Source organism: Rothia sp. HMSC068E02, from assembly GCF_001813565.1.
In the GTDB taxonomy this organism is placed as follows: domain Bacteria; phylum Actinomycetota; class Actinomycetes; order Actinomycetales; family Micrococcaceae; genus Rothia.
Genome location: NZ_KV812882.1, coordinates 121341 through 236683 on the forward strand (window position 1 = coordinate 121341; position 115343 = coordinate 236683).

Genomic DNA, 115343 nt, shown 5'->3' on the forward strand with positions numbered 1-115343 from the left:
GCGGTAACCGTGACGGTGGCCGTGACTTCGGCGGTGACCGCGACTTCAAGCGTCGTGACTTCGGTGGTCGCGACTTCGGTGGCCGTGATAATCGTCGCGATGGCGGCTACCGCGGTAACCGTGACGGTGGCCGTGACTTCGGCGGCCGCGGCAAGCGCTACTAAGATTTCGGCTAAGCCTGAATCTGCGATATGAGGGGCTTGCTGAGTCTATCGGCTAGCAGCCTTGTCATCCGCAGATGAGTCAAAGACCGGCAGGGGAGCGATAAGCTCTCCTGCCGGTCTTTATGTATATGGGTGTTGATGTGTTTGCGTCAGCTGTTGCGGTGGTGCCTGATCATTACTGGGGCGCCTGGTCATTGCTGGGCTATCGTGCGGCAGGGCGGAGAACAGGAAAACGTTAAATGTGGTGCATGCCATAGCTTCTCCGCTTGCGAGCATTCTTGAAGACCTGTATAGTTTTACCTGTTGCCCCGATAGCTCAGTGGTAGAGCGCCATCTTGGTAAGATGGAGGTCCCGGGATCGATTCCCGGTCGGGGCTCTCTCATTAATTCATGCGAGAGCACGTATTAATGATGTGGCGGTGTAGCTCAGCTGGTTAGAGCGCACGACTCATAATCGTGAGGTCGACGGATCGAGCCCGTCCACCGCTACGCCCCGATAGCTCAGTGGTAGAGCGCCATCTTGGTAAGATGGAGGTCCCGGGATCGATTCCCGGTCGGGGCTCAGATAAGCCTGTCTCTTCGGAGGCAGGCTTTTTTGTTTGCCATTTTGTCTGCCTATTTTCTTTGCCTGAAGCCCGGTCTGCATGTGCTCAATAGGTACTCAGCCCCGCGGCCCGATGCCGGGCATAGCAAAGCCCCCGAGAAAAATACTCGGGGGCTTCATCTTTATGCTCTGATCGAAGCGTTAGGAGGCGCGGCGCACCACCGGCAGCTGGGACAGCAGCTCGTAGGAGCGCAGACGGTCCTCGTGCTCCCACGCCTCGGTCATGACGATGAGCTCGTCAGCGCCCGTGCGCGCCACCAGGTCCTCAATACGAGCCTGTGCGGTGGCGGGGGAGCCTACGATTGCTTCGGCGGTCATGCGTTCAATGTGCATCTTCTCCGCGTCGGTCCAGACGGCGTCCATATCTTCCACGGGAGGTGCGAAAGACAGATTGCCGCGCACCACGCCCAGGAAATGCTGCTGCTGGGTCGTGTACAGGTAGCGTGCTCGCTCGTCGGTATCGGCGAGCATTGCGGTTGCACCCACCATGACGTAGGGCTGTTCCAGGTGCTCGGAGGGCTTGAAGTTTGCGCGGTAGGTGTCTACCGCCTCCTGCAGCATTGCGGGCGCAAAATGCGAAGCGAACGCGTAGGGCAGACCCAGCTGTGCGGCAAGCTGCGCACCGAACAGGGAAGAACCCAGAATGTACAGGGGCACCTTCGAGCCCTGGCCGGGAATGGCGTGCACGCGGTGCATGGGGGAGGGCTCGCCCAGGAAGCGCTGCAGCTGCTGCACCTCGGCGGGGAAGCTCATGGCGGCAGAATCGTCGCGGCGCAGAGCGGCGGCGGTCATCGGGTCGGTGCCGGGCGCACGGCCCACACCCAGGTCAATACGGCCGGGGTGGAATGCGTTGAGGGTACCGAACTGCTCCGCCACCACGTAGGGTGCGTGGTTGGGGAGCATAATGCCGCCCGAACCCACGCGAATACGCTCGGTTGCGGCAGCGATCTCCGCCATGACCACGATGGTCGCCGAGGACAGCAGGGAGCCGGCATTGTGGTGCTCGGCGACCCAGAAACGCTCGTACCCGTAGGACTCAGCCGCGCGGGCGGCATCGATGGTGTTGAGCATGGTCTGGTGCTGGCTCTGGTCGGGGCGGTGCGGCATCAGGTCAAGCACCGAAATTTTTACGTTGGAAGACATAACTTTTCCTTCTGAAATAGATTGCGGGTACCCGTCCAGCCTACGCCTGCTTGGGCTGGATGGGTAGGGGCCTTCGCTAGCAGGTAAAAATGCGACGAAATACTGCACGCCTGCACGCCGGTTACCTGTACAGTGGTCTGTCCACTCTGTACGTTTGAGCTGAACACTGTGCACAAGAACGGTAGACTGAAATCATGAGCATTAACCCTGAGATTGTGGGCAGGGTCTACCCGTCCGAGAACACCTACGTTGTCGGTCGCGAAAAGATCCGCGAATTTGCCCGAGCAGTTCACGCAGAAAACCCCCTCCACCACGACGTTGAGGCAGCCCGCGCGGCAGGGTACGCAGATGTGATTGCCCCGCCGACCTTCGCCATTATCCTGGCGCAGGCAGCTGACGCGGCACTCATCAACGACGATTCCGCCGGTATTGATTTCTCCCGCGTGGTGCACGCCGACCAGCGCTTCACCCACCACCGCCCCATCGTTGCCGGTGATGAGCTGCGCACCGAAGTTCACGTGGACTCCGTGCGCGTTATGGGTGCCGGCGCAATGCTGACTACCCGTGAAGAAATCGTTGACGCGCAGGGCGAGCCGGTCACCACCTGCATTTCTTCCCTGCTGGTTCGTGCTGAGGAGGAAAACTAATGGTGCGTTTTGAAGAGCTTGAAAAGGGCCAGGACATCGGTTCGCGTACCGTGGAGCTCTCCCGCGCTTCGCTGGTGCGTTACGCTGGCGCATCCGGTGACTTCAATCCGATTCACTGGAACGAGCGTTTTGCTCAGTCGGTGGGCCTGTCCGGCGTGATCGCTCACGGCATGCTGACCATGGGTACCGCCGTGCAGCTCGTGAGCGACTGGGCGGGCGACCCTGGCGCGATCGTGGACTACCAGACTCGATTCACCAAGCCCGTTCCCGTGGCGGATGCACCCGGCGGCGAAAACCCCGACACCCCCACGAACGCCCTGACCATCAGCGGTAAGGTGGGCGCCCTGAACGAGGAGGAGCGCACCGCCCGCATTGACCTGACCGTCACCGCTCGTGATGAGGAAGGCAAGGAGCAGAAGGTTCTGATGAAGAGCCAGGCTGTGGTTCGTCTCTCGGCATAGAGTTTCTGTGCTTGCAGATAGCCGTGTGAAAGCAATTATGTGAAAGCCCTGGCGCTACCCGATGAGGTGGTGCCGGGGCTTTTGTGCGCTCGGCTGTGTGCTCGGCAGCGCGCTCACCGACGCAGGTGGTGGCGCTTCTTTCTGCGGGAGGCGCGCCGGAAAATGAAGGCAAAATCACCATAAGGTTTTCGTGACTTTAACGCGTGGCGGGTGTTGACCCCGCACAACGACAGGTATTCTTAACCTATGACTGAAAAGCTGTTGAGCGAACTGACCACCGCCCAGGTAGGCGGCCCCGCTAAGACCTACGTCCGCCCCACCTCCGAAGCAGAAATTATCGAAGCAGTCTCCGCTGCAGACGCCGCAGGCGAACCCGTCCTCATCGTGGGCGGCGGCTCCAACCTGCTGGTTTCCGACGAAGGCTTCAACGGAACCGTCGTGCACATCGCCTCCGAAGGCGTAGAGGTCCTGCCCATCCCCGCATGCGGCGGCGCGAACGTGCGCGTGCAGGCGGGCACCATCTGGGACGACTTCGTGAAGCTCAGCATCGAGAACGAATGGGTTGGCCCCGCGGCTCTCTCCGGCATCCCCGGCACTGTGGGTGCAACCCCCGTGCAGAACGTCGGCGCATACGGCGTTGAGGTGGGCGAGTTCATCGCCTCCGTACGCACCTGGGACCGTGAAAAGAACACTCGGAAGACCTTCGCGAGCGCAGACCTGCGCTTCGGCTACCGCGACTCGGTGCTCAAGCGGGCAACCGTCAACGGCTCGCCCCGCTACGTGGTGCTGACCGTTGATTTCCAGTTCACCCTCGGTAGCCTGTCCTCCCCGATTCGTTACGCCGAGCTGGCGAAGAGCCTGGGCGTTGAGCCCGGTCAGCGCGCCGAATCCGCACTGGTACGCGAAAAGGTGCTGGAGCTGCGCGGCTCCAAGGGTATGGTGCTCAACCCCGAGGACCGTGACACCTTCTCCACCGGTTCCTTCTTCACCAACCCGATTGTTCCGCGCTCGACCCTGGATTCCCTGCCCGAGGGCGCCCCGAACTTCCCGGTGGTCGTGAAGACTTCCCCGTTCACCGCGGGTGTCGAGGACCCCGATCACGTGAAGCTTTCGGCTGCTTGGCTGATTCAGCACGCCGGTTTCGAGAAGGGCTTTGGCCTGGAGGGTGAGTCTCGCGAGATTGCTCAGGGCCGTGCGAGCCTGTCGACCAAGCACACCCTGGCGATTACGAACCGCGGCGGCGCATCCGCTGAGGACATCTTCGCTATCGCCCGCGCTGTGCGCGACGGCGTGCGTGAACGTTTTGGTGTGACCCTGGTTCCTGAGCCTGTCGTTGTCAACGGCGAAATCTAAACGCTTAACTTCTCGCCTTTCGTAGCGCTAGGACGCATAGAATAAACGCTTCAGAATAAACGCTTCGGGCGGTCTCTGATAAAGAGGCCGCCCGAAGCGTTGTATTGACCCGCTGAGCTAGTGGCGAGGGGAGGAGATACGTGCCTGCCCCGGCAGGTAGGGCCTGCGCTTGGGCGCTGTGCGCGTTGCCGCAAGGGGAGCGGCGGGCAGGTGCTCCATCAGTACCTGAACCGCCAGGGGAAGCTTCTGCGGCGGGCTGGGGGCGTGGAAAATCGGCTTATGGCGCGTGGGCCGGTACGGGTAGTATTCCGCATCCTCGCTGTGCGACCAGACAAGGTTGCCGAACTCGCCGGGAACGGGGGAAAGCACGTTGGCGTAGTAGGCGCGCGTCTGCAGATCGGCACGCTCGGAGGCGCCGGTAGTGGTGCCGGTGGATACGCCGCTGGGCACGCGGTCCTGCTCGATGATGAGGGCGCGGACCATGCCGCCTACGGTGCTGATCGCGTTTACGTGTAGGGCGAGCAAATCCCCGTCCTTGTGGTCGACCTGTACCTGCCCGTCCGCGAGGATTTGGGTGCCCATTGTGATGCTGCTGGCGATTCCTTCGCAGAGGGCGCGGATGAGCGCCATGCGTGCAGGGTAGAGGTCTGCGATATCCCAGCCGATGAGGGCGGGCGCGGCGGAATTGCCTGCGTATTCCTCGCAGGATTCGTAGGCTACGACGTCCACGTAGCCGCGGGCGATGGGCTCACGGTCGTAGGGGCGGCCGTCGCGCTGTTCCCAGAAGCTGAGGGCGGTTGCGGTGAAGACAGCCTGGCCGTCGCGTACGGCGACGCTGAGCGTAAAGTCCTGTGGGTAGCCGTTTTTGGTGCGCGGGCGCAGGGTGATTGCGCGGGTATATTCGTTGAATTCCTCGGGCCAGTCCAAGTAGTAGCTCATTTTTGCCCCATCGCTACGGTGCACGGTGAGTTCGCCCGGCAGCAGCATGGCTTCGGGCACGCCGCCGGCACGTTCGGTGGCGTAGTGTTCGCTCACGGGCCAGGGGCTGAACTCTGTGCGGTAGGGGTTGGAGAGGAAGGAATCGAGCATAGAACGTATCCTCTCATAGTTTGAGGTTGTGGCGCACGGTTAGAGGGCTTAAATGACAAATGAGCTGTCCCTTCTGATTGCTCGGAAAGAGCGTTCAGGAGGGACAGCTCATATTGTAGGGCGTGCCGCTCGTTTAGAGGGATTCGCCGCGGCGTTCAGGCAGCAGGAACACGGTGGTTGCCGCTACCAGGAACGCGGTGGAGAAGAGCGTAAAGAGCAGCGGGGTTCCACCGAAAGCGACCAGCGGCGGCACAATGAGCGGCGCCGCGATGGAGGCGATACGACCAATACCGGCGGCGGCACCGGTGCCGGTTCCGCGCAGGTGGGTCGGGAAGATCTCCGGGCTCAGGGCGTAGAGGGCACCCCACGCGCCGAGGTTGAAGAAGGAGAGCATGCAACCGGCGAGGATAATGAATACCTCGGAGTGCGCCATGCCGTAGCCAGCAGCCGCCAGTGCGGAGCCGAGAAGGAAGGTCGCCAGGGTTGCGCGTCGGCCCCACTTTTCGATGAGGTAGGCGGCGACCGCGTATCCGGGCAGCTGGGCGAGGGTCATGATGAGCGTGAACGCGAAGGACTTCACGAGGCTGAAGCCCTGAGCGTTCAGCAGCGCCGGAATCCAGATGAACGCGCCGTAGTAGGAGAGGTTGATGCAGAACCAGATGACGCACAGGGCGATGGTCTTGCGGCGCTGACCGGCAGCCCAGATGGAGTGGATTTTCGCGGATTCTGCGTTGTCGGCACTTTCTGCGGCACCGTGTGCGGAAGCGTCTTCGGTCTGCTTCTTACCGGTTCGGGAGAAAAGCGCGGGGGAGGCCTCGAAACGTTCGACCACCTGGCGTGCCTGATCGTGCTTGCCGACCGACTCCAGGAAGCGCACGGACTCGGGGGTTCCTATACGGATCACGAGAGAGTAGATGGCGGGAATCAGACCGATGGCAAGCGCCCAACGCCAGCCGTTCGCCTGCGGAACGATGAAGGTACCGATGAGAGCGGCGAGAATCCAGCCCAGAGCCCAGAAAGCCTCCAGGGCGACCACGACGCGGCCGCGGATAGCGCGAGGCGAGAACTCAGAAATCAGGGTGGACGCCACGGGAAGTTCCGCGCCCAGACCCAGACCAACCAGGAAACGGAAGACGAGCAGCACACCCAGGGAGGTTGCCAGGGCGGAGGCACCGGTCGCCAGACCGTAAATCAGCAGGGTAAGGGCGAAGATGTAGCGGCGGCCGAGCTTATCGGCGAGTAGGCCGCCGAAGGTTGCGCCGAGCGCCATGCCGGCGAATCCGATGGATCCGAGCCAGGAGGCTTCGGTGGGGCTGAGCTGCCATTCCTTGATGAGTGCCGCCATGACGAAGGAGATGAGGCCGACGTCCATGGCGTCCAGCGCCCAGCCGAGACCCGAGATGCCCAGGAGCTTGCCGTGGGCGCGGGTGAAGGGCAGGTTTTCGAGGCGTTCGTTGAGGGTCGGTGCGGCGTTGCGTTCAGTAGCGGGTGCAGAGGTACCAGCGGGTGCAACAGCGTTGGTGCGGTGTGAGTCCGTCGATGCGGGACGTGAGGAGGACACGGTAGTGGGTCGCTTCCTTAGTGTTTAGGCACAAGTGCCGGGTGAATTGTTCCATTACAGTGTATAAAGGTACTTTCGACTTGAACACTATTGAAACGAAAAAATTTTGAAGATGACGGAAAAATCTCAACATGAAGAAATCTTTCACAGCCGTCGCCCAGCGGTAGGTGCTATTCTCTAACCACCGCCGCCCGGTGAAACTCACCTACGGCACGTTTGGAAGGACCAACCCTGAAAACCCTCGAAGATGAAGTCAAGGAAAGCGAAACCAGTCGTTTCCACCGCTGGCTCGAAGCCCGCAAGGAGCGCATGCACGCGCATCCGGTCATGCGTCATCTCTACAAGCCCCTCGTCATCGGCGTGGGCGCCTTCTGCTTTATCGCCGGACTGATTATGCTCGTCACCCCCGGCCCCGGCTGGCTGTTCATCTTTATCGGCCTGGGCATTTGGGGTACCGAATTCACCTGGGCACGCCGCGCCAATATTTTTATGAAGCACGTGGTGCTCACCGCCTGGTACCGCTACCGCGCCTGGCGACAGCAGCGCAAGGAACGCAAAGCCGCACGTAAGGCAGAACGCAAAGCCGCCGCCGCAAACCAGCGCTAAACCAGCTCGCGCTAACCCCACACGCGCTATACGCAGGCACAAAAAGCCCTCGCTCCCATCCGAAAAGAACGGTAGCGAGGGCTTTCTTATAGCTTGTCAGTGAGCTTTAGAGCTTGCCAATAGCAATCTGCAGCATACGGCGAATCGGCTCAGCAGCACCCCACAGCAGCTGGTCACCCACGGTGAACGCGCTAATGTACTCGGGGCCCATAGCGAGCTTACGTACGCGGCCGACCGGAATCTCCAGAGAACCGGAAGCAGCCACGGGGGTCAGCTGCTCCATGGACGCCTCACGCTCGTTCGGCACGAAGCGAACCCAGGGGTTATCCTCGGCGATGATGCGCTCGATCTCCTCCAGCGGCAGGTCCTTCTTGAGCTTGATGGTCAGCGCCTGAGAGTGCGAGCGCATTGCAGCGATACGGACGCACAGGCCGTCCATGGTGATCTTGTCGTCTTCGGGGCGGCCCAGAATCTTGTTGGTCTCGACCTCAGCCTTCCACTCTTCGCGGGACTGGCCATTACCCAGGTCGGAGTCAATCCAGGGAATCAGAGAGCCGGAGAGCGGCACACCGAACTGGGAAGAATCCAGCTCGCCGGAGCGCTGCTTAGCGAGAACCTTGCGGTCAATGTCCAGGATTGCGGATGCGGGGTCGTTCAGCTCCTCGGAGACCTCGTTGCCCAGGTCGCGGAACTGTGCGAGCACCTCACGCATGTGGCGTGCGCCGCCGCCGGAAGCAGCCTGGTAGGTCATGGAGGTTGCCCACTCGACCAGGTCGTTCTTGAAGAGGCCGCCCAGGCCCATCAGCAGGCAGGAGACGGTGCAGTTACCGCCGACGAAGTCCTTCACTCCGGATGCCAGACCGCGGTCGATGACGTCGCGGTTGATGGGGTCCAGCACGATGATGGAGTCATCGTTCATGCGCAGGGTGGAAGCGGCGTCAATCCACAGGCCGTCCCAGCCAGCTGCACGCAGCTTCGGGTGCACAGCCTCGGTGTAGCCACCGCCCTGAGCGGTCACAATAATCGAGTGCTTACGCAGCTCGTCAATGTCGTATGCGTCCTTCAGCTCGGACGGCTCAATTACGCCGTCGAAGGTGGGCGCCGCGCCACCAACATTAGAGGTGGTGAAGAAGACGGGGGTAATGCCCTCGAAATCGCCTTCCTCAACCATGCGCTTCATGAGGACGGAGCCCACCATGCCGCGCCAACCAACAAAACCTACAGAGTCACCGGGATTAAAGTTCATGGTTCCCAGTGTACTCTCAGGCTGGCGGGTGCGGACTAACACCGTACAAAAAATCTGATATTCGGAACGGGATATTCTGCGGAGGCGCTGGTCTCGGTACCGGTTATGCACCGCGGAGGCGTTAAAAGCACTCAAGCCCGCGGCGCTCCGGGTGGAGTAGCCGCAGGCTTGAAATGCATGTCTATATCGGCGAGTGAACGAGGGAAGCTTGAGCTAGATACGTTCGAGGCGCTGGAACGAGAAGTACATGGGGTTCTTCGTGCCCGACTCATCGAGCAGGTAGCCCTTCTCGCTCTTCTCCCAGGCGCTCTCGGAGACCGTCCGCCAGCACCCGTTCGGGGAGATACACGCACAGTTACCCTGAGAATCTGCAAGCTGCAGCTCGGGCGCTCGCGTATCGCCGGTAATCTCGTTGCCCTCCTGGCAGTAGAAGAGGGTCCGTTCCACCGTCTTCACCCGACCGAAAGCGGGCAGGTTGGTGCGGGAGAGCGCCTCCGCGTACACGGAGCCGCCGCCAAGAATCCAGGCGTCGACTGCGGGGGTATCCGCGGTAACGGTATCCGCGGGGGTATCCTCAACCGGCGCGCCCACGGCGTCACGAGCCGCGTACAGCGCCGCATCCAGCGAAGGAACCCACAGGGCGCCATCACGCTCTTGCGCCTCGGCCACAGAACGGCTAATCACAATATTCGTACGGCCCGGCAGAGGGCGAAAACGCGGCGGGAAGGACTCCCACGTGCGGCGACCCATAATCACCGGAGCACCCAGCGTCACCTTCTTGAAATGCACCAAATCCTCCGGGGCGCGCCAGGGCATATCCCCGTCACGACCAATGATGCCGGCATCGGTTTGAGCCCAAATAGCACCCAGACGATACATCATGCCTCCTAGAACTACCTACAGTTAGACCGCAATCGGTGCGGCAATACCGGGATGGTGCTTATAATCCACCAGCTCAAAGTCTTCATACTCGTAATCGAAGATAGAAGGCTTCTTGGTCTTAATAACCAGCTTCGGGTACGGGTAGGGTTCGCGCGGCGGGTAGGGGTTACCCTCCGGGTCGGTGCCGTAGCCCAGCTGCTTCTTCACCTGCTCCAGGTGGTTCGAGTAGATGTGGCAGTCGCCGCCGGTCCAGATGAACTCGCCCGGCACCATGCCGACCTCTTCAGCAATCAGGTAGGTCAGCAATGCATACGAGGCGATGTTGAAGGGCACGCCCAGGAACATGTCGGCACTACGCTGGTACAGCTGGCAGGACAGCTCCTTCACACCGTCCGGACGCTCGTACACGTAGAACTGGAACAGCGCGTGGCAGGGCGGAAGCGCCATGCTATCCACCTCGGCGGGGTTCCACGCCGAAACAATATGACGGCGAGAGCTCGGGTTGTTCTTCAGAGACTCAATAACCTTCGCAATCTGGTCAATCGTGCCGCCATCGGGGGTCGGCCACGAACGCCACTGCACGCCGTACACCGGGCCCAAATCGCCGTTCTCATCAGCCCACTCATCCCAAATGGTCACGCCGCGCTCCTGCAACCAGCGCACATTCGACGAACCGCGCAAGAACCACAGCAGCTCAATAGCAACCGACTTGAAGTGCACACGCTTGGTGGTAATCAGCGGGAACGACTCACGCAGATCAAAACGCATCTGACGGCCGAAAACACCGAAGGTGCCGGTGCCGGTACGGTCGGAACGCTGCGCATCCGCCGTAATGGCGTCCTTGTTCTCCTCGAGGATTTCGCGCAGAAGATCTTCATAGGGCGTGGGGATTGCGTGAGTCATAAGAAAAACCTTGAATCCTGTCAGTAGACGTGAGAGACGGCAAAGAAGCAACCGCCCCTCTATTGTACAACCCGCAAACGGGGTGCAGGTAGAGCAAACGCGCTGAGCATAAAGCCCAGCGCGCTCGCCGTTAGAAGATAAAAGATATGGATGCTAGTCCAGTGCCGCGCGTACACGCTCCACCGAGACAATACGCGGGTCATCGCCCTCGGTCACCTGCAGGACCAGGGCATCGCCGGGCTCCAGGTACGGGTCCTCAGTCGGAAGGACCTCCGCGGAACCCTCAAACAGGTACTCGCGCAGAACATCCATCACCTGCGGCAGTACCGGGCGGTGGGTGCACAGCAGGGATGAAGAATCCTTATCGAACAGCGAAGCCACCACGCGGGCAGTACGCGCCGGGTGACGCTGAGCCCCAGCCTCCGACAGGGACTTCTTCTCCTTTACCGAAACACCGTAATCCACCGAATACGGGGTCACGGTCTGAACGCAACGCAGCCACGGGGAAGAAATAATGCGGCTCGGAGCCCACGCCGCAAAGAGACGGCTAGAAGCCAGCGCCTGACGCTTACCGGTAGCCGCGAGCGGACGGTCATCCTCAGCAGCAGCCCAGTTCGAACGCGGCTTAGCCTTCGCGTGGCGGGCAATCAGAATCGGGCGGGTACGTAGTGCATCCGCCTCAGCCAGGGCTTCCAGAGATTCCAGAGGCGCCAAATCATCCTCGTTAGTCAGCAGAGCGCGAGCCACGTCAGTGGTTACCCAGCGCAGCTCATCCACTTCACCCTCATCAGCCAGGGCGCGGGCACCGTCGGGCAGTTCAGCAGCCCAGTAGAAAACATCCTTCGGACGGCCACCCACCGGGTAGGAAGTCACCGCCAGGGGCACACCCAGAACAACCTGCAGACCGACCTCTTCGCGAATCTCACGAATAGCGGTCTCAGCAAGGGACTCGCCCGGATCCTGCTTGCCCTTAGGCCAGGACCAGTCGTCATAACGAGGGCGGTGAATGATCAGGACCTCAAGCGCACCATCGCGCATACGCCAAATCAGTGCGCCAGAAGCAACAATATCCGCAGTGTTCGCGGGGGAACGGTCAATGCTGTTGACCGCGTCAAAACGTCGTGCCGAGTAGTAGATGGAGGGGGAATCCAGCGGTGCCATATCTCTCTCTGAACCTCTTCGCTAGGCTTGTGCACAATGCCAGGGGGCACCATGCTCCGCGTCTAATTGTAGGCGAGAGAACGGTCAAGTTGTAATCTCAACGTAACCTGTTGTTCACTTTTGCGTTAAGTGCACTAGTCCACCGTACGTTTTTGCACGACACGCGGAAAACCCCGCCTGCCCCACGCCACAAAGCGCGAGAACAGACGGGGCTCATCACCAGAAATCACCGGTAGGTCAGCGGCACATCCTTAGACCTTATCCACCACGTTCTTACGGGAACGCGAGCTCAGGTAGTACGACTGCACATCCTGCAGCGGGTTGCCCTGATCGTCGGTGTCGTGGCGGGTCCAGCTACCCTCAGAATCCAGGTGCCAAGTACGCGAAGAATCACTCATGTAGATGGTGAACATATCACGCAGATACTTCACGTGGCGCGGATCCTTCACCGGCACAAGCGCCTCAATACGGCGGTCCAGGTTGCGGTGCATCATATCGGCAGAGCCAATGTAGACAATCGGGTCGCCGCCGTTCTCGAAAGCAAACACGCGCGAGTGCTCCAAGAAACGACCCAGCACCGAACGGACGCGAATATTCTCACTCAGACCCTTAACGCCCGGGCGCAGCGCGCAAATACCGCGAACCACCACATCCACCGGCACACCAGCCTGCGAAGCGCGGTACAGCGAATCGATGACGGCCTCATCCACCATGGAGTTGCACTTGAACTGAATCTTCGCCGGACGGCCCGCCTTGTGGTTCTCAATCTCCTGATCAATGCACTCAATCAGGCCGCTACGCAGAGTACGCGGCGCCACCAGCAGCGACTGGTAGTTGGTCTTCGGCGCGTAACCAGACAGCTGGTTGAACAGGCGGGAGACATCCTCACAAATCTGCTCATCGCAGGTGATGATGCCCAAATCCTCGTAGAAACGAGCCGTCGACGGGTGGTAGTTACCGGTACCAATATGAGCGTAACGACGCAGGTGGTTACCCTCGCGGCGTACCACCAGAGACAGCTTGCAGTGAGTCTTCAGACCCACGATGCCGTACACCACATGCACGCCAGCGCGCTCCAGCTTACGAGCCCACGAGATGTTGGCTTCCTCATCAAAGCGAGCCTTAATCTCCACCAGCGCCACAACCTGCTTGCCAGCCTCAGCTGCCTCAATCAGCGCATCCACAATAGGGGAATCGCCACTGGTGCGGTACAGAGTCTGCTTAATCGCCTGAACACGCGGGTCAGCGGCAGCCTGCGCCAGGAACGCCTGCACACTGGTCGCAAACGAATCGTACGGGTGGTGCAGCAACACGTCGTGGTCGCGGGCGGCAGCGAAAACGTCTGCAGCCTTCGCAGTCTCGGTAGCATTGAGCCAGCGGGAAGTGTGCGCAATGTGCTTGGGGTAGTGCAGAGCCGGGCGGTTCGCGCGAACAATCGCACTCATGCCGCGCAGATCAAGCGGAGCCGGCAGGCGGTACACCTCGGACTCGTCGATGTTCAGCTCAGAAATCAGCAGATCCAGGATGGTCGGGTTGATGGTGTCCTCAACCTCCAGTCGGACCGGCGGACCGAAACGACGGCGCAGAAGCTCCTTCTCCAGAGCCTTCAGCAGGTTCTCTGCATCGTCCTCTTCCACCTCAAGATCCTCGTTACGGGTCACGCGGAAGACGTGGTGCTCCACAACCTCCATGCCCGGGAAGAGGGTATCCAGGTGCTCAGCAATGATGTCTTCCAGAGCAATGTAGCGGCTCTCGCGGCCCGCAGTGTTGGCGGCGCGCGAACCATCCACAGAGACCATACGGTCCAGCTGATCGGGCACCTTCACGCGCGCGAACAGCTCCTTGCCGGTCTGCGGGTTACGCACCAGCACCGCAAGGTTCAGCGACAGACCCGAAATGTAGGGGAAGGGATGCGCCGGGTCAACCGCCAGCGGAGTCAGAATCGGGAAAATGTCGCGCATGAAATCCTGACGCAGACGCTGCTTAGCATCCGCATCCAGGTCGTTCCAACCCACAATGCGGATGTTCTGCTCCTCCAGAGCCGGAAGAACCTGGTTGTGGAACACATCAGCGTGACGAGCCTGCAGCTGGTGGGCGCGTTCAGCGATCTCTTCCATCTGCTCCTCGGGGCTCAGACCGGCAGCCGAAGGAACCGCCAGACCGGTCGCAATGCGACGCTTCAGACCCGCCACACGCACCATGAAGAACTCGTCCAGGTTAGATGCCACAATCGCCAGGAAGTTCAGACGCTCCAGCAGGAACAGGTTCGGGTCCTCCGCGAGCTCCAGCACGCGGGTGTTGAAATCCAGCCAGCTGCTCTCACGGTCAAAGAAACGATCTGGACCGAACTCCTCTTCCAAGCTGAAGTAGGAGCGCTTCTCACCCTTCTCAATGCGGTCACCGCGAGATTCGGCGCGCTCAATCTTCGAAATATCGTGGCCAATGTGAATGACACCGGTCATGGGCGCAGGCTCAGACGGCTTGGGCTTAGGCGCCTTATTCAGGCCATTGGGGGCGGGTACCATACTGTACTTGCCTTTCTGATCGGGGATAAGTCGTGAAGACGCACGCCAAAGACGGCGTACAGAAACTATGCGGCAGGCTCATCCTGCTGCGCGGGAGCGTACATGCGATCAACCGTCGCCACACCAAAGCCCAGGGAAGTGTAGAGGGCGTAGGCGGTGTCATTATCGGCGTCCACGTACAGGTCAATGGCGCGCAGCGGCTCGCCGTTCTCATCCTCAGCGCACGCCAGGTATGCCAGCGCGCGCAGAGTGAGGGTGCGGCCCAAGCCGCCTCCCTGAGCCTGCGGGCTCACACCCACCACATAAATCTCGCCGGAGGGGGATAGTTCGCCCTGCTCCTGACCGGTAGGGATCTTCGTCCAGGTGAATGCCGCAATGGCGGAGTCATCATCCACCTCGGAGGCGATGAAGAAACCCTCGGGGCGGAACCAGGGGGAGCCGGTGCGCTCGCGCAAATCAGCAAGGGTGAGTTTGCCCTGCTCCGGGTGGTGCGCAAAAGCGGCGGCGTTCACGCGAAGCCAGGGGAATTCGTCCGCGCCGGTGAAGGTGCGCATGCGCAGGTTCTCCGGCAGAGTGCGCGCATCGGAGCGTTCCACAAGCTCTTCGCGGGTCTGCGCGTCCAGGGGCAGAACCATCTTGTACAGCACACGCACCGGCTCGAAACCGTGCAGGGTTGCAAACGCGTGGGCGGGGCTTTCAATACCGGTGTCGGTGGCGCTACCGTGAACCCAGAGGCGGTAGCGGGTCGCGTCATCGCCCAGCTGGCGGACGGCGTGGTCGAAGAATGCGCTACCTACGCCTTGTCCGCGGTATTCGGGGGCGACGGCTGCCTCAATCACGCCGGTATCTTCGTCGTTGGCGGGGGTGAGCGCCACAAAGACGGCAGCGAGGGTGCCGTTATCCTCGGCGACAAAGAAACGCGGAGGGGTCAGGGTGCTTTCGCGGAGTGCCTTACTCAGCTCAATGCGGGTCTGCTCGGAGAACGCCGAGACGCCGTCATGGCGGGCAACCTTCTGCGCGAAGGAATCGAAGCGTTCCAGCAGCTCTTCGGTGAGCTGCGGTTCTGCGTAGACCGGGGTGCTTGCAGTGGACAGGGTGGAGGTTTCGGGTGTCTGGTTGTCTACCATCATCGCCTTCTTTCGTAGCCTTCTGATTCAACTCTACCGGGGATAGTTGCTCTTTGGAGAGTTTGTTCTCCGTCCTGGGCGAATATGACAAGAACCGGAACATTTACGCATTCTGGTACTCGGCGCAGCACCGGGGCAACTCGCAGAGCGGGTACACCAAATGAGGGGTTGGCGCCGCGAAATTTAGCGGGTGCTATTGAAGGAATACCCCACATTACGCACGGTCGAAATCATCTGCTCGTACTCGGTACCGAGCTTGGAACGCAGACGACGCACGTGCACGTCCACGGTGCGGGTACCGCCGTAGTAGGAGTCGTAACCCCACACTTCGGAGAGCAACTGGGCGCGGGAGAAGACCCGTCCGGGGTGCTGCGCCATGAATTTGAGCAGTTCAAACTCTTTGAAGGTCAGGTTCAGTGCGGTACCGGAAAGATGCGCGGAGTACGCCTGGGCGTCAATCACGAGGTTGCCTGCGCGTACCACTCGTTCCTGCTGGTTTTCTTCTTCAGCGGTTGCTTCCCTTTTGATGGCAAGACGCAGACGCGCATCCATTTCGGAAGGGGAGGCCTGGTCAGAGACAATATCGTCCACCTGCCAGGAGGCGGCAACAGCCGCCATGCCACCTTCGTTCAGGAGTGCGATGAGCGGCAACTGTACGCCGGCGGCGCGCAGTAGCTGGGCGCAGTGGCGTGCTTTAACGAGGGCGGTGCGGGCATCGACCATGAGCAGGTCGAATGTCTCGGTTTCGAGAGCCGTATGGGCGGTGTCGAGGGGGAAAACGTGTACCTTGTGGCTGAGTAGACTCAGCGAGGGAATCATATCCTGCGCGGCGGTATCGCTCAGAAGCGCAATACGGTACACACCCTCTCCTTTCCCAGGTATTTCCCGTGTAAAACTTTTGGCTCTTTCTAGTGTACTCGCCAGGCTGTGACGCGGCTGTGGGCGCCGGTGTAGACCGGGCCGAATATCGTATTCCGGACTGTTCGTACAGGCTTCTCAGCTGGCTATGATGGGGCACCTACCCGGATTCTGCGGGGCTAATATCTTGCTGGCGCCGGGTGGGGCGTATGCCTGTTGAGAATCGTGCTGTTCACTATGTTTCTGCCGCTGATTCTCGCCCTTTCGGGGCGGGTCTATGGTAGGTTTAAGGCATGGAAAACAATCTTATGGCTCTTGAAGCTCTCTTCATGTCGCTGATGGCTATCATCTCCGTGTGCATCGGTATCGGTGCATTCGCAGTGTTGCGTGGCCTCTTCAGCGGTCAGAAGTAGTCTTCCCCGCACAGAGCAGAAGCATCGCCCACACAGGGCTTTAGGCGGTCGTACGGTTCGTACCGCCTCGCCAATGACGGCGTGAACCCCCACCCGGTCCCCTCCGGTTGGGGGTTTTCTTTATGCTGCCCGCCGTACCATTTACTCTGCAGGAGGCGGTGCTACCCCGTGCCGTGAGCGAACGAATAGGGTGCCGTTTTTACGCTCGGGTACTAAAATGGGAGGTATGGCTATTGAAATCCCTACCAACCTAACCCCTGAACTTGTTCCCTTCGCATGGCTGCTCGGCACCTGGGAAGGTACCGGAACCATGTGGTACGAAGGCCAGGAAAACACCCCCTTCGGCCAGATTATTACTTTTGAGCAGGATGGTCTGCCCTTCATCGAATACCGCGCTGAGTCTTTCCTGCTCGATGACGAGGGTCAGAAGCTGCGCCCCATCACCGTTGAAACCGGTTTCTGGCAGATTGACCGCCCCCTGACCGACGCTGACGGCGGCTTCGGCATTGTCCCCAAAGACGTTGTTCCCGCCTTCGCTGACGCGGCAAGTGTAGAGACTCTCCGCAATGCCGACGACGGATTCTCCCTGCTGGCGACCATTGCGCACCCCGGCGGCATTAGCGAAAACTACGTGGGCATGGTCAAGGGCCCGGTTATTCGCATGCAGACCGGCAACCTACTGCGCGATGATATTTCCCACGACTACGCAGGCTCCGTGCGTCTGTGGGGCCTGGTCAACGGCAACCTCATGTGGGACTGGGAGGTCGCAGACGCTGAGGGTAAGCTGCACAAGCACGCCTCCGCTGAACTGCGCAAGACCTCCTCGATGACCGGCGATTCCCTGGGAACCTCGATGTTCGGTTCCCTGGACGGCGAAGAGCCCACCGGCGAGCCCGACTCCGAGCCCACCGCCTAATAACTAACTTGTGTCTGCCCCGCCGGTCGGCGGGGCAGACTCTTTGCGTGAAAGGTGCACCTTCCGTGACTGAATCTTCGCTTGAAGCGCCTCAGGCTGAGGTACCCCAGCCCGATGCCGCCCGCCCGGTGAGCCCCCTGCTGAGCCTGCACGGCGCTTTTGCCGCCTCCGGGCTGGATGCCGGCGTCGCCGCACACTACGGCAACCCCATGCTGGAGCAACGCGCCCTCAGCTTCGACCGCTCCGCCAGCGCGGATGAGCCGCTAGTGCTGGTGGACCGCTCCTCCCTGGGTGTAGTGCGTGTTGAGGGGCCGGACCGCCAGACCTGGCTGACCTCCATTGCCTCGCAGATTCTGACCGGCATGACCGCCGGGGAGAGCCGCGAGTTCCTGCTGCTTTCCCCTCAGGGCCGCGTGGAGTACGCACCCGCCGCAATTGAAGACGGCGAGGCACTCTGGCTGATCGTGGAAGGCTACCAGGCACAGCCGCTGACCGATTACCTAAACCGCATGAAGTTCATGATGCGCGTTGAGGTGCAGAACCTCAGCGACGAGTACGCGGTACTGGAGAGCGCCCGCAACCCGATCCAGCAGGACGGCTCGGTGCATCCGGCACTCGCTGAGTGCAAGCCGCTGGTGTGGGAGGACCCTTGGCACACTCCGGCACCGGGTAGCTACCGTTACGATGAGGCGGGCGATAATCACCCGGGCGCGGACTACGTGCGTTTCTTGAGCATTGTGCCGCGCTCTGTTCTGTCCGCCCTGGCTGAATCTTCGGACGCGCGTTTTGCGGGTCTGTGGGCTGCGGAGGCTCTGCGTATTGAGGCGTGGCGCCCCCGCTACGGCACTGAAGCTGACGATAAGACCATCCCGCAGGAGCTGGATTACACCCGTACGGCGGTGCATTTCGATAAGGGCTGCTACAAGGGGCAGGAGACGGTGGCCCGCGTGCATAACCTGGGTCGCCCACCGCGCCGCCTGGTGTTCTTGGATATTGATGGTTCTGAGCACACCCTGCCGGCGGCAGGTAGCGAGCTGTTCGTGGAGGGCAAGTCCCGCCCGGTCGGTCGTATTACCTCGGTGGCGTTGCATTACGAGGCGGGCCCGATTGCGCTGGCTGTGATTAAGCGTGGCGTTGATCCGCAGGCGCCTTTGCGCGCGGTTGACGGCGGCGACTTCCTGCCCGATGGTTCGCCGGCACCGGCTACCGAGTATGCGGTGGCTCAGACGACGGTGGTTTCGCCGGAGTCCGGTGAGGTTGCGCGTCGTTCTTTGGCGGGTCAGGACTTCTTGAAGCGCTAGACGCTCCCGACCCAAAACCGCCTGAACTAGAACCCATCCCAACTAGAACCGCGGAGGCGGACACCCGTTACGAGTGCCCGCCTCCGCGGTTGTTTTAGTATGTGTGCCCAGCTAATGCGCTGAGGCTGTGGGGTTTAGCGGCCGAAGAGGACGGCTGCTTCTTCCCAACGTTCCTGAGGTACAGACTTCAGACCGTCCAGTGCCTCTTCGAGGGGTACGTACTTGATTTCGGTGCCCTGAACGGAGACCATCTTGCCCCACTGCTTCTGAGCGACCATGTCGACTGCGCCCATGCCCAGGCGGGTTGCGAGCACGCGGTCGTAGCCGGTGGGTGCGCCACCGCGCTGGATGTGGCCCAGGATGGTGTTACGGGTTTCGACGCCGGTCATCTTCTCGATTTCGTGGGTGATGTACTCACCGATACCACCGAGGCGGGGACGACCGTCCTTCTCGGTACCCTTGTTTGCCATGACGTCGTCGAAGCCTTCGGGGATGAAGCCTTCAGCCACAACAACCAGGGGAGAGCGGCCGCGGTCGTGTACTTCCTTGACCCACTCTGCAACCTGCTCCATGGAGACCTTGACCTCGGGGATCAGGATTGCGTGTGCACCTGCAGCCATACCGGAGTGCAGGGCGATCCAACCGACGTGGCGGCCCATGACCTCTGCGACCATGCAGCGGTGGTGCGATTCACCGGTGGTGCGGATGCGGTCCATTGCCTCGGTTGCGATGGACACTGCGGTGTCGAAGCCGAAGGTGTAGTCGGTTGCGCGCAAATCGTTGTCGATGGTCTTGGGAACACCGATGACGGGCAGGCCTGCGTCTGCCAGACGCTTTGCGCCTGCGAGGGTGCCTTCACCACCGATAGCGACGATTGCGTCGATGCCGTGGCGTTCCATCATGATTTCGATGTTCTCGGGGCCACCGTTGGGGCCGTCGAAGGGGTTGGTGCGGGAGGTACCGATGATGGTGCCGCCCTGGGATGCCAGGCCGCGGACCTTCTGGCGGGGCAGGTCCATGTAGTCGCCTTCAACGACGCCGCGCCAGCCATCGCGGAAGCCGACGAACTCGTAGCCGTACTTCTTGACGCCGTTGAGGACAGCGCCGCGGATGACAGCGTTCAGGCCGGGGCAGTCGCCGCCGGAAGTAAGCAGACCGATCTTCATGGTTGGCTCCTAATGTCTGCGCATTTTAGGTGTTGTGCGCGCGTGTATATAACTATGACCTCCACGAATTCGGCACGCGAATGTTCGCCGGTCGGGAGGTCGTTCTCTTGGTCTCTATTTTAGCGATGTTTGGGTTGTGTGGGTAGTGGTGGAAAGCCGTGGGAACACCCGTTTTGGTGCTGAAAAGTTCAGGTTTTTAGTACCTGTATGTTTGGGTTCGAAACACAAATAGCCGCCCTTTCCCACCTATCGCACCGAAGAGGCGAATGAGGCTTCCTCACATCTGTAAAGATGCGGGAAGCCTCATTCGTTTTAAAAATATTTTTAAATATTTGTGGGATTCTCCGTTTTTAGGGCAAAAAACGGTCAATAGTCCTGTGATTGATCGTTTCGCACCGGTTTATCCCACGTCTGAACCGCTTCCCACCGGGTGAATTGCAGGTTTAGCAGGCGCGCTCAGAGGGAGACGGAACTAGTCGCGTGCCTGACCGAGGAACTTCTGCAGGCGTGCCAGGCCCTCTGCCAGGTCCTCGTCGCTCAGGGCGTAGGAGAGGCGCAGGTAGCCGCTGGGGCCGAATGCCTCGCCGGGAACTACGGCGACCTCAGCCTTTTCGAGGATGAGCTCAGCCAGCTCTGCGGAGGTCTGGGGGCGTACGCCCGCGATTTCCTTGCCGAGCAGTTCGCGTACGTCCGGGTATGCGTAGAACGCACCGGTGGGTACGGGGCAGTGCACGCCTTCAATAGCGTTCAGGCCGTCGACGATGGTGCGGCGGCGGCGGTCGAAGGCGGCGTGCATGATTTCCACGTCGTCCTGCGGACCGGTCAGAGCGGCAAGAGCTGCGCGCTGGGCGATGTTGTTGACGTTGGAGGTCATGTGGGACTGCAGGTTGGAGGCTGCGGCGATGACGTCGCGCGGGCCAATCATCCAGCCCACACGCCAACCGGTCATGGCGTAGGTCTTTGCCACGCCGTTGAGGATGACGCACAGGTCAGCGAGCTCGGGCACTGCCTTCAGGATGGAGACAGCCTGAACACCGTCATAGGTGAGGTGCTCGTAGATTTCGTCGGTCAGAACGAAGATGCCCTTGGCAAGTGCCCATTCGCCGATGGCGCGGGTTTCTTCTTCGGTGTAGACGGCACCGGTCGGGTTGGAGGGGGAGACGAAGATGAGCGCCTTGGTGGCGGGGGTGTAGGCCGCTTCGAGCTGCTCGACGGTGACCTTGTAGTGCTGGTCGCTACCGGCGAAAACCTCGATAGGGTTACCGCCAGCCAGGCGAATGCACTCGGGGTAGGTGGTCCAGTAGGGTGCGGGCAGCAGGACGTCGTCGCCTTCGTCAATGACGGTTGCGAATGCCTGGTAGACCGCCTGCTTGCCGCCGTTGGTGATGACAACCTGGGAGGGGTCAATCTCTACGCCGGAGTCGCGCAGGGTCTTTTCCGCGATTGCCTTCTTCAGCTCGGGAAGACCGGAGGCGGGGGAGTAGCGGAAGTTCTTGGGGTCGTTGAGCGCTTCGCGTGCGGCGTCCACAATGTGCGCGGGGGTGGGGAAGTCCGGTTCGCCTGCGCCGAAACCGATGACGGGGCGTCCCTGAGCCTTGAGTGCTTTTGCCTTTGCGTCGACGGCAAGGGTTGCGGAGGGTGCGATGGCACCGATGCGGCTTGAAATACGCGCCATGGGGCTCTCTTCTCTTTCTTCTTGTGCGCTGCCGGCGTGAAGTCGACAAGGAAATAGGTGATGGGAATGCACGTGTGGGACCAATCCGCGCGTGATGGGCGCGGGTGTGTGCGGCGTTCCTTGTAATAGGATACGGTCCACTAGTAGCGATCCGGAACCCCTCGTCAAGGTATCTCAAGAGGTTTTTCGAAAAATATTACATTCTGAAGTTGCATCAGCCCCGAAAGATGGTTTACAGTTAGTTCTGCACCCGCAAGGGTGTAATTGTTTGCCCCTCTAAAGCCACGGCTTAGGAGGCAATGGAGGAGTAGACACGTGAGAAGCAACTCTCACACCTGAAGTTAACGCTTCAAAGGGTGGTGGCTCAATTGGTAGAGCAGCGGTCTCCAAAACCGCAGGTTGCAGGTTCGAGTCCTGTCCGCCCTGCTTTTATTGCCTCAATAACATCTTTGTACGCCCGTTCCCCGGGCGTACTTTTTTAGACTCAGAAAGGGGCAGAAGAAATGGCATCGTCTGCTACCGCCGAGAAGGTTGTTAAGCCCGGCGCATCATCGAAGAGCGATAAGAAGCTCGGTTTCTTCGGCCGTATTTTTGCATTCCTCCGTGAAGTCATTGCGGAGTTGAAGAAGGTTACTACTCCCACCGGACGTGAACTGGTTGGTTACTTCTTCGGAGTTCTGTTCTTCGTCGTGGTGATGCTCCTTCTTATTTCTGGTCTGGATTATCTTTTCGGCCAGGGAGCATTCTGGATTTTCGGTAACGGAACGATTCAGCGTAACTAGTACTGGTTGCATCCTTATCTGGGGTGCCCCATCAGTGATTTCCCTCAGCGCATTGGCGAGTGGAAGTCCCCTCTAGATGATTAACGATAGAAAGTAGGAGCGACGTGTCCGAGCAGGAACTGGTATCCGAGATTGAAGAGGTCGAGGTAGCCGCTGCTGAGGCTACTGAGGAGTCTGCAGCTATTGAGCAGCAGGCTGAGGAAGCTACCGAGGCTGTCGAGGTGGCTGAAGCAGCTGCTGAGGCTGCTGAGGAAGTCGACGCTCTGGAAGAATTCAAGTCCAAGCTGCGCCGTCAGATGGGCGACTGGTATGTGGTTCACACCTACTCCGGCTACGAGAACAAGGTGAAGACCGGTATCGAGACCCGTATCCAGAACCTGGAAGCTGAAGATGAGATCTTCGAGGTTCAGGTTCCCATGGAGACCGTGGTTGAGTTCAAGAACACCGTGAAGAAGACCATCCGCCGCGTGCGTGTTCCCGGTTACGTTCTGGTTCGTATGGAACTGACCGACCACTCGTGGGGCGTTGTCCGCCACACCCCCGGTGTGACTGGCTTCGTGGGTCAGGATGCGTACAACCCGGTCCCGCTGCGCATGGACGAGGTCTTCGACATGCTCCTGCCGGTCTTCGAAGAGCAGCAGCAGAGCCAGGGTCTGCCTGTTTCCAAGCCCGTTATCGAGTCCGACTACACTGTGGGCGAGAATGTCCGCGTGAAGTCCGGTGCTTTCGAGGGCATGGACGCTACCGTTTCGGAGATCAAGGGCGAGTCCCAGCAGATTGTCGTGATGATTTCCGTCTTCGGCCGCGATACCCCGGTGACCTTGAGCTTCACCGAGATCGAAAAGATTTAACGCTTCTAGCGTGTGAATATGAGCCTCGCACTGTTGGTGCGGGGCTCATATTTTGTGTCGGCTTTGTAAGCGGCATTAGTTGTGCAGACGAGGTTTAATCTTTCTGCTAGCTGGCGCTGGATTAAGTCGCTGATTAACGCTAGAATATTGGTTTGTGTATGCGCATGTCACGCTTTCATGTGGATGCACGGGTGACCGCGCCACGGTCACCGTCTTGCCGGCGTACGCTCCTGTGCGTCGGTTCCCAGCTAAGAAAAGGACCCTACATTGGCTCCCAAGAAGAAGGTCACTGGCCTCATCAAGCTGCAGATCCAGGCAGGCGCCGCTAACCCGGCTCCCCCCGTCGGCCCCGCACTGGGCTCGCACGGTGTGAACATCATGGAGTTCTGCAAGGCATACAACGCTGCAACTGAGTCGCAGCGCGGTAACATCATCCCCGTTGAGATTACCGTCTACGAGGATCGCTCCTTCACCTTCATCACCAAGACCCCTCCGGCTTCCCAGCTGATCAAGAAGGCTGCTGGCGTTGCTAAGGGCTCCGCTGTTCCTCACACCACCAAGGTTGGTTCGCTGACCGAGGCTCAGGTGCGCGAGATCGCTGAGACCAAGATGCCCGACCTGAACGCAAACGACCTGGATGCTGCTTCCAAGATCATCGCAGGTACCGCTCGTTCCATGGGTATCACCGTCGAGTAATTTCGGCTCGCCGAATAGCCGAGTAATCGGCACCGTAGATTTTTCTACACAGAACTTGTAAATGCCCGTCGTATGGACGGGATGTGGCAGAGCCGAGCGCGGCTCACGAGACCACAACTGCATAAGGAGAAAAGCAGATGGCAAAGCGCAGCAAGGCGTACAAGGCAGCTGTAGCCAAGATTGAAGAGGGTAAGCTCTACACCCCCGCTGAGGCAGTTGCCCTGGCGAAGGAAACCTCTTCCACCAAGACCGACGCAACCGTTGAGGTTGCAATGCGTCTGTCCGTTGACCCCCGTAAGGCAGACCAGATGGTTCGCGGTACCGTGAACCTGCCCCACGGCACCGGTAAGACCGCTCGCGTGGTCGTTATCGCAGCAGGCCCCAAGGCTGCTGAGGCTGAGGCAGCTGGCGCTGACTACGTTGGTTCCGACGAGCTGATCGCAAAGATCGCTGGCGGCTGGACTGACTTCGACGCAGCGGTTGCAACCCCCGACATGATGGGCAAGGTCGGCCGCCTGGGTAAGATCCTGGGTCCCCGTAACCTGATGCCGAACCCCAAGACCGGTACCGTGACCATGGATGTTGCAAAGGCTGTTGCAGACATCAAGGGCGGTAAGATCGACTTCCGCGTTGACCGTAACTCCAACCTGCACTTCATCATCGGTAAGGCTTCCTTCACCGCTGAGCAGCTCGAGGAGAACTTCCAGGCAGCTCTGGAAGAGGTTAACCGTCTGAAGCCCTCTTCGGCTAAGGGTCGTTACATCTCCAAGGCAACCGTTGCTACCACCTTCGGCCCCGGCATCCCCGTTGATCCGGCTGCCGTTGCTGCCTAAGGTATGCACCTGTAGCTTCTAGCGTTAGCTAGTAATCGCCCCCGACGTTTAGGCGTCGGGGGCGATTTTTTATAGGCTTAAAATATGGAGCGACTTGCTGGCTCCGAGTCCTGGCTCCGGCTGGCTTTGGCCTTGTCCGTGTTCCGGGCTGTCGAAACACCTATTGGGGTTGCGTGCCCCCATCCTGCCCTACAACTATGAGAGGTAAAACCTAATGCCTTCTTCCCTTCAGAACGAGCAGAGCGCCCGTCGCGGTCTCAGCGTGCCGGTCAATTATTTTGCGGTGGCGCTGGGCACCGGTGCTTTGGGTGCTGCCTGGCGTACCGGTGCGTCGAAGGGAATGGCACCTGATTGGGTGGGGGAGAGTATCCTGGCTTTTAACGCTGTGGTGTGGCTGCTCCTTGTGGGGTTTTTGATTCATTCGGTGGTGAAGTACCGTGCGTGGGTGCGTAGTTTTTGGGAGCATCCGGCGCGTACCTGCTTCTTTTCGCTGATTCCGGCGACGACGGCGCAGGTGGGTGCGGCTCTCTACCCGTATGCGGAGGTTCCGGCGCTGACTCTGGTGGTGCTGGGAGCTGTGGGGCAGCTGTACTTTGCCTCTCACCGCATTGCCGGTACGTGGCGTGGTGGGTATGTGCCTGAGGCTGCCTCGCCGGTGCTGTATCTGCCGACTGTGGCGACAAATTTTGCGACCGCTACGGCGATGGGTTTTGTGGGGTGGCACGATATGGCGATGCTCTTCTTCGGTGCGGGTCTGATTTCGTGGTTCAGTGTCGAGGCCGCGATTCTGAGCCGCCTGCGCACCCTGGCCCCGCTACCTCAGGGGGAGCGCGGCATTATTGGTATTCAGATGGCGCCGCCTTTTGTGGGTGGTAACGCGTACCTGGCGGCTAATGGCGGTATGGTGGACTGGTTCTTTTTGGTGCTGACCGGTTATGGCATTCTGCAGTTGTTCTTCTTGATGCGTTTGCTCCCGTGGACTCTTGAGGGTGGTTTCTCGATGAGCATGTGGGGTTTCTCGTTCGGTATGGCTTCCATGGCGGCGAGCGGTATTCGCTTGACGGCTGCTGGCTCGCTGGGGTTGGTGGGTCCTGCGCTAACGGTGGCGGGTACGGCTTTCCTCATTTTCCTGTGGGTGGGTACGCTGCATTTGGCGTTGAAGGGGCGTTTGCTGGTACGACCGAGCTAGGGCGCTCACATGAGACTCTGGTGCGAGGTTCGCGCGCTGTTTTATGACGGTGCTTATCTTCTGCACGCGTGCCGGGCACAAGTTTCGGCGATAATGGGGGAATGACTTCTGCATCCTACTCTTCTGCCGCGGCGGAGCCTTTTGAAGGCCTGCGTATTCGAGGTGTCGCTAAGACCTTTGGCACTGATACGACGGTTCTGAATGAGATTGACCTGGATGTGCACCCCGGCGAGCTGATTTCCCTCGTGGGTTCTTCCGGTACGGGTAAGTCCACTCTGCTGCGTATTATTGCCGGTTTGGAGGAGCCGAGCGCCGGTCGGGTGACTTATGCCGGTCAGCCTCTGGAGCGCGGCTCGGTGGGTGTGGTGTTTCAGCGCCCTATTCTGTACCCGCATCTGAGCGTGAAGGACAATATTCTGTTCCCGACCCGGCTGGGCGCGTTCGCCGGTCGGGTTGACGCGGACTACTACCGTGAACTGCTGGAGGCTCTGAAGCTTGAGGGGTTGGAGTCTCGTAAGCCCTCGCAGCTATCGGGTGGTCAGGCGCAGCGTGTGGGTATTGCGCGTGCTTTGATTCGTCGTGCCCCGGTGGTTCTTTTTGATGAGCCGCTGGCGAGTGTGGATGAGCAGATGAGCGCGAGTATCCGCGCCGATATTGTGCGCTTGCATGAGCGTTACGGTTTTACGGGCCTGTACGTGACCCATGATCAGAATGAGGCGCTCATGCTGGGTCAGCGGGTGGCGGTGATGGATGCTGGCTACCTGGTGCAGGTGGATACTCCGGAGCGGCTGCTGGCGCATCCGCATACTCTGCAGGTGGCTAAGCTTTTGGCGGCGCCCGCGCTGAACCTTTTGAATCTTGAGGATTCTGAGTCGCTTCCTGCCGGGTGTGAGCTGGCGATTCGTGCGACCGCGCTGTGCCCTGTGGCTGCAGACGCTGCTCATGCTCTGCCGGTGCAGGTGCTTGGCAGCCGCCATCTGGTGGGCGGCATGCTGTACAGTGCGCGTCTGTTAGAGGCGGTGTCCCTACCTCTGGAATCTCGACGGGCTTCGGTGGATTCTGAGTTGAGTGCCCGAGTGCGTGCCGGTCAGGAGCTTGAGTTCTTTATCTCGGATGCGCAGGGCACCTCCCTGATTGGCGCCTCGCTCAGCGTAGGGGAGCAGGTGCACCTGGGGGTGGCTGCTGAGCGCTGCTTCTTGTTCTCGGACGGAAAGCGCTTTTACCTCTAGAACACGGTTTCTGGGTTTTTCAGCCGGGCCTTTTAGGTGGGAGAAAGCGCGGGTTAATCGACTTAAAGAGGGGCTTTAAGTGATTAACCCCGCTTAATCGCGTTTTTAACTTGCGACTCGGGCTTTAACCTGAGATGATGAATGAACCAAAGACCGCCGGTCTAGAACTATGTCCTTTATCGCCACCTCGGTGGAGACGAAGAACAGAGTTCTGATAAGAGCAGATTTCACTAGAAATCGCCGCCCGCGTAGGTAACTCGAAGTGAATAGTCGTTGCCCTGATTTAGGTGCCGCCTATCGTGCCTCGTACGCCTACGCGTCGGGGCATTTTTTATTGCTTGCAATAAATGCTTCGAGGCTCTACCGGCGACCTTACAAGAATCGGAAGAAGGAACTACCATGGCGACTCAGGAAAAGATCGCTGCAGTATCCGAGCTGAAGGAACTCTTCGAAGCTTCGAACGCAGTCATCCTGACCGAATACCGCGGTCTCACTGTTGCACAGCTCAAGGAGCTGCGCCGCGCACTCGGTGCAGAGACCGAATACGCCGTGGTGAAGAACACGCTGGCTGCTATCGCAGCTAAGGAAGCTGGCATCGACGCATTCGAAGGCCACCTCCAGGGTCCCTCCGCACTGGCATTCATCAAGGGCGACCTGATCGATGCTGCTAAGGGCCTGCGTGACTTTGCCAAGGCTAACCCCCAGCTGATTGTGAAGAACGGTTACTACGAAGGTGCCGCTCTGACCGAGGACGACGTCAAGCGCTACGCTGACCTGGAATCCCGCGAGGTTCTGCTGTCCAAGGTTGCAGGTGGTGCAAAGGCTACCATCGCACGCATCGCACAGGTTGTGGACGCACTGCGCGTCAAGCTGGAGGAGCAGGAAGGCGCAGCTCCCGCTGCTGCCGAGGAGGCTTCGGAAGAGGCATAAGCCCCTTTCGTGCTACTGCACCAGCGCTGAGATACTCAGCAGCGTGAACGCGAATAGCGTGTAACGCACCCTAAATTTGACCGACCCTCTCGGGTAGGTACTGAAGATTTACACCGCGGGCGTCAGCCCGCACCAGATAGTGAAGGAGCCAAACAATGGCTAAGCTGTCCATCGAAGAACTCATTGCAGCATTCAAGGAACTGTCCCTCGTTGAGGTTTCCGAGTTCGTCAAGGCATTCGAGGAAGAGTTCGACGTCACCGCAGCTGCTCCCGTTGCAGTTGTAGCAGGCGGCGCAGCAGGCGAGGCTGCTGAAGAGAAGTCCGAGTTCGACGTTGTCCTGGAGTCCGCTGGCGACAAGAAGATCGCAGTGATCAAGGAAGTTCGTGCCCTGACCTCCCTCGGCCTGAAGGAAGCAAAGGACCTGGTTGACAGCGCTCCCAAGGCTCTGCTCGAGGGCGTTTCCAAGGAAGACGCTGAGAAGGCTAAGGAGCAGCTCGAGGCTGCTGGCGCAACCATCACCCTCAAGTAATCGACTTCTTCTCGATTCTTACGCGGGCGGTGCATCCATCGGATGCGCCGCCTCGCGGCATTTAACAGCCCCGAACCTTCCCCGACATTACGGCGGGGGCGGTCTCGGGGCTTTACTATGCTCGCATTATGTTTGGAGTGTCGGTTACCTTCTCCGGTAGCTTACGGAGTGTTTTTGTTAGTACCTAGTGATGCCCACGGCGAAGAGGCCCCTGTGACCACCCTGTGCCTCAACTGAGAGAGGCTGAGAGCACTGTGGTGCCTCTCTCCTAGAGCCCGGCAACGGGTCAGAGGTGCCGTATGATGGGATGAGACAACCCAGACATTCCCCTTGCACGAAAACGGATAGACATGAGCGAGCAGAAGAAAAAGAAGAAGAGCGCAACCGAGCGACCCGACCGCGACTTGGCGGCTGAAGCACAGCAGATCCTGGACGCCTTCGGCGCCGGTGTGCGTGAAGACCGCGACTACCCGGCACTGCACCTGGCCCCTCCCGTGGGCCGTCTGAACGACCCGAACGGCCTGGTCTTTGACGGCAAGCGCTACCACGCCTTCTACCAGTACTCGCCCCTGCACCCGGAGCGTATGGTCTACTGGCGCCACGCCGTGAGTGAGGACCTGACCCACTGGACCGATGAGGGTACCGCCCTGGTTCCCGACAGCCGCTACGACTCGCACGGCTGCTACTCCGGCTCCGGCATCAAGGTGCCCGGCGGTTTTGAGTTCTTCTACACCGGTAACGTGAAGGACGAGAAGGGCAACCGTGAAACCTACCAGATTCTCGCAACTGCGGGTGAGGACGCGAAGCCGACCCGTCAGCTGCCCCCGCTGATTTCCGGCCCTGAGAAGGGCTACACCGCGCACTACCGCGACCCGCACGTCTTTGAGCGTAACGGCGAGTGGTGGATGGTTATTGGTGCTCAGCGTGAAGACAAGACCGGCGCCGTGGTCGTGTACACCTCCGCTGACCGCCGCGAGTGGACCTTCCGCGGCGAGCTGGGTATTAAGGATAAGAGCCTCAAGGGCACCTACATGTACGAATGCCCCTCCCTGCTGAGCATGCGCGATGAGCTGACCGGCGAGATTCGTGACGTGCTGATTTTCAGCCCGCAGGGCATGCAGCCCCTCGGCGAGAAGTACAACAACATTTTCCAGAGCGGCTACATTGTTGGCTCGCTGGATAACGAGACTCTCAAGTTCACTGTGGAGACCCCCTTCACCGAGCTGGATGCAGGTTTCGAGTTCTACGCACCGCAGACCATCTCCGGTACCGGCCTGACCGCCGACCCGAAGGCACCGCACGATGTATGCGGTGATGCCCCGGTGATGATTGCTTGGCTGGGCAATGCTGACCAGGACGACCTGCCCTCGTGGAGCCACCGCTGGGTGCACATGTTCACCTACCCGCGTGAGCTGCACCTGCGCAACGGCAAGATTTTCCAGCGCCCGGTTCCGCAGCTGAACGACGCGATGAAGATGACCCCGCTGTACCGCGAGGAGGAGAAGGGTAAGCTCGTCGAGCTGAAGAATGCCCTGACCTTCCGTCTGCGCGGCCGCGTGAACGTCTCTGACGAGTGCGTGAAGCTGAAGATCAAGGACACCCACGGCGTGGCACTGAGCATCGTTCTGGATAAGGACTTTGTGCAGATGGACCGTGGCGGTACCCGCTACACCGAGGGTGGCAGCCTGCGCCGTCGAACCCTGAAGCGTTCGAAGATTCGCGAGTTTGACCTGCTTGTGGACGGTTCGGCTACCGAACTGTACGTGGGTGGCAAGCTGGTTGCCTCCATGGGCGCTGAGGTTATGACCGCTCGCACCTTCTTCAAGGGCGATAAGCGCCGCGTCCGCCTGACCGGTGGCGAGGTGCTGTCCCTGGAGTATGGCCGCCTCTAAGCCATTTTCTAGGCGTTGGGAGCCGCCTATGCGGGTAGTTTCCGGTAATTTCTGAATATGTTTGAGAGCTCACTCTCCGTGTGGAGAGTGGGCCCTCGCTTTTAAGAACTTTCCCGTGATACCATGTTTTACATCTGATATGTCAAACGTATGACATATACATGACATGCACACACAGACATGTCACCCCACCCCATTTACAAAGCATCATACGGTGGTGCTCCAAACAAAGGAGAGCGAGCGTGGACCACAAGTCAGTGGCACAGCGCGTGCTGAAGGACGTCGGTGGCGCCGGCAACATCGTTGCAGCCGCACACTGCGCAACCCGCCTTCGCCTCGTCCTGAAGAACCAGGACAAGGTCGACCAGGCAGCAATCGACAACGACGAGGATCTTAAGGGCAGCTTCCTCAATGCTGGCCAGTTCCAGATTATCGTCGGCCCCGGCGACGTTAACGAGGTACACAAGCACCTTATCGCCGCTGGCGCACCCGAAGCATCTAAGGATGATCTCAAGGAAATCGCCTCCAAGCAGGGCAACATCGTTTCCCGCTTCATTAAGACCATTGCTGATATCTTCGTCCCGCTGATTCCGGTTCTGGTCGGTGGCGGTATGCTGATGGCAATCAACAGCGTGCTGACCTCCAAGGGTATCTTTGGTCCCGAGAGCTTCATCGCAATGCACCCCGAGTGGGCTGACTTTGCAGACATCATCAACCTGCTCTCCGCAGCTCCCTTCGCCTTCCTGCCCGTGCTGGTCGGCTTCTCCGCTACTAAGGTCTTCGGTGGTAACCCCTACCTCGGTCTGACCATGGGTGCCGCGATGGTTTCCCCGGCCCTAATGAACGGCTACAGTGTCGCAGCATCCCTGGCGGGTGCTGAAGGCACCGACCCGATGAAGTACTGGAACCTCTTCGGTCTGCAGGTTCAGCAAGCGGGTTACCAGGGTACCGTGCTGCCCATTATGCTGGTCGCCTTCATCCTGGCGAATATCGAGAAGTTCTTCCACAAGGTCCTCAAGGGCACCATCGACTTCATCTTCACCCCCACTCTGACCATCCTCATCACCGGCTTCCTGACCTTTATTCTGGTCGGTCCCCCGATGTTCCAGCTGGGTACCTGGTTGGGCGAGGGCGTGAACTGGCTCTACACCGTTGCCGGCCCGCTCGGCGGTCTGGTCTTCGGTACCTTCTACGCATTCATCGTGATGACCGGTATGCACCAGGCATTCCCGCCCATCGAGATGAGCCTGTGGGCTACCGGTGGTTCCTTCATCTTTGTTGTCGCGTCGATGTCTAACGTGGCGCAGGGTGCTGCTGCAGCCGGTGTTGCGCTGACCACCAAGAACAAGAAGATTAAGGGTATTGCTTCGGCATCTGCACCCTCGGCATTCCTGGGTATTACTGAGCCCGCAATGTTCGGTGTGAACCTGGCTCTGCGCTGGCCCTTCTACATTGCTATTGTTTCCGCAGGTATCGGTGCAATGGTCGCTTCCATCCTGAATGTGAAGGCAATTGCTCTGGGCGCCGCTGGTTACATCGGCTTCCCCTCCATTAGCCCCACTACCGGCGCGGGCTGGGCTGGCTTCTTCGGCTGCCTCATCCTGACCACCGTTATCGCTTTCGTTGCCTCCTTTATCTGGGGTAAGAAGGTTGAGGCTGGCAACACTGAGGCACCCGCTGCACCCGCTGCTGCCGCTCCCGTTGCCACCGTAGCTGCTGCCGCAGCTCCCGCCGCCGCTGTAGCATCTGAGGCTGGCGAGAGCGTCGAAATCGGTTCCCACATGGTCGGTTCCGTGGTTCTGCTGGCTGACGTCAAGGATCCCACCTTCTCCTCCGGCGCACTGGGTGCAGGCACCGCAGTGGAGCCCACCGAAGGTAAGCTCTACGCACCGGCTGACGGCAAGATCACCGTTGCATTCCCTACCGGCCACGCATACGGTCTGCGCACCGAGGACGGCCTGGATCTGCTGATGCACATCGGCATGGACACCGTTGAGCTCGACGGCAAGCACTTCGAGCCCAAGGTTGCTAAGGGTGACACCGTCAAGCGCGGCGACGTCATCGCTGAGTTCGATATCCCCGCCATCAAGGCTGCTGGCTACCCGCTGGCAACCCCCATGGTGATTACCAACGCCAAGAAGGCGGCTGCTTCGGTTGAAGATGTTCAGGCTTCGGGCGCATCGGTGACCAGCGCAGATTCGCTGCTGAAGGTTGCACTGAAGGCAAAGGCTAACGCATAGTCTGCACTCTTAATGAGTAGATAACCTCAACGTGATGTACACCCCGTACCCCTCTTCCTAGAGTTGGTGCGGGGTGTTCAATTTTTCCTGCAAAAACATGCAAAAAAGATATGAATAAATATGCACTAAAATTATGCATAATGGTGCAATATAAGCTGGCACACATTAATGCATGACCGTGAAAAATGTCTTGATAAGGCAGAATTTATTAGCCAGGAGTGAATAATCCAGCTAATATTTATGTATAGTTTCAAGCTTTTGTAAAGGGTGAATATGACCTCAGCTTCCTATGCTGTCCGCACCGCCGAGCCTCATGAATATGCCGAAGCGCTCGAAGTCCTGATTGCCGCGTTTGACGGAGATCCCGCCATGATGGCAGTCATTGCAGGCGGTAGCCGCCGACAGGAACTCGCCAGGCTCCGCGCCATTATGACCCTTCAGGTCTACGGCAACTTCCAGGGTCGCGGCCGTATCGACATTGCTATTGACGACTCTACCGGCAAGATTGTGGGTGTTTGTCTCTGGAACACCCCTGAATCCCATGAGGGTTCCTTCGCTAACGAGCTCAAGCAGATTGGCGCCTACTACAAGGCACTCGGTTGCAAGACCCTGCTGAGGGCAGTCCTGATGGAGCTACACCTGCTCAAGTACCGCCCCGCGTACAAGCACTGGTACCTCTTCAACATTGGTGTCCTCGAAGAGTACCGAGGCCGCGGTATCGGCTCGCAGCTACTCGATTACGGTACCGAACGCATCGGCGACTACCCCGCCTACCTCGAAGCATCGACCTACGATAGTGCCCGTCTCTATGAGCGCCGCGGATTCTTCTCCCTCGGCCCGCTCCACGGAATCTTCTCCAAGGCACACGCCGTTGGTATGGTCTACCCCGGCACCGGTCCCACCGAGATTGTGCAGCGCACCTCCTAAACTTCCGGACGCGCACAAAACCGATAAATGTATATGCAAAATCCGCCCCACCGTGAGCACTCGCACGGTGGGGCGGATTTTTATCGTCAGAAGAGGAGCTTCTTATTGGAGCTCGTCTATTGGAGCTCGTCCGGGGCGGAGGTGTCAGGCTGAATCTGATCCAGATTCGGGATAGAACGCACCGTAGCCCCCAGATGGAGCTCAACCGGGAGTACATCCTCGGGCTGGGTAATTGGGGGAGTGGTCTTCTCTGAGGAATCCTCCTGCTGTAGCTCAATGAGCTCCAGCAGACGCTGCGCGGTACGCTCTGCCATGCCCTCAATCGGCTGAACCACGGTCGCCAACTCCGGCATGAGCAGCTGAACGCTCTGCGTGCCATCGTAACCAATCACCTGGAAATCCTCCGGAACACGAATAGCGCGTGCGCGCGCCCAGCCCAGCGCCAACGCGGCGTAATTATCGTTGGAGGCAAAGACCGCATCCACCGGCTCCGGACTATCGGCGCGTTCATCAAGGTAGCGGTAGAGCACCTCACGTTTAATACCCAGTGAAGGACGGAAGCCCAGCTCCAGGAACTCCGGCATGAGTCCGGCTTCGAGCATTGCCTCACGGTATCCGCGCTGACGCTCATTGTGCTTACCCAGGGTCGACGTCACGTGCACAATATTCTGCGCACCCGTGGCAATCAGATGCTCCGTGGCGGCGCGGGCGCCTCCGTAATTATCGGAGCGGACATTCGGGTAAAAGCCGCTTTCGAGGCGGTCCACGGTCACCAGGGGAGCCTGGGCGTGCGGAATATTGACCAGCGCGTCAGAGTGGGCGCCGCTGATGATGCCGTCCACCTGATTGGAGAAAAGCATCTCCAGGTAGCGCTTCTCTTGTTCGGGGTGGTCATCGCTATTGCAGAGAATGACCCGGTAGCCTGCTTCGGCAAGGTAACTTTCGAGGCGGTACACCATCTCCCCGTAGAAGGGGTTTGCGACCGTGGGGAAGATGAGGCCCACCATCTGCGAGCGCTGGCCCTGCAGGCTGCGGGCGATGGCGTTGGGGCGGTAGCCGAGTTCCCGCATTGCCTCGTGGACCTTGGTGCGGGTGCTTTCGCTCAGGTAGCCGCGGTTGTTGAGCACGCGGGAGACCGTGGTGGGGGAGACTCCCGCCAGGGCTGCAACGTCGCTGAGTTTGGGCTTAGCCACGGGGGCTCCCTTCGGTATGCTAAACGATTGACATATCTCTCTACTATACCCCGACCGCATACCGCATAAACATTTCAACGCCGGAAAATAGCGCCTTACTACAGCACCGGAATAATCGGAACCCGAGCTCCCACCTCATGGGCAGAACCCCGAACCGAAGAATCATCCAACACCGCACAATGAGTAGCCGCTGCCAACGACGACAACATATGCGACGCCGACTTCGGTAGAGGATACGCTACACCATCACGCACCGACACCGGCAACAGACGAACCCCCGCCGGCTTACGCAAAGTATCAACCGGCTCACCCAAAACAGCCGAATCCAGCTCCGGTAGGGGCATATCCCTCATACCAGCCAAAAGCGGCGGCAAATACGAATACAAAGCCGTGTACGCTGCCAAAGGATTACCCGGCAGACCCAACACAAAACGCTCACGACCAGAATTCGGGCCCGTCTCCGGAACCGGCAAACGCGCAGCCAATGCCGGATGCCCCGGACGCACATCCACCGACTCAAACAAATAGGTTGCGCCCATGTCGTTGAGCACCTTACGCACCAAATCAACACCCGAGGTGCTCGACCCGCCCGTAAACACCAGCACACGAGCCGTCGACGTGGACAAGAACGTGCGGAACTCAGACTCAACATCCGCCAAACGAATCGAAGGGCGCGCCTCGCAGCCAGCAGAAATAATCGCATGCTCCATAAAGCCGCCAAACGCATCACGCACCTGACCAGGCGCAGGCACACCAAAGGTAATGACCTCATTACCCGTAAACGCGCAACGTACCGGAATCGGGGCGTACACCGGCAACTCATCAAAACCATTCGTGCCCAAGAACGCCGCCATACGCGCAGAGATACGGTCGCCGTGGCGTGCCAACAGCTCGCCACGCTCTAGCTCAACACCAGCATGGCGAATATCAGCACCCGGCGCCGGAGGCTCAAAACCCTCCGCCATATCCAGGTAATGAATACTGGACTGAGTCTCCAAATGAGCAGCTACACCAGGGCGAGACGAAGCCTCCGCACCCTCATACAGGCGCGAATGCTCCTCGCGCACAATCGCTTCAGCGCCCTCAGGGAGCAAACCACCCGTCAAAATCGGGGTCGCCTCACCCGGAGCAATCGGCACCGTCAGACGGTGAATATTAGCGCGAGAATCCTCCGGATACGCCGGAGTCACCAGACGCCACGGAGGCACACCCGCCACAGCGTAACCGTCCATCGCGGAAGAGCTGTAGTGGGGCACCGGCATCACCGAATAAACATCATCCGCCAAATAGTGGTCAATTGTCGCCAGCAGCGGCAAAGACTCCGTCTTCACATGGTGTGCAATCTCCAGGCCCTGCTCATGCAAAATCTGGCGGGCCTGCTGCCACGAAACAGAAGGAATATGGTGAGACATCGTACCTCGTAAAAGTGTGTGCGGGACGCGCAACAGCGCGCGAGCTCAAAAACGCTACATGTACACGGTATCTAAAGCCAAGACTTATCACCTAGGGTACTCGTAGTCAGGCCCTAATATCACACTGCGGTAGCTCAGCTACTAATAGCTTGACCAAAGCGACGTCGTATAACCCAGCGCCTGCGCCTGCTCCCACGTATCAACATCGGCGGTATCAGCGGCAGACATCTGAACCGCAGTAGGGTTCAGACGACGCAAAAAAGAACGAACAGAAGCGTTGGTGGTGCCGGCCGAAAAGACCGAACGAATTGCCTCAAAACGGTAAATACCCACCAGCGGCTGATAGATACCCTCAGAAACACCCCAGAAACCTGCAGATGATTCAGCACCCTCAAATGATTCAGAATCAGTAGGGGAGAAGCCCGCCGTGCGCTCAGCACTTTGCGCCGCAGTAATCAGCTGTTGAACCGCCGGGGCAATACGCGGAGTATCCACACCCAAAATCAGGCACCAGTCGGGCACAGGAATCTGCGAGCGCTCGCAATCGGCCGCAATGCACTCCAAACCGGCATGAATCGCCGCGGCAGGACCCGAAAACGGCGGATCCTCACGAGTACGCAACACCCCGGTAGGCAAGGGCAGGCTCTCAGGACCCACCACCACGCGCGGGGATGCGGCGGCCACCGCCTCCAGAGCACAATCCAGCAGAGTATTCGTACCATCAGACAGGGACGCCTTCGGCACGTGGTTCAGGCGGCGAGAAGCACCTCCGGCAACAACGACCGCGGCGCACGAAAAATCGCCCCCAGCGGGAAGTACAGAACCGGGTATCTTATCCGCCCGCATTATCCACCCGCAAAGGGAGGCAGAACGTCCACACGGTCGGCATCCTGCAGAGGTGCCTGCGCATCCGAGCGGGCACCATTGACCAGGAACGAGCACTGCTCCATCACCTGCGCAAGAGTCAGACCCGACGGGGTCGTACCCTCCAAGCTCTGACCCAGATGCTCAACGAGCGCGCCAAGAGTTGCCGACGGTAACTCAGCCAAAGGTACCGACAGCTGCGTGGTACCCGCCGCAGAACGTGCGGCAGCGAAAAAATGAACCTGCATAATGCTCCTCAATCCTAAGTCAGGGGACAGCCGAAAATCACGGGCGCAAGATGCCAATAAAAAGCCTTATCCGCGCACCTTCGGCTGATGAATCAGCGGCTTTCCTAGCCACCAATAGCGCTCATCGAGCGGCTCGCCTTAGCGAACTCCTCAATATCGAAGTCAGCGTCTTCCTTACCGTGGGCGCGCGGCTTAAACCACATGCCCTCACGCCAGCGCAGAGCCAGCTGCTTATCGTCAGCACCGGAACGCAGAAGCTGCATCAAATCAGTCTCGGTGTCGGAGAACAAGCAGGAACGAATCTTACCGTCCGCCGTCAGGCGGGTGCGGGTGCATGCATTGCAGAACGACTCCGTGACCGAGGCGATAATACCCACACGGCCCAGCGACTCGGTACCGTCAGCAGGGAAGCCCGCCTCATCCAGGGCAGTACCGAGCGGGTACACCTCCCACAGCTGAGCGGGGGAGTCGCCGCGCGCCTCCGCCACCGAACCCAGAACATACTCAGCCGACAGTTTCTCGCGAATCTCAGCGGCGGTAATCGTGCCCTCACGGGTCCAACGGTTATCAGCATCCAGCGGCATCTGCTCAATGAAACGCAGCTGATAGCCGCCCGCCAACGCCCAACGCAGAAGCTCCGGAGCCTGATCATCATTCAGACCCGGCATCAGCACAGCATTAATCTTGATCGGCCACAGGCCAGCCTCCGCTGCACCATCGATGCCCTTGAGCACGGCGTCGAGCTTATCGCGGCGGGTCAGCTCGGCAAAGGTCTCACGGCAAATCGTATCCAGAGAAACATTGATGCGGGTCAGACCAGCCTCCGCCAGCGCGGCGGCACGCTTCTCCAAACCAATACCATTCGTCGTAATAGCAAGCGGAACATCCGGATGCGCCTGGTGGATGCGGGAAATAATATCCACCAAATCGGCGCGCACCAGCGGCTCGCCACCGGTAAAGCGGATCTCCTCAACGCCCAGCTCAGTAATCGCAATATCGGCAAGGCGCGCAATCTCCTCGGCGGAGAGCAGATTCTCCTTCGGGAGCCACTGCAAACCATCCGCCGGCATGCAATAAATGCAACGAAGATTACATTTATCGGTCAGCGAGATACGAAGATCAGTCGCCACACGACCCCAACGGTCCAAGAGCGGACCGCTATTCGTAATATTCGGGAGCTTACGCTGTACATTTACGCCATTCTCAGATTTTTGGGGTGTCACAAAAGCAGCCCCGTTACCCTCCGCAGAAGATAAGGTGCTTAACGTTGGGCCCGCAATGAGCTCAGAAGAGGTCGAATTTGCCGTGTACGCCATGTAAAACCTATGTGGAAAATTTGCATATTTCAGGTGACAATATGATTATTCCATGTTCCGGCGCCCCGTACATAGTGTGTGCAGGGTAAGTTACAACTGCGCCACCGCAGACCACCACGAGGAAAACAACGTGTACAAGCTAGGGAAGTACACAAAACGTCATACAGAGCCCACACATGGACGCACCTCACCACCGCAAGAGTACGAAACCATCAAGGAAACAAATTTCATGAAGACCCCCCTCGCAGCCCTCAGCGCGCTCGCCGCCGCAACCCTCGCTCTCACCGGATGCGGCGCCCCCCAGAGCTCCTCCTCATCTTCCTCCTCGTCTGCGGCAAGCAGTCAGGCAGCCTCCGGCAAGATCGAAGTCTTCGCCGCAGCCTCCCTGAACAACGCCGGCGCAGACCTCGAAAAGGCATACGAAGCCGCCAACCCCGGCGTGGACGTCACCTTCGTCTACGAAGGCTCCGCAAAGCTCGTCAACCAGATTGAGCAGGGCGCAACCCCCGACCTGCTGATCACCGCAGATACCAAGAACATGGACAAGGCAAAGAAACTCGACCAGTTCTCCGGCTCCGAAACCAACGTTCTGGTCACCAATAAGCTCGTGCTCGTCACCGCTGAAGGCAACCCCGGCAAGATCAACAGCCTCGACGACCTCAAGACCACCGACGGCGTCGTCGCAGTCTGCAAAGAAGACGTCCCCTGCGGCACCATCGCCCACCAGGAACTGAAGAAGCACGACATCACCCTCAAGAACGCAACCACCGAAAGCAAGGTCACCGACGTAGCAACCAAGGTCACCACCGGTAACGCCGATGCGGGCTTCATCTACACCACCGACCTCGCCGCAGCCAAGAAGAAGGGCGTCAACCTCGGATCCGTCGAACTGACCGACGTGGAACGCAACGAATACCCCGCAGCGCTGAGCAAGACCGGCTCCTCCTCCGAAACCGCGAAGAAGTTCAACGAATGGTTGAAGAACTCCGACGAGGCGAAGAAGATCCTCACCGAGTACGGCTTCAACACCGCACAGTAATTCAACACAGTAGGGAACAACCCGCGTCTCACCACCCATGACAGACACTACCGCTACCCGCCGCAACGCCGGAACCTCAAGCACACCCGGAAGCAGACTCTTCGCCTCCGTGCCCGTGCTCTTCCTGGTTCCGGCGTCGCTGGGTATTTTCCTCATTGCCGGACCGCTCCTCGGGCTCTTCCTCAACATCCCCTGGAGCCAGCTCGGCAGTATCTTCACCCCGCAGGTGCTCGGGGCGGCGAACCTCTCCCTCAGCACCGCCGCCGCATCCACCCTCATCTGCGGGCTTCTCGGCGCGCCCCTGGCGCTTGTGCTCTCCAAAGTGCTCAATCGCTCGCGGCTACACCGGTTTGGGTCGGTCCTCTACGCCATCATCTACACCCCGGTGATTCTCTCTCCGGTTGTCTCCGGCCTCGGGCTACTCTTCTTCTGGGGACGCAAAGGCATGATTGGCACCTACCTCTACCAGTCGGGAATCTCTATTCCATTCACCCCCAACGCGGTGATTATCGCCCAGGTATTCGTCGCCCTACCCTTCTTCGTTGCCACTGCGGTCACCACCCTGCAGGCTATTCCCCGCGAATACGAAGAAATTGCCCTCGTCGAAGGCGCTAAACCCGCAGAAATTACTTTCAAAGTGCTGCTACCCCTCGCTGCGCCCGGCCTTGCCACCGCTTTCCTGCTCTCCTTCGCCCGTGCCCTCGGCGAATACGGCGCAACCGTCACCTTCGCCGGCAACGTGCAAGGCAAAACCCAAACCATACCCCTCGCCATCGACCTGGCCATCAACAGCAGCGACATCCCCAGCGCCCTCGGAAGCGCCCTGATTCTCATCAGCCTCTACCTAGGAATCTTCGGGGTCCTCGGCCTGATCCGCGCTCTGAAAAAACTACGCGAAAGCACCCGATAAACCACCCCGTCGCTTGCCCGCACACCACCGGGAGCATACCGGTCCTTAGGCGAAACTGCATTTACCAGCCCACAAAAACACACCTACACTAGTCATAACCGCCGCCGCACGATTGGAACCGCCATGATTGCCCCCGAATTCAACGGAACCCCCAGCACCGAGGAATACCGCGCCTACCTGGCGCTACTGCTGCGCGAAGTCTTCATCGGCACCGCAGAAACGGTTCCCCTCTACCACGCGGCAGGACGCATCCTCGCCCAAGACGTCACCGCACGCATGGACGTACCCAGCTTCGACAACTCCCAAATGGACGGCTACGCCCTCACCGCCGAAGCCGCAGAACGCGAAGACCGCATCTTCACCGTCGGACGCGAAATCCCCGCTGGCCGCCCCCTCCAACGTTCCCGCTCCTCTGACGACCTGACCTACCCCATCATGACCGGCGCGCCCATGCCTAAGGGCTACGACGCCGTCATCCCCGTCGAACAGTCTGAACGCATCGAATATCCCGACCTACCCGAGTCCTTCGGCCGCCCCAGCGAAAAGGTCAAACTCGCCCCCGGCAAGCCCGGACAATTCGTGCGCCGCCGCGGCGAAGACGTCGTCACCGGCCAGGTCCTCGCACGCGCCGGTGAACGCATCACCCCCGCCATGCTTGGTGCGCTCGCATCCCAGGGCTACGCACGCCTGACCGTTGCGGCTGGTCCTCGCGTGCTCGTGTGCACCGGCGGCGACGAGATCCTCTCCGGCGTTGAAGAAGATGGAAGCGCCACCACTCAGGAACTTGGCCAGGGCCAGATTTTTGACGCCAACGGACCCATGCTCACCGCCATGCTCCGCGAAGACGGAGCGGAGGTGCGCCGCATCGCTATCGGTGACGACCCGGTAGAGCTGGTGCACCGCCTCGTAGCAGAGTACGAGAGCTTCAAACCGGACATCATCATCACCTCGGGTGGTATTAGCCACGGCAAATACGAGGTGGTCCGTAACGCCATCGCCAAGGCACACGAAGCCGATATTCTGGTGCCCGTCTCCTGGTTTGGCCACGTCAGCCAGCAGCCCGGCGGCCCCCAGGGCGTGAACCTGCTCGACTTCAAGGGCCACCGCGTGCCCATGATCTCCTTCCCCGGAAACCCGGTGAGCACGCTCATCTCGTACGCGCTGATTCTGCGCCCCTACCTGCGTGCTGGCGGTCCCTACGGTGTGCCCTACGCGGTCGCCTCCGAACAAGCGACCTTGAATAACGCACCGCGAGGCGTGCTCGTCACCGAAACCCCGCTCACCGCACCGGCGGCCAAACGCCAGTTCCTGCGCGGCACCCTCGCCATGGTCGAGGTGGAACCCGGAACCTACCGGGTGGAGCTCTACCCGGACGTCCTCTCAGGCTCGCACCTGCTACACCGAGCCGCCCAGGCGGACGTGCTCATCGAGCTGGCGCCCGGAACCACCTACACCGGGGGAGAGGCAGTGCCCTACCACCGCATTCGCCTCACCGATAACTAAGCGAAACACACCCGCGTTGTTCCTTGCGTGAACGACAAGGAGTAATTGAGACTCATACTAAGTAACGATTCGCGGCAGAAGAATACCGCGCTGAAGCCAGGAGAAACGATGACCTCTACCTCGCAGCCCAACCAGGAACTGACCCACGTGCGCGCCGACGGCTCAGCACACATGGTGGACGTTACGGAGAAGTCGGTCACCACCCGAACCGCCCTGGCGGAGGCAACCGTGCGCACCCGCGAAGACGTGATTGCCATGATTTTTGACGCTGACCTGCCCAAGGGTGACGCCCTTCCCGTCGCACGCGTTGCGGGCATTATGGGTGCTAAGCGCACTCCGGAAATCATTCCCCTCTGCCACCCGCTGCCCCTGGGCAAGATTACGGTGGACTTTGAGCGCGGCACCGACTTTGTGCGTATTGAAGCCTCCGTGAAGACCCGCGGCGTCACCGGTGTAGAGATGGAGGCGCTCACCGCCGTCTCCTCGGCGGCACTGACCGTTTTCGACATGATCAAGGCAGTCGATAAGTACGCCGTCATTACCGATATCCGTGTTCTGGAGAAGAGCGGCGGCAAGTCCGGCGACTGGTCCGTCCGCGAGGAATCTTAAGCTACGGCGGCACACCGCCCCCACCGACCCCACTGTCACCTGATAGATACAGAAAAGGAAAGCCAATGAGTAGCGAAGACTACACCATGCCCGAGAACCTCACCGGTCTGGTTATTGTCGCCTCCACCCGCGCAGCCCGCGGCGTGTACGAGGATAAGTCCGGCCCCATCGCCGTGGAGTGGCTGCGCTCGCGCGGCTTCGACACCCCGGATGCCGTGGTCATTGAAGACCGCGATATTGTCGAGTACTTCAACACCCTGGTGACCGAAGGTAAGAAGAACGGTAACCTGCCGACCTTCATCCTGACCAGCGGTGGTACCGGTCTGAACTCTGACGACCAGACCGTGGAGGCGGTTCGCCCCCACCTGGACAAGGAAGTTCCCGGCGTTATGCATGCCTTCTGGATGAACGGTCTGAAGAACATTCCCGCGGCGGTGCTTTCACGCGGCGTGGCGGGCGTCATTGACCGCACCTTCGTGATGACCCTGCCCGGTTCGCGCGGTGGCGTGAAGGACGGCGTGGCAACCCTCGACCCGCTTGTTGAGCACATTTGCCGTCAGATGGAGGACTACCATGACCACTAAGCCGCAGAACGAAGAATCCCTGGACCATTCGGGTGCGCACGGTGTTGAGCCGAGCGGCTCGACCGTGGTGTTCACCGATATTACGGAGGCGCCCCTGGAGCCGCTGTACGCTGCGGCTAAGGCTGAGGTCATGACCGACGCCATGGGTGCCCTGGTAATTTTTGACGGCATTGTACGTAACCATGATCACGGTAGTGCGGTTCGCGGGCTGTCCTATAGCGCGCATCCGCAGGCTCGTGAGTATATTGCGGAGGTTGCCGCCGAGGTTGCTGCCGAGCTGGACGGTGTGCGTCTGTGGGCTGTGCATCGTGTGGGGCCGATTGCTATTGGTGAGTCGGCTCTGACCGTGATGGCGGCGGCTGCTCACCGTGGCCGCGCGTTTGATGCCTGTGAGCTGGTGGCTGACCGGGTGAAGGCTCGTGTGCCGATTTGGAAGGAACAGGAACTGCTCGATGGAAGCATCGAGTGGGTTGGTGTGGATACTTCGCCTGCTTAGCCTTCTGAATATTCTGATATCTCTATATAAGCCTGTCAGGGGGATTTCTCTCGGGCAGGCTTATTCTCCTTGAAAGCTCAAGTCACCTCTACTACTAGACGCGAGGAATCCCTATGTCTTCTCAGCCTTCAACCGGCACGGGCGAGCTCTCTGCCGCTGAGCGTGCGTTCTATTCTCGTCAGCTGATTCTGCCCGAAATGGGCTACGAGGCTCAGCTGGCGCTCAAACGCGCACGCGTGGTGGTGCTGGGTGCTGGCGGTTTGGGTGCTCCCGCGCTGCTGTACCTGGCGGGTGCCGGGGTCGGTCAGATTGTGGTGGTTGATGATGACGTCGTGGATGCCTCGAATCTGCACCGCCAGGTGATTCATACGCACGCCAGAGTGGGTAATTCTAAGGCTGAGTCTGCCGCAGAGTCTTTGCGCTCGCTGAATCCTTTTATTGAGGTTGTGCCTGTGTGTGAGCGTTTGACGGAGGTGAATGTTGATGAGCTTCTGTCTGGTGCTGACCTGGTGCTGGATGGTAGCGATAATTTCGAGTCGCGTTATGTGGTGTCGGCGGCGGCTGCGCGTGCTGGAATTGCGCATGTATGGGCTGCGATTCTTGGTTTTGATGCGCAGCTGAGTGTGTTTTGGGCTGGTCGCGGTCCGGTGTATGAGGATTTGTACCCTCATGCTCCTGCTGCCGGTAGCGTGCCGTCGTGTAGTACTGCTGGCGTGGTGGGTGCTATGGCTGGCGTGGTGGGTGCTGCGATGGCCATGGAGGCAGTGAAGCTGCTGACCGGGGTGGGGGAGCCGCTCATGGGTGAGGTTGGCCTATATTCGGCATTAAGCGGAAGGTGGGAATATATACCTCTTGTAGCTAGCGTGCAAGCTGTACCTAAGAAAAGCGCTGTTTTGCCCCAAGAAACGAGTCATAAGCCCAAAAATCATGTAACAATTCGTAATATTTCTCAGGATTTTACAAGCTCTTCTGCTGACTCGAAACCCCGCTCGATGAGCGCTCAGGACCTTAAAAAGATGTCATCGGGTGAAAATATTGCCCTTTTGGATGTCCGTGAGCAGGTGGAGTTCAATGCCTTTGCGATTGACGGTGCCATTAACCTGCCCCTCACTGAATTGCTTGAAGCGGCTCGAAATGACTCTCTCAAAGCCCTGATTGAGCGTAAAATCCCCGCAAATGCCCAGAAAATCGTTATTTACTGCACCGGATACACCCGAACGGTTGAGGCGGCTCGTGAAATAGCGCCCCTGGAGGAGCGTTCTGTGTACATGCTTGAGGGTGGAATTTCCGCCTGGCTTACGGTCTAAAGCACCCTTATTTCGTATGAATTAGGCAAGGTTTTTATCTCGTATTTTCCATGCCAAATTTCCGATATATTGGGCAGTATGGAACAAGCATCACAGATTAAGGGCCCGGACGGCCCCCTTACCGATCAGCTGATCAAGTTCGGTAAGTTCTTCTCCCGCTGGGATGAGACTGAAGACGGCCGCGCCGTCTTCCGTGAAGGCGGCCGCGAAGGTGACGCCTTCTACCGCGACCGTTGGAGCCACGATAAGGAAGTTCGCTCTACCCACGGCGTGAACTGCACCGGCTCCTGCTCCTGGAAGGTGTACGTCAAGGACGGCATTATCACCTGGGAAGCACAGGAAACCGATTACCCCTCGGTTGGTCCCGACCGCCCCGAGTACGAGCCCCGCGGTTGCCCCCGCGGTGCAGCATTCTCGTGGTACACCTACTCTCCCACTCGCGTTAAGTACCCCTACGTTCGCGGTCTCCTGCTGGAGATGTACCGCGAAGCGAAGGCAATCCACAACGATCCCGTGGACGCCTTCCACTCCATCGTGTCCGACCCCGCCAAGCGTGCACGCTACGTGAACGCACGCGGTAAGGGTGGTCTGGTGCGCTCGACCTGGGCTGAGGCTCTCGAGCTGATGGCTGCTGCTCACGTGCACACCATCAAGTACTACGGCCCCGACCGTAACACCGGCTTCACCCCGATTCCGGCAATGTCCATGGCGTCCTTCAGCGCGGGTGTTCGCTACATCCAGCTGGCCGGTGGCGTCATGACCAGCTTCTACGACTGGTACGCTGACCTCCCCGTGGCTTCCCCGCAGGTCTTCGGCGACCAGACCGACGTTCCCGAGTCCGGCGACTGGTGGGACGCTGCATACCTCATCATGTGGGGTGCAAACGTTCCGCTGACCCGTACCCCGGATGCTCACTGGGTCTCCGAGGTCCGCTACCGCGGTACCAAGGTTGTCACCGTGAGCCCCGACTACGCCGACAACACCAAGTTCGCTGACGAGTGGCTGCCCGCCCAGGCAGGTACCGACGCGGCACTGGCAATGGCGATGGGCCACGTCATCCTTAAGGAGAACTACGTCGACCAGCGTGTCGAGTTCTTCGAGGACTTCTCCCTGACCTACACCGACCTTCCCTTCCTGGTCACCCTGGAAACCCGTGAAGACGGCATTAAGGTTCCCTCCAAGTTCCTGACTGCGGCTAAGCTCGCTGGCGAGGCTGAGCAGCCGAACGCTGACTTCAAGCCCGTCCTGATGGACCGCGAGACTGGCGAGGTCTTCGTGCCCAACGGCACCATGGGTCACCGTTACGCTCAGGAAGACCAGGGCAAGTGGAACCTGGATTTGCAGGGTCGTAAGCCGATTCTGTCGATTCGCGACCTGCCTCAGGGCCAGTCCGCAGCGGTTGAGATTAAGATGCCGACCTTCGATAACCCGAAGGGTCACGGCGACGTCATTACCCGCGGCGTGCCCGTAACCTACGTTGATGGTCACGAAGTTACTACCGTCTTCGATATCATGCTGGCACAGTACGGTGTGGGCCGTGAGGGTCTGCCCGGTACCTGGGCTAAGGACTACGAGGACTGGAACGTTCAGAACACCCCGGCATGGCAGGAGCAGATTACTTCTGTCCCCGCCGAGGCTGTTATTCGCGTTGCCCGCGAGTTCGCCAAGAGCGCCCTGGATTCCGGCGGCCGCTCCATGGTCATCTTCGGTGCAGGTATCTGCCAGTGGTACCACGCTGACACCACCTACCGCGCTATCCTCGCTCTGCTGAACCTGACCGGTTGCCAGGGTCGCAACGGTGGCGGTTGGGCTCACTACGTGGGCCAGGAGAAGGCACGTCCTCTGACCGGTCTGACCAACATTGCGAACGCTCTGGACTGGAGCCGCCCGCCGCGTCACATGATCGGTACCGGCTTCTGGTACATGCACACTGACCAGTTCCGTCAGGACGCATACTCCACCGACTACCTGCAGTCCCCGCTGGCTAAGGGCGAGCTGCGCGACGTTCACACTGCTGACGTTGTGGCACGTTCTACCCGTATGGGCTGGATGCCGTTCTACCCGCAGTTCCCCGAGAACTCGCTGGATCTGGCAGACAAGGCAGAGCAGGCAGTGGCACGCGGCGAGGCTTCCTCGAACGCGGACTACATTGCACAGCGCCTGAACTCCGGTGACCTGGAGTTCTCCGTTGAGGACGTTGACAACCCCGTCAACTGGCCTCGTACCCTGACCCTGTGGCGTTCGAACCTGTTCGGTTCCTCCGCTAAGGGTGAGAGCTACTTCCTGAAGCACCTGGTCGGTAGCATGGACAACGTCCAGGGCTCCGACTCGGAGAAGCTGCCGAACGAAGTGAAGTGGGTTGAGGACGCGCCTCAGGGCAAGCTGGATCTGCTGGTCACCTCGGACTTCCGTATGACCTCCACGACCCTGCTGTCTGACATCGTTCTGCCGACTGCTACCTGGTACGAGAAGCACGATATCTCCTCGACCGATATGCACCCGTTCCTGCACGCGTTCTCCCCGGCAATTGACCCGCCGTGGGAGGCAAAGACCGACCACGAGACCTTCAAGGCACTGGCGTTTGAGTTCAGCCGCCTGGCTAAGAAGCACCTCGGCGTCCGTAAGGACATCGTTTCGGTCCCGCTGTTGCACGACACCCCCGGCCAGATTGCTCAGCCCGGCGGTCACGCACCCGACTGGAAGAACACCCCCGGTATGGTGGGCGTACCCGGCAAGAACATGCCGAACTTCGTCACCGTCGAGCGCGACTACGGCGCACTGTACGACATGTACACCACCGTTGGCCCGCTGTTCGATAAGCTCGGTGCAACCACCAAGTTCATCACTTACGACCTGAAGGACGAAGTCGCGAAGATGGCTAAGGAATTCGGCGTGATGGACTCCGGTAAGGGCGCAGGCCGTCCGGCACTGGATACCGACGTGAAGATTTCTGAAGCAATCCTCATGATTTCCGGTACCTCCAACGGTGAGGTCGCTGTCAAGGGCTTCAAGGAGCTTGAGAAGCAGACCGGTCTGCACCTGATGGACCTGGCAGAAGGTAACGAGGAACGTCGTATCACCTTCCCTATGACCCAGGCCGCACCGCAGCCCGTGATGACCTCCCCCGAGTGGTCCGGTTCGGAGACCGGTGGTCGCCGTTACGCTCCGTTCACCGTCAACATCGAGAAGAAGAAGCCGTTCCACACCCTGACCGGCCGTATGCACTTCTTCCTCGACCACGACTGGATGCACGAAATGGGCGAGGCTCTGCCGATTTACCGTCCGCCGCTGGATATGACCGGCCTGTACAACGAGCCTGAGCTCGGTACTACCGATGGTGTTTCGGTTGCTGTTCGCTACCTGACCCCGCACAACAAGTGGGCAATTCACTCGCAGTACTTCGATAACCACTACATGCTGAGCATGTTCCGTGGCGGTCCGACTGCATGGATGAGCCCGCAGGACGCTGAGAAGATTGGCGTCAAGGATGGCGAGTGGATTGAGTGTGTGAACACCAATGGTGTCTTCGTCGGCCGTGCGGTTGTTTCGCACCGTATGCCCGAGGGCGTTTGCTACGTCTACCACGCTCAGGAGCGTATGGTTAGCCCGAAGTCTGAAGTCACCGGTAAGCGCGGTGGTATTCACAACTCGGTGACCCGTATTCTTCTGAAGCCCACCCACATGATTGGTGGCTACGCTCACCAGGCGTTCGCCTTCAACTATCTTGGACCGACCGGTAACCAGCGAGACATCGTCTCGTACATCCGTCGCCGTAAGTCCCAGGAGGTAACTTTCTAATGCGCGTTATGGCACAAGTTGCTATGGTGATGGCGCTCGATAAGTGCATCGGCTGCCACACCTGCTCCGTGACCTGTAAGCAGGCATGGACGAACCGAGCCGGTACCGAGTACGTCTGGTTCAACAACGTTGAGACTCGTCCCGGCCAGGGTTACCCCCGCCGTTACGAGGATCAGGAGAAGTGGAAGGGCGGCTGGGTGCTGAACAAGCGCGGTCGTCTGGAGCTCAAGAGCGGTAACCGCTTCCAGAAGCTCTTCACGATCTTTGCTTCCCCGATTCAGCCCGAGCTGAACGACTACTACGAGCCCTGGACCTACGATTACCAGAACCTGACCAGTGCTCCTCTGGGTGATGACTTCCCGGCTGCTAAGCCGGTCTCCCTCATCACCGGTGAGGACACCAAGGTCGAGTGGGGTATGAACTGGGACGACAACCTGGCTGGTGCGACCGAGTACGGTCACCTGGACCCGCTGGTTGAGAAGGTTCGCAAGAAGGCTGAGGACAAGATTAAGTTCGAGTTCGAGCAGACCTTCATGTTCTACCTGCCTCGTATTTGTGAGCACTGCTTGAACCCCTCCTGCATGGCTTCTTGCCCCTCCGGCGCTATCTACAAGCGCGCTGAGGACGGTATCGTTCTGGTTGACCAGGACCGTTGCCGCGGTTGGCGTCAGTGCATCACCGGCTGCCCCTACAAGAAGGTGTACTTCAACCACAAGACGGGTAAGGCTGAGAAGTGTACCTTCTGCTACCCCCGTATTGAGGCTGGTATTCCGACCGTGTGTGCTGAGACCTGTGTTGGTCGTATGCGCTACATCGGTATCTTCCTCTACGATGCAGACCGCGTGACTGAGGCTGCTTCGGTTGAGGATGAGAAGGACCTCTACGAGGCTCAGCTGTCGCTGATGCTTGATCCTTCGGATCCGGCTGTGATTGAGCAGGCTCGTAAGAACGACATCCCCGATGCGTGGATTACTGCAGCTCAGAAGTCGCCCGTGTACAAGCTGGCGAAGGAGTGGAAGGTGGCCCTGCCCCTGCACCCCGAGTACCGCACCATGCCGATGGTTTGGTACGTGCCGCCGCTGTCTCCGATTGTTGACCTGCTCAAGGAGCAGGGCCACGATGCAGAGAACAGCAACAACCTGTTCGGCGCTATTGAGTCTCTCCGTATTCCGGTTGAGTACCTGGCTGAGCTGTTCACCGCTGGTGACACTGAGGTTGTTACTAACGTTCTGCGCCGCCTGGCTGCGATGCGTTCGTACATGCGTGACATCAACCTCGGTGGCGAAGGCAACGAGGAGATTGCTCAGGCAGTTGGCATGACTGGTCAGCAGGTGTACGAGATGTACCGCCTGATGGCTATCGCTAAGTACAACGAGCGTTACGTCATTCCGAAGGCTCACATGGAAGACGCCCACAACCTTGAGGAAATGGGCTGCTCCCTGAGCGTGGATGGCGGACCCGGCATGTACGGCGATGCGTTCAACGACATGGAGGGTCGCCCGACCCCCGTGTCCACCGGTGTCTACGAGGCTAACAACAAGGTCAGCTTGTTCAGCTGGGATGGTTCTTCCCGTCCTGACGGCCTCTTCCCGAATACCACCGGAAAGAAGTAATAAGTGGCTGGATTCTTTTCCAAGCTCATGGGCAAGGCCGGTTCCGAGGCTACTGTCTCGGAGCCGGCTCAGCCGGAGAACCCGTTTGATATCGATTACGGTCCCGGCGAGGATAAGGACTCGGTGATTTACCAGGTGAGCGGTATGCTCCTGGGCTACCCCGATGAGGAGACTCTGAAGGTTCTGCCTGAACTGGTGGAGATTACCGCTTCCACCCAGGATGAGGCTTTCATTGCTGCCGTTGATGCGGTTCAGCAGTGGCTGACTTCTAAGGACCTGGAGGATGTGCAGTCCGAGTACGTGCAGGAGTACGACCTTTCGCGTCGTCATTCTCTGCATCTGTCCTACTGGACCGATGGCGATACCCGCCGCCGTGGTGAGACTCTTCTGCGTTTTAAGCAGATGTACCGCGACTCCGGTATGTTGACCGTTTTGAATGGTGAGCTTCCGGACTACCTGCCGCTGGTGCTGGAGTTCTGTGCGTTGGTGGATCGCCGTAAGGGCCGTTCCGCTTTGCAGGCGTACCGTCCGTCCCTTGAGCTTCTTCGTCTGTCCATGAAGGACGGAAATCTGCCCCACTACGGGTTGTTGCAGAGCATCTGCGATACCCTTCCTGGCGTCTCTCCGCAGACTCAGGAGGAGGTCCAGAAGATGGCTGGCTACGGCCCTCCCGTCGAGACTGTTGGCCTGAATGGCTACGCTGATCATCAGCTGCTCCAGCAGGCTTCGGCTCGTTCTAACTAGTTTTATCCCTTGTGAGGAGACAACACGTGTACGTACTTGCTTCTGAGAACGCAGGACATGCTGCACAGGCTGTAGCCGATCCGGGTATTGTTGACATCCTGCTGTGGGGCGTTCTGCCCTATGTTGCACTGGTCATTCTGATTGGTGGCACCATTTGGCGTTACCGTACTGACCAGTTCGGATGGACTACCCGCTCGTCCCAGGTCTATGAATCGAAGCTGTTGCGCATCGCTTCGCCCCTGTTCCATTACGGTCTTGCGGCCGTTTTCCTTGGCCACGTTGGTGGTCTGGTGGTGCCTAAGGCATTCACCGACCTGGTCGTTTCGGATGACACTTACCACATTGTGGCGCTGGTCGGCGGTTCTGTTGCTGCGGTCGCAACCATTGTTGGTATGTTCGTTCTGATTGGTCGCCGTGTTTCGAACTCTCGTGTGCGTTCGGCTACCACTCGTAATGACGTTTTCATGTATGTCGTTTTGGTTCTGGTGATTCTCGCCGGTACTGCGGCTACTCTGATTTCGGCAGTGAACCCCTCGGGCGGTTTGCCTCCGGTGAATGGTCACGAGGTTCACTTCAACTACCGTGAGACCATTTCTGTGTGGTTCCGTTCGCTGTTCTACTTCCACCCTGAGGTAGCTTTGATGGTGAATATTCCCGTGGCTTTCAAGATTCACATCGTGGTGGCTATGGTTCTGTTCATCATTTGGCCCTTTACCCGCCTGGTGCACGCACTGACTGTGCCCCTGCACTACCTCTTCCGCCCCTACACCGTGTACCGCTCTCGTGGCGGCCAGCGTGTTGGTGCACGTCGAGGTTGGGATCCGGTAGGTACTCTCCCGCGTGAGCGCGCCGACCGCTAATACACATATCCATATTGCAAAAGAGGAAATATGAGCACCCCTGTTGCACCGAGCTACGACCTGAAGAATGGTCAGCTCCGTAACGTTCTGCTGGCAACGTTCATCTCGACCATTGGTTTCTGGGCATGGACCATCGTTGGCCCGCTGGCGAAGATGTACGCAAAGCAGATGCACCTGGACGCTGGTATGACCAGCCTTCTGGTTGCTATGCCGATTTTCATCGGCGCTATCGGCCGTATTCCCGTTGGTGGTCTGACTGACCGCTACGGTGGTCGTATTATGTTCACCGCTGTTCTGGCGATTAGCGCACCCCTGGTCTTCCTGGTTGGTGTTGCTGGTCAGATGAACTCGCTGCCCATGCTGCTTGTTGTGGCGTTCTTCCTGGGTATTGCGGGTACCGTGTTCGCTGTGGGTATTCCCTTCAGTTCCGCATGGTATGACGCTTCCAAGAAGGGTTTTGCGACCGGTGTGTTCGGTGCCGGCATGGTGGGTACTGCAATTTCTGCATTCGCTACCCCCCGCCTGGTGCAGGGTATTGGTTACTTCCAGACTCACGTTCTGATTGCTGTTATCTGTGCTGTAACCGCTGCTATCTCTTTCTTCTTCTTGAAGGATTCTCCGGCAACCATCGGCCGTGAGGTTACTCCGCTGATGCCGAAGATTGTTCAGGCATTCAAGGTGAAGACCACTTGGCAGCTGTGCTTCCTCTACGCTGTTGTGTTCGGTGCGTTCGTGGCATTCTCGAACTACCTGCCCACTTACCTGAGCAACATCTACAACTTCAACGCTAACGACGCTGGTATGCGTGCGGCTGGCTTCGCGGCTGCTGCCGTGATTGCTCGTCCCTTCGGTGGTGTGCTGGCTGATAAGTTCGGTCCGAAGATTATCACCCTCATCTCCCTGGGTGGTGTGGTGATCCTGGCAGTTATTACCGCGTTCCAGCCTGATGCTGAGCACGTGTATGGTGCTGTTTTCATCCTGATGGCTGCTCTTCTGGGTCTGGGCCACGGCTCGGTCTTCGGCTGGGTGGCTCGTGCGGCTGATCCGAAGAACGTTGGTGCGGTGTCCGGTGTGGTTGCTGCTGCTGGCGCTCTGGGTGGTTTCTTCCCGCCGCTGGTGATGGGTGCAACCTACAACCAGGCTGAGAACAACTACTTCATCGGTCTGATGCTGCTGGCCGTGACCGCGTTCCTCGCCTTCCTGTCGGCATTCCTCGTGCCGCACGGTGGCAAGCCTAACCACGCTAAGTAGGGTCTTCTAGTACATCCTTCTGCAGGGTGTATATGAAGTTTGCTTTGACTGAGTCCGGCTCGTTTTCTCTTCGGAGGGAACGAGCCGGACTTTGTGCTTTTCTGCTGTTTTGTCCTCTAACAGGGGTGGGCTTTGGCGGGGCAGAAGAGTTTGATGTTTGGGCATGTCGAATGTTGGTAAAGCTGGCGAAACTTTGTGGAGATGTGGGACACTTTAAAGTGTTCGACTCGTCGCAATAGCGCGACGTGACCCCTCTACGGTTTGCGCCGACCAATAGGAGAATCCTATGTCCTTTATTGATCGTCATCTCGGCCCCCGTTCCGCAGACGCAGAGCAGATGCTCGAAACCCTGGGATACTCTTCCCTGGATGCGCTGATGGACGCTGTCGTCCCCTCCCAGATTCGCCTTGACGGCGAATTGCAGCTGCCTGCTCCGCTGTCGGAGCATGAGGCTCAGGCAAAGATTGCCGGCTACGCTGCGAAGAATAAGGTTCTCGCCCAGATGATTGGTGCCGGATACTATGACGCTGTAACTCCCGCGGTTCTGCGCCGTAACATTCTGGAAAACCCCGGTTTCTACACTTCTTACACCCCGTACCAGGCTGAGATTTCTCAGGGCCGCCTGGAGGCTCTGCTGAACTTCCAGAACACCGTGATGGAGCTGACCGGCCTGGAGATTGCAAACTCCTCCCTGCTGGATGAGGCGTCCGCAGTGGCTGAAGCAGCTGTCATGATGCACCGTGCAAACCGCAAGGTGAAGAACGGCTTCTTCGCTATTGACTCCCGTTGCCTGCCTCAGGTTATTTCGGTGACTCGTGGACGTGCAGAGATGCTCGGCATTCCTTTCGTGATTACTGATTTCTCTGAGGGTCTGCCCGAGGGTGACCTGTACGGTGTCATCCTGGCGTACCCCGGCAATGAAGGCGATATCCGCGATATTGAGCCGTTGATTAAGGCTGCTAAGGAGCGTAACGCTCTGGTTACCGTTGCTGCTGACCTGCTGGCTCTGACCCTGCTGAAGTCCCCTGGTGAGCTGGGCGCTGATATCGCTGTGGGTAATACTCAGCGTTTCGGTCTGCCTTTCTTCTTCGGTGGCCCCCACGCTGCGTACATGGCTGTTCACAAGGGTATGGAGCGTACCATGCCTGGCCGTCTGGTGGGTGTTTCTAAGGACTCTGCCGGTAAGCCTGCTTACCGTCTGGCTCTGCAGACTCGTGAGCAGCACATCCGCCGTGAGAAGGCTACTTCCAATATTTGTACTGCTCAGGCTCTGCTGGCGATTGTTGCTGGCGCTTACGCGATGTACCACGGTCCTGAGGGCCTGCGCGCTATCGCGAACCGCCTGCACACCAACGCCGCTCGTGTTGCTACCGCGCTGAAGGCTGCGGGCTACGGTATCGCCCACGATACTTTCTTCGACACCGTTGTGGTGGAGGCTGCTGGCCGTGCTGACGAGCTGGTTGCGAAGGCTCTGGAAGCTGGCGTGAACATCCGCCGCTTCGACGAGAACCGTGTTGGTATTTCCGTGGGTGAGTCTCATGGTGAGGAGCTGCTCAAGGGCCTGGTTGAGGCTCTGGGCGGCACCCTGGGTGAGGCAGATGCACAGTACGATCTGCCCGCTGAGCTGCTGCGTACCGATGAGTACATGCAGCACCCGATTTTCCACAAGTACCGCTCCGAGACCGAGATGATGCGCTACCTGCGTCACCTCGCTGATAAGGACCTGGCACTTGACCGCACCATGATTCCGCTGGGTTCGTGCACCATGAAGCTGAACGCGGCCGCTGAGATGGAGCCCATCTCCTGGCCTGAGTTCGCGAACATCCACCCGCTGGTCCCGGAGGACCAGGCAGAGGGCTGGCACGAGCTGATTAAGGATTTGAGCGAGTGGCTGGTTGCTATTACCGGTTACGATGCTATCTCGCTGCAGCCGAACTCGGGTGCGACCGGTGAGTACGCTGGTCTGCGCGCTATCCGTTCCTTCCATGAGGCTAACGGTGACCACGAGCGCGATACCGTCCTGATTCCGCTGTCTGCTCACGGCACCAACGCGGCATCTGCTGCTCTGGCTGGTCTGAAGGTTGCCGGTGTGGCAACTGCGGCTGACGGTTCGATTGATGTTGACGACCTGAAGGCAAAGATTGAGAAGTACGGCCCCAAGGTTGCCGGCATCATGATTACCTACCCTTCCACTCACGGTGTGTTTGAGGAGCAGGTTGCTGAGGTTTGCCAGCTGGTTCACGAGGCTGGCGGCCAGGTGTACCTGGATGGCGCGAACCTGAACGCTCAGATGGGCTTCGCTCAGCCCGGTAAGTTCGGCGGCGACGTTTCGCACCTGAACCTGCACAAGACCTTCTCCATTCCTCACGGTGGTGGCGGCCCCGGTGTTGGCCCGCTGGCTGTTCGTGAGCACCTGGCGAAGTTCCTGCCCGGCGACGCATACCGCGCTGATGCTGAAGGTAAGCTCCCCAACGATGCTGCACTGCCGATTTCTCAGGCGTTCTTCGGTTCTGCCGGTGTTCTGCCGATTAGCTGGATGTACATTGCGATGACTGGTGCTCAGGGTCTGAAGGACTCTTCGCAGTACGCGGTGCTGAACGCTAACTACATTGCGAAGAAGCTCAACGACAAGTACCCGGTGCTGTACACTGGCCCCGGCGGTCTGGTCGCTCACGAGTGCATCCTGGACCTGCGTCAGCTGACCGATCAGTCTCACGTGACTGCTGAGGACGTCTGCAAGCGTCTGATGGACTTCGGCTTCCACGCTCCGACTCTGGCGTTCCCGGTTCCGGGCACCCTGATGGTTGAGCCGACTGAGTCTGAGTCGAAGGAAGAGCTGGACCGCTTCATTGAGGCAATGGAGACCATCTACGACGAGATTATCGAGGTGGCTGAGGGCAAGGTCGCTGTGGATGATTCGGTTCTGCGCAACGCACCGCACACCGTTGATGTGGTGAGCGCTGATGAGTGGGATCGCCCCTACAGCCGTACTCAGGCAGCTTTCCCTGTCCCGAGCCTGCGCGCTAACAAGTACTTCACCTCGGTGGGTCGTATTGATGGCGCTGGCGGTGACCGTAACTTCGTGTGCGAATGCCCCCCGATGGAGGCTTTCGACCTGGAAGCATAAGGAGCCTGTAACGCTCCTGGGTAGGCTGTAGCGGTCTACCTGCCTCACCCGTCCTCAGGTTTCTGGGGGCGGGTGGGGGTCGCCTCCGCAGCGTATCTCGTGTCTGTGGGGGTGAACTAAATCTACGACGATTGAACGATAACAGCACAAGGCTGTGCGTGAGGAGAACCTAATGTCCCCCAAGAAGACCTCCCTGTACCCGGTTCACGAGAAGCTGGGCGCTTCTTTCACCGACTTTGGTGGCTGGGATATGCCCCTGAAGTATGCTAACGACGTTGCTGAGCACGAGGCTGTCCGTACTCGTGCCGGTATTTTCGACCTGTCTCACATGGGTGAGTTCCGTGTGACCGGCCCGGATGCGGGTGCGTTCCTGGATTACGCTCTGGTGTCGAACATGTCCATCCTGAAGGTTGGTAAGGCGAAGTACTCGATCCTGGTCAACGATAAGGGCGGCGTGATTGACGACCTGATTACTTACCGTCTGGGCGATGAGGAATTCATGGTCGTTCCGAACGCTTCGAACATTGACACTGACTTCGCGGCGATGAGCGAGCGCCTGGGCGATTTTAACGTTGAGTTTGTGAATGAGTCGGATCAGACTTCTCTGGTGGCTGTTCAGGGTCCTCGTGCTGAGGAGATTCTGCTGGCTGCTGGCGTGTCTGATGAAGAGGCTGTCCGTGAGCTGAAGTACTACGCTTCGGTACCGCTGACTGTTGCCGGCGTTGATGTTTTGCTGGCTCGTACCGGTTACACCGGTGAGGATGGCTTCGAGCTGTTCGTTCCGAATGAGAACGCTGTTGAGCTGTGGGATAAGCTGGCTGCTGCCGGTGAGCCTTTCGGTATGATTCCTGCCGGTCTGGCTTCTCGTGACTCCCTGCGTCTTGAAGCTGGTATGCCGCTGTACGGTAACGAGCTGGGTCTTGAGATTACTCCGTTTGAGTCCGGTTTGGGTCGCCTGGTTGAGATTGCTCTGGAGAAGAAGGCTGCTAACTTTGTGGGTCGTGAGGCTCTGACTGAGTTGGCTAAGAGTGAATCGAAGCGTATCCTGGTTGGTCTGAAGGCTCAGGCGAAGCGTCCTGCTCGTGCCGGTTCTAAGCTGGTGGATGCTGAAGGTAATGAGATTGGTGAGGTTACCTCCGGTATTCCTTCCCCGACTCTGGGCTTCCCGATTGCTATGGCGCTGGTGAACCGTGAGTTCTCTGAGGTTGGCTCTACCGTTGATGTTGATATCCGCGGTAAGCGTGCTCCGTTTGATGTTGTGGCTCTGCCGTTCTACAAGCGTGAGAAGTAAGAGTTTTTCTGCAGATAATCTGTAGGGCAGAGGCGTCGTGTCCCGTGTGGGCACGGCGCCTTTTCTGCGCTGTACTGCGGGGCTGAGTGGCGGGGGAGTGTCGAGATGTTCTAAACCTTAGTTTGTGATGGTTCTGAAGTGCGTTAGGATTAGAGCGGCCAATCAAGGGTGATTGTCCGCACGTAGAGACCGCAGATTGATGTGTGCTTCCTCTGTTGAGGGGCGCGTATCTTTTGGTGCGGTGCACAGACATTTTTATTTGAAGGACAGAACATGGCTATTAACCAGAGCGCACCCAGCAGTGCCCAGAAGAAGGCAGAGGCTCTGCCGTACGACATCAGTGTTTTTGAGATGTTCAGCATTGGTGTGGGTCCTTCGAGCTCGCATACCGTGGGGCCGATGCGCGCTTCGAACCGTTTTGTGGCGGAGCTGATTGATGAGGGCCTGTTGGACCGTGTGACGGGCGTACATGTTGATCTGTATGGTTCGTTGGCGGCTACGGGCGCTGGTCACGGCACGATGAGCGCTGCGTTGAAGGGCTTGTGTGGTTTTGTTCCGGAGACGATTAATATCGCTGATTCTGAGGCGATGATTGAGCGTAATAGCGTGGATGGCACGTTGCCTCTGGCGGGTTACCCCTCCTCTGCTTACGGTGTGAGTGCGCCCGGTGGCGAGGATCAGAAGGTGTACGGCCCGGTGGTGAAGTACCGTGAGCTGGATATGACTCTGCGCCCCCTGACGGTTCTTCCGCGCCATACGAACGGTATGAAGATTGCGGCGTTTGCCGGTGAGCAGCTGCTGTTGGAGCGTACCTACTATTCCATTGGTGGCGGTTTCATTGTTGAGGGTGATGAGGAGGCGACCGGTGGCGCGTCGCTGATGAACCCTCCGTATCCTTTTGGTTCGGCTACTGAGCTGCTGGAGATGGCGAATGAGGCTGGGTTGTCGATTGCGCAGTTGAAGATGGCGAATGAGTGTTCGCTGCGTTCTGAGCAGGAGGTCCGCGATGGCATCTTGCATATCTACCGCGTGATGAAGGAGTGCATTGGCTCTTCTCTGGCACGTGTGGGTTATTTGCCGGGCCCGCTGAAGGTGCGTTGCCGTGCGGGCGCGTGGCATCGCGATTTGATGGTGGAGGATCCTTCGAAGTCTCCTGAGTTCGCTATTGACTGGGTGAATCTGATTGCTTTGGCGGTCAATGAGGAGAACGCTTTTGGTGGTCGCGTGGTGACTGCCCCGACGAATGGTGCTGCGGGTATTATTCCGGCGGTGTTGCATTATGCGATGAACTACACGCAGGGTATTCGCCATTGCGGTCAGGCTGCTCGTGATCAGGCGGTTGTTGATTTCTTCTTGGCGTCTTCTGCTGTGGGTGTGCTGTATAAGAAGCGCGCGTCGATTTCTGGTGCTGAGGTTGGTTGCCAGGGCGAGGTGGGTAGTGCTTCCTCAATGGCTGCAGCCGGTTTGGCACAGGTGATGGGTGGTACTCCTGAGCAGGTTGAGAATGCTGCTGAGATTGCGATGGAGCACAACCTGGGTCTGACCTGTGACCCGGTGGGTGGTTTGGTGCAGATTCCGTGTATTGAGCGTAATGCGATGGCGGCGTCGAATGCTGTGACGGCTGCTCGTATGGCGTTGCGTGGTGATGGTACGCACCGTGTGTCGTTGGATCAGGTGATTGAGACGATGCGTCAGACCGGTTTGGATATGTCTCACCGTTATAAGGAGACGTCTATGGGTGGTTTGGCTGTGAATGTGGTGGAATGCTAGGTGCAGGCTGTGGCAGGTTTGCACTCCTGATGAGGGTGTGGTAGACAGAAGGGATTTCTTCCTGTATCGTTAGTATTTACGCTTTCCCTAACCTTTGTGCCTTCATATAGCGGTGGGCACGGGCTGAAGGTGACGTTTTTCCGTCCGACTCTATAGCTTCGAGCACCGTTCTATTCGGGGGCTGAGGTTGTCGTGTCGCCGGTAATGTCGCCGGGAGGCTGATTGCTAACAGACATGTCTGTGGAAGGATCCCCATTTTGGTCGCTTCGAGCACCTCGAATCATGACGCCGCTAACGGCGCGGAGAACGTCTCCCGCCGAATTTCATTCGCGAAGATTAACGAACCGCTGAAGGTTCCCAACCTGCTTGCTATCCAGACCGATAGCTTCGACCGCCTCGTGGGTAACGAGCGCTGGGCGGAGCGTCTGGAGAAGGCGCAGGCTGCTGGTGACACTTCTGTCCCCGCTCAGTCCGGTCTGGCTGAGATTTTTGAAGAAATCTCCCCGATTCGTGACTTCCAGGAGACTATGCAGCTCTCCTTCTCTGAGCCTGAGTTTGCTGACCCCAAGTACTCTGTTGAGGAGTGCAAGGACCGCGACGCAACCTACTCGGCTCCGCTGTACATTAAGGCTGAATTCATGAACCTCGCTACCGGCGAGGTCAAGCAGCAGACCCTGTTCATGGGTGACTTCCCCCTGATGACCGAGGCCGGTACCTTTGTTATTAACGGTACTGAGCGTGTGGTTGTTTCTCAGCTGGTGCGTTCCCCCGGTGCTTACTTTGAGAAGGCTCCGGACCGTACCTCCGATAAGGACATTTACTCTGCCCGCGTGATTCCTTCCCGCGGTGCATGGTTCGAGCTTGAGATTGATAAGCGCGACCAGGTTGGCGTGCGTCTGGACCGTAAGCGTAAGCAGTCCGTGACTGTTCTGCTGAAGGCTCTGGGCTGGACCGAGTCCAAGATCCTGGCTGAGTTCGGTCAGTACGACTCCATCCGCGCAACCCTGGAGAAGGACTCCGTTAAGGACCGCGACGAGGCTCTGCTGGACATCTACCGCAAGCTGCGTCCGGGCGAACCCCCGACGGTTGAAGCTGCCCAGGCTCTGCTGGACAACATGTACTTCACCCCGCGCCGCTACGACCTGGCGAAGGTTGGTCGTTACAAGCTGAACCGTAAGCTCGGCGTGGACGTTCCCATGGATTCCCCCGAGGCTTCCGTTCTGAGCCAGGACGACATCGCCCAGATGATTCGTTACCTCTGCGCTCTACACGCAGGCGAGACCACCATCCCCGGTGTTCGTGACGGCGAGGAAATCTCCCTCAAGATTGATATCGACGATATTGACCACTTCGGCAACCGTCGTATCCGCACCGTGGGCGAGCTGATTGAGAACCAGATCCGTACCGGTCTGTCCCGTATGGAGCGTGTGGTTCGCGAGCGCATGACCACCCAGGATGTGGACGCTATCACCCCGCAGTCCTTGGTGAACATCCGCCCCGTCGTGGCAGCTATCAAGGAGTTCTTCGGTACTTCTCAGCTGTCGCAGTTCATGGACCAGAACAACCCGCTGGCAGGTCTGACCCACAAGCGTCGTCTGTCCGCACTGGGTCCGGGCGGTCTGTCCCGTGACCGTGCAGGCATGGAAGTTCGAGACGTCCACCCCTCGCACTACGGTCGTATGTGCCCCATTGAAACCCCTGAAGGCCCGAACATTGGTCTGATTGGTTCGCTGGCGACCTACGGTCGCATCAACTCCTTCGGTTTCATTGAGACCCCCTACCGCGTGGTGACTGACGGCCGCGTGACCGATGAGGTCCGCTACCTGACCGCTGACGACGAGAAGTCTGTTGTTATCGCACAGGCAAACGCACCGCTGAACGCTGACCGCACCTTCGCTGAAAACGAGGTTCTCTGCCGTGCGGGCGATGGTTCTGGCGAAGCTGTTCTGGTTGCTCCCGGCGCCGTTCAGTACATGGACGTCTCCCCGCGCCAGATGGTGTCTGTTGCTACCGCTCTGATTCCTTACCTGGAGCACGACGACGCTAACCGAGCACTGATGGGTGCTAACATGCAGCGTCAGGCTGTGCCCCTGCTGGAGTCTGAGGCTCCCGTGGTTGGTACCGGTATGGAGAAGTACGCAGCACTGGACTCCGGTGACTCCGTGCTCGCGAAGAAGCCCGGTGTGGTTTCCTCCGTGGACGCTAAGACCGTTATCGTCCGTAACGACGACGGCTCTGTCTCCACCTACCCGATCATGAAGTTCTCCCGCTCGAACCCGGGTAACTGCTACAACCAGCGCGTTGTGGTGAAGGAAGGCCAGCGCGTCGAATACCGCGACGTTATTGCTGATGGCCCCTCCACCGACGGCGGCGAGCTGGCACTGGGTAAGAACCTGCTCGTGGCATACATGCCGTGGGAAGGCCTGAACTACGAGGATGCGATCATCCTCTCCCAGCGCATGGTTTCTGAGGACGTGCTGACCTCGATTCACATTGAGGAGCACGAGATTGACGCCCGCGACACCAAGCTGGGCCCCGAGGAGATTACCCGCGACATTCCGAACGTGTCCGAGGATGTTCTCTCGGCTCTGGACGAGCGCGGCATCATCCACATCGGTGCTGAGGTTGAGGCTGGCGACATCCTGGTTGGTAAGGTCACCCCCAAGGGCGAGACCGAGCTGACCCCCGAGGAGCGCCTGCTGCGCGCAATCTTCGGTGAGAAGTCTCGCGAGGTTCGCGACACCTCCCTGAAGGTTCCTCACGGTGAGTCCGGTACCGTCATCGGTATCCGCATCTTCGACCGCGAGAGCAACGATGAGGACGATCTGCCCCCGGGCGTGAACCAGCTGGTCCGCGTGTACGTGGCTCAGAAGCGTAAGATTACCGACGGCGACAAGCTCGCAGGCCGCCACGGTAACAAGGGTGTTATTTCCAAGATCCTGCCGATCGAGGATATGCCCTTCCTGGAAGACGGTACCCCCGTGGACGTTATCCTGAACCCGCTGGGTGTGCCCGGTCGTATGAACATTGGTCAGGTTCTGGAAGTCCACACCGGTTGGCTGGCTAAGCAGGGTTGGAAGATTGAGGGCGAGCCCGAATGGCTCAAGCACATGCCGAACTTCCCGAAGGAATCCGGCCCGACCCGCCTGGCAACCCCGGTGTTCGACGGTGCCCACGAGGACGAACTGTTCGACCTCATGGATCACTCGAACCCGAACCGCGATGGCGACCGTCTGATCAACCGTTCCGGTAAGGCACGTCTGATTGACGGCCGTTCCGGTGAGCCGTTCCCGGACCCGATTTCGGTTGGTTACCAGTACATCCTGAAGCTGCACCACCTGGTGGATGACAAGATTCACGCTCGTTCCACCGGTCCGTACTCGATGATTACCCAGCAGCCCCTGGGTGGTAAGGCGCAGTTCGGTGGTCAGCGCTTCGGTGAGATGGAAGTGTGGGCGCTGGAGGCATACGGCGCCGCATACACCCTGCAGGAAATCCTGACCGTCAAGTCCGATGACGTGGCGGGCCGTGTGAAGGTTTACGAGGCTATCGTGAAGGGCGAGAACATCCCTGAGCCGGGTATCCCCGAATCCTTCAAGGTTCTTATCAAGGAAATGCAGTCTCTGTGCCTGAACGTCGAGGTGCTCTCCACCGACGGCAAGATTATTGAGATGAGCGACTCGGAGGAAGAAGGCTTCCGGGCAGCAGAAGATATGGGCGTGAGCCTGACCCACGACGAGCCTAGCTCCGTCGACGAGGCATAAGCACCGCCTCCTTCTAGGGTGGGGAACCCCGCATGCGCTCGCGTGCGTTGTGGGGTTCCCGCCCGCTAACCCAAGTCTTCAGAAACTTACAGAAAGAGATTAGGACCGATATGTCCAACGAATCTTCGCTTGGTTTGATGCGAATTGGCCTCGCCACCGCCGACGACATCCGTCGTTGGTCCTTTGGTGAGGTTAAGAAGCCCGAGACCATCAACTACCGTACCCTGAAGCCCGAGAAGGACGGCCTCTTCGACGAGCGTATCTTCGGCCCCACCAAGGACTGGGAGTGCTACTGCGGTAAGTACAAGCGCGTGCGCTTCAAGGGCATTGTGTGTGAGCGCTGTGGTGTTGAGGTGACCCGCTCTAAGGTACGTCGTGAGCGTATGGGTCACATTGAGCTGGCTGCTCCTGTTACCCACATTTGGTACTTCAAGGGTGTTCCTTCCCGCCTGGGTTACCTGCTGGATCTGGCTCCGAAGGACCTGGAGAAGGTCATTTACTTCGCTGCGTACATGATCACTAAGGTTGACGAGGAAGCTCGTCACGAGGATCTGCCGATGCTGCAGGCTGCTCACGACCGTGAGAAGCAGGAGCTTGAGGCTGCTCTGAACGCTGACGTGAACGCTATCAGCCGTGAGGTTGAGGCGGAGCTGGCTCGTATTGAGGCAGAAGGCGGCAAGGCTGCTGAGAAGCGTAAGCTGCGTGATAACGCTGAGCGTCAGCTCGCGTCGGTACGTAAGCGTTACGAGCGTGAGGCTGAGCACCTGGATCGTGTGTGGGATCGCTTCAAGAACCTGAAGGTCGCTGACCTTGAGGGTGACGAGGCGCTGTACCGTTCCATGATTGATAAGTACGGCCTGTACTTTGAGGGCGCGATGGGCGCAGAGGCTATTAAGAAGCGTCTGGAGTCCTTCGACCTGGAGGCTGAGGCTGAGGCTCTCAAGGAGATTATTCAGACCGGTAAGGGCCAGAAGAAGACCCGCGCCCTGAAGCGCCTGAAGGTTGTTAACGCCTTCTTGACCACTAACAACTCTCCGCTGGGTATGGTCCTGGATGTCGTTCCGGTTATTCCGCCGGAACTGCGCCCGATGGTTCAGCTGGACGGTGGCCGCTTCGCGACCTCCGACCTGAACGACCTGTACCGTCGTGTGATTAACCGTAACAACCGTTTGAAGCGTCTGCTGGAGCTGGGTGCTCCCGAGATTATCGTGAACAACGAGAAGCGTATGCTGCAGGAAGCTGTGGACTCGCTCTTCGATAACGGTCGTCGCGGTCGCCCGGTGACCGGCCCCGGTAACCGCCCCCTGAAGTCTCTGTCTGACATGCTGAAGGGTAAGCAGGGTCGTTTCCGTCAGAACCTGCTCGGTAAGCGTGTTGACTACTCGGGTCGTTCCGTGATTGTGGTTGGTCCTCAGCTGCAGATGCACCAGTGTGGTCTGCCCAAGCAGATGGCGCTGGAGCTGTTCAAGCCCTTCGTTATGAAGCGTCTGGTGGAGCTGAGCCACGCTCAGAACATTAAGAGCGCTAAGCGTATGGTTGAGCGTTTCCGCCCGCAGGTTTGGGACGTTCTGGAAGAGGTTATTGCTGAGCACCCGGTTCTGCTGAACCGTGCACCTACCCTGCACCGCCTCGGTATTCAGGCGTTTGAGCCGAAGCTGGTTGAGGGTAAGGCTATTCAGCTGCACCCGCTGGTTTGCTCCGCGTTCAACGCTGACTTCGATGGTGACCAGATGGCAGTTCATCTGCCGCTGTCTCCTGAGGCTCAGGCTGAGGCTCGTATCCTCATGCTGTCCTCGAACAACATCCTGAAGCCGTCGGATGGCCGCCCTGTGGCTGTTCCTTCGCAGGATATGATTATTGGTCTGTACCACCTGACTACTCCTCGCGATGGTCAGAAGAACGAGGGTCATGCATTCTCCTCGGTGTCTGAGGCTCTGATGGCGATGGATCGTCATGAGATTGAGCTGTACACCAAGGTGAAGATTCGCCTTGATGGTGACCAGTTTGTTGCTCCCGAGGATTGGGAAGCACCGGAGGGTTACCAGCCCGGCGATTCTGTGCTGCTGGACTGCACTGTTGGTCAGGTTCTGTTCAACCAGGCTCTGCCGAAGGATTACCCCTGGTTCTCTGGCGTGGCAGATAAGAAGGGTCTGGGTAGCCTGATTAATGATCTGGCTGAGCGTTACCCGATGGATGTTGTGGCTCGTGCCCTGGATAACCTGAAGAACTCCGGTTTCTACTGGGCTTCTCGTTCGGGCGTGACCGTGGCTGTTTCCGATATTGCTACTCCTTCTGAGAAGCCGGCAATTATGGAGCGCTACGAGAAGCAGGCTGCTGCAATTGAGGACGACTTCGAGATTGGTACCATCGATGACGAAGAGCGTCGTCAGGAGCTGATTAAGGTTTGGACCGAGGCTACCGACGTGGTTGCAGAGGCTATGCGTGAGAACTTGAGCTCTCACGGTGGTCTGAACACCATTTACCGTATGGTGACCTCCGGTGCACGTGGTAACTGGATGCAGGTCCGTCAGATTGCGGGTATCCGTGGTCTGGTGTCGAACCCGAAGGGCGAGATTATGCCTCGCCCGATTAAGTCCTCGTACCGTGAGGGCCTGTCGGTTCTGGAGTACTTCATCGCGACCCACGGTGCACGTAAGGGTCTGGCTGATACCGCGCTGCGTACCGCTAACTCGGGTTACCTGACTCGTCGTCTGGTGGACGTTTCGCAGGACGTTATCGTTCGCGAGCACGACTGTGGCACTCGCCGCGGTTTGGTTCTGCCTCTGATTGATGAGGATGGCGGTCTGCACCAGGATGTTGAGACTTCGATTCACGGTCGTACCCTTGCGGTTGACGTGAAGGACGAGGCTGGCAACGTTCTGGCTGCTGCTGGTTCCGATGTCTCTGATGAGCTCATTGAGAAGCTCTTCAAGGCAGGTGTGAAGGATGTTCGCGTCCGTTCGGTTCTGACCTGTGAGTCCGCTATTGGTGTGTGTGCACTGTGCTACGGTCGTTCGATGGCTTCGAACGTGCTGGTGGACATTGGTGAGGCTGTTGGTATTATTGCGGCTCAGTCGATTGGTGAGCCCGGTACCCAGCTGACCATGCGTACCTTCCACACCGGTGGTGTGGCTTCGGCTGACGATATTACTCAGGGTCTGCCCCGTATTCAGGAGCTGTTCGAGGCTCGTACCCCCAAGGGTGTTGCCCCGATTTCTGAGGTGTCTGGTCGCGTGACCATTGAGGATACTGAGAAGTCCTACAAGATTGTGGTGACCCCGGACGATGGTTCCGAGCCCCAGTCCTACACTGTTCTGCGTCGTGCAGCTTCTAAGCTGCAGAACGGCGATCACGTTCAGGTTGGCGATCAGCTGGCTACCGGTTCTGTTGATCCGAAGGAGGTTCTGCGTATTCGTGGTCCTCGTGAGGCTCAGAAGCACCTGGTGAGCGAGGTTCAGGGCGTGTACAAGTCGCAGGGTGTGGAAATCCACGACAAGCACGTTGAGGTTATTGTTCGCCAGATGCTGCGTCGCGTGACCGTGATTGAGTCCGGTGATACCGATCTGCTGCCTGGTGAGCTGGTTGATAACATTGCTTTCCAGACTGCTAACCGCAAGGCACTGGCTGAGGGTAAGAAGCCCGCAGCTGGCCGTCCGGAAATGATGGGTATTACCAAGGCTTCGCTGGCTACCGAGTCCTGGCTGTCGGCGGCCTCCTTCCAGGAGACCACCCGCGTCCTGACTCAGGCAGCTATGGAGGCGAAGACTGACCCGCTGCTCGGCCTGAAGGAGAACGTGATCATCGGTAAGCTGGTTCCCGCCGGTACCGGTCTGGCACGTTACAACGATATTGAGGTTGAGCCCAGCGCCCAGGCTACTGCTGAGCGTATGCAGGCTCTGGACACTTTTGGTGGTTACCCGAGCGCATTCCAGATGGATAACGAGGTGTACACTTACGGCAACGGCGGCTTTATGGCTGTTTCGCTGGATGAGTACGGTCGTGGTCTGGACTAAGGCTTCTGCCGTGAGGGGCAGGTTGGAGGTTTAGAGACCCGGCTTGGTCCTTGATAAAGAACGCGGATATTCGAGTTTGTCTCGGGTATCCGCGTTCTTTGTTGTTTAACGAATAGGTGGGGGAGAGGCGACTTTCTTTTAACCGGTACTTTAATATTCTTTATCCTTCAGGGGAAGGTTGCATATTTTTTGCCTAGTGGACGGATTTATTTATGAAAAAATTATTGGAGTGCATGATTTTTCAAACTGGGAAAATTTCTTGAATGGGCAAGAAATTAGATGGCGGTCAAATATTGTGAGACCCCTTGTAATTCGCCCTAATAATGCCATATATAGAATACTTGCTCGTTTTTCTTTGGGTTATATAAAGAATAAATATTCTATATTTGAATAATGCTAATTCAACTTGGAAAGCCCTTTGACTAGGTTCTATTCTTGAAAGCATGCATATCACTCCATTCTCTTCCGGACGGGTGACGAATCAGGGTACCCGACTGTCTTCCGGAGCATCTCGACCTCAGATGTCTGAACAGAATTCCTCCTTGTCTGCAGGGGAGCAAAAGCGCTCCTCTGTTTTTTCGCGTTTTAAGGCACCCACCCACTCTCTTGCTCGCATTGGTGCAGCATGCCTTATTGCGGCTTCCGCAGTTCTTCCTGCCGGTCAGGTTGCGACCGCAGCCCCTGCTTCTCAGAGCTCTAGCGCCACCCCCTACCTGGTGGGTGCGGGTGCGGCGGATATTACCGGTGAGCCCGGTGAAGTCGGCTTCATGGGCTATGGTGACTCTTCCCAGAAGGGTAGCGGTGTGCATACTCGCCAGTATGCTCGTGCTTTTATTGCGGTGGATCGCGCCTCGGGTAAGCGCAACCTCATCGTTGTTCTGGACTCTCTGACCGGTTGGCAGTCTCTGCGTGATGAACTGGTGAAGCGCATCCGTGCAGAGTTTGGCTCCGCGTACGACGAGTCGAACATTATGATTACCGCGACCCACACTCATGCGACTCCGGGTGGCATTACGCACCAGAGCCTGTACAACATTACGACTCTGGGTTTCCATCAGGACACCTTCAATGCCCAGGTGGACGGTTCGCTGAAGGCAATCCGCCAGGCGACCAAGGATCTGGCACCGGGTAACCTGACGATTTCGTCTTCGAAGCTGACCGGTGTTGGTGCTAACCGTTCCCGCGAGGCGTTTAATCTGGATTCTCCCCAGTTGCGTTCTAAGTTGCCCGGCGGTACCGATCCGACCAATATGACTCTGCGTCTGGAGCGCAACGGTAAGACTCGTGCGGTGTTGAACTGGTATGCGATTCATCCGACGTCTTTGACCTCGAAGAATACTCTGATTTCGAGTGATAACAAGGGTTATGCGGAGTATCTGCTGGAGACTCAGGATCATGGTGTTGATCGCAATGTTCCCGGTAGCGGTGATGGTTTCGTTGCGGCGTTTGCAAATGCTAATGCTGGTGATGTTTCCCCGAATACTTGGTTGAGGCCTGGTCAGGGTCCCACTAATGACCAGTTCAAGAATGTGAAGATTCAGGGTGAGAAGCAGGCTAATGCTGTGCGTTCTCAGCTCAAGAGCGCGGGTACTCCGGTGGGTAAGGGTCTGGATTCGCGTATTTCGTACTTCAATTTCTCGGGTATGAACGTGGATGCCAAGTACACCGGTAGCGGCCATAATGAGCGCACCTGCCAGGGCTTCCTGGGTACTCCGTTTGGTGCCGGTTCCACTGAGGACGGCGGTGGTGGTTGGGCTGTTTATAAGGAAGGCTCTGGTCGCCCCTCTATTCTGGGTACTTTGGTGTTCACTCCGAGCGCCGCGCAGGCGCGTTGCCAGCAGCCGAAGGGTATTCTCTTCTCTGCAAAAAATGGAACGATCATTCAGGAAAAGTATCCGGTGCAGATTATGCGCTTCGGTGACTACTACCTGCTGGGTATGCCCGGTGAGTTCACCGGTGCGGTAGGTGTGCAATACCGCCAGGATGCTGCCAAGCTTTTCGGTGTTCCCGAATCGCATATTATTCTGCAGGGCTACACCAACGCCTACGACCACTACGTGACGACTCCTGAGGAGTATGACTCTCAGCAGTATGAAGGTGGTGCGACCCTCTTCGGTCGTTACACCTCCAGTGCGTTCCGTCAGACCATTAATGTTGTTGGAACTTCGCTGAAGAACGGCACTCCACTGGGTATTGGCGACCGTCCGAATGATCGTCGCCCGGTAGCCAGCCTGCAGGGTAAGGTCGTCTACGATACCCCCATGTTTGGTATGCGTTACGGCCAGGTCACTCAGCAGCCTCAGGACGCTATTGCCGGCCGCGAAGAGGTAACGGCTCGTTTTGCTGGTGCTCACCCCAATAACAACATGCATCACGATGGTAGCTACTTCGTGATTGAGCGTCGTGTGGGTAATACCTGGAGGTACTACACCGGGGATAACAACCCGGATACCTTCTTTGAATGGAAGCGCATTGGCGTTTCGGCGTCTCAGGTGACGGTTCGCTGGAAGGTGCCGGCTAATACTCCTAAGGGGCAGTACCGCATCCGCTACTACGGCAATGCTAAGAAGAATTCGAAGACTATCACCCCGTTTGAGGGTCAGACTCGAGTCTTCCAGGTGGCGTAGTCTCTTCCAGGTGGCCTAGCCCAGTAGCTACTGTGGCAGACCAATAACTGAATATTCTCTTGCGGGATTGCGGGAGGCGGGTGTAGATATGCGCTCGCCTCCCGTATCTGTTGGGGTCGCCAAGAATCATTGAGAGGTTCTTGGCGGCCTTCTGCTTTAAATTGCGTCAAAGAGGCAAAAGAAACAGAGGTGGTGGAGGAGGCCGCGGGGGAGCGGTAAATCCCAAAGATGTAATTAAGTGAGGTAAATCATCAGTTTTTACCCTTAGATGGGGGCTTAAAAGCAAAGAATCCCTGCTCTGGCGCTAGATTAAGCGGGATTTAACCTGTATAGTCTTATCCGAAGTACTTGAGCTCGGTGCACAAGGATCCACCCCCGGTGGGTTTACGCGGGATATTTCCCGAGGGCACGGGCATGATGAATCAATGGCAGTATGGATACCGTCCTTTGGCGTTGCTTTTTGCTGACGCCTAAATGCCATTTTTAAGCGTGCCCAAAAACTTTTTCACCTCTGATGGTGGGGAATTTTAGCCTTGAGAACTCGCCGAGATGTCGAGGAACCTATAGAAACCAACCGGATATGCATCCGAGCGTTTCTGATAACCGAGAGCACCCATCCAACGTGATGGGGGCCAGTAAGTTTATACGGGATTTTCTAACGAAGAACCCGATCAAGCAACGGAGAAAACGTGCCTACTATTCAGCAGCTGGTCCGTAAGGGCCGGACTCCCAAGGTCGTTAAGACCAAGGCGCCCGCACTGAAGGGCAACCCCATGAAGCGTGGCGTGTGCACCCGTGTGTACACCACCACCCCGAAGAAGCCGAACTCGGCACTGCGTAAGGTCGCTCGTGTCAAGCTCAACGGCGGCGTCGAGGTTACCGCATACATCCCCGGTGAGGGTCACAACCTGCAGGAGCACTCGATCGTGCTCGTTCGCGGTGGTCGTGTGAAGGACCTCCCCGGTGTTCGCTACAAGATCGTTCGTGGCGCTCTGGATACCCAGGGTGTTAAGGGTCGCGGCCAGGCTCGCTCCCGCTACGGCGCTAAGAAGGAGAAGAAGTAATGCCTCGTAAGGGTCCCGCTCCCAAGCGTCCCCTCGTAAACGATCCTGTTTACGGTTCTGCTCTGGTCACTCAGCTGATCAACAAGGTTCTGCTGGATGGCAAGAAGTCCGTCGCAGAGCGCATCGTCTACGGTGCCCTCGAGGGCGTCGAGAAGAAGACCGGTTCTGACCCGGTCGCAACCCTGAAGAAGGCTATGGACAACATTAAGCCTTCTCTCGAGGTTCGCTCCCGCCGCGTTGGCGGTGCAACCTACCAGGTTCCGGTTGAGGTTCGCCCCGGCCGTTCCACCGCTCTGGCTCTCCGCTGGCTCGTTGGCTTCTCCAAGCAGCGCCGCGAGAAGACCATGACTGAGCGTCTGATGAACGAGATCCTGGATGCATCCAATGGTCTCGGTGCCGCTGTGAAGCGTCGCGAGGACACTCACAAGATGGCCGAGTCCAACAAGGCCTTCGCACACTACCGCTGGTAATTCTCCGTTTAGAGCCTGCCGAGTCGATTCGAGTCGGCAGGCTTTCGGAGTATCTCATTTAGGGAGAATAACGTGGCACTTGACGTGTTCACCGACCTTAACAAGGTCCGCAACATCGGTATTATGGCGCACATCGACGCCGGTAAGACCACCACCACTGAGCGCATTCTGTTCTACACCGGTATTAACCACAAGATCGGTGAGACCCACGACGGCGCTTCCACCATGGACTGGATGGCTCAGGAGCAGGAGCGAGGTATTACCATTACCTCCGCAGCAACCACCTGCTTCTGGAAGGACAACCAGATCAACATCATCGACACCCCCGGTCACGTTGACTTCACCGTTGAGGTTGAGCGCTCCCTGCGCGTCCTCGATGGCGCAGTTGCTGTGTTCGACGGCAAGGAAGGTGTTGAGCCCCAGTCTGAGACCGTTTGGCGTCAGGCTGACAAGTACGACGTCCCCCGTATCTGCTTCGTCAACAAGATGGACAAGATGGGTGCGGACTTCTACTTCACCGTTCAGACCATCATCGACCGCCTGGGCGCTCGCCCGCTGGTTGTTCAGCTCCCCATCGGTGCTGAGAGCGACTTCATCGGTGTCGTTGACCTGCTCGAAATGAAGGCATACGTATGGCCCGGCGACGCCAAGGGTGACGTGTCCATGGGTGCCTCCTACGAGGTTCAGGACATTCCTGCTGACCTGGTTGAGAAGGCTGAGCAGTACCGCGCTGAGCTGGTTGAGGCTGTTGCTGAGGCCAACGAAGAGCTCATGGAGAAGTACCTCGAAGAGGGCGAGCTGACCATCCCCGAGATCAAGTCGGGTATCCGTCAGCTGGTTATCTCCGGCGAGGCATTCCCCGTTCTCTGTGGTTCTGCATTCAAGAACCGCGGTGTTCAGCCCATGCTGGACGCTGTGATCGAGTACCTGCCCTCCCCGCTGGACGTTCCGGACGTTGTCGGCTCCAACCCCTCCAACGAGGAAGAGAAGCTGACCCGTAAGGCATCCGCAGACGAGCCCTTCGCAGCACTGGCGTTCAAGGTTGCAGCTCACCCGTTCTACGGTCAGCTGACCTACACCCGTGTGTACTCCGGTACCGCAGCTCAGGGCCAGCAGGTTCTGAACTCCACCAAGGGTAAGAAGGAGCGTATCGGTAAGCTCTTCCAGATGCACTCCAACAAGGAGAACCCTGTTGAGGAGATTACCGCAGGTCACATTTACGCAGCAATCGGTCTGAAGGACACCACCACCGGTGACACCCTGTGCGACCCCGCACACCCGATTGTCCTCGAGTCGATGACCTTCCCCGATCCCGTGATCTTCGTGGCTATTGAGCCCAAGACCAAGGGTGACCAGGAGAAGATGTCCACCGCTATCCAGAAGCTTTCCGCTGAGGACCCCACCTTCACCGTTTCGCTGAACGAAGAAACCGGTCAGACCGAAATTGGTGGTATGGGTGAGCTGCACCTGGACATCATCGTTGACCGTATGAAGCGTGAGTTCAAGGTTGAGGCTAACGTTGGTAAGCCTCAGGTTGCTTACCGCGAGACCATCAAGAAGGCAGTCGAGAAGGTCGACTACACCCACAAGAAGCAGACCGGTGGTTCCGGTCAGTTCGCAAAGGTGCAGGTCTCCTTCGAGCCCCTGCCCCTGGATGGCGAAGAGCTGTACCTGTTCGAGGACAAGGTCACCGGTGGCCGCGTTCCTCGCGAGTACATCCCCTCGGTCGACGCTGGTATCCAGGACGCTATGAAGTTCGGTGTCCTCGCTGGCTACCCGATGGTGGGCGTGAAGGCAACCCTGATCGATGGCGCATACCACGACGTCGACTCCTCCGAAATGGCGTTCAAGATCGCTGGTTCGATGGTCTTCAAGGAAGGCGCTAAGCGCGCTAACCCGGTCCTGCTCGAGCCGCTGATGGACGTTGAGGTTCGTACCCCCGAGGAGTACATGGGCGACGTTATCGGCGACCTGAACTCCCGCCGTGGCCAGGTTCGTTCCATGGAGGACGCATCCGGCGTTAAGATCATCAAGGCTATCGTGCCCCTGACCGAAATGTTCGGTTACATTGGCGACCTGCGTGGTAAGACCCAGGGTCGTGCAGTGTTCTCGATGGCATTCGACAGCTACGGCGAGGTTCCCAAGAACGTCGCTGACGAGATCATCCAGAAGAGCCGCGGCGAGTAATTTTCGCGTCTCACCCGTGGGCCACGGGCTAAAAACCTGTGGCCCACGCTAAAATTTTCAATTAAATCCATTATTGAGAGCATGAACAGTTTCATCTCTGCGGCGTAATCCGCTATTGTAGACGCTAGACCGTTTTATAACGGGATGCGCCGGAGCGAAGATCCGCGTGCATGTTTTCAATCGTTCTAGGAGGAACACTCTTGGCTAAGGCTAAGTTCGAGCGCTCCAAGCCTCACGTTAACGTCGGTACCATTGGTCACGTTGACCACGGTAAGACCACCCTGACCGCAGCAATCTCCAAGGTTCTGGCTGACAAGTACCCGGACCTGAACGAGAAGCGCGACTTCGGTATGATCGACTCCGCTCCCGAGGAGCGCCAGCGCGGTATTACCATTAACATTGCTCACATCGAGTACCAGACCGAGAAGCGCCACTACGCACACGTTGACGCTCCCGGCCACGCTGACTACGTCAAGAACATGATTACCGGTGCGGCTCAGATGGACGGCGCAATCCTCGTGGTTGCTGCTACCGACGGCCCCATGGCACAGACCCGCGAGCACGTTCTGCTCGCTCGCCAGGTTGGCGTCCCCACCCTGCTGGTTGCACTGAACAAGGCAGACATGGTTGACGACGAAGAGCTCCTCGACCTCGTCGAGATGGAGGTCCGTGACCTCCTCTCCTCGCAGGAGTTCGACGGCGACAACGCTCCCGTTGTTCGCGTTTCCGCACTGAAGGCTCTCGAAGGCGACCCCGAGTGGGTTGCTAAGGTCGAGGAGCTCATGGACGCAGTCGACACCTACATTCCGGACCCCGTGCGTGAGAAGGACAAGCCCTTCCTCATGCCCATCGAGGACGTCTTCACCATTACCGGTCGTGGCACCGTTGTTACCGGTCGTGCAGAGCGCGGTACCCTGAAGATCAACTCCGAGGTCGAGATTGTCGGTATCCGTCCGATTCAGAAGACCACCGTTACCGGTATCGAGATGTTCCACAAGCAGCTCGACGAAGCATGGGCAGGCGAGAACTGTGGTCTGCTGCTGCGTGGTCTGAAGCGTGACGATGTTGAGCGTGGTCAGGTTGTCGTGGAGCCGGGCTCCATCACCCCCCACACCGAGTTCGAGGCAAACGTCTACATCCTCTCCAAGGATGAGGGTGGCCGTCACAACCCCTTCTACTCCAACTACCGTCCTCAGTTCTACTTCCGTACCACTGACGTGACCGGCGTTATCACCCTCCCCGAGGGCACCGAGATGGTTATGCCCGGTGACAACACCGAGATGACCGTTACCCTGATCCAGCCCATCGCAATGGAAGAGGGCCTCGGCTTCGCTATCCGTGAGGGTGGCCGCACCGTTGGTTCGGGTCGCGTTACCAAGATCATCAAGTAATTGCCGTAAATTTACGACAATTCGCTAAAGATCTGCCGGAGAGGTAACTCTCCATCAGGTAGCGATACTCAAGGACCCCCGCATCTGCGGGGGTCCTTTTGTTATGCCCTTTTGCGGGTTGCTGAAGGCTCCGGCGAAGGAGAGAGCGACATTATCTGCTGGGCTGTATAAAAACCCCGCTCTGAGCGTTATCAGTTCGTCTCAGCAGCCGCTCAAGGCTTCTGAAGGGGTATACGTGGCCGATAGCGGAGTTCATGGTGAATCTGTAGCGGCAGGGAACACCCTCCTCGGCGGCGGTATGACATGTCCGTACCTTCTAGCCGTAGATTCTGAACTCCTGGATATGGAAAGAAGCTGGACATGGAAAGAACCTGGGTAGGGGAACGATTGCCTACTCCGTTCAGAGATCTGCTGGCTCGAGACAGAATCTGGGTCATGCGGACCGGCTTGCGGCGGGGGAGCGACTACAGACCCTGTAGATGGAATATAGAATCTGCGGACAAAGAAAAACGGTTCCCAGCCCGAAGGCTGGGAACCGCAATTCGAATGACTGCCCCTCGGAAGGGACATAGCTAATCCTACTACAGAATGCCGTAGGAATAGAACCTATGTGTGCTGATCGCTAGAGGTTTTCCTCGTGGAGAGGCTGGTAGCCCTGCTGAGGAGCCGGGGGCTGCTGCATCTGGACGTTGCCCTGCGGATACATATCCGGCTGATCTTGAGTGTGCGGGAAATTCCCGAGCTGCTCAGAATCCTGGTGCGGAGCTGCTGCATCCTGCTTGTTCTGTCGCACCAGCAGGCGCCAGATAACGCCGGCAATGAGCAGAATAGAGATAATCAGCAGAGTCAGCGGGTTCAGACCGTTGAGCAAAATTGCCAGGTCGAGGGTGACTAGCGCAGTTGCGATATAGGTCCAGACTCGGTCGAGCAGCAGAGCGCTCAGGAGAGTCAGGGCAATGCCGAGTACCAGCACCACGATATCCGGACCGTCAGCGGGAACTGCCCACGTTACCAGGGTGAGGAATACCTGCAGGCCCAAAGCCCAGTACAGAGGAGAATCCGATACCTGCGTATCTACAGGCCTCTTTGCGATGAAGTTCTTGAGGACCTTGGCGGCCACAACAGCCAGCATAATCAGGAGAGCAACCTCAAGAATGACGCTCAGAGGATTGGACTTCGAGTAATCAATGACCAGACGGGCAATGAAGAGGCTGAACGCCGTGGTGCAGACGATCGGCAGGTTCTTCGCCTTGGTGACAGACACGAAGGACAGAGCGCCTAGACCCCAGAGAAGTGCGTTGAGCTCCACCTGCCTGGGCTCAAAAACCAGCCCAACGAAAGTGTAGAATCCCAGCGTCGCCAGAGCGGGAATCATCAGCAGCGTATTGACCGGTGCATAGATACCCTGGCTCAGGGGACGACGAGACAGGAAACGCGCGTAAGGGGCACCCAACGGGCCGTGCATCGGCAAATCAACCATCGTATTACCAACCGGGACAGCGATGCGCGGACGAACATTAGCGTTCACACCGAAGACCTCAATCGGGAGCGTGACCTTCAGAACGAACAGGATAACGACGGCAATCAGAGCGTAGTAGCCCAGAAGAGTCATCACCATTGTGCTTTCCCTCGTGTTGAAGAGATTCCATAGAGAACCAATGCAGAACGTCGTGATACTGATGGAGGCACCAATCTGCATGCGGGGGATCCTGAAGATGAGTGCAAGTACCCATACGGCGATGAAGATCATCGGAGTTGCTACTGCGAACAGAAGATTATCAAAGTCGCCAATGAAACGGCCTACGCTCAGGATAGAACCAAGAGTAAAGAAAGTCGCTGCTGCGTATGCCTCGTAGTTTCGCTTGGAGTACGCGTAGAGTAGCACGCTGCACAGCGCCTGAACCGCCAGCAGGGCAAGTACGAGGAAGTCTACAAGCGATTCCTTCATATTGCCGCTGATAGCGAGCAGAATGACAGACCAGCAGATGGGGAATCGTGCAACGGTGAGTAGTTCCGAACGAATCGAAGAGCCAGCCGGCATAAAGAAACCAAGCGCACCGTAGACGACGGTCAGGAGCGCCGGCAGTGCTACAGCGATGTACTCCTTCTGCAAGTCGTACAGCAGGTAGTGTCGCGAGCCAATCGTCGCGATAAGCAGAGTCGAGTAGAACGCGATACGGACAAACATGACAAGCGTGGAGCGGAAGGACCCAACGTCCGAAAGTCGCAACGCGCGAGCCAGAATAAGAGCGCCCAGCACGCTCAAGAAGAGGACGGCACCCGAGAAGAGAGGGAAACCAATCCAGAATCGGCCATGCGCTCCGCCATCAGCATGGTTAGCTACGTACCCGACGAAGAGAGCAAAAACGCCCAAGAAGAGGTAGACCGACATCTCTACAAGACGGTAGCTTGCGTTCTGCGCTGCAACGCCCTGAGAGAGGACAAAAGTCAGTAGCGCAATAACGGCGCAGACCAACGCAAACATCAAAAGCGACTCAGAAGTCTGCATCTCAGGAATGAGAGCGAGGAAGAGTTGAATCATACCAATGGCATAACCGATGTTGCTCAGTACCGCTCCAGCGGTACGTGCCTCAGGGGCCTTAGCACTGACCAGATAGATGACTACTGCCGCGGTAAAGAAGAGGTAGAAAGTACCCTGATTGCCGGGGGACGCGTACATGCCAACAACTGGAATGAGCGCTACAAAACTCATGAGTAGCAGAGGCTGGATTGCCTTGCGGTACAGCAAGAAACTCACAATGCAGAGGACACCAATAACCCAGGGGGCAGGGAAGATACCTTGATTACCTTCTGCATAAGGAAGGAAAGCGCTCCAGCGCGTTGCGTATACAGGGCTATCGGCAGCATGAGCAGTGAAGAAGGCATCAATGAGAGCGAAGAAAGAGAAGAACACGCCGACGCATGCGTCAATTGCCGGCAACCACTCCATCTTGTGAGCGGGATGGTGAGGAGCTTCCTTCGCCCAGGGGATAGCCGGGGTGCTTTGAACCTGCTCGGGCTGTTCATCAGTAGCAGGAGCAGAACCAGCAATAGTCTTCTGCAGACGAGGAATAAATACGTAGGCAGAAATCAGGTTAACAACCAGGACCGAGACGAAGAAAATGCTGGGGAACCACGGGCCGTGATCCGAGTCCATGATGAAGGAGAGAACAGACGCAATCGGGTAGATACGTGCCTGGGCATAGTAATCCGCCGTACCGTTCAGCCAGGTGAACAGAATGGCATGCACAGACATGACTGCAAACGCAATACCCGCATCCGTGTAGCTCAGATCGTTGGTGAAGAAGAAAATAGCGATGGCAGTAGCCGGAACAAAAATGCGGGAAGAATCAACAAGACCTTCGCGGATGCCCTTCGGAGCAGCATTCGGGGCAAAATGCAGAACCAAACCCAGAACGGTGGCAACCGCAGTCAGTGAAACAAAATACCAAACGAAAGGCAGAGCCGCTACCTTCGTAGCCGCCAATGAATCCGAAACAATGAACGAAATCAGCAGGTACGCCATCACGCGGTTACGCATGAGGGCACAGGCACCAACAATGGCTGCAGTGCCAACCAGAGACGTGAGAAGCCAGACGTAGCGTCCTTCAGCCCAAATCTTGAGGACATAGGCAGCAACGCCAGTCAGAGGAATAAACGCAAGACCGGTTGCTGCAAAAGAGTAGGAGGCAATACGCAGGCGCTCTACGAAACGGTAGGTGAGCAGACCGGCTCCGTAGAAGACGACTGCTCCAAGCGCCATTGCGAGGACACGGAAGATAGCCGTTTCATCCTGAGAAGACGTCACAGAGGTGACAAAAAGACCCGCAGCACCGATGAGCAGGAGCGAACCGATGTACAGAACAATATTGAGGAAGATATCCTCATTGACCCGGCGTCGCTGCGCAGGAGGCTGAGGATACGGACTCGATAGGGACGGGGGAACGTACAAGCCGAGACCTTGCGGCTGAGCATACTGAGGGCTCTGAGACGAAGAGTGAGAGCTAGAGGATGCCTGATGAGGTTGTGTCGGCTGAGACATGGTTTCTCCTTAGGCTGTAGTGATACTTCTACGATACGAGAGTCTTTAGGCCTAAAAGCTTTATTAAGAGCAATAAAGCGCATGGAACTTACTGAAAGTAGATTGAAAGCTCCCTGAGAGTTACATCGCGGGAGTATCCTCAGGTTGACAGCGACAGTTAAGTGTTCTTAAGCACTTAACTTGTGTTCGTATTGCATCAGGGCTCTAACTCTGAGAGAATTGACGACGTTGTCAAAGCGTCTACCTGCACTAAAGGTAGGCCCACGTATGACCCGGTCCGAAGGATGACGGGACGAGTTTGTCTAGAAAATAGGCGACACGCCCGAGTTCGGGGGTCGGTACTCAGGCGGGGTGAGGAACCCGGCAAAGCCGGATTCAGTCCGTTCTGAGTGGCGCACGTGATGAATATATCGCGTTCCTTAAGCGCTATAACAAAGGGGCAAAAGCTCCGATACAGGGAATACATCAAGAAAGAGAGTCCGACAGATGGCGGGACAGAAAATCCGCATCCGTCTGAAGTCCTATGACCACGAGGTCATCGATTCTTCGGCACGGAAAATCGTCGAAACGGTCAAGGGCGCAGGCGCAACTGTAGTTGGCCCCGTGCCGCTGCCGACCGAGAAGAACGTCTACTGTGTTATTCGTTCTCCCCACAAGTACAAGGACAGCCGCGAGCACTTCGAGATGCGTACGCACAAGCGTCTGATCGACGTTGTTGATCCGACCCCCAAGGCTGTTGATGCCCTCATGCGTCTCGACCTGCCGGCAGACGTAAACATCGAGATCAAGCTGTAGAGGATCGCATCTAATGACTAACAAATTCGAGCGCCAGGTGAAGGGCCTGCTGGGCACCAAGCTCGGCATGACCCAGGTCTGGGACGAGGACGGCAAGTTCGTGCCCGTCACCGTCGTCAAGGCTGATTCTAACGTTGTTACCCAGATCCGTAACCAGGAAACTGACGGCTACGAAGCTGTTCAGATCGGTTTCGGTGCAATCGACTCTCGCAAGGTTACCAAGCCCCTGGCTGGTCACTTCGAGAAGGCCGGTGTTACCCCCCGTCGCCACATCGTCGAGCTGCGTACCGCAGATGCTTCTGAGTATTCCCTCGGTCAGGAACTGACCGTTGAGCTCTTCGAAGCAGGCCAGAAGGTCGACGTCGTTGGTAAGACCAAGGGTAAGGGCTTCGCAGGTGTTATGAAGCGTCACGGCTTCAAGGGTGTTGGCGCGTCTCACGGTCAGCACAAGAACCACCGTAAGCCCGGTTCCATCGGTGGCGCATCCTACCCCGCACGCGTGTTCAAGGGTATGCGCATGGCTGGCCGTATGGGCGCAGCACGTCACACTACCTTGAACCTGACTATCCAGGGTGTGGACGCAGAGAACAATGTCCTGCTGATCAAGGGCGCAATCCCCGGTCCCAAGGGCGGCGTTGTTCTGGTTCGTACCGCTGTGAAGGGAGCCTAATACATCATGGCTGTTAAGACCCTTAAGGTAGACCTGCCCGCAGAGATTTTCGACGCGCAGGCATCCGTGCCCCTGCTGCACCAGGTTGTCGTTGCACAGCTCGCTGCTGCACGCCAGGGCACCCACAAGACCAAGAACCGCGGCGAGGTTTCCGGTGCAGGCCGTAAGCCCTTCAAGCAGAAGGGTACCGGTAACGCACGTCAGGGCTCCATCCGTGCACCGCACATGACCGGCGGTGGCGTTGTTCACGGTCCGACCCCGCGTAACTACGCACAGCGCACCCCCAAGAAGATGATCGCCGCTGCACTGCGCGGTGCTCTCTCCGATCGCGCTCGTCACGACCGCGTCCACGTTGTCGAGAACTTCATCTCCGGTGAAATCCCCTCGACCAAGGCTGCAAAGGCTGCATTCGCAGCTATCACCGAGCGCAAGAACATCCTTCTTGTGATTGCTCGTGCAGAGGACGTTGTGGCTCTGTCCGCACGTAACCTGGAGAACGTTCACGTTCTGTACGCAGATCAGCTCAACACCTACGATGTGCTGGTTTCTGACGACGTGGTCTTCACCAAGGCAGCATTCGACGCATTCGTTGCTGCAGCTCAGAAGAAGGAGGGCGCTAAGTAATGAGCGTTTCCACCAAGTCTGTATACGACGTGATCATCGCTCCCGTCGTTTCCGAGAAGAGCTACGGTCAGCTCGACGAAGGTAAGTACACCTTCGAGGTCGCTACCGATTCCAACAAGCTGGAAATCAAGCAGGCCATCGAGAAGATCTTTGACGTCAAGGTTGCTTCCGTCAACACCATCAACCGTCAGGGCAAGCGCAAGCGCACCCGTTTCGGTTGGGGCGCTCGCAAGAACACCAAGCGTGCGATTGTGACCCTCAAGGAAGGCACCATCGACATCTTCGGCGGTCCGCAGGCATAAGCCCCGCGGAGACCACTTTAACGAAGGAAGAAATATCTAAATGGGTATTCGTAAGTACAAGCCGACGACCCCGGGTCGCCGCGGTTCGAGCGTTGCTGATTTCTCCGAGATCACCCGCTCCACCCCGGAAAAGTCCCTGCTTCGTCCGCTTCACAAGACCGGCGGCCGTAACAACACCGGTCGCATCACCACCCGTCACAAGGGTGGCGGCCACAAGCGCCAGTACCGTCTGATCGACTTCCGTCGTCACGACAAGGACGGCGTGAACGCACGCGTTGCACACATCGAGTACGATCCCAACCGTACCGCTCGCATCGCACTGCTGCACTACTTCGATGGTTCCAAGCGCTACATCATCGCTCCGAACAAGCTCGCTCAGGGCGACATCGTCGAGTCCGGCCCCGCAGCTGACATCAAGCCCGGTAACAACCTGCCCCTGCGCAACATCCCCGTTGGTACCGTGATTCACTGTGTCGAGCTCCGCCCCGGCGGCGGCGCAAAGCTGGCTCGCTCCGCAGGTGCTTCTGTACAGCTGGTTGCTAAGGAAGGCAAGTACGGTCAGCTCCGTCTGCCCTCCGGCGAAATCCGCAACGTGGATGTTCGCTGCCGCGCAACCGTTGGTGAAGTTGGCAACGCTGAGCAGTCCAACATCAACTGGGGTAAGGCAGGCCGTAACCGCTGGAAGGGCATCCGCCCGACCGTCCGTGGTGTGGTCATGAACCCGGTTGACCACCCGCACGGTGGTGGTGAAGGTAAGACCTCCGGTGGTCGTCACCCGGTTAACCCCAACGGTAAGCCCGAGGGTCGTACCCGCCGTCCCAACAAGGAAAGCGACAAGCTCATCGTTCGTCGCCGTCGTACTGGCAAGAAGCGCTAAGGAGCCTGAAACATGCCTCGTAGTTTGAAGAAGGGCCCTTTCGTTGATCAGCACCTCTACCTGAAGGTTGCAGCTCAGAACGAGAAGGGCACCAAGAACGTAATCAAGACTTGGTCGCGTCGCTCGATGATTATCCCCGACATGCTCGGTCACACCATCGCAGTGTACGACGGTCGCAAGCACGTGCCGGTGTTCATCACCGAGTCGATGGTTGGTCACAAGCTCGGTGAGTTTGCTCCGACCCGCACTTTCCGCAGCCACGTGAAGGACGACCGTAAGGGCAAGCGTCGCTAATCGGTTCACACCGATAAGCTAACGTTTCCCTTTCGGCAATAGACGAAAGAGAGATAGGCAATGGAAGCCAAGGCATCAGCGCGTTTCGTTCGCGTTACGCCTATGAAGGCCCGCCGTGTCGTCAACCTGATCCGTGGTAAGCAGGCGGAAGAGGCTCTGGCGATTCTGAAGTTCGCCCCCCAGGCAGCTTCGGAACCGGTATACAAGATCGTTGCTTCGGCAGTAGCTAACGCTCGTCAGAAGGCAACCCAGCAGGGTCTGCCCTTCCGCGAGGAAGAGCTGTTCATCAGCGAAGCATTCGTGAACGAGGGCCCGACCATGAAGCGCATTCAGCCCCGCGCTCAGGGTCGCGCATACCGAATCAACAAGCGCACCAGCCACATCACCGTGGTAGTTGCTACCCCGGAGAAGGAGGAGGACCGCTAAATGGGTCAGAAAATTCACCCGAACGGTTTCCGACTGGGCATCACCACTGACCACGTCTCCAAGTGGTTCGCTGATTCCAACAAGCCCGGCGAGCGTTACGCTGACTTCGTCCGCGAGGACGTAAAGATCCGCGAGCTGCTGGCTAAGAACCTGGATCGCGCAGGCGTTGCAAAGGTCGAGATTGAGCGTACCCGTGACCGCGTGCGTGTGGACATCCACACCGCTCGTCCCGGTATCGTGATTGGCCGCCGTGGCGCAGAAGCAGACCGCATCCGCGGCGAGCTCGAGAAGCTCACCAACAAGCAGATTCAGCTGAACATCCTCGAGGTTGCTAACCCCGACCTCTCCGCTCAGCTGGTTGCACAGAGCATCGCAGAGCAGCTCGCATCGCGTGTTGCATTCCGCCGTGCAATGAAGAAGGCAATCCAGTCCGCACAGCGTGCAGGCGCAAAGGGTATCCGTATCCAGTGCTCCGGCCGTCTGGGTGGCGCTGAAATGTCCCGTTCCGAGTTCTACCGCGAAGGCCGTGTGCCCCTGCACACCCTGCGTGCGAACATCGACTACGGCTTCTTCGAGGCTAAGACCACCTTCGGTCGCATCGGCGTGAAGGTCTGGATCTACAAGGGCGACCTGACCGACAAGGAGCTGGCAGCTCAGCAGGCAGCAAACAACCGCCGTGGCAACCGCCGCGATGGTGACCGCCGCCGCCAGGGCAACCGTGGTCCTCGTCGCGAGCGCCGCAACGAGAACGCTTCGGCAAAGGTCGAGGCCAAGACTGCAGAGAACGGTGAGGCATAAATGCTTATTCCCCGTCGAGTAAAGTACCGCAAGCAGCACCACCCCAAGCGTAGTGGTCTCGCAAAGGGCGGCACCGAGGTTAGCTTCGGTGAGTGGGGCATTCAGGCCCTGTCGCCCGCATACGTGACCAACCGCCAGATTGAGGCTGCACGTATCGCAATGACCCGTCACATCAAGCGTGGCGGTAAGGTCTGGATCAACATTTATCCCGACCGTCCGCTGACCAAGAAGCCCGCTGAAACCCGTATGGGTTCCGGTAAGGGTTCGCCCGAGTGGTGGGTCGCAAATGTCAAGCCGGGTCGAGTCATGTTTGAACTCTCCGGTGTGTCCGAAGAAGTGGCTCGCGAGGCAATGCGCCTGGCAATCCACAAGCTCCCGATGAAGGCACGTGTTGTGCGTCGCCGCGAAGGTGGTGAATAAGCGAGATGGCAGTAGGATCCAAGGACCTGAGCATCGATAAGCTCGCAGAGCTCTCCAACGAAGAGCTGGCTGCAAAGCTGAGCGAAGCGAAGAAGGAACTCTTCAACATCCGCTTCCAGGAAGTCACCGGTCAGGCTAACGCAGGTCGTCGCCGCACTATCAAGCGCGACATCGCACGTATCTACACCGTGCTGCGTGAGCGCGAGCTCGGTATTCGTCCCGCAACTGAAGGTGAGTCCAAGTGAGTGAAGTAAAGAACGAAGAGCGCGGCTACCGCAAGACCCGCCGCGGCTACGTTGTCTCCGACAAGATGGACAAGACCGTTGTCGTCGAGGTCGAGGACCACGTGAAGCACGCACTGTACGGCAAGGTCGTTCGCCGTAGCTCCAAGATCAAGGCACACGATGAGCAGAACGCTGCTGGCATCGGTGACCTCGTTCTGATTGCAGAGACCCGTCCGCTGTCCGCTTCCAAGCGCTGGCGTATCGTGGAGATCATCGAGAAGGCTAAGTAAGCTCTCTTCATGACTCTCTGCTAGAGCAGTAAAAGAGCCCCTCTCCTACTTCGGTAGGAGAGGGGCTCTTTGCTTTTAACCTTTGTACGGGAAAAACCGGGGCGGGCGCCCTATGGCACGGGCTAATAACAGGCGCTAAGACAACATTTGTCATAAATGTCTTGATATGTCATACGAGAAAGCAATATTTTTCTCTCGCGTTGATGGCGCAATCCATGAGTAGACGCTGCTAGAGAAGAAAACGCATGTGGAGGCGGAATTAGGGCGAAAAAATGAAAAGTAATACGTGAGTAAGGCGCCTGGGGTCTGCGGAATCCGATGAGCAACACTTGAAAACAACCTGATTAGGGACTTATTATCAACTTTATAGTTGCTTAGCATAACCTTTCCTAATAATTAGTCGGTGGCTTTGCACCTTCCGGAGGTTGCACGACCTTTGGAGAAGTACCACTACACATCATTGAGGATTATCATGACTTCTTCACCCAAGCCCTCACGTAAGCTGCTCGCCATTGCTGGCGCACTTTCCGTTGTTGCAGGCTCTTTCGCTGCCGTTCCCGCTACCTTTGCGGCAAACGTCTCCGCATCCGTTCCCGGCGGGAACTCCCAGAACTCCACTGAGGAATGCCGCCACATTGCAGTGAGCGCTACCCAGTACCAGGGCCTGCCCGGCCAGTACCAGCTGGCATACTCGGCAGCAACCTCCTCCCTCTACACTTCCTTCTCCTCCGGCCGCCCGCCGATTCTGACCGGTGGCGTCGGCACCTGGAACGTTGCATCCACCCCGAGCCTTGCTACTGTCTACCAGTTCCCGACCACGGACTTTATTGCACGTGGCGCTACCGCACCGACCGGTAAGCAGATTGAATCTCCCTACGGTATTGCCTACGACGAAGCAACCGGATACGTATGGGTGACCCAGACCCGCGTCAACAAGGTATCTGTCTTCGATCCCGCGACCAACAAGATTATCTGGAGCAGTGCAGAAGGCGACGTCAACCACCCTCGTGAGGTACGCATCGACCCCTCCAGCGGCAAGGTCTTTGTATCTGGCTCCGGCGGCATTAGTGTCTTCGACACCACTCGGCACGCCCTGGTCAAGAAGATTGAATTCACCGACGCCAAGGGCGAATCTGACATCGCAATGAACATGCACGTAGACTCCGCTGATGGCAAGCTCTACGTACCCTCCTTGAGTGCCGGCACCGTGAAGGTGATTGACACCAAGAGCTACGAGGTTGAGAAGACCATTCAGCTGCACAAGGAAAATGCTGAAGCTACTCTGAACCCCTCGGACGTCACTATCGACAAGTCCCTGAAGGAAATCTACGTCAGCACCCAGGGTGACCGTAAGGGCACTAACTCCGGTATCACCGTCTACGACCTGGAAACTGGTGCCTACAAGAAGACCATTCCTTTCGGCAACCAGGCCCTCGCTCTCGCCTCCGACGAAGCCCGTGACCTGCTGTACGTGACCGATTACGGTACCGGCAACGTCGGTGTTGTTGATGCACGAACCGGCACCGTTGTTTCTCAGGTGTCTACCGGTGCGACCAGCGGCGCAAATGATGTTCTGGTCACCGCAGACGGCAGTGCATACGCTGTAGCACGCAGCATTGAAGGCGCTTCCGCTATCGAAACCGACTACACCATTGATAAGACCACCGGCGAATACCGCACCTCTAGCACCGAGCCCAAGGGCAAGGACAACGCAGACTCCCCGATTACTCCCGGCGTCATGGTGAAGATCAACACCACCGTTGAAACCACCGCGAAGCCTGCTGCACAGGCTTCTTCTGAAGAACTGGTGAAGACCTACGCCGACGGCGCTAAGCTCTACGCCGTGAAGGACTGGACCACCGGTGAAACCCTGAAGCTGCGTGGCGAAGGTTTCAAGACTCAGGACGGTTCAAAGGGCTCCGTACTCGCAGTCAAGCTGAACAAGGGCCGCATCTCCGCGAAGGAAGAGCCGAAGCTCAACGGTGCTGAGGGCAACAGCGCAGGTGTTTGGGCGTACATCCAGGCAGATGAAAACGGTAACTTCACCGCTGAACTGCCGTACCCGACCACCGAGAACTCCAACCTGACGGAAAATCTGAAGAGCGGCGATAAGGTATCGGTCTTCCTGCTCTCCGGCTCCATTGTTGAAGGTGACACTCCTCGCGGTGGTGAAGCGCTCTCCGCAACTGTTGCAGAGAAGAAGGCAGACACCGCTGAGACCTGCGCACCGGCAGAAACCACCCAGGTCGCTGCTACTCCTTCTGGCGTGACTACCACTTACCCTGCCGGCACTAAGCTGAGCCTGCCGGATAGCGAACAGCCCACTCCGGCTCCGAGCGAGTCTGCTAAGCCTGAGCCGACCACTCCGGCTCCGAGTGAGTCTGCTAAGCCTGAGCCGACTACTCCGGCTCCGAGCGAGTCTGCTAAGCCCGAGCCGAGCACCCCGGCACCCTCCGAAAGCGCAAATTCCAATGAGGTTGTGCACGAGTACAAGGACGGCGCTAAGGTCTACTTCCCCAAGACTTGGGACGGCCAGAAGCTGACCTTCCGCGGTGAAGGCTTCAAGACTCTGGACGGTAAGGGCTCCGTTATCGCCGTCAAGCTGAACAAGGGCGCTATTTCTGCGAAGGTAGAGCCTAAGCTCGAAGGCGTTGAAGGCAATAGCGCAGGCATCTGGGCATACATCAAGGCGGACGAAAACGGTAACTTCACCGCAACCATCGACCGCCCCACCGTGGCAAACTCTAACCTGACTGAAGAACTGAAGACCGGCGATAGCGTTGCTATCTACCTGCTCTCCGGTTCCCTGACCGAGAACGATAACGTGCGCGGTGGTGTGGCTGCAGAATACACCTTCAGCGTTGACAACCAGGCACCTGCACCGAAGGCATCCGAATCGGCTAATGCACCTGTAACTAACCCCTCTGAGGCGCCTTCCGCACCGGCAGACTCCAAGGAACAGGTAAAGGAAAACGCTAAGGATCAGTCCAAGGCTCCCGCGGATTCTTTGAAGTCTGATGCTCAGAAGAAGGACAGCACTGCACCGAAGACCTCCGGCTCTTCGTCGCAGAACGTCACCTCTTCCAACAACGGCTCCACCGCTTCGAGCTCCTCGAAGTCTTCGCTGGCTAACACCGGTGCTTCGGGCGTCGTCGTTGCTGCAGGAATCGGCGTTCTTGCCCTGGTCGTTGGCGCAACCGTGCTGGTAGCACGTCGCCGCAAGGCATAGCCCGTACCCCACGGCAGCCCACGATACTACCGCTTGGCGGTAGCGAAAGAGGTAGAGCGGGATCTGCTAGATATTCAAGAACCCGCTTGACTCTCTGAAACTGCCGATAGGCGCTGAAAGGGGCGGTACCCATCGAACCGATGGGTACCGCCCCTATCGTTTTGCCTATACGTCTGTATTCGAGCGGAAGGCCTAGACCAGGATCAGAAGTAGTAGCGGGGGAGAGCGGAAGAGAAGCGGAGGAAGGGTGAAGCGCACCCTCTGCGCTCGCCCGCCCTTATTTGACGAGTTAACAGCCTGAAGAATGAAGTGCGGGATTCTAACGCCTCAAATACGAAGAAAACCCGCACCGAAGTGCGGGTTTAGTGTCAAAGCGAGGTTCGGCCCCTAGACAAACGGATTAGCGAGGAAAAAGGGACCCAAGAAATCTGTCCGATAAGGACCGAACCTCTTGTTTGACGCATGCGTCTCTTCTATTATGGTACATCTCGCTGATTTTCGCACCTTGAATCGCGATTTTTGCTAAAAAACTTGATTTTTGAAAAAACAACCCTTAATTTCTAAATTTTTAAGCAGATTTTTTCAGAACGCTGTTTTGAGGGGGTCAGAGGTGAAGAAATATTACAAAATCTATGGCTCTGGTCGACTCGATATAAGTCTTTTAGTTCTAGAAGATGCCGATAGTTCTAGATATATGTCTTTTATGCTAATTATGTTTAGATTGTAAAGCTTTCATGGGGTAAATTTGCCCCGCTCAGAGCCGGAGGGGAGAACAGCTCCGGATGCCAATATAGGACCTCTTGAGGATGAATTTCGTAGTGCATGGACTGCACTAGAAAAGCCTCAAAATGGTGGGCAAAGCGTAAGATATACAGCAGAAAGCTCCGGATGCTAAGCCCGCAAAATATAAGGTGAGCTAGCCTCCAAACTACACAACTCTGGAGATACTTATGGTTCCCCCTGTCGCAGGAGAAGAGCAGAAGAACGTGCCGGATGCTAAGCGTTTTTCCGTGGATCGTTCCGCGGGACTTGCTGGCCAGTATCAAGTGGCATACAACCCTGAAGAGAACGTTCTTTTTGTAAGTGGAAGCTATAACCACACAAAGACCCACGGCACTCTCTGCGCCACAATTGCTCGCATAAACGCGGATACCCTGCAGATTGAGCAGACGGCTACTCTGCCCGTTATCCCGGAAAATAACCCCGAACTAGCAAACCTCTTCCAGGTTCAAGCTGCCTATGGGTTAGCCGCAGACAATGAACGGGGGCTTCTCTGGACCGGAGGAACCCGCACAAACTCGGTTACCGCATACTCCCAAAAGGACCTATCGCGCGTATGGGATTCTCTCGTTCTAGAAGTAGAGATGCTGACTCCGCGTGAGCTATACGTCGCACCCAACGGTGCCGTACTCGTTACCGGAATGGGCGGCTACCAGGTGATTTCTGCACCCACCGCAGAGGGGGAACGTAGGGTTAGCCCCCTTCAAGGGGAAGGCCCTGCCATGCTACTAGGACCCGTAGCGGACGAAAGCCGTAGCCTCCTGTACATCCCGAATATTATGCGAGATGAAATCTGGGTTGTGGATATGAATACCTGGGAGCTTGCACGCAAGCTGCCCGTAATTGGCGGGGAAGACGCCAATACTCCAGTCGGTGTTCACGGTGTGGAGATTGATTCGACGCGCGGTGAACTATATGTCTCTGCGCAAGGGCGCGAGGGTAAGAATGGCGGTCTGTATGTTCTGAGCTTTGAGGGTGAGCACCTCGCTTATCTTCCGTTCGGAAAGATGCCCACCGATATCTTGCTCGATGCAGAACGTCACCTGCTCTATGTTGCTGATTTCGGTGGCAAGGGGGAGGCGGCAGTTGCTGGTGGCGGAACTGTTACCGTCATTAATACGCTCAATCGAGCCATTATTGACACCGTGCAGGTGGCTCCCACCCGCATTAACCACCAGGTCCTGTTGAAGGACGGGAGTGTTATTGCTGTCGATAAAGCAGGAGACTACCCCGCAGCTGAGGTTCCCTACGTGCTGGATGCAAACTCTGGCGAATACTATGAGGCTGCAGAAGAGACTCGACCGGGAGAACCTCCTCGCCCTATCGTTCGTGACGGTATCGCGAAAGTATATATGCCCTAGCTGATGAGTGAAGAGCGACTGAGAGCAGCTGATATATCAACGTAGTGCGTGCCGCGCTCTAGCACTGTGCGTATGTCTGAGAGGTGGGGAGTAGGACCGGGGTGGTCTCTTGCCAGTACTGCGGCAAGTCTGTCGTGGAGGGACATTAAAGCGTAGTAAAATATTAATATCTATCTTCTTTGTTTGACACATTGTTTGATAGATTTCTCGAGGCCCCTTCAGTTTCTTATGCGTCAGGAACTACACGAAGGGGCCTCCTGCTTTAAGTGTCAAATAAGGGGCCTTCTCAATCGATGGTGATGTGGGGTATGGGGTTTTTGCTCTCTAAGCCCGGCTATCCCCAGAGATAGGGTGGAGGAGACTGAAATCATAGTCGGCAAACTCTTGCGCTACATACCTGCTTCCTGTACAGTGTTAAGACTGTGTGGCTGTATCCAAATAGCCGCACAACCACGGGCTTCTCGTGCCAGTGCATAATGCCGCTATTTACGGGTGGGATACGCCCGCTTCACGCGGGTCCAAATGCTTCTGGCATGGGTTTGCCCCAGGCGTTTCCGCTAACCCCTTCCATAGAGTTGGGGCCCGGGGCGTCAACCAATCCCGTAAAAATGTTCCGCAAGGCTGGCTCGCGCCTAAAGCGAGTCGGAACCGGCGAGACGACAGGAGAAATATGATTCAGCAGGAGTCGCGACTGAAGGTCGCCGACAACACTGGTGCGAAGGAAATCCTGACCATCCGTGTTCTCGGTGGTTCCTCGCGTCGCTACGCAGGCATCGGCGACATCATTGTCGCAACCGTCAAGGATGCAATCCCCGGCGGTACCGTAAAGAAGGGTGACGTTGTTAAGGCAGTCGTCGTCCGCACCAAGAAGGAAACCCGTCGTCCCGACGGCTCCTACATCAAGTTCGACGAGAACTCCGCAGTGATCCTGAAGAACACTGATGGTGATCCCCGTGGTACCCGTATCTTCGGCCCCGTGGGTCGTGAGCTTCGCGACAAGAAGTTCATGAAGATCGTTTCGCTGGCTCCGGAGGTGCTCTAATTCATGGCTAAGATCAAGTCCGGCGACCTGGTTCAGGTTATTTCCGGTGCAGATAAGGGCAAGCAGGGCAAGGTTCTGAAGGTTCTCCCCAAGGAAAACCGTGTGATTGTTGAGGGCGTCAAGGTCGTCACCAAGCACACCAAGGCTAACCCCCTGACCGGCGCAGCAGGCGGCATTCAGAAGGTTGAGGCACCGATCCACGTTTCTAACGTTGCGATTGTTGACCCCGAGACCAAGAAGCCGACCCGTGTTGGTTTCCGCCTCGAGACTGTAGAGCGTGACGGCAAGGAGCGCACCGTTCGCGTGCGCGTTGCTAAGCGTTCGGGTAAGGACATCTAATGACCGAAACCAAGATCACCCCCCGCTTCAAGACCAAGTACGCTGAGGTCGTCGTTCCCGCTCTGCAGGAAGAGTTCAAGTACGAGAACGTCATGCAGACCCCGAAGATCGTTAAGGTCGTCGTAAACATGGGTGTTGGCGAGGCAGCTCGCGACGCAAAGCTCATGGACGGCGCAATCCGCGATCTCACCGCAATCACCGGTCAGAAGCCGATTGTTACCCGCGCTAAGAAGTCCATCGCACAGTTCAAGCTGCGCGAAGGTATGCCCATCGGCGCACACGTCACCCTGCGTGGCGACCGCATGTGGGAATTCCTGGACCGCCTCGTCACCCTGGCACTGCCCCGAATCCGCGACTTCCGCGGCCTCTCGGACCGCCAGTTCGACGGTAACGGTAACTACACCTTCGGTCTGACCGAGCAGTCCATGTTCCACGAAATCGATCAGGACTCGATCGACCGCGTGCGTGGTATGGACATCACCGTGGTGACCTCCGCGAAGACCGACGAAGAAGGCCGTGCAATCCTGAAGGCACTGGGCTTCCCGTTCAAGACCAACTAACGACTACGTTGTAGGTCCAGACCCCGTTACCGCGGGGTAGGGAAACCACAACGAGGAAGGGCTAAAGCCCACAATGACTATGACTGATCCGGTCGCAGATATGCTGACCCGTTTGCGTAACGCAAACTCCGCATACCACGACACCGTATCCATGCCCTACTCCAAGCTGAAGGCTCGCATTGCTGAGATCCTGAAGGCTGAGGGCTACATCGCCGACGTGAAGGTTGAGGATGCAAAGGTCGGCAAGACCCTGACCCTCGTCCTCAAGTACGGTCCGTCCCGCGAGCGTTCCATCGCTGGCGTGCGTCGTATTTCCAAGCCGGGCCTGCGTACCTACGCAAAGTCCACCAACCTGCCCCAGGTTCTGGGTGGCCTCGGCATCGCAATCCTGTCCACCTCTTCGGGTCTGCTCACTGACAAGCAGGCTGCGAAGAAGGGCGTGGGCGGCGAAGTCATCGCTTACATCTGGTAGTCGGTTAGAAGAGAAAGGAAGAGAATAATGTCACGTATTGGACGTCTCCCCATCTCGGTTCCCGCCGGCGTTGAGGTTAAGGTCGATGGCAACCTGGTTACCGTTAAGGGCCCGAAGGGCGAGCTCTCCCACAAGGTAGCTTCCCCCATCACCGTGGCTCTGAACGAAAACGAGATCGTTGTATCTCGTCCGAACGACGAGCGCCTGTCTCGCTCGCTGCACGGTCTGACTCGTACCCTGATTCAGAACCTGATTATCGGCGTTACCTCCGGCTACGAAAAGAAGCTGGAAATCGTTGGTACCGGTTACCGTGTGACCCCGAAGGGTAACGACCTGGAGTTCGCTCTGGGCTACTCCCACCCGATCAACATCACCGCTCCCGAGGGTATTACCTTCGCAGTGGAGGGTGCTAACAAGCTGACCGTGTCGGGTATCGACAAGCAGCTCGTTGGTCAGGTTGCAGCAAACATTCGTGGTCTGCGTAAGCCCGATCCCTACAAGGGTAAGGGTGTTCGCTACGCAGGTGAGCACATCCGCCGCAAGGTCGGAAAGGCTGGTAAGTAAACATGGCTATCAAGTCGAAGGCAGCGCAGCGTGCACGTCGTCACGCTCGCATCCGCAAGTACGTTTCGGGTACCGCTGCGCGTCCGCGCCTGTGCGTCACCCGTTCGACCCGTCACATGTTCGTTCAGGTTATCGACGATGTCAAGGGCGTAACCCTGGCATCCGCTTCCACCATGGAAGCAGAGCTGCGTGCAGCTGACCTGGACAAGACCGCTAAGGCAAAGCGCGTTGGTGAGCTCGTAGCAGAGCGCGCCAAGGCAGCTGGTGTTGAGGCAGTCGTGTTCGACCGCGGTGGTAACAAGTACCACGGCCGTGTTGCAGCCGTTGCTGACGGTGCACGCGAGGGAGGTCTTGCACTCTAATGAGCGAGCAGAACGTAAAGGAAACTCAGGTGAGCGAAGCAGTAGTAGCTGAAACCGCTGAGAACTCCAACCAGCGCGAGGAGCGCCGCAACAACCGCGGCGAGCGTCGTGGCCGTGGTGAGCGCCGTAACAACCGCGCTCGCGAGGAGGAGAAGGACAAGTACATCGAGCGCGTTGTGACCATCAACCGCGTTTCCAAGGTCGTCAAGGGTGGTCGTCGCTTCAGCTTCACCGCACTGGTCGTCGTTGGTGACGGTAACGGCCTGGTCGGCGTTGGCTACGGTAAGGCTAAGGAAGTTCCCGCAGCAATCTCCAAGGGTGTCGAGGAAGCAAAGAAGAACTTCTTCCGCGTTCCCCGCATCGAAGGCCGCACCATCCCGCACCGTGTGCAGGGTGAGGCAGCTGCAGGCGTTGTGATGCTCCGCCCGGCAACCGCTGGTACCGGTGTTATCGCAGGTGGCCCCGTGCGTGCAGTACTCGAGTGCGCAGGCATTCACGACGTGCTGTCCAAGTCGCTCGGTTCCTCCAACCAGATCAACATCGTTCACGCAACTGTTGCAGCACTCAAGGAGCTCGAGGAGCCCCTGGCAGTGGCAGCCCGCCGTGGCCTGCCCACCGATGAGGTTATCCCCAGCTACCTGCGCAACACCAAGTCTGAAAAGGCAGGTGCGTAGTAATGGCCAAGCGTATTCAGCCCAGCGACGCAAAGCTGGAAATCACCCAGGTCAAGTCCTATGTTGGTCAGAAGCAGAACATGCGCGACACCCTGCGTTCCCTGGGCCTCAAGCGCCCCGGCAACAAGGTAGTCCGCACTGCTGACCCCGTCACCGTTGGCATGGTTAACACCGTTGCTCACCTGGTGAAGGTTGAGGAGGTCAAGTAAAGATGGCAGAAGCTATCAAGATTCACGATCTGCGCCCGGCACCGGGTGCCCACAAGGCAAAGACCCGCGTTGGCCGCGGTGAAGGCTCCAAGGGTAAGACCGCAGGTCGCGGTACCAAGGGTACCAAGGCACGTTACCAGGTTCGTGCAGGCTTCGAAGGCGGCCAGCTGCCGCTGCACATGCGCCTGCCGAAGCTGCGCGGCTTCAAGAACCCCTTCCGCACCGAGTACCAGGTTGTTAACCTGGACCGCATCCAGGAACTGTTCCCCAACGGTGGCGACGTCACCGTCGAGGCACTGGTTGCTAAGGGTGCCGTTCGCAAGAACGAGCTCGTGAAGGTTCTGGGCAACGGCGAAATCTCCGTCAAGGTGAACGTTGTTGTTGACAAGGCATCGGCTTCCGCTATTGAGAAGATCGAGGCCGCTGGCGGTTCTGTAACCGTTAAGTAGTCTTCAAGACGAGAAAGCCCCCGTCCGTACACTGTACGGCGGGGGCTTTTTGCTGCTCGGAAAGACTCACAACGGGATATATTCCTGTATTCGTATATTTGAACGCTTGGTGTGCGCCACATTTGGCGTTCAAAAATCACGCTAAGAGAATATAAAAGCTACATAATCTGCTAGGGAGTTATCGTTACCCGCTCCAAACACGATAGACTGGAAGATGTGTTTACTGCGCCCTAAAACTCTTTGAGAGGGATGGGCGCCCCATAGACTTACAGGAGGACATGTGCTGAGCGCATTCGGGCGAGTCGTCAAGACCGCCGATTTGCGGCGTAAGCTGCTGTTTACCCTGGCAATGATTGTGCTGTACCGCGTGGGCACTTTCATCCCCGCGCCAGGCGTTTCCTACGGAAATGTACAGCAGTGTCTGAACGCCAATGTTACAAGCGGTGGCGTCTACGATATCGTCAACCTCTTCAGTGGTGGCGCACTGCTGCAGCTTTCGATCTTTGCCCTCGGCGTGATGCCGTACATTACCGCGTCCATTATCATCCAGCTGCTACGCGTGGTCATCCCGCGATTCCAGGAGCTGCACGATGAGGGCGCGCAGGGTCAGGCAAAGCTCACCCAGTACACCCGCTACCTGACCATCGCTCTTGCTCTGCTGAATGCAACCACCATCGTCTCGATGGCACGCTCTGGCGTTCTGCTGGGTAACTGCCCGGGCATCATCCCCCAGGACGACGTACTGCACATCCTGCTGATTATCGTCACCCTGTGTGCAGGTACCACCGTCATCATGTGGATGGGTGAGCAGATTACCGAGCGTGGCGTCGGCAACGGTATGTCCCTGCTGATCTTCACCTCCATCGCTTCCTCCTTCCCGAGCGCTCTGGGCTCCATCCAGCGCACCCACGGTTGGGGTATCTTCGCGGCTGTCTGCGGTATTGGCCTGCTGGTCATGCTTGCCGTGGTCTACGTGGAACAGTCCGTTCGCCGTATCCCCGTGCAGTATGCAAAGCGCATGATTGGTCGACGCACCATTGGCGGCACCAGCACCTACATCCCGCTGAAGGTCAACATGGCCGGCGTGATCCCGCTGATCTTCGCGTCCTCCCTGCTGACCCTGCCCGGCCTGATTGCCCAGTTCAACACCCCCACCGACGGCTCCACCCCGCCGGACTGGGTCAACTGGATTAACGCATACCTGGTGCGCGGCGATCACCCGCTGTACATTGCTCTCTACTTCTTCATGATTATTGGCTTCGCGTACTTCTACGTGGCGGTCACCTTCGACCCGGTAGAAGTAGCGGACAATATGAAGAAGTACGGTGGCTTCATTCCCGGCATCCGTGCGGGTAAGCCCACCGCGCGTTACCTCAGCTACGTACTCAACCGAATTACGTTGCCTGGCGCACTTTACCTGGGTGTAATTTCCATGATTCCCCTGGTAGCGCTTATCCTATTCAACGCAAACCAGAATTTCCCGTTCGGCGGCGCCTCGCTGCTGATCGTGGTGGGTGTTGGTCTTGATACTCTCAAGCAGATCAACGCTCAGCTCCAACAACGAAACTACGAAGGACTGCTCCGATGAACCGTCTGCTCATCGTCGGCCCTCCCGGTGCAGGTAAGGGCACCCAGGCCGTCAAGATCGCTGAAGCGCTGAAGATTCCCGCGATTTCCACCGGTGATATCTTCCGTAAGAACATCAAGGAAGAGACCGAGCTGGGCAAGGAAGCGAAGTCGTACATCGACTCCGGCAACCTGGTTCCCGACTCTGTCACCAACAACATGGTGCGCGCACGTCTGGAGGAAAGCGACGTCGTCAACGGCTTCCTGCTCGACGGCTACCCCCGCAACACCTCCCAGGTGCACGAGCTAGACTCCATCCTCGAAGCCAAGGGTGAGAAGATCGATCGAGTTCTCCTGCTGGTTGCAGACAACGACGAACTCGTTGAGCGTCTGCTCAACCGCGCAGCAGAGCAGGGTCGTACCGATGACAACGAAGAGGTCATTCGTCACCGCCTGAAGGTCTACGAAGAAGAGACCGCACCGCTGATCGCAATCTACCGCGAACGCGGCATCGTCAAGGAAGTTAACGGCCTCGGCGAGATTGCTGAAGTCACCGAGCGCATCCTCGACGCTCTGAAGTAATCTTCTGCTGTACCCCCGCAATTTGAGGTGCATGATGCATCACAAAGACTTGCGGGGGTACAGTGCTGTCTGTAGAGTTCTAAGCTTGGGCGCACCGCCCCTATACCTAAGGAGCCAGAATGGCACGAGTCGAAATTAAAACCAATGCACAGCTTCAGCAGATGGCTCGTGCAGGAGTCATCACCAGCCGCGCGCTCGATGCGGCAGTGGCGGCAGCTCGCCCCGGCGCAACCACCGCAGAGGTGAACGCCGCTTTTGAACGCACCATGCTGGAACTGGGTGGCACCTCCAACTTCTACGGCTACTACGACTACCCGGCAACCGTATGCACCTCCGTCAACCATGAGGTCGTTCACGGCATCCCCGGCGACTACGTGCTCAAGGACGGCGACATCCTTTCTATCGACGGTGGCGCATACGTTATCGACCCCGCAACCAACCGCCAGTGGCACGGCGACTCGGCACGTACTGTGCTGGTCGGTGACAATGTGAGCGAAGCACGCGCAGAGCTCTCCGCCGTCACTCGCGAGGCAATGTGGCACGGCATCGCCGCTCTGGCAACCGCAAAGAAGGTCGGCGAAATCGGCCTTGCCATCGAAGCATATGTGACCGAAGAATACGGCGATAAGTACGGCATTATTGAAGACTACGTGGGCCACGGCATCGGTTCCCAGATGCATATGGCACCGGACGTACTGAACTACGCAGTGCGTGACATGGGGCCGAAGATCAAGCCCGGCATGGCTTTCGCTATTGAGCCGATGCTTGTGACTGGTTCCATCGAGACCAAGGTGCTCTCCGACGACTGGACCGTTGTAACCGTTGACGGCTCCGATGCCTGCCAGTGGGAGCACTCCGTTGCTGTGCATAGCGAAGGTATCTGGGTCCTGACTGCAGAAGACGGTGGTGCAAGCGAACTTGCTCGCTTTGGCGTAACCCCGGTTCCGATCCCCGCCTAAGTCCCACCACTAGGGGAGGGGTATCCACCTTTAGCTGCCCCACCTCCACCCGAAGAAACCGGCGAATCCGGTCCGGTGCGTGATAGCGCATCCGAAAGCATCCACATCACAAGGAAGAAGCTCCATGAGCGAAACTCTCAATAGCGGCGAGGCAACCGCACCCGCTGCGACCAAGGTGCCGGTTGAAATCTCGAACGTTCGCCCCGCACCCGGCCAGATTGCCCTGAAAGCACCGCGCCGTGCGAAGCCGCCCAAGCATATCGCTGACTTCGACATGGCTGGCCGCCGTGAATTTCTGAAGGAACTTGGCTACCAGTCGTTCCGTGCATCCCAGCTGTCCAAGCACTATTTTGAGCGTCTGGTCACTGACCCCGCTGAGATGACTGACCTGCCGGCTAAGGACCGCGAGCAGATGGTTGCACAGGCGATGCCTCAGCTTCTGACCCCGGTCCGTACCCTCGAGGCTGACGGTGGCGACACCCTGAAGGTTGTGCACCGCCTCTTTGATGGTGCGCTCATTGAGTCTGTCATCATGCGTTATGACAACCGCGTGACCATGTGCATCTCTTCGCAGGCTGGCTGCGGTATGAACTGCCCCTTCTGTGCGACCGGTCAGCAGGGTTTGACTCGCAACCTGTCCACCGCGGAAATTGTGGAGCAGGTCGTTGCCGGTGCCCGCTACCTGAAGCAGATGAAGGGCCTGGAAGAAGCAGAAGGCGGTTCTGAGGATACTCGTCCGCTGCGTGTTTCCAATATTGTCTTCATGGGTATGGGCGAGGCGCTTGCTAACTACAAGGCAACCATGGGTGCTGTGCACCGCCTGATTGACCCTTCGCCCGAGGGCCTCGGTATTTCTGCTCGCGGTCTGACCATGTCGACCGTGGGCCTGGTGCCGGGTATTCGTAAGTTTGAGCTGGAGAAGCTGCCCATTACTTTGGCGCTGTCTCTGCACGCTCCGGATGATGAGCTGCGTGATGAGCTGATCCCGATTAACCAGCGCTGGAAGGTCGACGAGACTCTGGACGCTGCGTACGACTACTACCGTACGACCGGCCGCCGCGTCTCCATTGAGTACGCGCTGATTCGCGATATTAACGATCAGGGCTGGCGTGCGGATCTGCTCGGTAAGAAGCTGGCGCAGCGCGGCCGTGGTTGGGTGCACGTGAACCCGATTCCGCTGAACCCGACCCCGGGTTCGAAGTGGACGGCATCCCGTAAGGGCGTTGAGCAGAACTTTGTGGAGCGTCTGCGTGCCCACGGTATTCCGACGACTATTCGTGATACTCGCGGTTCCGATATTGATGGAGCATGCGGTCAGCTTGCCGCTAAGGAAGACTAAGCAGTTGAGCTGTGACCGGTGAACGGTGCCCCTTTCCTGCGGAGGGAAGTCAATAAGACTTTCAGGAACGTGGGGGAGGGGCTTCTTCCTTTTAAACATTAAGTGCCTGATGTCATAAAAATCACGGTTGTTTTTCCACGGCCTTTGCCGTAGAGTTAACAGTTGGTTGTTTGTGCCAGTGTTAAGTGCGCCTTAAAACGCCCTATCGCCTCACCGAGGTGAGCTCACAAACAGAAGATACAATTGCCCGCCGCACCTGCGACGGGCACCGACGTTAGCGGAGGATATGGCTAAGAAAGACGGCGTCATCGAGATTGAAGGCTCTGTGGTTGAAGCTCTGCCCAACGCGATGTTCCGTGTTGAGCTGGATAACGGCCACAAGGTTCTCGCACACATCTCGGGCAAGATGCGTCAGCACTACATTCGCATCCTGCCTGAGGACCGAGTAGTAGTGGAACTGAGCCCCTACGACCTTTCCCGAGGTCGTATCGTCTACCGTTACAAGTAAACCCGAGATAAACGTCGCCCCTGGCGGCGTTTAAATCGTGTTCAAAGGGATAACGCAGTTCCCCAACGTAAGTGAGGGAACCTCTTATCTCGCCAGTAATCAAGTTGCAATCAAAAGGAATGCGATGAAGGTCAAGCCGAGCGTTAAGCCGATCTGCGATAAGTGCAAGGTGATCCGCCGTCACGGTGTGGTCATGGTGATCTGCGAAAACCCGCGCCACAAGCAGCGCCAGGGCTAATCCCTAGCAGCTGACTTCATAACCGCCCCAACAGGGGGCGGAATTGTCATAGGCACCGCTCCGAAGCAACGCCCACGAGGCGACTTCGGATACCTCCGGACTCAGAGGCCGGGGACCGGGTCAGAACAACCCGGGCAGTGATGCTATAGACCTCTGGAAAACAACAAGGAGAAGCCAGTATGGCACGTCTCGCTGGAGTTGATATTCCCCGCGAAAAGCGCGTGGAAGTTGCTCTCACTTACATCTACGGCGTGGGCAAGACCCGTGCACACGAAACCCTCGCTGCTACCGGCGTCAACCCTGACACCCGCGTCAAGGACCTGACTGACCAGGAGCTCGTGGCACTTCGTGACTTCATCGAAGGCAACTACAAGGTTGAAGGTGATCTTCGCCGCGAGGTTGCAGCTGACATCCGCCGTAAGGTTGAAATCGGTTCCTACCAGGGCCTGCGCCACCGCCGCGGCCTGCCGGTTCACGGTCAGCGCACCAAGACTAACGCACGTACCCGCAAGGGCCCGAAGCGTACCGTCGCAGGTAAGAAGAAGTAAGCAACGTTGCTCTGTTGGATATCTCTATCCGACCAACGTATTAGAAAACCTTTGTAGGAGAATCAAAAATGCCTCCCAAGACTCGCGCTGCGGCAGCTCGTAAGACCAACCGCCGCAAGGTTAGCAAGAACATCGTTGCTGGTCAGGCTCACATCAAGTCGACCTTCAACAACACCATCGTCTCCATCACCGATCCCACCGGTGCAGTGATCTCCTGGTCCTCCGCTGGCGACATGGGCTTCAAGGGCTCCCGTAAGTCCACCCCCTACGCCGCACAGCTGGCTGCTGAGGCTGCTGCAAACCGCGCCAAGGAGCACGGCGTCCGCAAGGTTGACGTGTTCGTCAAGGGCCCCGGTTCCGGTCGCGAAACCGCAATCCGCTCCCTGCAGGCTGCAGGCCTCGAGGTCGGTTCGATCCAGGACGTTACCCCCGTTGCACACAACGGTTGCCGTCCCCCGAAGCGCCGCCGCGTCTAATTAGGTCTCGACCTAATCCCTCGACGGGTACACTCCGCACGGAGCTGTACCCGGAGAGTACAGACACCCGTCTGCTTCCTAAGATATGTTTTCCCCAACCTGTGGGCTCATATAGCGGAGCTCACCGAAAGGAAACAAAGTGCTTATTGCACAGCGCCCCACTCTGACTGAAGAGGTCGTAGCGCCCAACCGCTCGCGCTTCACCATCGAGCCTCTGGAGCCCGGTTTCGGCTACACCATGGGTAACTCCCTCCGCCGTACTCTGCTGTCCTCCATCCCCGGCGCCGCTGTTACCAGCGTCCGCATTGATGGCGTACTGCACGAGTTCAGCACCGTTCCCGGCGTGACCGAGGACGTCACTGAGATCATCTTGAACATCAAGAAGCTCTCCATCTCTTCTGAGAACGACGAGCCCGTCGTGGCCTACCTGCGCAAGCAGGGCGAAGGTGAACTGACCGCAGGCGACATCGAGGTTCCCGCTGGCGTGGAGATCCACAACCCGGAACTGCACCTGGCAACCCTGAACGCCTCGGCAAACTTCAACGCTGAGCTGGTTATCGAGCGCGGTCGCGGCTACGTGACTGCAGCTCAGAACAAGGTCGGCGATGGCGAGATTGGCCGTATCCCGGTTGACTCCATCTACTCCCCGGTTCTGAAGGTTACCTTCAGCGTGAACGCGACCCGTGTTGAGCAGCGCACCGACTTCGACAGCCTGACCCTGGACGTCGAAACCAAGGAAGCCATCGCACCGCGTGACGCCGTTGCTTCTGCAGGCAGCACCCTGGTCGAGCTCTTCGGCCTTGCACGTGAGCTGAACATTGCAGCTGAGGGTATCGAAGTTGGCCCGTCGCCCGCCGACGAGTCCATGGCCGCTGATTTGGCACTGCCGATCGAGGACCTGAACATGTCCGTCCGCTCCTACAACTGCCTCAAGCGCGAGGGCATCCACACCGTGGGTGAGCTCGTGACCCGCAGTGAAGCTGACCTGATGGATATCCGTAACTTCGGTGCTAAGTCCATTGACGAGGTCAAGGCAAAGCTCATCGAGCTCGGCCTGGCTTTGAAGGACTCCCCTCCCGGTTTCGAGCCTGCTGCACGCCCGCTTGATGACGAAGACGGTTCCGGCGAATAATTTCGACCGAATAGTTCACCCGGTTCCACCGGGATCAGTCAAACTTGATTCCCTAAGAGGCTCCGCTGCTGGGGCGTTAGGGAACGCAACTATGGAGATTTAACTATGCCTACTCCCACTAAGGGTCCCCGCCTCGGCGGTTCCCCGACCCACGAGCGCCACATGCTCAACAACCTGTCGGCGCAGCTGTTCCAGCACAAGCGCATCACCACCACCCTGACCAAGGCAAAGCGCCTGCGTCCGGTGGCAGAGCGCTTCATCACCTTCGGTAAGAAGGGCGACCTGGCTGCTCGCCGTCGCGTGCTGCGTTCCATCACCGACAAGTCCGTCGTGCACGAGCTCTTCACCGTTATTGCTCCGGCAATGGCAGAGCGCCCCGGTGGTTACACCCGCATCATCAAGATCGGTAACCGTAAGGGTGACAACGCTCCCATGGCAGTCATCGAGCTCGTCATGGAGCCCGTTGCAACCAAGGGTGCAGTTGCTGAGGCAACCAAGGTTGCTGAGAAGGCAGCTGAGGCTCCCAAGGCTGAAGCAGCTGAGGGCCTGCCCGCAGGTTCCCACGCACCCCTGGAGTCCGGCGAGGCTCCCGAGGGCTTCGAGGTTAAGGGTAACGCCGATTCCATGAAGTACCACGTGCCCGGTTCCCGCTGGTACTCCAGCACCAAGGCTGAAATCTGGTTCGACTCCGCTGAGTCGGCAGAGGCTGCAGGTTACGCCCCCGCAGGTGGCGCAGCAGCACAGAAGGTTTCCGAGTAATACGGATCCCAGCTGATTTAGGCTAAGCCTAAAATATGTCAATCCGCCGTCCACTGCTGTGGGCGGCGGATTGGTGTATCTGCATACTTAACGAGGAGACGGTTCTTTGCGCATTCGCTATCCAAGAGCCGGCCCGTAGTCTTCAATCGTCCTTTACCGCTGAAAGGCACACCAATGCATAACGCTACTTCTTTAGAGAATTACGAAGAGCAGCCCTTCACCGCTACGCACCGCGTGCGAATTGATTGTGCTTACGACGGTTCTCTTTTCAGCGGGTGGGCAGCCCAGCCGAACCTGGTCACCGTGCAGGGAGTTATCGAGAACGCCCTCGAGCTGATTCTGCGGGCGCCTCACCGTGTGGTGGTTGCGGGTCGAACGGATGCGGGAGTCCACGCAGAAGCCCAAACCTTGCACTGCGATCTGAGTGATGAGGACTGGACTCGCCTGCAAGGCCGAACGGGGGAGGACGATCCGACGGCTGCCCTGGGACGCCGCCTCACCGGTGCCCTGCAACGCTGCCTCTACGATGCGGAAGAGCAGTTGAATTTGCCGAAGAACGTTCGCGGTATTCTGCAGGGTGCTATTCAGATTCACCGCGTGAGCGAAGTTTCTTTTGAATTTGATGCACGCTTCTCGGCTACCGGTCGCCGCTACGTATATCGCGTTGCAGATGGCGCGGCGGACGGTCTTAACCCTCTGCACCGTACCTACACCTGGGCGGTACCTGAGCACCTGGATTGTGCTGATCTTAACCAGTCGGCCCAGCAGCTACTCGGCCTGCGTGATTTTCTCTCCTTCTGCAAGCCGCGTGAAGGAGCGACCACGATTCGTGAGCTGCGAGAGCTTAGCTTCACTCGTACTGAAAGTGGCCTTATTGAGGTGCGTGTGGTGGCTGATGCCTTCTGTCATCACATGGTGCGTTCACTTGTGGGTGCGCTGGTACTCTACGGCACGGGTAAACGTGACGCCGCCTGGTTGCGTGAGCGGATCGAGAACCCGGGACGCGAGGCTTCGCTGACTCTGGCGCCTCCCCATGCTCTGGCACTAGCTGAGATTTACTACCCTGCCCCGGAGTTGTATGGAGAGCAGGCGGAACGTGCTCGAGCAAAGCGTGAGGACCACGAAGTACAGAGCGCTTAACGCCCTGTATATATTGAGCCCCGTCACGTTGCTCATGCACCGTGAAGCGTCGCGGGGGAGCGCAACTACCTCAGGTGAATTACACGGATGGAATTTAAAATGTGTTTAAGGCAAAAAAAGCCCTATTTTTAAGGCTTTGGCGGTGGATTAAGCACTCGACGTCCTGTATAGTCTTGATATGTTGTGCGTGTTCTACCCGAGCGCGCTCTAAATCGCTGTCTAGTTGCAGGACGTTAAGGCGGTATAGAGTACGGGCAGAACGGGCGGCAGCTCGGTCCTCACCCGGGTGTTCGTCATGCACGTAAGTAAAAGGCGCGATACCCAACTAAGCGCCGTATGTACATTTCGAGACAAAGGCCAATATTTTGCGCACTTATACTCCCAAGCCCGGCGAAGTCGAGCGCCAGTGGCACGTCATTGACGCCACCGACGTTGTTCTCGGCCGCCTCGCAAGCCAGACCGCTATCCTGCTGCGCGGTAAGCACAAGCCGACTTTTGCTCCCCACGTTGACACCGGTGACTTCGTTATCATCGTGAACGCTGAGAAGGTCGCCCTGACCGGTGCAAAGCTCGAGCAGAAGCGTGCATACCGCCACTCGGGTTACCCCGGCGGTCTGAAGTCCGTGAACTACGCAGAGCTGCTTGAGACCAACCCCGTTCGCGCGGTTGAGAAGGCTGTTAAGGGCATGCTGCCCAAGAACAAGCTTGCTGCACAGCAGCTCAAGAAGCTGAAGGTCTACGCTGGCCCCGAGCACCCGCACGCGGCACAGCAGCCCAAGACCTACGAATTCAACCAGGTCGCCCAGTAATTCGGGCCTACGAAGAAACAATAGGAGAAATCGTGGCTCAGAACGAAGAGCAGATCGTAGTCGAGGAAGAGCTGACCAGCTACACCTCGGAGTCCGCTGCCCCCGCAGCGGCTAAGGCAGCACGTCCGGCACTGACCGTTGCAGGCGCAGCAGTTGGTCGCCGCAAGGAAGCAGTGGCACGCGTTCGCGTTGTGCCCGGTTCCGGTAACTGGACCATCAACGGTCGTAGCCTGGAAGACTACTTCCCCAACAAGCTGCACCAGCAGGACGTCAACCAGCCCTTCAAGCTCCTGGAGCTCGAGGGTGCATACGACGTCATCGCACGCATCAACGGTGGTGGCCCCTCCGGTCAGGCAGGTGCTCTGCGCCTGGGTATCGCTCGTGCACTGAACGAGATTGACCGCGAGAACAACCGCCCCGCACTGAAGAAGGCTGGTTACCTGACCCGTGACGCACGCGTCATCGAGCGTAAGAAGGCTGGTCTTAAGAAGGCACGCAAGGCTTCGCAGTTCTCCAAGCGTTAATCGCTGGTTTTCACGAAGCGTTACGCCCCGCTTCTCCTTCGGGAGAGTCGGGGCGTTTTGCGTATCTACTCACCGTGAGCGTTACAAGGTTATAGGGTGCATATAACTGTTACGTTTGTTCATCGAAGAGCACACCGGTAGAGTTAAAGAGTCAAAGCAGACAGGAAGAAAAGAGTACTCATGGCAGAGCAGAATCCCTCCACCCAGCCCGAAGAGAAGGCAGTGGAGGCTCCTCAGACTGAAGCCCACCAGCACGCCGCTGGAGGCGCACACGCACACACCGGTTCTGAGAAGAAACAAGCCATCAAGGAAGCCCTGAAGCCCCAGGCACGCCGTACCTCCGTCGTTGAAGACTACTCGGCAGAGCTGGACGAAATGGCTTCCCTCACCCGCGCCCTCGGCAAGGACAAGAAGGACGACGAAACCTCGCAGGCATGGAAGAAGGGTTACCCCTACGACACCAAGCTCAGCCGTAAGGCATACGAGAAGGAAAAGCGCGCCCTGCAGATTGAGCTGCTGAAGCTGCAGCTCTGGGCTAAGTCCACCGGTCAGAAGATTCTCATCATCTTCGAAGGCCGTGACGCAGCAGGTAAGGGCGGCTCCATCAAGCGCTTCACCGAGCACCTGAACCCCCGTGGCGCTCGCGTTGTGGCACTGGAGAAGCCGACCGACATCGAGCAGACCCAGTGGTACTTCCAGCGCTACATCAAGCACCTGCCCTCCGGCGGCGAAATCGTCCTGATGGACCGCTCCTGGTACAACCGTGCCGGCGTTGAGCGCGTTATGGGCTACTGCACCCAGGCACAGTACTTCGAGTTCATGCGCGAAGTTCCGGACCTGGAGCGCATGCTGGTGAACTCCGGTATCCATATCATCAAGTTCTGGTTCTCCGTCACCCGCGAAGAGCAGCTCGCACGCTTCACCTCCCGCCGTACCGACCCGGTCCGCCAGTGGAAGCTTTCCCCCACCGACCTGGCATCTCTGGACAAGTGGGACGACTACACCGCGGCAAAGGAAGCAATGTTCTTCTACACCCACACCGGTGACGCCCCCTGGACCGTTATCAAGTCCAACGACAAGAAGCGCGCACGTCTGGAAGCAATGCGTTACGTGCTCTCCCAGTTCGACTACCCCTCCAAGGACGAGGCAGTCGTGGGCGAGCTCGACTCGCTGATCGTTCGCTCCGCATCACACGTCTTCGAGGACGAGTCCGGTGACTCCCCCGACGGCTTCCCCGTCGTCAAGTAAGCGTGGATAAATAGGGGAGAATAAAAACTCAACCCTACGGCGATAGAGCCGCCAAATAGCTTGCATTATGAAGGTGCCTGTCTCTCTTTTCCCAACCCCGGGAACGGAGAGCAGGCACCTTTGCGCGTCTGCAGAAATATTAGCTATGAAGCAGATATATAGCCGCTGAAAATCACTTTCTGATTATGAAGAATTTACGGTGTATGCGCCTAAGCAGAGTTACGCACAACGTAAAATAAAAGGGTGACTGAACGACTTTTTGGAACCGACGGCGTACGCGGTCTGGCAAACGATGTAATTACTCCCGCTCTGGCTATGGAGCTCGCACAGGCGGCTTCTATTGTGCTGGGCTTTGACACGGTAGAAGAGGGCATACGCCCCCGTGCCGTGATTGCAAATGACTCCCGATCCTCTGCAGACTTTATTGTTTCTGCGATGAAGGCTGGCTTCGCTAGCGCAGGTGTTGACGTGCTGGACGCCGGCATTGTCCCCACCCCCGCAGCAGCTTACCTGGTGGCACACACCGGTGCTGACTTCGGCGTGATGATTTCTGCATCGCACAACCCGGCAGCGGACAACGGTATTAAGTTCCTGGCCCGAGGCGGCCAGAAGCTGGAAGACTCCGTTGAGGACGCCATTGAGCGCGTTTACCGTGAGAAGTCCTTCCGCTACCCGACCGGTGGTGCTGTGGGTACCGTCAAGCCCCTGGAGAACGGTACCGAGGCTTACGTGAAGCACCTGGTCTCCACCCTGCCTGAAGGCAAGCCCCTCGCAGGCAAGAAGATTGTTCTGGACTGCGCAAACGGTGCGGCATACGCAGCATCTCCCGCAGCTTTCGAAGCGTTGGGTGCAGAGGTTGTCGCACTGGCTGTAGAGCCCAACGGCACCAACATCAACGACGGCGTGGGGTCCACCCACCCCGAGAAGCTGCAGGCAGCAGTCGTTGAGCACGGCGCGGACCTCGGCATCGCCCACGACGGCGACTCGGACCGTTGCCAGGCAGTTGACGAAAAGGGCAATCTGGTAGACGGTGACCAGATTATGGCTATCCTGGCTGTTGCCGCTAAGCGCGAAGGCAAGCTCGCAAAGGACACCCTCGTCGCAACCGTAATGAGCAGCCTGGGCCTGGAGCTGTACCTGCGCGAGCACGGCATTACCCTCGGCCGCACCGCTGTGGGCGACCGCTACGTCCTCGAGTCTATGCGCGAGCACGGCTACAACCTCGGTGGCGAGCAGTCCGGCCACGTTATCATGAGCGACTACGCAACCACCGGTGACGGCGTTCTGACCGGCATCCAGCTGGCTGCAGAGGTGGCACGTAGCGGTCAGACCCTCTCGGAGCTGGCATCCCGCATGCAGCCCACCCCGCAGCGCCTAATCAATGTCAAGGGCGTTGACCGTGCGGCGGTCAAGACCAACGAGGCGCTCGCTACCGCTGTGAGCGAGGCTGAAGGAGTACTGGGTGAGAGCGGCCGTGTGTTGCTGCGTGCATCCGGCACTGAGCCTCTGGTCCGCGTGATGGTTGAGGCTGCAACCCAGGAGCAGGCTGATGAGGTTGCTCAGCAGCTGGCTGACGTTGTGGCTAAGGAATTGGCACTCTAAACGTATTCTTCCGGTGTGAAGACCGCAGTGGAGGATAGAGAAGGGCTGGGAAGGTGTTACCTTCCCAGCCCTTCTTCGTTATCTTGGGTGGTCGTAGGGGATGTGGATACGGAAAACCCCCGTATCCACAGGGATACGGGGGTTCGAAAGTTAGTGTTAGAGAGCAGAGAAATTACTTCTTTGCCAGAGCGTCGCGGATCTCCTTCAGGAGGGCAATCTCGGTCTCTTCCTCTTCTTCAGCAGCCTCGTCTTCAGCCTTCTTCTTAGCCAGTGCGATTTCAGTCAGCTTCTGAGTGGGGACAACAACTGCGAAGTACACAGCAACTGCAATCAGGATGAAGTTGACAACAGCGGTCAGGAACACGCCAACCTTGATCTGGCCGAAGACCAGGAACTCATCGAAGTTGGGGGACTTAACCAGCATCGAGATAGCGGGCATCAGGACGGCCTGGACAAGCGAGGTCACCACAGCGGTGAAGGCGGTACCCATAATCAGACCAACTGCGAGGTCGATGACGTTACCGCGGATCAGAAAATCTTTAAAACCCTTAAGCATGAGATATAGAATAGCGCCTTTTAGGTGTTCAAAATGCCATATTCTGAGAAAATTTTCACTGTAAAGCATGTGTTTTTCTTCACAGTGGTTCTGTGGTACCCAATACTTAAGGTCTAGGTCATATAAAGGTGAGTAAAAATCTCTGAAACCTGCGAAAAATCGCGGATTTACGCGGCGTGTACGCGAAAAAATATGCATCTACTGTGCCTATTTATTCCCGGTACGAAACCTAGAAATACGACACACATCACCGCTTAGCGCACCTGGCAAAGCTGAAAGCTTAGCCCAGAGCCTAGCTCGCACTTGCATAATCGGGTGCCGCACCCGTACCGATAAACTCCTCAAAAGTCTTCGCACCCGAAGACACATACTCCTGAGCAATCTGCACACCCACATAACGGTAATGCCACGGCTCAAAACGATAACCGGTCACCGACTGACGACCATCAGGGAAACGCAAAATATATCCGTAACGCGGAGCATTCTTCGCCAACCACTGACCAGCCAGCGTATCGCGGTAACACTCCTCCAAGCGGCAACCTTCAGGAGAGGCAAAATCAATCGCCAAACCCGTCTGATGCTCCGAATAGCCGGGACGCGCAGACAACTGGTCCGCTACCTGCTGACCGTTCACCGAAACCCAATACTGATAGGTCTGCTGCTGCACCGCATACGAACGATACGCGCTAGAAACAAGCAGAGTCACGCCGTCGGTCGCCGCCGCATCAATCATCGTGTCCGCCGCCTTAGCCGCCTCAGCACGCAATTGATGACCGTAGAACTCCACCAGGTCACTCGGCTCCCAGTCCTGTTGCTCAAAGGGGCGCATCTTATTTACGAGGCAACGCAACGAGTCCGGCTGAGACTCAACACTAGGCTGAGCAAGAGCCAACGGGGTAGAAGACGCGCTCGCAGAAGTCGAAGCGCTGGCAGAAGCACCGGTTGCAGAAGCAACAGGGGAGGGCGCGGCAGAAGAGGCTGCCGCAGTGGAAGAGACACTAGAAGAAGCCGCCGAAGCCGTCGCAGACTCAGAGGCAGAAGCGCTCGCTGCAGAAGATGACGAGGCGGCACCCTGACCCTGCGAGCCACCCTGCGAACCACAAGCCGCCAATAGTGCGGTACCGCCAACCCCCAAAGCGGCACCCAAGAGGGTGCGGCGGTTTACCGCAGAACCATTAAGAGACTCCTGAGCGGTAGACGTACGGTGCAGAGACAACACAATAACTCCTCATCATGGCGTAGATGCAAACAAAAAGCGCCGGAAGCCTAAACCTACCCCGCGAGGGAGTGGAGCCTCCGGCGCCTTCTACTAGAATGCACCACAATACCGGCTAAAAGCCGCACGCGAACACTAAAAACCTAAAGAACCTCTAATTCTTACGCAGAAGAACCTGCTCCACGGTATGCTCGGCACCCTTCTGAAGAATCAAATGCGCACGAGCACGAGTCGGCAAAATATTCTGCAACAGATTCGGCTCATTCACGCTCTTCCAAATGCCGGTCGCCACCTCAACCGCCTGCTCATCGCTTAGCTCCGCATAACGCTTGAAATACGACTCCGGGTTCGCAAAAGCCGAAGAACGCAGAGTCAAGAAACGATTCACATACCAGCGCTCAATATCCTCAGTGCGGGCATCCACATAAATAGAGAAATCAAAGAAATCGCTCAGCGTCAGATCAGAAGTCTCCGGGCCCTCAGCCTGAGAAGGTGCCAAAACATTCAACCCCTCAAGAATCAGAACATCCGGTGCGGTGACCTCAATATGCTCATCCGGCATGATGTCGTAATACAGATGTGAATACTTCGGCGCCACCACACGCTCGGCACCGGACTTCACCTGCGACACAAAATTCAACAGGGCACGGCGATCATAAGACTCCGGGAAACCCTTACGGTGCATAACGCCGCGACGCTGAAGCTCCGCATTCGGGTACAAGAAACCATCCGTAGTCACCAACTGAACTTTCGGAGTGGACGGCCAACGGCTCAAAAGAGCCTGCAAAATACGCGCCGTCGTCGACTTACCCACGGCAACAGAACCCGCCACACCAATAATGAACGGGACGCGGCGCTGAGACACATGCAGAAAATCATTCGTCATATGGTTCAGTGAGGATGCGGCAGTTACATACAGATTAAGAAGACGAGAAACCGGCAGATAAATACGCTGCACCTCTTCAAGGTCGACAGTTTCACCCAGGCCTCGGAGAGACTCAATTTCCTCAGCACTGAGGGGGACAGAAATCTCATCGGCTAGGTGCGACCAGCGGGAACGGTCAAGATGCATGAAGCGGTCATCGCCAGAAAAATACGGTGCGGTGCTCATTTATCTAAGTGTACGAACTTTCAGCCCCCGGGGAAAATACCTACCCTTAGCGCGGCTAGAGAAGAAATAACAATGCGGGTAAAAAGGATAAAAACCTAAAAATGCAGGAAAAGCCACATTAAACGTGACGCATAACTGTATTTCACCGTGCGCATATTCGGATACTTGTGGGATAAACTTATAGCATGTGTGGAATCGTAGGATATGTAGGTCTGGACACTGCTCCGGACGGTAACAAGTTTGACCACAACGCATACGATGTGGTCCTCGAAGGTCTGCGCCGCCAGGAATACCGCGGCTATGACTCTGCTGGCGTGGCAGTTGTAAGCCCCGACGGCATCGTATTCCGTAAGAAGGCAGGCAAGCTCCTGAACCTTGAGAACGAGGTCAAGGAACACCCCCTGCCGGACTCTCAGATTGGTATTGGTCACACCCGTTGGGCAACCCACGGTGGACCCACTGACAACAACGCTCACCCCCACGTTGTCGACAACGGCCGCCTCGCCGTCGTTCACAACGGTATTATCGAAAACTTCGCAGAACTGCGCGCTGAACTGCTCGCCGAAGGCGTAGAGTTCGCATCTCAGACCGACACCGAGGTAGCTGCAGCGACCATCGCAAGCATCTACAACAAGCTCGGTACCGGTGACCTCACCGAGGCAGTACGCATCGCGTCCAACCGCCTGGAAGGTGCCTTCACCATCCTGGCTATCCACGCCGACCACCCGGACCGCGTTGTGGCAACCCGCCGCAACTCCCCGCTGGTCATCGGCCTGGGCGAGAACGAGAACTTCCTCGGCTCGGACGTCTCCGCGTTCATTGATCACACCAAGGAAGCCGTCGAAATGGGTCAGGATCAGATCGTGACCATCACCGGCACCGACTACTCCATCATCGACTTCGAAGGCAACCCCGCAGAGGGCAAGCCCTTCCACATCGAATGGGACGCAGCAGCAGCCGAAAAGGGCGGCTACAACTCCTTCATGGAGAAGGAAATCCACGAGCAGCCCGCAGCTGTCGAGCAGACCCTCATGGGCCGCCTCGACGAGAACGGCAACCTGACCCTCGACGAACTGAATATTGACGACTCGGTGCTGCGCACCATCGACAAGATTATCGTCGTCGCATGTGGTACCGCAGCATACGCAGGCCAGGTGGCACGCTACGCCATCGAGCACTGGTGCCGCATCCCCACCGAGGTTGAGCTCGCACACGAGTTCCGCTACCGCGACCCCATCGTGAACGAGAAGACCCTCATCGTGGCACTCTCGCAGTCCGGCGAAACCATGGACACCCTGATGGCAGTGCGCCACGCACGCGAACAGGGCGCAAAGGTTATCTCCATCTGCAACACCCACGGCTCGACTCTGCCCCGCGAATCCGACGCTGCGCTGTACACCCACGCAGGCCCCGAAATCGCAGTGGCATCCACCAAGGCATTCCTGGCACAGATCACCGCAGCATACCTGCTCGGCCTGTACCTGGCACAGCTGCGCGGCAACAAGTACAAGGACGAAATCGCATCGATCCTCGCCGAGCTGCAGAACATGCCCGCAAAGATCCAGAAGGTCATCGACAACGACACCCAGGTCAAGGAACTGGGCGTCGAAATGAAGGATGCCTCCTCTGTGATCTTCCTCGGCCGCCACGTGGGCTTCCCCGTCGCAATGGAAGGCGCGCTCAAGCTCAAGGAAATCACCTACATCCACGCTGAAGGCTTCGCAGCAGGCGAGCTCAAGCACGGCCCCATCGCACTGATCGATGAAGGCCAGCCGGTCATCGTAGTGGTTCCCTCCGCAAACGGTCGCGACTCCCTGCACGGCAAGGTCGTCTCCAACATCCAGGAAGTGCGCGCACGCGGCGCCTTCACCATCGTCATCGCCGAGGAAGGCGACGAGGCAGTCAAGCCCTACGCAGACCGCCTCATCACCGTCCCGGCATGCCCCTCGCTGCTGCAGCCCCTGCTGGCAACCGTGCCCCTGCAGATCTTCGCATGCGCACTGGCAGAAGCTAAGGGCCTGGACGTTGACCAGCCGCGTAACCTCGCAAAGTCCGTGACCGTGGAGTAATCCTTCTGAAGTAACCTCCTCGGAAATCGCCTCAGCGATCACGAAAGGGCGGTGGTTGAGTTCTTAGAGAACTCGACCACCGCCCTTGTCGTTTAACCACGCTTACCCGCGGCGCCGTACGAAAGCGAGAAACCCAACGAGAATACAGGATGTGAAACAGACAGCATCAAGGCGTCATATTTGACGGTAAACCACCGAAAAGAAACGAATCTCGCTAGACTTAAAACAAGAGAAACCGCAAACAGGACGCGGCCACCACCCTACCGCAGAAGGTGAAGCTCATGATCATGGGAATCGGCGTAGATACCGTCAACATCGAACGATTCGAACGAATCGTGACCGAAACACCCGCCTTCGTCCGCCGTGTCTTTACCCCCAACGAACGCACCCGAAACGTGCGCTCCCAAGCCGTACGATTTGCCGCCAAAGAAGCCGTCGCAAAAGTACTCGGAGCACCCGCAGGACTCAACTGGCAAGACTGCGAAGTAGCCACCGCCGAAAGCGGCCAGCCCTACCTCATCATTCAGGGCACCATCGCCCGCCGAGCCAAAGAACTCGGTATCAACCGCATCCACCTCTCGCTGACCCACGACGAACCCATGGCCATCGCCATCGCAACCGCCGAATACCTCAGCGACGCAGAACTGGCGCACCTGCAAAAGTTCAACCCCGAAAGCTACCGACTCAGCGTTATCGCCGGTGACGACACTGACGAGGACTAACGCAGAGCCACACCAACACCACACCAGGTGACCCCTAAGGCCCGCACGGTGCCACCCAAGGAGACAGCAATGAAGCTCATCTACACTGCTTCCCAGGTACGCGAAGCAGAAAAGCCCTACATCGAAGCCGCCGACTACGACGGCTACCTCATGCAACGCGCCGCAGACGCCGTCGCAGCCGAAGCGCAGGACCTGCTCCGCGGCAAGGACAACGCCAAAATCCTGTTGCTCATCGGTCCGGGCAACAACGGCGCAGACACCATCTACGCCGGCGCCCGTCTTAGCGTCAAGGGCCACCGCGTTGACGCCATCATCTTCGACCCCAGTGAAAAGAACCTCGAACTCATCGCCCGCGAAGGTGGCGAAGGCACCCGCGTGCTCGACCCTGCCAAAGCACAGGAACACCTGAAGAGCTACGACCTCGTACTCGACGGAATCCTCGGTACCGGAGCAAGCGGCGCCGTACGCGGTAGCGCCGGCGAATACCTGGGCGTACTCCGTGCAGCGCAGCTCGACGGCAAGCTCGGCGCAGTCCTCGCCGTAGACACCCCCTCCGGAGTCGACAACAACCGCGGAACCGTGCACGAACCCTCCCTGCGCGCCGACCGCACCGTCACCTTCATCGGTCACAAGCTACCGGCAGGAACCAGCCACAGCGTGCACGCCGGAGATATCAAGCTCTACGACCTGGGCGTACCCGAAGCCCTCAACGCCCACAAGCCCGCCCTGCGCGTCCTCGAGCGCGAAGACTACCGCGAGCTCATCGAAGTACCCGACGAACACTCCCACAAGTACACCCGCGGCGTACTCGGCATGCTCACCGGAAGCCTCGAATACCCCGGCGCAGCCCTCATGAGCGTGCGTGCCGCTCTCAACACCGGCGTGGGCATGGTCCGATTCAACGCCAACTCCCACGAGCTGCGCCAGCTCATGATCGCCCACAACCCCGAAACCGTCTACTTCAGCGGCGCACCCGCCCTGCAGAGGGTCACCGTCTGGGCGGGCGGCTCCGGATCCAGCCACGACTCACTGGATAAGAATCGCTACCTGCTCCACTCACCCGAACCCGCCATCCTCGACGCGGG

General features: G+C 58.1%; 100 protein-coding genes and 4 tRNA genes (1 of these 104 only partly in view). 83 read left to right on the top strand and 21 right to left on the bottom strand.

Features of this window, described 5'->3' with window-relative positions; genetic code table 11:
* Positions 1–469: 469 nt before the first annotated feature.
* The 3 genes from HMPREF2919_RS02210 to HMPREF2919_RS02220 all read left to right on the top strand — a co-directional run bounded on the left by HMPREF2919_RS02210 (position 470) and on the right by HMPREF2919_RS02220 (position 726).
* Positions 470–541: transfer RNA gene (locus HMPREF2919_RS02210), tRNA-Thr, on the top strand.
* A 38-nt stretch (positions 542–579) separates the two neighbouring features.
* Positions 580–653 (top strand) — tRNA-Met (locus HMPREF2919_RS02215).
* Position 654: 1 nt separating this feature from the next.
* Positions 655–726 (top strand) — tRNA-Thr (locus HMPREF2919_RS02220).
* A gap of 183 nt (positions 727–909) precedes the next feature.
* On the opposite strand, the gene HMPREF2919_RS02225 is transcribed toward HMPREF2919_RS02220, so the two are convergent.
* Positions 910–1911 carry an LLM class flavin-dependent oxidoreductase gene (locus HMPREF2919_RS02225; protein ID WP_070593743.1) on the bottom strand — a complete coding sequence of 334 codons (1002 nt, stop codon included), beginning with the start codon at positions 1909–1911 and terminating at the stop codon, positions 910–912.
* A gap of 194 nt (positions 1912–2105) precedes the next feature.
* On the opposite strand from HMPREF2919_RS02225, the gene HMPREF2919_RS02230 reads away from it, so the two are divergent.
* The 3 genes from HMPREF2919_RS02230 (at position 2106) to HMPREF2919_RS02240 (ending at position 4372) form a co-directional block, all read left to right on the top strand.
* Positions 2106–2558 carry a MaoC family dehydratase N-terminal domain-containing protein gene (locus tag HMPREF2919_RS02230; protein WP_005504824.1) on the top strand — a complete coding sequence of 151 codons (453 nt, stop codon included), beginning with the start codon at positions 2106–2108 and terminating at the stop codon, positions 2556–2558.
* Positions 2558–3019, top strand: coding sequence for a MaoC family dehydratase (locus tag HMPREF2919_RS02235; RefSeq protein ID WP_049356309.1), 462 nt, complete (start codon positions 2558–2560; stop codon positions 3017–3019). Before HMPREF2919_RS02230 ends, HMPREF2919_RS02235 begins: the two co-directional genes overlap by 1 nt.
* 246 nt (positions 3020–3265) lie before the next feature.
* Positions 3266–4372 (top strand): UDP-N-acetylmuramate dehydrogenase, encoded by a 1107-nt coding sequence (locus HMPREF2919_RS02240; RefSeq protein WP_070593741.1) that lies wholly within the window; start codon positions 3266–3268, stop codon positions 4370–4372.
* A 117-nt stretch (positions 4373–4489) separates the two neighbouring features.
* Here the strand turns inward: HMPREF2919_RS02240 and HMPREF2919_RS02245 are convergent, their stop codons facing one another.
* Both HMPREF2919_RS02245 and HMPREF2919_RS02250 read right to left on the bottom strand, forming a co-directional pair.
* Positions 4490–5461 (bottom strand): hypothetical protein, encoded by a 972-nt coding sequence (locus HMPREF2919_RS02245; RefSeq protein WP_049360515.1) that lies wholly within the window; start codon positions 5459–5461, stop codon positions 4490–4492.
* A gap of 133 nt (positions 5462–5594) precedes the next feature.
* Positions 5595–7022 (bottom strand): MFS transporter, encoded by a 1428-nt coding sequence (locus HMPREF2919_RS02250; RefSeq protein WP_049360513.1) that lies wholly within the window; start codon positions 7020–7022, stop codon positions 5595–5597.
* A 216-nt stretch (positions 7023–7238) separates the two neighbouring features.
* Here HMPREF2919_RS02250 and HMPREF2919_RS02255 point away from each other — a divergent pair, with 216 nt between their 5' ends.
* On the top strand, positions 7239–7628 hold the full coding sequence (locus HMPREF2919_RS02255; protein ID WP_049360511.1) for a PGPGW domain-containing protein: 390 nt from the start codon (positions 7239–7241) through the stop codon (positions 7626–7628).
* A 106-nt stretch (positions 7629–7734) separates the two neighbouring features.
* Here HMPREF2919_RS02255 and asd read toward each other — a convergent pair whose 3' ends face one another.
* The 7 genes from asd to HMPREF2919_RS02290 all read right to left on the bottom strand — a co-directional run bounded on the left by asd (position 7735) and on the right by HMPREF2919_RS02290 (position 16333).
* Entirely contained in the window at positions 7735–8874 is a 1140-nt protein-coding gene (asd, locus tag HMPREF2919_RS02260; protein ID WP_049349196.1) for an aspartate-semialdehyde dehydrogenase, read from the bottom strand.
* 213 nt (positions 8875–9087) lie between these two features.
* Positions 9088–9753, bottom strand: a complete 666-nt coding sequence (locus HMPREF2919_RS02265; protein ID WP_049347341.1) for a dihydrofolate reductase — start codon at positions 9751–9753, stop codon at positions 9088–9090.
* 24 nt (positions 9754–9777) lie between these two features.
* Positions 9778–10659: a thymidylate synthase gene (locus HMPREF2919_RS02270; RefSeq protein ID WP_049341085.1), complete on the bottom strand. Its 882-nt coding sequence runs from the start codon at positions 10657–10659 to the stop codon at positions 9778–9780.
* A 153-nt stretch (positions 10660–10812) separates the two neighbouring features.
* Positions 10813–11820 carry an NUDIX hydrolase gene (locus HMPREF2919_RS02275; protein ID WP_049341087.1) on the bottom strand — a complete coding sequence of 336 codons (1008 nt, stop codon included), beginning with the start codon at positions 11818–11820 and terminating at the stop codon, positions 10813–10815.
* 251 nt (positions 11821–12071) lie between these two features.
* Complete coding sequence (locus HMPREF2919_RS02280; RefSeq protein WP_080977136.1) at positions 12072–14345, bottom strand: RNA degradosome polyphosphate kinase; 2274 nt, start codon at positions 14343–14345, stop codon at positions 12072–12074.
* Positions 14346–14410: 65 nt separating this feature from the next.
* Complete coding sequence (gene mshD / locus HMPREF2919_RS02285) at positions 14411–15475, bottom strand: mycothiol synthase (RefSeq protein WP_049349198.1); 1065 nt, start codon at positions 15473–15475, stop codon at positions 14411–14413.
* A 180-nt stretch (positions 15476–15655) separates the two neighbouring features.
* Positions 15656–16333, bottom strand: coding sequence for a winged helix-turn-helix transcriptional regulator (locus HMPREF2919_RS02290; RefSeq protein WP_080977137.1), 678 nt, complete (start codon positions 16331–16333; stop codon positions 15656–15658).
* Between the two features lie 636 nt (positions 16334–16969).
* Between HMPREF2919_RS02290 and HMPREF2919_RS02295 the strand changes: the two genes are divergently transcribed.
* On the top strand, positions 16970–17659 hold the full coding sequence (locus HMPREF2919_RS02295; protein ID WP_049356321.1) for a nitrobindin family protein: 690 nt from the start codon (positions 16970–16972) through the stop codon (positions 17657–17659).
* 65 nt (positions 17660–17724) lie between these two features.
* Positions 17725–18960 (top strand): CAF17-like 4Fe-4S cluster assembly/insertion protein YgfZ, encoded by a 1236-nt coding sequence (locus HMPREF2919_RS02300; RefSeq protein ID WP_070666038.1) that lies wholly within the window; start codon positions 17725–17727, stop codon positions 18958–18960.
* Positions 18961–19094: 134 nt separating this feature from the next.
* On the opposite strand, the gene HMPREF2919_RS02305 is transcribed toward HMPREF2919_RS02300, so the two are convergent.
* Both HMPREF2919_RS02305 and HMPREF2919_RS02310 read right to left on the bottom strand, forming a co-directional pair.
* Entirely contained in the window at positions 19095–20126 is a 1032-nt protein-coding gene (locus HMPREF2919_RS02305; protein ID WP_049347329.1) for a 6-phosphofructokinase, read from the bottom strand.
* Between the two features lie 472 nt (positions 20127–20598).
* Complete coding sequence (locus tag HMPREF2919_RS02310; protein WP_049349203.1) at positions 20599–21801, bottom strand: pyridoxal phosphate-dependent aminotransferase; 1203 nt, start codon at positions 21799–21801, stop codon at positions 20599–20601.
* A gap of 353 nt (positions 21802–22154) precedes the next feature.
* Here HMPREF2919_RS02310 and HMPREF2919_RS02315 point away from each other — a divergent pair.
* The 12 genes from HMPREF2919_RS02315 (at position 22155) to HMPREF2919_RS02370 (ending at position 33900) form a co-directional block, all read left to right on the top strand.
* Positions 22155–22227: transfer RNA gene (locus HMPREF2919_RS02315), tRNA-Trp, on the top strand.
* A 77-nt stretch (positions 22228–22304) separates the two neighbouring features.
* Positions 22305–22583, top strand: a complete 279-nt coding sequence (secE, locus tag HMPREF2919_RS02320) for a preprotein translocase subunit SecE (RefSeq protein ID WP_012903011.1) — start codon at positions 22305–22307, stop codon at positions 22581–22583.
* 104 nt (positions 22584–22687) lie between these two features.
* Complete coding sequence (gene nusG, locus HMPREF2919_RS02325) at positions 22688–23434, top strand: transcription termination/antitermination protein NusG (RefSeq protein ID WP_049338063.1); 747 nt, start codon at positions 22688–22690, stop codon at positions 23432–23434.
* A gap of 267 nt (positions 23435–23701) precedes the next feature.
* The gene (gene rplK, locus HMPREF2919_RS02330; RefSeq protein WP_005504870.1) at positions 23702–24130 is read left to right on the top strand and encodes a 50S ribosomal protein L11; all 429 of its coding nucleotides are present in this window, start codon (positions 23702–23704) and stop codon (positions 24128–24130) included.
* Between the two features lie 137 nt (positions 24131–24267).
* On the top strand, positions 24268–24963 hold the full coding sequence (gene rplA / locus HMPREF2919_RS02335) for a 50S ribosomal protein L1 (RefSeq protein WP_005504876.1): 696 nt from the start codon (positions 24268–24270) through the stop codon (positions 24961–24963).
* Positions 24964–25177: 214 nt separating this feature from the next.
* Positions 25178–26152, top strand: a complete 975-nt coding sequence (locus tag HMPREF2919_RS02340) for a TDT family transporter (protein ID WP_049347325.1) — start codon at positions 25178–25180, stop codon at positions 26150–26152.
* 101 nt (positions 26153–26253) lie between these two features.
* Positions 26254–27381: an ABC transporter ATP-binding protein gene (locus tag HMPREF2919_RS02345; RefSeq protein WP_049349205.1), complete on the top strand. Its 1128-nt coding sequence runs from the start codon at positions 26254–26256 to the stop codon at positions 27379–27381.
* Positions 27382–27780: 399 nt separating this feature from the next.
* Positions 27781–28311, top strand: coding sequence for a 50S ribosomal protein L10 (rplJ, locus tag HMPREF2919_RS02350; protein WP_005504882.1), 531 nt, complete (start codon positions 27781–27783; stop codon positions 28309–28311).
* 155 nt (positions 28312–28466) lie between these two features.
* Positions 28467–28841, top strand: coding sequence for a 50S ribosomal protein L7/L12 (rplL, locus tag HMPREF2919_RS02355; protein ID WP_005508362.1), 375 nt, complete (start codon positions 28467–28469; stop codon positions 28839–28841).
* A gap of 350 nt (positions 28842–29191) precedes the next feature.
* Positions 29192–30733 (top strand): glycoside hydrolase family 32 protein, encoded by a 1542-nt coding sequence (locus HMPREF2919_RS02360; protein ID WP_049353359.1) that lies wholly within the window; start codon positions 29192–29194, stop codon positions 30731–30733.
* Positions 30734–30975: 242 nt separating this feature from the next.
* Entirely contained in the window at positions 30976–32973 is a 1998-nt protein-coding gene (locus HMPREF2919_RS02365) for a PTS sucrose transporter subunit IIABC (protein WP_049349209.1), read from the top strand.
* A 273-nt stretch (positions 32974–33246) separates the two neighbouring features.
* The gene (locus HMPREF2919_RS02370) at positions 33247–33900 is read left to right on the top strand and encodes a GNAT family N-acetyltransferase (protein ID WP_049349211.1); all 654 of its coding nucleotides are present in this window, start codon (positions 33247–33249) and stop codon (positions 33898–33900) included.
* A gap of 116 nt (positions 33901–34016) precedes the next feature.
* Here the strand turns inward: HMPREF2919_RS02370 and HMPREF2919_RS02375 are convergent, their stop codons facing one another.
* The 5 genes from HMPREF2919_RS02375 to moaA form a co-directional block, all read right to left on the bottom strand.
* The gene (locus HMPREF2919_RS02375; protein ID WP_049349213.1) at positions 34017–35093 is read right to left on the bottom strand and encodes a LacI family DNA-binding transcriptional regulator; all 1077 of its coding nucleotides are present in this window, start codon (positions 35091–35093) and stop codon (positions 34017–34019) included.
* 98 nt (positions 35094–35191) lie between these two features.
* Positions 35192–36505: a molybdopterin molybdotransferase MoeA gene (locus tag HMPREF2919_RS02380; protein WP_070506949.1), complete on the bottom strand. Its 1314-nt coding sequence runs from the start codon at positions 36503–36505 to the stop codon at positions 35192–35194.
* 141 nt (positions 36506–36646) lie between these two features.
* The gene (locus tag HMPREF2919_RS02385) at positions 36647–37351 is read right to left on the bottom strand and encodes a molybdenum cofactor guanylyltransferase (RefSeq protein ID WP_070593736.1); all 705 of its coding nucleotides are present in this window, start codon (positions 37349–37351) and stop codon (positions 36647–36649) included.
* Positions 37351–37617: a MoaD/ThiS family protein gene (locus tag HMPREF2919_RS02390; protein ID WP_049338071.1), complete on the bottom strand. Its 267-nt coding sequence runs from the start codon at positions 37615–37617 to the stop codon at positions 37351–37353. Before HMPREF2919_RS02390 ends, HMPREF2919_RS02385 begins: the two co-directional genes overlap by 1 nt.
* A gap of 104 nt (positions 37618–37721) precedes the next feature.
* Complete coding sequence (gene moaA, locus HMPREF2919_RS02395) at positions 37722–38933, bottom strand: GTP 3',8-cyclase MoaA (protein ID WP_012903023.1); 1212 nt, start codon at positions 38931–38933, stop codon at positions 37722–37724.
* Between the two features lie 229 nt (positions 38934–39162).
* On the opposite strand from moaA, the gene modA reads away from it, so the two are divergent.
* From modA to tuf, 22 genes are all read left to right on the top strand, one after another.
* Complete coding sequence (gene modA / locus HMPREF2919_RS02400; protein WP_070593734.1) at positions 39163–39972, top strand: molybdate ABC transporter substrate-binding protein; 810 nt, start codon at positions 39163–39165, stop codon at positions 39970–39972.
* 37 nt (positions 39973–40009) lie between these two features.
* Positions 40010–40882, top strand: a complete 873-nt coding sequence (locus HMPREF2919_RS02405) for an ABC transporter permease (protein ID WP_012903025.1) — start codon at positions 40010–40012, stop codon at positions 40880–40882.
* Positions 40883–41005: 123 nt separating this feature from the next.
* A complete protein-coding gene (locus tag HMPREF2919_RS02410; protein WP_044150194.1) occupies positions 41006–42385 on the top strand; it encodes a molybdopterin molybdotransferase MoeA in 1380 nt (459 codons plus the stop codon).
* 108 nt (positions 42386–42493) lie between these two features.
* On the top strand, positions 42494–42994 hold the full coding sequence (moaC, locus tag HMPREF2919_RS02415) for a cyclic pyranopterin monophosphate synthase MoaC (protein ID WP_049341109.1): 501 nt from the start codon (positions 42494–42496) through the stop codon (positions 42992–42994).
* Between the two features lie 65 nt (positions 42995–43059).
* On the top strand, positions 43060–43578 hold the full coding sequence (locus HMPREF2919_RS02420) for a MogA/MoaB family molybdenum cofactor biosynthesis protein (RefSeq protein WP_049341111.1): 519 nt from the start codon (positions 43060–43062) through the stop codon (positions 43576–43578).
* On the top strand, positions 43568–44074 hold the full coding sequence (locus HMPREF2919_RS02425) for a molybdenum cofactor biosynthesis protein MoaE (protein ID WP_049341113.1): 507 nt from the start codon (positions 43568–43570) through the stop codon (positions 44072–44074). The genes HMPREF2919_RS02420 and HMPREF2919_RS02425 overlap by 11 nt, the downstream gene beginning before the upstream one ends.
* A 113-nt stretch (positions 44075–44187) precedes the next feature.
* Entirely contained in the window at positions 44188–45381 is a 1194-nt protein-coding gene (locus HMPREF2919_RS02430; protein WP_049341115.1) for a ThiF family adenylyltransferase, read from the top strand.
* Between the two features lie 78 nt (positions 45382–45459).
* Complete coding sequence (locus HMPREF2919_RS02435) at positions 45460–49179, top strand: nitrate reductase subunit alpha (RefSeq protein ID WP_049341117.1); 3720 nt, start codon at positions 45460–45462, stop codon at positions 49177–49179.
* Positions 49179–50792 (top strand): nitrate reductase subunit beta, encoded by a 1614-nt coding sequence (narH, locus tag HMPREF2919_RS02440; protein ID WP_005504921.1) that lies wholly within the window; start codon positions 49179–49181, stop codon positions 50790–50792. Before HMPREF2919_RS02435 ends, narH begins: the two co-directional genes overlap by 1 nt.
* Positions 50793–50795: 3 nt before the next feature.
* Positions 50796–51536 (top strand): nitrate reductase molybdenum cofactor assembly chaperone, encoded by a 741-nt coding sequence (gene narJ, locus HMPREF2919_RS02445; RefSeq protein ID WP_005504922.1) that lies wholly within the window; start codon positions 50796–50798, stop codon positions 51534–51536.
* A 26-nt stretch (positions 51537–51562) separates the two neighbouring features.
* Positions 51563–52396 (top strand): respiratory nitrate reductase subunit gamma, encoded by an 834-nt coding sequence (gene narI / locus HMPREF2919_RS02450; RefSeq protein WP_049347293.1) that lies wholly within the window; start codon positions 51563–51565, stop codon positions 52394–52396.
* Positions 52397–52426: 30 nt separating this feature from the next.
* Entirely contained in the window at positions 52427–53647 is a 1221-nt protein-coding gene (locus HMPREF2919_RS02455; RefSeq protein ID WP_049347292.1) for an MFS transporter, read from the top strand.
* Positions 53648–53933: 286 nt separating this feature from the next.
* Positions 53934–56774 carry an aminomethyl-transferring glycine dehydrogenase gene (gene gcvP, locus HMPREF2919_RS02460; protein WP_049356342.1) on the top strand — a complete coding sequence of 947 codons (2841 nt, stop codon included), beginning with the start codon at positions 53934–53936 and terminating at the stop codon, positions 56772–56774.
* A 172-nt stretch (positions 56775–56946) separates the two neighbouring features.
* Positions 56947–58065, top strand: a complete 1119-nt coding sequence (gcvT, locus tag HMPREF2919_RS02465) for a glycine cleavage system aminomethyltransferase GcvT (RefSeq protein ID WP_070593732.1) — start codon at positions 56947–56949, stop codon at positions 58063–58065.
* A gap of 273 nt (positions 58066–58338) precedes the next feature.
* Complete coding sequence (locus HMPREF2919_RS02470) at positions 58339–59835, top strand: L-serine ammonia-lyase (protein WP_070666041.1); 1497 nt, start codon at positions 58339–58341, stop codon at positions 59833–59835.
* Positions 59836–60092: 257 nt separating this feature from the next.
* On the top strand, positions 60093–63599 hold the full coding sequence (rpoB, locus tag HMPREF2919_RS02475) for a DNA-directed RNA polymerase subunit beta (protein WP_049349243.1): 3507 nt from the start codon (positions 60093–60095) through the stop codon (positions 63597–63599).
* 110 nt (positions 63600–63709) lie between these two features.
* Complete coding sequence (locus HMPREF2919_RS02480; protein ID WP_049349245.1) at positions 63710–67612, top strand: DNA-directed RNA polymerase subunit beta'; 3903 nt, start codon at positions 63710–63712, stop codon at positions 67610–67612.
* A 521-nt stretch (positions 67613–68133) separates the two neighbouring features.
* Entirely contained in the window at positions 68134–70239 is a 2106-nt protein-coding gene (locus HMPREF2919_RS02485) for a neutral/alkaline non-lysosomal ceramidase N-terminal domain-containing protein (protein ID WP_049349247.1), read from the top strand.
* A 689-nt stretch (positions 70240–70928) separates the two neighbouring features.
* Positions 70929–71303: a 30S ribosomal protein S12 gene (gene rpsL / locus HMPREF2919_RS02490; RefSeq protein WP_005504939.1), complete on the top strand. Its 375-nt coding sequence runs from the start codon at positions 70929–70931 to the stop codon at positions 71301–71303.
* Positions 71303–71773: a 30S ribosomal protein S7 gene (gene rpsG, locus HMPREF2919_RS02495; protein WP_005504941.1), complete on the top strand. Its 471-nt coding sequence runs from the start codon at positions 71303–71305 to the stop codon at positions 71771–71773. Before rpsL ends, rpsG begins: the two co-directional genes overlap by 1 nt.
* A 72-nt stretch (positions 71774–71845) precedes the next feature.
* Positions 71846–73960: an elongation factor G gene (gene fusA / locus HMPREF2919_RS02500; RefSeq protein WP_049349249.1), complete on the top strand. Its 2115-nt coding sequence runs from the start codon at positions 71846–71848 to the stop codon at positions 73958–73960.
* Positions 73961–74160: 200 nt separating this feature from the next.
* Entirely contained in the window at positions 74161–75351 is a 1191-nt protein-coding gene (gene tuf / locus HMPREF2919_RS02505) for an elongation factor Tu (RefSeq protein ID WP_005508397.1), read from the top strand.
* Between the two features lie 622 nt (positions 75352–75973).
* Here the strand turns inward: tuf and HMPREF2919_RS02510 are convergent.
* Positions 75974–79303: a Fe2+/Zn2+ uptake regulation protein gene (locus HMPREF2919_RS02510; RefSeq protein ID WP_246824039.1), complete on the bottom strand. Its 3330-nt coding sequence runs from the start codon at positions 79301–79303 to the stop codon at positions 75974–75976.
* A gap of 576 nt (positions 79304–79879) precedes the next feature.
* Here HMPREF2919_RS02510 and rpsJ point away from each other — a divergent pair.
* From rpsJ to glmM, 37 genes are all read left to right on the top strand, one after another.
* Positions 79880–80188 (top strand): 30S ribosomal protein S10, encoded by a 309-nt coding sequence (gene rpsJ, locus HMPREF2919_RS02515; RefSeq protein WP_004005287.1) that lies wholly within the window; start codon positions 79880–79882, stop codon positions 80186–80188.
* Positions 80189–80201: 13 nt separating this feature from the next.
* Positions 80202–80858 (top strand): 50S ribosomal protein L3, encoded by a 657-nt coding sequence (rplC, locus tag HMPREF2919_RS02520; protein ID WP_005504955.1) that lies wholly within the window; start codon positions 80202–80204, stop codon positions 80856–80858.
* Positions 80859–80864: 6 nt separating this feature from the next.
* Positions 80865–81482 carry a 50S ribosomal protein L4 gene (gene rplD, locus HMPREF2919_RS02525; protein WP_049341134.1) on the top strand — a complete coding sequence of 206 codons (618 nt, stop codon included), beginning with the start codon at positions 80865–80867 and terminating at the stop codon, positions 81480–81482.
* Positions 81482–81784: a 50S ribosomal protein L23 gene (rplW, locus tag HMPREF2919_RS02530; RefSeq protein ID WP_005504959.1), complete on the top strand. Its 303-nt coding sequence runs from the start codon at positions 81482–81484 to the stop codon at positions 81782–81784. Before rplD ends, rplW begins: the two co-directional genes overlap by 1 nt.
* Before the next feature lie 40 nt (positions 81785–81824).
* Positions 81825–82661 (top strand): 50S ribosomal protein L2, encoded by an 837-nt coding sequence (rplB, locus tag HMPREF2919_RS02535; RefSeq protein WP_005504961.1) that lies wholly within the window; start codon positions 81825–81827, stop codon positions 82659–82661.
* A 12-nt stretch (positions 82662–82673) separates the two neighbouring features.
* Positions 82674–82955 carry a 30S ribosomal protein S19 gene (rpsS, locus tag HMPREF2919_RS02540; RefSeq protein WP_004005282.1) on the top strand — a complete coding sequence of 94 codons (282 nt, stop codon included), beginning with the start codon at positions 82674–82676 and terminating at the stop codon, positions 82953–82955.
* A 60-nt stretch (positions 82956–83015) separates the two neighbouring features.
* On the top strand, positions 83016–83381 hold the full coding sequence (rplV, locus tag HMPREF2919_RS02545) for a 50S ribosomal protein L22 (RefSeq protein WP_005504964.1): 366 nt from the start codon (positions 83016–83018) through the stop codon (positions 83379–83381).
* The gene (gene rpsC, locus HMPREF2919_RS02550) at positions 83382–84179 is read left to right on the top strand and encodes a 30S ribosomal protein S3 (RefSeq protein WP_005504966.1); all 798 of its coding nucleotides are present in this window, start codon (positions 83382–83384) and stop codon (positions 84177–84179) included.
* Positions 84180–84599 carry a 50S ribosomal protein L16 gene (gene rplP, locus HMPREF2919_RS02555; RefSeq protein ID WP_005504968.1) on the top strand — a complete coding sequence of 140 codons (420 nt, stop codon included), beginning with the start codon at positions 84180–84182 and terminating at the stop codon, positions 84597–84599.
* A gap of 5 nt (positions 84600–84604) precedes the next feature.
* A complete protein-coding gene (gene rpmC / locus HMPREF2919_RS02560; RefSeq protein WP_005504969.1) occupies positions 84605–84844 on the top strand; it encodes a 50S ribosomal protein L29 in 240 nt (79 codons plus the stop codon).
* Positions 84841–85113: a 30S ribosomal protein S17 gene (rpsQ, locus tag HMPREF2919_RS02565; protein WP_005508401.1), complete on the top strand. Its 273-nt coding sequence runs from the start codon at positions 84841–84843 to the stop codon at positions 85111–85113. Before rpmC ends, rpsQ begins: the two co-directional genes overlap by 4 nt.
* A gap of 472 nt (positions 85114–85585) precedes the next feature.
* Positions 85586–88342 (top strand): LPXTG cell wall anchor domain-containing protein, encoded by a 2757-nt coding sequence (locus HMPREF2919_RS02570; protein ID WP_070666047.1) that lies wholly within the window; start codon positions 85586–85588, stop codon positions 88340–88342.
* A gap of 950 nt (positions 88343–89292) precedes the next feature.
* Entirely contained in the window at positions 89293–90483 is a 1191-nt protein-coding gene (locus tag HMPREF2919_RS02575; RefSeq protein WP_012903056.1) for a YncE family protein, read from the top strand.
* A gap of 670 nt (positions 90484–91153) precedes the next feature.
* A complete protein-coding gene (gene rplN / locus HMPREF2919_RS02580; protein ID WP_005504986.1) occupies positions 91154–91525 on the top strand; it encodes a 50S ribosomal protein L14 in 372 nt (123 codons plus the stop codon).
* Between the two features lie 3 nt (positions 91526–91528).
* Positions 91529–91864, top strand: coding sequence for a 50S ribosomal protein L24 (gene rplX, locus HMPREF2919_RS02585; RefSeq protein WP_005504988.1), 336 nt, complete (start codon positions 91529–91531; stop codon positions 91862–91864).
* On the top strand, positions 91864–92424 hold the full coding sequence (gene rplE / locus HMPREF2919_RS02590; protein WP_005505001.1) for a 50S ribosomal protein L5: 561 nt from the start codon (positions 91864–91866) through the stop codon (positions 92422–92424). Before rplX ends, rplE begins: the two co-directional genes overlap by 1 nt.
* Positions 92425–92497: 73 nt before the next feature.
* Positions 92498–92896, top strand: coding sequence for a 30S ribosomal protein S8 (rpsH, locus tag HMPREF2919_RS02595; protein WP_005505003.1), 399 nt, complete (start codon positions 92498–92500; stop codon positions 92894–92896).
* Positions 92897–92923: 27 nt separating this feature from the next.
* Positions 92924–93460 carry a 50S ribosomal protein L6 gene (gene rplF, locus HMPREF2919_RS02600; protein ID WP_005505004.1) on the top strand — a complete coding sequence of 179 codons (537 nt, stop codon included), beginning with the start codon at positions 92924–92926 and terminating at the stop codon, positions 93458–93460.
* A gap of 2 nt (positions 93461–93462) precedes the next feature.
* Positions 93463–93822, top strand: coding sequence for a 50S ribosomal protein L18 (rplR, locus tag HMPREF2919_RS02605; RefSeq protein WP_005505006.1), 360 nt, complete (start codon positions 93463–93465; stop codon positions 93820–93822).
* Positions 93822–94496, top strand: coding sequence for a 30S ribosomal protein S5 (gene rpsE, locus HMPREF2919_RS02610; RefSeq protein WP_070666050.1), 675 nt, complete (start codon positions 93822–93824; stop codon positions 94494–94496). The genes rplR and rpsE overlap by 1 nt, the downstream gene beginning before the upstream one ends.
* A gap of 2 nt (positions 94497–94498) precedes the next feature.
* Positions 94499–94705 (top strand): 50S ribosomal protein L30, encoded by a 207-nt coding sequence (gene rpmD / locus HMPREF2919_RS02615; protein WP_004005265.1) that lies wholly within the window; start codon positions 94499–94501, stop codon positions 94703–94705.
* Between the two features lie 2 nt (positions 94706–94707).
* Complete coding sequence (gene rplO / locus HMPREF2919_RS02620; protein WP_005505008.1) at positions 94708–95154, top strand: 50S ribosomal protein L15; 447 nt, start codon at positions 94708–94710, stop codon at positions 95152–95154.
* A 280-nt stretch (positions 95155–95434) separates the two neighbouring features.
* Positions 95435–96742, top strand: a complete 1308-nt coding sequence (gene secY / locus HMPREF2919_RS02625; protein ID WP_012903060.1) for a preprotein translocase subunit SecY — start codon at positions 95435–95437, stop codon at positions 96740–96742.
* Positions 96739–97302: an adenylate kinase gene (locus HMPREF2919_RS02630; RefSeq protein WP_005505015.1), complete on the top strand. Its 564-nt coding sequence runs from the start codon at positions 96739–96741 to the stop codon at positions 97300–97302. Before secY ends, HMPREF2919_RS02630 begins: the two co-directional genes overlap by 4 nt.
* Before the next feature lie 119 nt (positions 97303–97421).
* Positions 97422–98261, top strand: coding sequence for a type I methionyl aminopeptidase (map, locus tag HMPREF2919_RS02635; protein WP_049341779.1), 840 nt, complete (start codon positions 97422–97424; stop codon positions 98259–98261).
* A 124-nt stretch (positions 98262–98385) separates the two neighbouring features.
* Positions 98386–99600, top strand: a complete 1215-nt coding sequence (gene rlmN, locus HMPREF2919_RS02640; RefSeq protein ID WP_044150213.1) for a dual-specificity RNA methyltransferase RlmN — start codon at positions 98386–98388, stop codon at positions 99598–99600.
* A gap of 286 nt (positions 99601–99886) precedes the next feature.
* Positions 99887–100108, top strand: a complete 222-nt coding sequence (gene infA, locus HMPREF2919_RS02645; protein WP_005505018.1) for a translation initiation factor IF-1 — start codon at positions 99887–99889, stop codon at positions 100106–100108.
* 124 nt (positions 100109–100232) lie between these two features.
* Positions 100233–100346 carry a 50S ribosomal protein L36 gene (gene rpmJ / locus HMPREF2919_RS02650; protein ID WP_004005257.1) on the top strand — a complete coding sequence of 38 codons (114 nt, stop codon included), beginning with the start codon at positions 100233–100235 and terminating at the stop codon, positions 100344–100346.
* 179 nt (positions 100347–100525) lie between these two features.
* A complete protein-coding gene (rpsM, locus tag HMPREF2919_RS02655; protein WP_005505026.1) occupies positions 100526–100894 on the top strand; it encodes a 30S ribosomal protein S13 in 369 nt (122 codons plus the stop codon).
* Positions 100895–100962: 68 nt separating this feature from the next.
* Positions 100963–101370, top strand: a complete 408-nt coding sequence (rpsK, locus tag HMPREF2919_RS02660) for a 30S ribosomal protein S11 (protein WP_005505028.1) — start codon at positions 100963–100965, stop codon at positions 101368–101370.
* Between the two features lie 139 nt (positions 101371–101509).
* The gene (locus tag HMPREF2919_RS02665) at positions 101510–102502 is read left to right on the top strand and encodes a DNA-directed RNA polymerase subunit alpha (RefSeq protein ID WP_005505031.1); all 993 of its coding nucleotides are present in this window, start codon (positions 101510–101512) and stop codon (positions 102500–102502) included.
* 105 nt (positions 102503–102607) lie between these two features.
* On the top strand, positions 102608–103261 hold the full coding sequence (gene rplQ, locus HMPREF2919_RS02670; protein WP_005505032.1) for a 50S ribosomal protein L17: 654 nt from the start codon (positions 102608–102610) through the stop codon (positions 103259–103261).
* Between the two features lie 174 nt (positions 103262–103435).
* Entirely contained in the window at positions 103436–104401 is a 966-nt protein-coding gene (gene truA, locus HMPREF2919_RS02675) for a tRNA pseudouridine(38-40) synthase TruA (RefSeq protein ID WP_049346446.1), read from the top strand.
* Positions 104402–104766: 365 nt separating this feature from the next.
* Positions 104767–105210, top strand: a complete 444-nt coding sequence (gene rplM / locus HMPREF2919_RS02680; protein WP_005505035.1) for a 50S ribosomal protein L13 — start codon at positions 104767–104769, stop codon at positions 105208–105210.
* Between the two features lie 32 nt (positions 105211–105242).
* Entirely contained in the window at positions 105243–105734 is a 492-nt protein-coding gene (rpsI, locus tag HMPREF2919_RS02685) for a 30S ribosomal protein S9 (protein WP_005505036.1), read from the top strand.
* Positions 105735–105914: 180 nt separating this feature from the next.
* Positions 105915–106982, top strand: coding sequence for a polyphosphate kinase 2 (gene ppk2 / locus HMPREF2919_RS02690; protein WP_049346444.1), 1068 nt, complete (start codon positions 105915–105917; stop codon positions 106980–106982).
* Between the two features lie 243 nt (positions 106983–107225).
* Complete coding sequence (glmM, locus tag HMPREF2919_RS02695) at positions 107226–108584, top strand: phosphoglucosamine mutase (protein ID WP_049349264.1); 1359 nt, start codon at positions 107226–107228, stop codon at positions 108582–108584.
* Positions 108585–108756: 172 nt separating this feature from the next.
* Here glmM and mscL read toward each other — a convergent pair whose 3' ends face one another.
* The 3 genes from mscL to coaA form a co-directional block, all read right to left on the bottom strand.
* The gene (mscL, locus tag HMPREF2919_RS02700; RefSeq protein ID WP_049349266.1) at positions 108757–109140 is read right to left on the bottom strand and encodes a large conductance mechanosensitive channel protein MscL; all 384 of its coding nucleotides are present in this window, start codon (positions 109138–109140) and stop codon (positions 108757–108759) included.
* A gap of 292 nt (positions 109141–109432) precedes the next feature.
* On the bottom strand, positions 109433–110359 hold the full coding sequence (locus HMPREF2919_RS02705; RefSeq protein ID WP_070666055.1) for a M15 family metallopeptidase: 927 nt from the start codon (positions 110357–110359) through the stop codon (positions 109433–109435).
* A gap of 151 nt (positions 110360–110510) precedes the next feature.
* On the bottom strand, positions 110511–111467 hold the full coding sequence (gene coaA, locus HMPREF2919_RS02710; protein WP_070666057.1) for a type I pantothenate kinase: 957 nt from the start codon (positions 111465–111467) through the stop codon (positions 110511–110513).
* Positions 111468–111652: 185 nt separating this feature from the next.
* On the opposite strand from coaA, the gene glmS reads away from it, so the two are divergent.
* From glmS to HMPREF2919_RS02725, 3 genes are all read left to right on the top strand, one after another.
* On the top strand, positions 111653–113536 hold the full coding sequence (glmS, locus tag HMPREF2919_RS02715; protein ID WP_070666060.1) for a glutamine--fructose-6-phosphate transaminase (isomerizing): 1884 nt from the start codon (positions 111653–111655) through the stop codon (positions 113534–113536).
* Positions 113537–113817: 281 nt separating this feature from the next.
* Positions 113818–114258 carry a holo-ACP synthase gene (locus HMPREF2919_RS02720; protein WP_070666063.1) on the top strand — a complete coding sequence of 147 codons (441 nt, stop codon included), beginning with the start codon at positions 113818–113820 and terminating at the stop codon, positions 114256–114258.
* Positions 114259–114327: 69 nt separating this feature from the next.
* Positions 114328–115343, top strand: partial view of a bifunctional ADP-dependent NAD(P)H-hydrate dehydratase/NAD(P)H-hydrate epimerase gene (locus HMPREF2919_RS02725; protein WP_070666066.1) — the 5' portion only. It continues 571 nt past the right edge of the window; the window shows 1016 of its 1587 coding nt (coding positions 1–1016); its start codon is at positions 114328–114330; its stop codon lies beyond the right edge, outside the window.

Bases quoted from the DNA above. Each gene is read 5' to 3' on its own strand.
- HMPREF2919_RS02225 (WP_070593743.1), bottom strand. From the start codon at position 1,911: ATGTCTTCCAACGTAAAAATTTCGGTGCTTGACCTGATGCCGCACCGC.
- HMPREF2919_RS02230 (WP_005504824.1), top strand. From the start codon at position 2,106: ATGAGCATTAACCCTGAGATTGTGGGCAGGGTCTACCCGTCCGAGAAC.
- HMPREF2919_RS02235 (WP_049356309.1), top strand. From the start codon at position 2,558: ATGGTGCGTTTTGAAGAGCTTGAAAAGGGCCAGGACATCGGTTCGCGT.
- HMPREF2919_RS02240 (WP_070593741.1), top strand. From the start codon at position 3,266: ATGACTGAAAAGCTGTTGAGCGAACTGACCACCGCCCAGGTAGGCGGC.
- HMPREF2919_RS02245 (WP_049360515.1), bottom strand. From the start codon at position 5,461: ATGCTCGATTCCTTCCTCTCCAACCCCTACCGCACAGAGTTCAGCCCC.
- asd (WP_049349196.1), bottom strand. From the start codon at position 8,874: ATGAACTTTAATCCCGGTGACTCTGTAGGTTTTGTTGGTTGGCGCGGC.
- HMPREF2919_RS02265 (WP_049347341.1), bottom strand. From the start codon at position 9,753: ATGTATCGTCTGGGTGCTATTTGGGCTCAAACCGATGCCGGCATCATT.
- HMPREF2919_RS02270 (WP_049341085.1), bottom strand. From the start codon at position 10,659: ATGACTCACGCAATCCCCACGCCCTATGAAGATCTTCTGCGCGAAATC.
- HMPREF2919_RS02275 (WP_049341087.1), bottom strand. From the start codon at position 11,820: ATGGCACCGCTGGATTCCCCCTCCATCTACTACTCGGCACGACGTTTT.
- HMPREF2919_RS02280 (WP_080977136.1), bottom strand. From the start codon at position 14,345: ATGGTACCCGCCCCCAATGGCCTGAATAAGGCGCCTAAGCCCAAGCCG.
- mshD (WP_049349198.1), bottom strand. From the start codon at position 15,475: ATGATGGTAGACAACCAGACACCCGAAACCTCCACCCTGTCCACTGCA.
- HMPREF2919_RS02295 (WP_049356321.1), top strand. From the start codon at position 16,970: ATGGCTATTGAAATCCCTACCAACCTAACCCCTGAACTTGTTCCCTTC.
- HMPREF2919_RS02305 (WP_049347329.1), bottom strand. From the start codon at position 20,126: ATGAAGATCGGTCTGCTTACTTCCGGCGGCGACTGCCCCGGCCTGAAC.
- HMPREF2919_RS02310 (WP_049349203.1), bottom strand. From the start codon at position 21,801: ATGGCGCGTATTTCAAGCCGCATCGGTGCCATCGCACCCTCCGCAACC.
- secE (WP_012903011.1), top strand. From the start codon at position 22,305: ATGGCATCGTCTGCTACCGCCGAGAAGGTTGTTAAGCCCGGCGCATCA.
- rplA (WP_005504876.1), top strand. From the start codon at position 24,268: ATGGCAAAGCGCAGCAAGGCGTACAAGGCAGCTGTAGCCAAGATTGAA.
- HMPREF2919_RS02340 (WP_049347325.1), top strand. From the start codon at position 25,178: ATGCCTTCTTCCCTTCAGAACGAGCAGAGCGCCCGTCGCGGTCTCAGC.
- HMPREF2919_RS02345 (WP_049349205.1), top strand. From the start codon at position 26,254: ATGACTTCTGCATCCTACTCTTCTGCCGCGGCGGAGCCTTTTGAAGGC.
- rplJ (WP_005504882.1), top strand. From the start codon at position 27,781: ATGGCGACTCAGGAAAAGATCGCTGCAGTATCCGAGCTGAAGGAACTC.
- rplL (WP_005508362.1), top strand. From the start codon at position 28,467: ATGGCTAAGCTGTCCATCGAAGAACTCATTGCAGCATTCAAGGAACTG.
- HMPREF2919_RS02360 (WP_049353359.1), top strand. From the start codon at position 29,192: ATGAGCGAGCAGAAGAAAAAGAAGAAGAGCGCAACCGAGCGACCCGAC.
- HMPREF2919_RS02370 (WP_049349211.1), top strand. From the start codon at position 33,247: ATGACCTCAGCTTCCTATGCTGTCCGCACCGCCGAGCCTCATGAATAT.
- HMPREF2919_RS02380 (WP_070506949.1), bottom strand. From the start codon at position 36,505: ATGTCTCACCATATTCCTTCTGTTTCGTGGCAGCAGGCCCGCCAGATT.
- HMPREF2919_RS02385 (WP_070593736.1), bottom strand. From the start codon at position 37,351: ATGCGGGCGGATAAGATACCCGGTTCTGTACTTCCCGCTGGGGGCGAT.
- HMPREF2919_RS02390 (WP_049338071.1), bottom strand. From the start codon at position 37,617: ATGCAGGTTCATTTTTTCGCTGCCGCACGTTCTGCGGCGGGTACCACG.
- moaA (WP_012903023.1), bottom strand. From the start codon at position 38,933: ATGGCGTACACGGCAAATTCGACCTCTTCTGAGCTCATTGCGGGCCCA.
- modA (WP_070593734.1), top strand. From the start codon at position 39,163: ATGAAGACCCCCCTCGCAGCCCTCAGCGCGCTCGCCGCCGCAACCCTC.
- HMPREF2919_RS02405 (WP_012903025.1), top strand. From the start codon at position 40,010: ATGACAGACACTACCGCTACCCGCCGCAACGCCGGAACCTCAAGCACA.
- HMPREF2919_RS02410 (WP_044150194.1), top strand. From the start codon at position 41,006: ATGATTGCCCCCGAATTCAACGGAACCCCCAGCACCGAGGAATACCGC.
- moaC (WP_049341109.1), top strand. From the start codon at position 42,494: ATGACCTCTACCTCGCAGCCCAACCAGGAACTGACCCACGTGCGCGCC.
- HMPREF2919_RS02420 (WP_049341111.1), top strand. From the start codon at position 43,060: ATGAGTAGCGAAGACTACACCATGCCCGAGAACCTCACCGGTCTGGTT.
- HMPREF2919_RS02425 (WP_049341113.1), top strand. From the start codon at position 43,568: ATGACCACTAAGCCGCAGAACGAAGAATCCCTGGACCATTCGGGTGCG.
- HMPREF2919_RS02430 (WP_049341115.1), top strand. From the start codon at position 44,188: ATGTCTTCTCAGCCTTCAACCGGCACGGGCGAGCTCTCTGCCGCTGAG.
- HMPREF2919_RS02435 (WP_049341117.1), top strand. From the start codon at position 45,460: ATGGAACAAGCATCACAGATTAAGGGCCCGGACGGCCCCCTTACCGAT.
- narH (WP_005504921.1), top strand. From the start codon at position 49,179: ATGCGCGTTATGGCACAAGTTGCTATGGTGATGGCGCTCGATAAGTGC.
- HMPREF2919_RS02455 (WP_049347292.1), top strand. From the start codon at position 52,427: ATGAGCACCCCTGTTGCACCGAGCTACGACCTGAAGAATGGTCAGCTC.
- gcvP (WP_049356342.1), top strand. From the start codon at position 53,934: ATGTCCTTTATTGATCGTCATCTCGGCCCCCGTTCCGCAGACGCAGAG.
- gcvT (WP_070593732.1), top strand. From the start codon at position 56,947: ATGTCCCCCAAGAAGACCTCCCTGTACCCGGTTCACGAGAAGCTGGGC.
- HMPREF2919_RS02470 (WP_070666041.1), top strand. From the start codon at position 58,339: ATGGCTATTAACCAGAGCGCACCCAGCAGTGCCCAGAAGAAGGCAGAG.
- HMPREF2919_RS02480 (WP_049349245.1), top strand. From the start codon at position 63,710: ATGTCCAACGAATCTTCGCTTGGTTTGATGCGAATTGGCCTCGCCACC.
- HMPREF2919_RS02485 (WP_049349247.1), top strand. From the start codon at position 68,134: ATGTCTGAACAGAATTCCTCCTTGTCTGCAGGGGAGCAAAAGCGCTCC.
- rpsG (WP_005504941.1), top strand. From the start codon at position 71,303: ATGCCTCGTAAGGGTCCCGCTCCCAAGCGTCCCCTCGTAAACGATCCT.
- rpsJ (WP_004005287.1), top strand. From the start codon at position 79,880: ATGGCGGGACAGAAAATCCGCATCCGTCTGAAGTCCTATGACCACGAG.
- rplC (WP_005504955.1), top strand. From the start codon at position 80,202: ATGACTAACAAATTCGAGCGCCAGGTGAAGGGCCTGCTGGGCACCAAG.
- rplD (WP_049341134.1), top strand. From the start codon at position 80,865: ATGGCTGTTAAGACCCTTAAGGTAGACCTGCCCGCAGAGATTTTCGAC.
- rplW (WP_005504959.1), top strand. From the start codon at position 81,482: ATGAGCGTTTCCACCAAGTCTGTATACGACGTGATCATCGCTCCCGTC.
- rplB (WP_005504961.1), top strand. From the start codon at position 81,825: ATGGGTATTCGTAAGTACAAGCCGACGACCCCGGGTCGCCGCGGTTCG.
- rpsS (WP_004005282.1), top strand. From the start codon at position 82,674: ATGCCTCGTAGTTTGAAGAAGGGCCCTTTCGTTGATCAGCACCTCTAC.
- rplV (WP_005504964.1), top strand. From the start codon at position 83,016: ATGGAAGCCAAGGCATCAGCGCGTTTCGTTCGCGTTACGCCTATGAAG.
- rpsC (WP_005504966.1), top strand. From the start codon at position 83,382: ATGGGTCAGAAAATTCACCCGAACGGTTTCCGACTGGGCATCACCACT.
- rplP (WP_005504968.1), top strand. From the start codon at position 84,180: ATGCTTATTCCCCGTCGAGTAAAGTACCGCAAGCAGCACCACCCCAAG.
- rpmC (WP_005504969.1), top strand. From the start codon at position 84,605: ATGGCAGTAGGATCCAAGGACCTGAGCATCGATAAGCTCGCAGAGCTC.
- HMPREF2919_RS02570 (WP_070666047.1), top strand. From the start codon at position 85,586: ATGACTTCTTCACCCAAGCCCTCACGTAAGCTGCTCGCCATTGCTGGC.
- HMPREF2919_RS02575 (WP_012903056.1), top strand. From the start codon at position 89,293: ATGGTTCCCCCTGTCGCAGGAGAAGAGCAGAAGAACGTGCCGGATGCT.
- rplN (WP_005504986.1), top strand. From the start codon at position 91,154: ATGATTCAGCAGGAGTCGCGACTGAAGGTCGCCGACAACACTGGTGCG.
- rplX (WP_005504988.1), top strand. From the start codon at position 91,529: ATGGCTAAGATCAAGTCCGGCGACCTGGTTCAGGTTATTTCCGGTGCA.
- rplE (WP_005505001.1), top strand. From the start codon at position 91,864: ATGACCGAAACCAAGATCACCCCCCGCTTCAAGACCAAGTACGCTGAG.
- rpsH (WP_005505003.1), top strand. From the start codon at position 92,498: ATGACTATGACTGATCCGGTCGCAGATATGCTGACCCGTTTGCGTAAC.
- rplF (WP_005505004.1), top strand. From the start codon at position 92,924: ATGTCACGTATTGGACGTCTCCCCATCTCGGTTCCCGCCGGCGTTGAG.
- rplR (WP_005505006.1), top strand. From the start codon at position 93,463: ATGGCTATCAAGTCGAAGGCAGCGCAGCGTGCACGTCGTCACGCTCGC.
- rpsE (WP_070666050.1), top strand. From the start codon at position 93,822: ATGAGCGAGCAGAACGTAAAGGAAACTCAGGTGAGCGAAGCAGTAGTA.
- rpmD (WP_004005265.1), top strand. From the start codon at position 94,499: ATGGCCAAGCGTATTCAGCCCAGCGACGCAAAGCTGGAAATCACCCAG.
- rplO (WP_005505008.1), top strand. From the start codon at position 94,708: ATGGCAGAAGCTATCAAGATTCACGATCTGCGCCCGGCACCGGGTGCC.
- HMPREF2919_RS02630 (WP_005505015.1), top strand. From the start codon at position 96,739: ATGAACCGTCTGCTCATCGTCGGCCCTCCCGGTGCAGGTAAGGGCACC.
- map (WP_049341779.1), top strand. From the start codon at position 97,422: ATGGCACGAGTCGAAATTAAAACCAATGCACAGCTTCAGCAGATGGCT.
- rlmN (WP_044150213.1), top strand. From the start codon at position 98,386: ATGAGCGAAACTCTCAATAGCGGCGAGGCAACCGCACCCGCTGCGACC.
- infA (WP_005505018.1), top strand. From the start codon at position 99,887: ATGGCTAAGAAAGACGGCGTCATCGAGATTGAAGGCTCTGTGGTTGAA.
- rpmJ (WP_004005257.1), top strand. From the start codon at position 100,233: ATGAAGGTCAAGCCGAGCGTTAAGCCGATCTGCGATAAGTGCAAGGTG.
- rpsM (WP_005505026.1), top strand. From the start codon at position 100,526: ATGGCACGTCTCGCTGGAGTTGATATTCCCCGCGAAAAGCGCGTGGAA.
- rpsK (WP_005505028.1), top strand. From the start codon at position 100,963: ATGCCTCCCAAGACTCGCGCTGCGGCAGCTCGTAAGACCAACCGCCGC.
- rplQ (WP_005505032.1), top strand. From the start codon at position 102,608: ATGCCTACTCCCACTAAGGGTCCCCGCCTCGGCGGTTCCCCGACCCAC.
- truA (WP_049346446.1), top strand. From the start codon at position 103,436: ATGCATAACGCTACTTCTTTAGAGAATTACGAAGAGCAGCCCTTCACC.
- ppk2 (WP_049346444.1), top strand. From the start codon at position 105,915: ATGGCAGAGCAGAATCCCTCCACCCAGCCCGAAGAGAAGGCAGTGGAG.
- mscL (WP_049349266.1), bottom strand. From the start codon at position 109,140: ATGCTTAAGGGTTTTAAAGATTTTCTGATCCGCGGTAACGTCATCGAC.
- coaA (WP_070666057.1), bottom strand. From the start codon at position 111,467: ATGAGCACCGCACCGTATTTTTCTGGCGATGACCGCTTCATGCATCTT.
- glmS (WP_070666060.1), top strand. From the start codon at position 111,653: ATGTGTGGAATCGTAGGATATGTAGGTCTGGACACTGCTCCGGACGGT.
- HMPREF2919_RS02720 (WP_070666063.1), top strand. From the start codon at position 113,818: ATGATCATGGGAATCGGCGTAGATACCGTCAACATCGAACGATTCGAA.